The following is a 97,630-nucleotide window of genomic DNA, read 5'->3' as shown; positions in this document are numbered from 1 at the left end:
AACGCTGAGCGGTCATCGCTGATACGTTTGTGTTTACATTCACTGCCATGGTGATTTCTCCAATTGATTTTCCGATGTAGCGGTTTCCGACGTCTCGGAAAACCAAGTAGTTCTCTCAAAGTTACTTCTATTAACGACTCGGATTTCAGAAGCTTTAGGAAAAAATCAAAAAAAATGAATTTGCGAGATTTGACTAGAAAAATTGAAGAAAAATAGAAAAAAGGCCTCAAGTTTCTGCAGCTTAAGCCGAGCGTTCTAAATTGAGCAAAGAACAATCAAAAGCCACTAAAAAGCAGTGAGTTAGATGAAGGTGAAGAAGGTTTTATTTAGGAGATAGAAAAGAAAAAGCCCCTTTTCCTTTGAGAGAACTGGGGCTAGGTTGGTAGCCAGAGCCTATGTGGAGATCAAGAGAAATGAACACATAACCGGCACACCGAGTGCAACCTTACATTGAAAATGATTGGCAGGTGAGAGATGAGAGAGCCGCACATTCTATTATAAAGTTGCTTGCCACAAGCCTGCATTCCCATCCACGTCTGAATGTATTGAACACAGGCAAGGTAAACTACTGCAATAGTGACATCGCAGAGTTTGGCAACTGTTTTGCTTGAGCAAGAATCGAAGTACCTGCTTGTTGCAATATTTGAGCTTTGGTCATTTGCGTGGTTTCTTTCGCAAAGTCCGTATCTTTAATTCGGCTGTTCGATGCATCAACGTTCTCTTGGATGTTCGCCAAGTTGTTGATGCTGTGGCTCAGACGGTTTTGTTTCGCACCAAGGTCAGCACGTTGTGAATCCACGTACTTAAGCGCTGAGTCCAGTACAGAAATCGCGTTCTGAGAACCTTGTACAGTTGTCATGTCGATGTCTTGCACTGAAGTACGCACTGCATCTTCTGTCAAACCAAGATCAGACGCTAGACCACCAGAGATTGAAATATCGCCTTGAACATTCGGGTGAGCAACAAACACTTGTAGCTTGCCGTCTTCGCTTACCGATGCATTGATCATATCAGATTGGCCGTTGATGTACGTTGCCAACTCTTCAATATCGTCGCCTGTTTTTGCGTTGATATTGATCTCTAGATCATCTGGGTTGCCATCCTCATCTTCACCCATGCCAGGAAGCGTGATTTTTAGGTCCGCTTTAGCCGGGTCAACACCCCAGTCTTTGTCTTTACCGTTCTCAGAGAAGAAAGTCACACCGCCCATACGCTGGTCATCCGCGCGGATGCTCGTTAGCGCCATGATCATTGCTTCACCAGAGCTTGAACCGATTTGGAATGCCGCTTCACCGAACGAACCGTTCAATAGGCGACGACCACCAAATGAGGTTGTTTCTGCGATACGGTTAAGCTCGTCAGTCAATGCTGATGATTCTTCGTTGATCGCCTGACGCTCTGCTGGAGAGTTAGTACCGTTTGAAGATTGAATCGCCAAGTCACGCATACGTTGCATCACTGACGTCGCTTCATTCATCGCGCCTTCTGCTGTTTGGGCAATCGAGATACCATCGTTTGCGTTGCGCATTGCTACATCAAGACCACGAGACTGTGCAGTTAGACGGTTAGAGATCTGTAGACCTGCGGCATCGTCTTTTGCACTGTTAATCTTATGTCCTGATGACAGGCGTTCCATCGAGGTGTTTAGCTCGTTGCTCGCCTTGTTTAAATAACGCTGCGCGGTCATCGCGGAAACGTTAGTACTAACTGTTACAGCCATTTTGCTCTCCTTTTGAGTTCGCAAGCTTTTGCGAAGCGGCCAGCTTTACTCTCATTTGGATAAGCACTGACCGTAAAAATTACTTGCTAAATCTGCCCATAAGGCAGGGTTTAGAATCTCGTAAGTCTGTTCTGCCAACATCAATACAATTTGTGTGCCAACTTATTAACCATTATTTACTCTTTTAGAAACGAACAAATAAACAACAAGTTAGTTCTATTTTCCTGCGCTTTCATTCCACGCAAGGTCATCATGTATTGCTATCGGTTCACTGTTTTTCTGTTGCCGCTACCATTGCCACTTTACGCATTGCCGCTTTCGGTAAAATCGTGCCGCATCTGCTCGACAATCATGTTTGTTCTACTCTATTTATCGCGCTTAAGGCTTGGCACATAAGGCATCAAAATAAAGCACAATCACAACAGATTGAAATCTGTGAACGTCCTAGATGTAGTTAAACAGTGTCAGGTCTTTTGTTTTACCAAAAGCCTGCTGTGAGGCTTGCAGCGCACGTGAGTTCTCACTGAACTCAATCACTGCTTTGGAATAATCCAAATCCTCAAAATTGCTCTTCGCTTTCGCCAGAGACAAATTAAAATCTTCGTGGTTTTGCTCTTGAATATCGAGCGTACTCAACTTAGCACCCAAATCGGTTCTGACTTTGTTCATGTGAACGAAGGCCGCTTGAAATTCTTCTGTCATCTGGTGAAGCTTTGCCGTTGCTGACGCATCCGACACTGAACTGTCTGACCAAGACATAGTTTCCCGAAACGCGTCAAAAACGCTAAAGGTTTCACGGGGTTCAAGCGCAATGCTATCTCCTGCCGTCACCTGCCCTTTAAGCTGAATATTGACGCCTTCGTATTGAATCCCGTCGACCGGTGAATAGTCATCCACTTGAACAATACTGCCGTCTTTTTCCAACTGGTAACCAAACTTGCCGTTGCTCATGTCGACAAACGTGACTTTGTAGTTGGCATTGTCTGATGATGCATTGGTCGCTTGACCAAGTAAGAGCTCAGAACCTTCCTTCAAGTCATACTGCGGCTCAAAATCGCCAAACGGATTAGGTATCTCCGAGAACAGTTGATTCCCTGGATAGTTAATGCCCAGTTCCATATTGCTGGCGATCTTCATCTTGCGCTGGTAATCGTCACCGGTGTACACGACGCTGCCATCAGAATCGCGGAAAAATGGCTGTGTTTTTGGTTTCGTTCCCGCAAACACATAGTTACCAGACTCATCTTGTGTATTCACAAGCGCCAAGAAGTTATTCGCAATTTCTTCCAACTCACGCTTCTTTGCTGCGCGGTCTTCCGGAGAAAACGCACCGTTGATCATTTCCATCGAAATGCGTTTCGATTCATCAGTGAATTGCTCAGCGTTGGCAATCACCACTTCTTGGTTTTCTAGTCGATTACGAACCAGAACAATGGCATCAAGATATTGCTTTAGCTGCTCTTCTTGCTGGCCAATGCTCTGAATATAGTGCGTCGCAAGTGGATCATCACTCGGCTTGGTCAACTGCTTACCAGAAGCAAGTTGCTCCTGATTATGGTGTACCTTGTTTTCCTGACGGCGCAGGTCATTCTGCACTGACTGGTAGTTATGGAAGCTAGAAATTCTCGTTAACATCTAGGGCCTCCTTTATCGCAACTGCAAGATGGTGTTGAAGGTGTCATTGGCTGCCTGCATCACACGAGAAGAGGCCATATACGCCTGTTGGAACTTCATCATGTTTGCCGCTTCTTCATCGAGATTTACCCCCGAGATCGACGCCACACGCTCTTGTGCCGCTTCACTTTCTAGTTGAGCGACGTCTGACAAACGCGTTGCAGTTGAAGTCTTAAGCCCCACGTCCGTATTCAAGTTGTAATACAAACTCAGAATCGTCGATTCATTGCCGTTCATCTTTTTGTCAGTTTGGATGTTCTGCATCTTACGCAAGTTACCGTTATCACCCTCAGAAGGGACTAGGTTAGCGGTAAACTTGTCATTCGCCAGCGCACCAGAGCTAAGCTCGAATACCGTTGCTCCGCCATTTTTGTAACTCGGGTGATTACTAGGCAAAGACACTGAAACAGGCCCTGTAGGCGGATACGGCTGCGGAGCCATAATCACATTGCCTTTGGTATCGGTAACGGCAAATTGATCGCCCGTAGGTGAGACCACCACTTCAAATTCACGCAGGTCGCCCGCATCGATAATTTCGAATTTTGCGTTACCTTGGGCAAAGGTTGTCGATGCCTCATAGCTTTGTGCGGCAATTGCTTTTGGATCAGTGGTTTCGACTTTCATTTGTGCTGCACTACTACGGGTTGGTCGAAGCAGCACATGCTCACCCACTTTGGGCTCATTGCGCACTTCGACACGCATGCCGTCAATGTATATTGCATTGCCAGCATCAGTATTCAGCTTGACGGTTTCACCGTTTGGTTTGGTCACTGCGTAACTGTCACCGTCGTAACGCAGTGAATACTCCCCACCCTTTAATGCACTAATGTCATTGATGTACACCGCCATATCTGCGGTTGATTGAGGGCCGGCGACCACACGGGATTTCGCCAAGCGCTCTGAGTTAACATCAGTAAACAACGGGTCACCAACATTTCCGTTGTGATCTAAGCCTTGTGATTGCAAGTGGTTAATTTCACTTGAGAATGCGGTCGCTAATCGACCCAACTCATCCATCACTTGAGGAATATGTTCGTCGCGCATTTTCAGCATCGCACCGATTTTTCCGTCGATGTCGTCCGACTTAATGGCTTTAATACCGCCACCTTCCACCATAGCAAGACGGCGTTGATGTACATCAGGTGAGCCATCAATCATCTTTAATTGGCTGGCTTCAGTACCTGAGACTAAGGTATGCCCGTTGCCAATGTGCACGTTGAAACCTTCTGAGTTTTTACGTGGCGTGACCGTCACTTTGGTGTACTCAGAAAGTTCTTTAATCAGTTTTTCGTGTTGGTCCATCAAGTCGTTATGAGGACCAGGAGTTCGCATCATCAAACGGTGGACATCGCGGATCTCAACAGCAAGTTGGTTCACACGTTCAATGCCCATATCGAGCGATTTGTTGGTCACATCCGATTGCTGACGAACGGTTTCGTGAAATTCGTTTAAGGTATCGCTGAGCAGCTTAGCTTTTTCTAACACCACCTTACGTGCACCCATGTCATTTGGGGTGTCTGCCATGGTTTTCACCGCATCAAACCATTCATTAAGGTTCTCAGGGATCTTCTTTGACGCGACCGACGACAACATACTCGAAAGTAAGTCGAGATTTTTTTCGTCATCAAGCTTGGCAGCGTAGTTGGTCGTAGAAAGATTAAGCTCTTTGACGGCAAACTGATCCCAAGAGCGGCGAACATTTTCCACATGCACGCCCATGCCATAGGTAGAACCACCAAATTGGCGAGGATCGTTGGTGCCTTGGATAACAGACTGACGACTGTAACCTTCTGTATTCGCATTAGAAATGTTATGACCAGTTGTATTCAACTGTCGCTGAGCAGTAAGCACACTTTGTGTACCTACATTCAACAGATCTGACGCCATACATGCCCCCAAAAACGAAATAAAACCGGAATGAACCGATCACCTACTGAACTTTTAGCAAAAGGTGTGCCAGTAGTTTATTAAAAGGAAATAACCTAGGAAAAAAGAAAGGCTTGCACCATGGCAAGCCTTATCAAATGAAGATTTAGCATTCAATAACGATATGAATTACATACTTTCAATTTTCTGCTTCACTTGCAGTACTTTGTCTGCGTAATTCGGGTCGGTGGCGTAGCCTGCACTGTGAATACCACGAATAAAGGACTCGGAATCACCGCCTTGCTGAAGTGCCGTTTCGTAGCGAGGGTTCTCGTTTAAGAATCGTACATAATCGTTAAAACTGTCTTGGTAGTTCGAATAAGAGCGGAACGCCGCCGTCTCTTTCACTGGTGTATTATCATGGAATTCCAGTGTTTGCGTTGTTACCTTGTCGCCTTGCCAGCTTCGGTCAGCTTTGATGTTGAACAGATTGTTACTGCTACCACGCGCATTCTGAACCACCTTTTGCCCCCAGCCCGTTTCTAGCGCGGCTTGAGCAAGTAATAATGAAGGCTCCACACCCAAGGCTTTTGCTGCTCGGTCGGCGTAAGGCTTCATCGAGTTAACAAAAGATTCTGGCGTATCAAAACGTGATGGCTGAGAGCCCGGACGCGACAACTGGCCAGATTCAATTAAACGTTGCTCGATTTCACGCACTTTCTTTGGATCCACGCGACGATATTCCACAGCATTATTTGCCGCATCGCGCATGGCTGTTTCACTCTTATCATCACCTTGACCAACGGTTAGTTGCTTCACAATCATGTCAGCAAGGCCCATCGAGCCAGATGCACTCAAGTTACTCGCCATCTGCTCATCCAGCATTTGACGGTAGAACTTTTCGTTTTGGCTATTCATGAAATTCGATTCAAAGCCTTCGTTGGCTTCACGCATCGATTTCAGCATCATCGAAGTAAAGATAGATTCAAACTGACGAGCCGCTGCTTGCAGTGCTTCATGCTCGCCATCTTTGCCTTCTTTCACCGCTTTTTGACGAAGCGTATCAAGAGAGCTGATGTCATGAATAAAGCCAATATCGTTAGGATTGTTCACCATGTTTTTTTCTCCTAATCGATTAGATGATGATTAACTGGCCTTCAATGGCACCAGCTTGTTTCAACGCTTGCAGAATCGCCATCAAGTCAGAAGGAGCAGCACCCACTTCATTGACTGCACGAACAAGATCATCCAGCGTTAAGCCCGGTTCGAACTTGAACATCTTGCCTTTTTCTTCGTTCACTTCGATATCTGAGTCCGGCACAACCACCGTTTGCCCACCAGAGAAGCCATTTGGTTGGCTCACATTGAGGTTTTCTTTGATTGCTACCGTCATGCCACCGTGCGTCACTGCCGCAGGTTTAAGGCGAACGTGTTTCCCGACAACAATGGTGCCGGTACGAGAATTTACAATGATTTTCGCCGCGCCATCAGCCGGATCGAACTCTAGGTTCTCGATAGCTGATAAGAAAGCCACACGTTGGCTTACATCACGTGGTGCTCGAACACGAACAGAAGTCGCGTCAACGGCACTGGCCATTTGGGGACCAAGGAAGTTATTCACGGCATCTGCCATGCGCTGCGCAGTGGTAAAGTCAGAATCCAGAAGGTTAAAGGTAATGTAATCGCCACGACCAAATGGGTTTGGGATTTCACGCTCTACCATGGCACCACTAGAAATAAGACCGACCGTTGGGTTATTACCCACAATCTTAGAACCGTCTGCACCTTCCGCACTAAAGCCACTCACGACTAAATTGCCTTGCGCGACTGCGTATACTTCACCGTCCAAACCTTTTAGGAACGTTTGTAATAACGTACCACCACGCAGGCTTTTCGCACTACCGATAGAGGACACAGTGACATCGACTTGTTGTCCCGGCTTTGAAAATGGAGGCAATTCAGCCGTCACCATTACCGCGGCAACGTTTTTGATTTTCGGCTTAGTGCCTGGCGGCATTTGAATGCCGAAGTTTTGCAGCATTGCCGCGAAGCTTTGCTCAGTAAACGGGTTCGATTCGCCCGTACCTGGTAAGCCTGAAACCAAGCCATAACCGACAAGTTGGTTACTACGCACACCAGCCACTTGTGCTACGTCTTTAATACGCGCAGCTTGGGCTGTGGTTGCAAACAGCGCAACGCTCAACAGTGCTAATAGGATTCTTTTCATGCTTACTTAATCTCTTGCAGTCAAATTGCCGTCAATGCGGCGTCTTATAAGGCTACATTAAAGAATCGTGCCAAGAAGCCCGGCTCTTGCATATCTTGTGGTAAACCGGTCCCTGAATATTGGATTCTTGCGTTTGATACGCGGTTTGACGCAATAGTGTTGTCAAAAGTAATATCGTCAGGACGAATAGTACCGCTTAGGCGAATGTACTCATCACCCGTATTTAGCGTCATCCACTTCTCCCCACGAATCACGAGGTTGCCGTTTGCCAGCACCTCAATGACTTCTACCGTGATGTAACCGCTGATGCTGTTACTCTGTTTCGCTGATGAGTCACCAGCAAAAGTATTCGTGTTGTTCAAATCGTACGAGAAGTTGTACTTGCCGCCCACTTGCAACTCTTGACCACCAACAGACAACGGTTCCATTTTCGCATCGTTGGTTTTTGATAGATCGGCATTGGCACTCTTAGTCGCACGAGTCGTTTCGTCGAGTGTTACGGTAATGATGTCGCCGATTCCGCGAGGTTTAGAGTCATCGTATAGGTCAGTAATGTGTTCTGCGCTAAACAACGAGCCCGTTGCTGCCGCATAGTGCTCTGGTTTTTGTTTAGGGTGAATAGGTGCCCATGCCGGATCGCCCGCCACAGGATCGCTTCTGCCGCGCAGAGTATCAATGATGCCGCTGCTCTCGTCTTTCGACTTATCGCCTTCAACCGCATCTACCACGGTTGTCGCTTGGCTCACTTCGTCAGTTTCGATCGGTTCTAGCATCGTACAACCAGACATCATAGCGATAAGTGCAAGTAGAGAAATACGTTTCATCATTGGCCCCTTAATTCCTAATCCGAGCGATTACAATTGCTGGTTAACGAAGCTCATCATCTTGTCGACGGATGAGATTACTTTTGAGTTCATTTCATAAACACGCTGCGCTTCGATCATGTTGACCAACTCTTCAGTCACGTTCACGTTGGACGCCTCAAGCATGGATTGACGAATCTCGCCTAAGCCATCAAGACCAGGAACACCTTCTTGTGGGTCACCACTTGCGCCCGTTGGTAGGTAAAGGTTTTGACCAATAGGTTCTAGACCACCAGGGTTCACGAAATCAGTGATGGTTAACTGGCCAACAACCACGTTGTTTTGCTCACCACGGATACGTACCGATACTTCACCGTCTGTGCCGACTGTAATAGAAATCGCGTCTTCAGGAATCACAATCTCAGGTTCAACGGCGTAACCAGAGCCAGAAGTCACCAAAGTGCCTTCACCATCAAGGGTGAACTGACCGTTGCGGGTGTAACCGATGTTGCCGTCTGGTAGTGTCACTTGGAAAAAGCCATCACCTTCTACCATCATATCCAATGCGTTGGTTGTGGTTTGTGCGTTACCGTGCGTGTGCACTTTTTGCGTTGCGACCACTTTAGAACCGGCACCCAGCATCAAACCACTTGGAAGTTCAGTATTTTGAGAAGACTGACCGCCTGGTTGGTTAATGTTTTGGTAGAACAAATCTTCGAATACCGCACGGCTCTTCTTGTAGCCAACGGTTGAGGCGTTCGCCAAGTTGTTCGAAATCGTTGCGATGTTGGTTTGTTGGGCGTCTAGACCCGTTTTACTTACCCATAGTGCTGGATGCATTGTGAACCTCTAACTCTGTTAACTCATACGAAGCAATGAATCTGAAGATTTGTCCATCTCTTCAGCGGTGCTCATCATTTTGACCTGCATTTCAAACTGACGTTGAAGGTCAATCAGAGCGGTCATTTCACCTACGGCATTCACGTTACTACCTTCAATTGCACCAGTTTGGATGCTGATAGAGCCGTCTGCTTCGTAGGGCTGGTTTGGAGTTTTATGGCGGAATAAGCCATTGGTATCTTTAAACAAGTTTTGATCGTCCGTGCGCACAAGCTTGATACGATCAACCACTTCTAATTCTTCAGCCGGCGCACCTTGAGGCAGTACAGAGATGGTGCCGTCACGACCGATTTCGATTTTGGATACTGGGATTGGCAAGGTGATTGGCGCATCATTTTCGCCCAAAATCACATGACCGCTCGCGTTAGTTAGCAAGCCATTTTGATCAACTTTTAGGTTGCCGTTACGCGTTAAACCTTCTTTACCGGTTTGGTCCATAACGGAAATCCAACCATTGCCCTCTACCGTAATATCAAGATCGCGACCCGTAGTAATCACACTACCTTGGGCAAAGTTATGCCCTGGGCGTTCTGTCATGCTGAATACGCGTGTAGGGAGACCTTCACCATAAGCTTGCATGGAACGTGCTTGCGCTAAGTCAGCACGAAAGCCAGTTGTACTTACGTTTGCCAAGTTGTTGGCACGCAATTGCAGGGCCTGCATATTTTGCTTGGCGCCGCTCATTGCGAGAAACAGTGCGCGATCCATAATTTACTCCAAAAATTCTCTGTACAAGGAGTAAAAAGCAAGAGTTATGCCAATATTAAATTAATGTTATTAATCAAAAGCTTGAATATAAAACGAGATATTTAAAAAGGGGATAATGAAGGAATAAGTCGCAAGAGAGGCAAGATTGTGATCCACAAAGCGGCAACAGCGGCAAGTAAGAGATCAAAGCATGCCCAACCTGAATTGAGGTTTATTCAGATTAGGCATCAGATGAATGTCATGATGTTACCAAGCGGTAACGGCCGTGGCTCGCAGCGCTTGATCAAACAGATTATCAGGCTAGTGTACTAGCGGATCTGTAGGATATTTTGTTGCAGTTGGTTATGTACTTCTAGCGCACGTGAGTTTGCTTGGAAGTTACGCTGAGCAGAAATAAGATCCACCAGCTCCTGAGTCATATCAATGTTTGACTGTTCCAGCATACCGTTGTTGATGGTACCGAAAGAGCCTTTGTTTGATTCGCCCCAGATTTTATCACCAGAGAACTGTGTTGAATCCCACTGAGTGCCGCCTTTCTTATCCAGACCTTGCTCGTTAGGAACACGTACTAGCGCCACACGACCCAATGTTACGTTTTCACCGTTTGAGTAAGTACCCAATACGCTACCGTTTTCATCGAAGTCTACTTTAGTTAGGAAGCCCGTTGTTGCGCCATCTTCATCGAACTTTGTCAGCTCGAATGGTGCAGCAAACTGAGTCGCTGAGCCTAAACCAAAGTTAAGTGTTTGCGCAGGATCGGCACCGTTTAAATCCACTGGGTTGGTGTTTGTCGCAGGATCGCCCAACGCTACCGATGTGATTGGCTGACCATTGTTCAAGCTTGCCAGCGTACCATCGTTGTTGAACTTCATCGTGTGACCAACGTGACCCGTTGGTGTTGCCGCATCACCGTTAGCAACGTTCAATGGCTTCTCACCGCCCTTGTCCGTTACTGTGTAGTAAGTTTGCCACGTGTTCGGCTGAGTTTGGTCTTTCAAGTAGTAAGTAGTCAGCTTGTAAGACTGACCCATTGAATCGTAAATCGTCGAAGACGTTGAACGGTTATATGTATCTGGATCTGAGAAATCAAACTGAGTTGGATCTTTCAAATCACCGTTAGCCGGTAAGTTCACACCCACTTCAATGTTCGCTGTTTGCTTTGGCTTACCAAACTCTGCAGGAATATTGATTGGTTGTGGCTCGTAAGACGATACCTCACCAGACTCTGGGTTTACTTGGTAACCAAGTAGGAACTCATCGTTCGCCGTTACCATGTAGTTTTCTTTGTTCAAATGGAATGCACCGTTACGTGTCATTTCATTTTGTTGAGGGATAAGGCGATCTTTCGCTACCGCGAAGAAACCCGTACCCGACACACGTAGATCCATTGGGTTATTGGTGTAAATGCTTGAACCTTCGTGGAACTGTTGCGCCACTTGGTTCGCTTGCGCACCGCCACCCGGAGTGGTTTTTGCGTTGGTAAACAAAGAGTTCGAGTACACATCGCTGAATTCCGCACGAGACTCTTTAAAGCCGTACGTGTTGGCGTTCGCAATGTTGTTACTGGTGGTGTTCAAATCCAGTTGAGCGGAGGACAAACCGCTTAAAGATACATATGACATTCCAAAATCTCCTAACCTGACCTGTTATCGAATTACGCTTTGCCGACTTCCAATACTTCTGCAAGTCGAACTGGCGATTCAAAACCAGCCAGATTGAGTAATACGTTTCCGTCACCCTTGCCTAGCAATACACTGTTCACGTTCGCATAAGTAGACACCGGGAACTCTTGCGACTCCCCTTCTACCAAGCCAGACGCTTTCACATTGTATTTACCAGCAGGCAATGGATTACCGTTTTCATCATTACCGTCCCAAAGTACACGAGTGTCACCGGCTGGTTTCGCACCTACCTCAAAAGTACGCACCAATTGGCCCGCTTCGTTTTCCACTCGAACAAACAGGTTGTCGATTGGTTGTGCCAGCTTAACCATTGCCGCCATTGCAGCATTGTCTTGCTTCACACCCGCCGCACCTGGGACCAATACGTCACGACCTACCAAAGAGGAAGCTTGTAACGCTTGGTTTGATGTCATTGACGAGTTTAAGCTCTCGAACTGAGAGTTCATCTTGCCAATACCATCTACGGTCGCAAATGACGCCATTTGCGCAATCATCTGGTCATTACTTACCGGCTTAAAAGGGTCCTGTTGCGACAATTGCTTCGTGAGCAAAGATAAGAAGTCTTCCTGTTTCAGGTCTTGCTTACCAGTGCTCTCTTCCGTCTTCTTGTTGCTCTCTTGTAGACTTTTAAGCTGGTCGATATAGGACAAGCCGCTTTGACCAACGTTGTTAATTCCGGCCATACGCTACCCCCTTATCCTTATTGACCCATCTGCAGCGTACGCAGCAGCATTTGTTTACTAGAATCCGCTACTTGCACATTGGTTTGGTATGCACGAGAAGCCGAGATCATGTTTGCCATTTCTTCCATTACATTTACGTTAGGCTTGTAGATGTAGCCTTCATCGTTTGCAAGAGGATGGTCTGGGTTGTACTCCGCACTAAGCGGTTTATCGCTTTCTACAATACCCATCACCTTCACTGGCACCGTATCACCACCACGCATGGCGTTACTTAACTCCGCACCAAACACAGCATGACGCGCTTTGTAAGTGTCTTTCGCAGAGCTGCTGACACTGTCGGCGTTCGCCAAGTTGCTTGAGGTAGTATTCAGACGAACGGACTCAGCGCTCATTGCGGAACCTGTCACATTGAAAACGTTAAATAAGCTCATCTAAATTATTCCCCTTTGATTGCTTTGGTTAAGTTCTTGAATTTACTGCCTAGAAAGTCGAGTGATGCCTGGTGTCTGATTTGGTTTTGCATAAATAAGTTACGCTCTAAATCCAAATCCACCGTATTGCCATCGCCCGTATCAGGTTGTGTAGGAAGACGATATAGCTTGTCCCCGACCAACGTTGTAGTGGCAGGAATGTGCCGACCATCTGTACGGCTAAGACCAATGCTTGCCCCAGAACTTGCCGCCTGCAATTCCTTAGCAAAATCTAAACCTCTTGATTTATAACCAGGCGTGTTGGCTTGCGCGATGTTGGTGGAAATCACCTCCGCGTTGCGCTCACGTACGCCCACCGTGTATTGGTGGATGCCTAGTGCATTGTCAAAAGATATAGCCATGTTTGCCTCTACATTAAGAACTGACCGTTATTGATAACTAAAAAGCAATTAGCGTGCCAAAAATAGAACATGCCGTTTTGCCATTTTTGTTACCGACGTAATGGATTGCAATAAGCAAGCCAAAGTGATTGATGGAGTGTCATATAGAATCGAGTAATCAACTCGACCCTCTAAAAAATATACACCCTTTGGTGCATTGCAGGCAAAAACGGCCAGATCTTTAGCGAGGAGAAACGCAGAAAGAGTAAGGAAATGGTGGGATGGAAAGGAACAAAAAGAAAAGCCTGACACAAGGTCAGGCTTCATTGTTTTAAAAAGAGTCCGCTATTTTAGCTTACCGCTACTTTAATTTGTAAATAATACCTGGATTACAGCGCACCATTTCAAATTTGTCGGTCAAACCAGTGAGCGATTCCGAAGCACCCAACAACAGGTAGCCACCAGGGTTTAAGCTGTTTGCCATCTGGTTCAGCACTTTAGACTTCATCTCTGGAGAGAAGTAAATCAACACGTTACGACAGAAAATAATGTCGAACTTGCCCATCAGCGCATAGCTTTCCATCAAGTTTTGTGGACGAAAGTTTACCAAGCGTTTCACGTTGTCTTTAACTTTCATACGGCCATCGCCAGCATCTTCAAAGAAGGTACGACGACGCTCAGGAGAAAGGCCACGGCCCAATGCTAGGTTGTCGTATACACCCGCTCGGCACATATCCAACATACTTGCTGAGATATCCGTCGCGGTGATCGACACGCTCGGCAATAGACCCGGTTTACGCTGCTGCGTTTCCAAGATGGTCATTGCCATTGAGTAAGGTTCTTGACCCGACGAGCTAGCAGCTGACCAAATTTTAATTGGTCGTTTATTTGCCGCCATCTCCGGCAACAATTTGTCAGCTAATACCGTGAACGGATAAGTATCTCGGAACCACAATGTTTCGTTAGTCGTCATCGCATCCACAGCGGCAACTCGCAGTTCACGGTTGCGGCCAGTTACGACATCACGGAGCAAATCAGACAACGAAGCAAGCTTGAATTTAGTCACAAGCGGGCTCAGTCGGCTGCGCACTAGGTATTGCTTACTGTCACCTAATACGATGCCACACTGTGATTCTAGAAAACGGCTAAAGTCACGATACTCTTGATCACTGATTGTAATAGCAGTCATTAATGTCTCTTTTATTGTGTTAATGCAGATTTAACCGCGTTACCCAATTCATCTGGGTTAAATTTCGCAATGAAGGTGTTTGCACCCACGCGCTCAACCATGGCTTGGTTGAAGACGCCACTCAATGAGGAGTGGAGGATAACATAAAGGTTCTTTAAATCTGCATTTCTGCGAATCTCGGCGGTTAGCGTGTAACCATCCATTTCTGGCATTTCAATGTCGGAGATCACCAACGAAATCTGATCGTAGATGCTTCCTTCTTGTGCCATTTCAAGCAGCTTATTGTACGCTTCTTTACCATCTTTCACAGAGACAACTTCAAATCCAATCGAAGTAATTGCTCGCTCAACTTGTTTACGAGCAACGGTTGAGTCATCTGCAATCAAAATACGACGAACAATTGGCTTCGCTTGCTCAGCAACGGCAATTTCTTCACCGATAGCTGAATCCATGGTTTCATCCACTGGCGCAATCTCAGCTAAGATCTTTTCTACGTCTAGGATTTCTACCAATTCGTTATCAATGTTCGTTACCGCAGTTAGGTAATGCGCTTTACCTGCACCATCAGGTGGCGGCAGAATCGCTTCCCAATGCATGTTAATAATGCGCTCAACCGACGACACCAAAAACGCTTGGATGGTACGGTTGAATTCTGCGATAACAACAAAACATTTATCAATATCTGTGGTTGGGCGGCCACCGATTGCCAGACTTAAATCAATCACTGACACAGTATGGCCACGGATATGAGCGACACCTTTCACCAAAGGGTGTAGATTTGGCATTGAAGTCAGCTTAGGGCACTGTAGTACTTCTTTTACTTTGAATACGTTAATGCCGTAACGCTGTCGCCCCATCAACCGAAAAGTCAGTAATTCTAATCGGTTTTGGCCAACGAGTTGCGTACGCTGATTCACCGAATCAAGAATCCCCGTCATATGCTCATCTCCATCTCAAACTTTTTGATTTTAAATGATACTCTACCACTGGTAGGCATAATACCAGAGAAACAGTATGGCGTATCATAATATAAATTCGACACCATTGACTATGACAATATGTAGAGCGTTATTTACAAAGTACGCTAAGTCTATCGGCATCTTGCTCAGTATGTTTAGCTTTTTTGTGCATTCAGCAACGGAAAACCAACTTGAGCAAATCCGAACCGCCGCCGAGCAGCACATTCTTAGCACGGTAGAGCAACCAGCGGGAGGAAATTTGTCCGTCAATGCGGCAAATATTGATCCACGTATCAAAGCCACCGATTGCCCAGAGCCCCTTGATACATCTGCATCTTCAACCAGTAGCACACGCAGCAATATTAACGTTTTGGTTGAATGCCCCGCAGACAATTGGAAGGTCTACGTTCCGGTAAGGATCTCGGCTTCAGTTCCAATGATCGTTTCTACCCGCCAGTTAGGTCGAGGAGAGATCATCAGTGCTTCTGACGTAACCACTTCAATGATCGAGTTACAGCGTTTTCGCAAAGACGGTTTCACCAATATTGAGCAAGTGATCGGCTCAAAACTCAAGCGCAATGTACGCCTAGGTGATGTGGTCGAGCGCAATGACGTGTGCGTGGTTTGCCGTAATGAGAAAGTGACGATCAGAGCAGTAAAATCAGGTATGACCATCACCACGCAAGGCACCGCATTGCAAGATGGATCTTCTGGCGATCAAGTAAGAGTGAAAAATGATAAGTCCCAACGTATAATAGAAGGAATTGTGACAGGCATTGCGGAAATCACCATCACCTTCTAAGGTTGGCTGGTGTACGGCAAATCGATCAATAAAAATGCAAAAAAGCACTAAAGTTATTTGGTACTTGGTCGATAGTCTGGATACCAGTATTACGATACGAGTTTAAGGTTGATATATGGCAGGTATAGACAATATACGTTCAGGACAGATGATGACGACAACCAGTCGCGCACCTGCACGTACAGATTCTAGTGCAACCAGCACAACGGAATCGAAAAAAGCGCCAGCACAGCAAGACGCGGTATCACTAAGCCAACAAGGCAAAGCAGTCAGCAAACTCCAAAAGGATATGGCAGCTTCTCCGGCTTATGACAGCGCAAAAGTAGCGGCAATTAAAGAAGCAATCGCAAACGGTTCATACAAAGTCGACCCAGAAAAACTGGCGGACAATATGATTAAGTTTGAAAACGAATTGCAAGGCAAAAGCTAACTGACTTAGGCCCAAGGTAAGTATTCATGGCAGCATTAGTCGATCTTGTAAATTTCCAGCTAGAAAATGCGAAAGCACTTTCTGGTGTACTGCGTCAAGAAACACAAGCCATCACTGCTCGTGTCTCTATTGAGATCGAAAAACTCGCCAAAGAAAAAATGACACTCATTGGTCAACTAAGAACCACTGACCAGCGAATCGCCTCTCACCCGCACGTCAATCAACTTACTGAAGACGAAAACCTAAGTCAGCTAGTCGCTCAAATCCAAACCATCGTCCTCGATTGTCAGCAAGTAAACCAAATGAACGGTGAATCACTCAACCGTGCTCAACTGAGTTTCAACAAACTTAACAACATGCTTCAGCATACCCACGGTAAGATCGGCATGACTTACAATGCTGGCGGTAAAACCCATACGATTTCTACTCTCGGAACTAACATTAAAGCGTAGATTTCCTCACCCCTACTCTTTGGCATTCGCTCCACGCTCACCAGAACATTCCCACTGAGGGTATTTTCTACTCACACGACTTCGCAATAAAACGCCAACAAAAAAGCGACTCATTGTTGCCAATCAGCCGCTTAAGAAAGATTATCTGTTGAGTAAAGCTGGGTCGAATTAGAACAAGGTCTGCTGACGCTTCTCAGGAACTTGTTGTACTTCTCCGTAATCTCGCAGCTTATCCATTTTACGGATATCTAGGCGAAGCTCTGTCACGTAACTGTCTTCAACCAAGTAACTGCGCACGACTTCTGCACCACGGATAACGCCATCAACAGCGCCAGTGGTACTTTCCACACCCAGACGCTGATCAGCAAGCTCTGCACGGCCGCTAACACGCATACCATACACTTGCTCTGCTAACTCACGGTAAGCATCAATCTTTGACGCACGCATGGCACGAACGCGTCTTTCTTCAACGGTTCGGCCTGTTTGCTCGCTTACGCTGGCATAACCTACCGCCACTAAAATCTCATCTTGGCGCATCTGCTGCAATGGTTGACACCCCACCAGCACCAATGTCGCAATAATAAATAATAACTTCTTCATGCTAATGTCCTACGGGCGGAGAATCACTGTGTATGGCTGACGAATAGTTGGGTCGGAGCGAATCAGCACGCCATCTTGAGTGCGAATACTGTTAAGCGTATCCAAATCACGACCAATACGGTCCGCAGGCAAGAAGCCTTGCGCTGTCGCCACTACGATACGGCTTTGCATTCCAACTACACGAGCGTTGACTAGGACGCCGCCCTCTTGACGCAACATCGTACCGGTCAGCACGTATTGAATCTCTTGTGCTTGTGCAAGGTCTTGCCAATCACGGCTTAGAGCAAAGTCACCTTGCTGTGTAACTTGGATATTGCCCGTTGTTTTAAAATCCACAACTTTGAAGCCACGGCGCTGGAACTGATGGATAAACCCTTCCGATACCGAATTGCCCAGCCAGTTAGTGGCATCCATGCTTTGCAGATCGACAAAAGAGGTAATCGCAATCGGTGTACGCGACGATACTGCAACATTCGAAACCATTAACTCTTCCGTCATGCTCTCAATGAAAAAGTCCATCGTATGACGAGGACTGTCCATCAGCATAAACTGACTGCCAGAATACGGTTCTTTACCATTGTAAATTGGTGAGTACGCGCACGATGTCAAAAGCGTCATCATCGATGCGGCGACAAGCCATCTTTTCATGGTTTGATTCTCCAGATAATCTTAGGTGTTACTGCTCTTTCATCACTTCGTTTACGAAGAAGCGTGATCTTGGAACAGTCTTTGCTTTTCTTCTGTTTGTCTAACTAAGAAAAAGCCACCAAACTTCACTGAAATTGGTAAAGCAATATTTATACCCGAACGGTTACAAACAATGAAAAAATTATTTTTTAGCCTAATATCAATCACTTTCATATTGATGACGCCATTTCGAGCGGCAGCATCTTGGTATGAAGTGACTGGCGTTGCCACGATCGTCTCTTCAGATGAAGCGGCAAGGCTGCACGCATTGGAAGACGCCCTCTTCAAAGCCGTCAACTTTTCGGGCGCAGACATTGGCAGCATCAGTAATTTGATGCCGCTATTAGAAGAAAGCCGCAAAGAGTACCAATTCACTAACCATGAAGTGCGTTACATCTTGGTGGAGTCAGAGCGTAAACGCAGCGGCAAGATGGAAATGCGCATCCGTGTGGACATTTATCCATCGGCAACGGGTTGCCACGTGGATCAATACAAGAAAACCGTTCTGGTGGGTAACATTGATGTCGCGTCACCCCAACAGGCGGTCATGGGCCAGATCTACAATGTCGGCGACGATTTCAGCCATGTTGTGAATCGTCAATTGGATCAAACGTCACGCAGCTTTGTTTCTGTTGGCACCACCGATTATTCGATCAGCGCAAATTACCCAGAACGAACCAAAATGATCGCGCAAGACAACGGCGCGCAATACATCATTGGTGGTGTAGTAACAGATTTAACCGCAACCATTGATGCAAAATTATTGAAAGACGACGTAATCAATCGTCAGTTTGCACTGGAGATGAAAGTTTTTGATGGTAAAACTGGCCATGAGGTCTACCACAAAAATTACCGTGAAGTGGCTCGCTGGCCATTTGCAAAAACCAGCCAAGTCGATACACGCAGTGCACGCTTCTGGGCATCCACCTACGGTGAAATGATGCTGCGCGTGAGCCGTAATATTATGTTGGATTTGGAATCGGAACTGTCTTGTAAAATTACCCTACCAGAAGTGGTCGCGGTATTTGGCAACACAGTCACCATGGATCTTGGCCGCATGCACGGCGTACAAGAGGGTGACCAGCTGCAATTGTGGCACACGGCGTCATTCATAGACCAAAACGGTTTGCCACGTAATAAGGTCTCTCAGAGCGAAATAACCCTAAGGGTAACTCGTGTCTACGAGCACGAAGCAGAACTGACGATCGAACAACCAAACCTTGCCTCTAGTGTTCAAATTGGCGACGTAATGAACAAGATGCTTTAGCAACGCGTATAAGGCTTTGCGATATGCTTACTTTTGAATATCATAGGTAACGCATCTTATTTGATTACGCCCCCATGGCACAGCTGGATAGCGCAGTCCCCTCCTAAGGGACAGGTCGTAGGTTCGAATCCTACTGGGGGCGCCATTCATCGCCTTAGCTTATTGCATTCAAGCTAAGGCTTTTTTATGCCCGCAGTATAGGCAAATCATTTCGAACGATGTCGACGACACCAGTGAAAAACCGCTTACTTGAGATCAATGCTGTTTAGGCGCCCCATGAAGGTTAAGATCTCAAGGTTATCTTTGTGTGCATCCAACAACGCTTTTTTCGTCTGCATATAGGCGGCAAGTTTTCCGTACTTGTTGATGGATCGAACCACCGTTTTGTACTTGTACTGCCCTTCCTCATCGAACTCACGCCACTTGGCAATGTAACAAGTGTCTCGATTGTTCGGATCTTCCAACGTTGGGTTGGGTTTATGGACAATCTTAGGCTCAACGCTGTGTGGCAGCCTTGTCATCAGGTACGGGTCTTTCAATAGACGACGCCAAAACTTGCCCCACATTTCACGCCCGAGCTCGTTACGCAGTTTGATGGCCTTCTTAAGGCCTTTCTTTTCTCCAATGCGAACGAAACCCACGGAGCGGTGCAATACCGTATCTTCCGGTGTGTGGATGTGGATCTTAAAGGCTGTTTTGCCTTTCGAAATAAAGCGGTGTCCAGTGTTTGTTATTAAATTGCTCTTAGACATAGTGCTAACTAATAATTCTATTAATAGCCAAAGGGTAAGCAAAACTCATACATAATTAAAGTAATAAAATACAAAACTGTAAATAGCATATACGTTGATTCTTTTGTAATACATCTAAGATGAGCGCAATAGATATAAAAAAGCCCCAAAGAGCGAACTCTTTGGGGCATTCAGCGTTTATGCTTCTAACGGTCAGATAGGAGCTTATTGCTGAACTTGGTATTCAAACTCAGGAACAACAACTTCTACGCGACGGTTTTGTTCACGACCTTCACGAGTCTCGTTTGAAGCGATTGGGTTGTTTTCACCTTCACCACGAGCGTGGATACGTGAAGCATCGATACCTTTTTCTACTAGCGCGTTTGCTACAGATTCAGCACGTTTCTCAGAAACTTTTTGGTTGTAAGCTGCTGGGCCTGAAGTGTCTGTGTAACCAATTACGTCAACGTTCGCTTGTGGGTACTCGTTTAGGAATGCTACTAGCTCGTCTAGTTTTGCAGCGCTCTCTGGTTTTAGAGTTGTGCTGTTTAGTGCAAAGCTACCTGTACCGATAGTTTGAGTTTCAAAAGTCTTAGTTACTACAACTGGAGCAACTTCTTCAACAACCACTTCTTCAACGATTGGCTCTTCTTCAACAACAACTTCGTCGTTACCGCCAAACTTGAATGCAACACCTAGCGTTGCAGAGTTACCCATTGCTTTCACAGAATCGTTGTTGATGTCAGTGATTGTTTGGTATTCCGCACGTGCTGTTACGTTTTCGCTTACGTTGAATTCAACACCAGCTGCACCTAGGTAAGAGTAATCGTCTTTACCATCGTTCATCATTAGGTAAGCACCACCCACTTTACCGTAAAGTGCGATGTCTTCTGTGATTGGTAGGCTGAACTTAGGAGCAAGTGTAATTGCTTCTACGTGGCCACCGAAAGAAGTTTGGTCGAAGTCACCTAGGTTGTCGAAGCCTGCTTCTACTGAGAAGTAGTCATTCATTTCGTAACCAACAAAAGCACCTAGAGTAGAGCCATCTTTGTCACAAGCTTGACCAGCTACACAAGCGTCGTCCATCCAAGACTTACCCATCTTACCGCCCACGTATACTTCTGCGTGCGCTGCTGAAGCCATAAGTAAAGAAGCTGAAATTACCGCTGCTAGTTTTTTCATTATTGATTCCTCTAAAAGAAGTTCTCTTGTTCGTTAACGAAATGCGCCGCCTGACTGACGTTGTATTTCAATTCTTTTATTCAGTTCCTTTGAGTTTGATACCGAAATAACTTCCGCTCATTTGCATAAAAGTCACTTGGGTATGTCTCCTGCTCAATGATGCATAAGCGTGCCTCACTGACGGCGAGCACTATAACCCTAAGAAATCCCGAGACAAATCCCAAAACTGTCAATTTAGTGTCATCGAAAAGCATGATTTAGTGTGATCTGGCGCACCATAAAGTAAGCCACAGCAATAGCGCAAACGTTTGCGTGAAATTTCAAAATAGTAGAGGTAAAGCAAATTAACTTCTCATAAATGAGACGATATTTAAGGAACTTTGAGGATAGTGTTTTTATTTCAGAGAGATATTTCGCATGAAACTACTCTATTAGCATTCACAATAGCTATATTTGGATTAGTAAAACTTATCAACTTTTGAGCAATCTGATGAGAAAAAGTTCAGTAATTCAGGCGGTATTTCAGGAAATTTGCTGTTTCCCTGGTGCCCGATACAAAAAAGCCGCGGTATTTACCGCGGCTTTTCGACTAATTATTCAAGCAATTATGCGTTTGCTTCACGCTCAGCGATGAACTCAAGCGCCATCTTGATGCGAGCAACGCAGCGTTCTTTGCCAATCAGTTCCATTACTGCGTCTACAGAAGGAGACTGACCGCCACCTGTGACTGCAACGCGTAGTGGCATACCAATTTTGCCCATGCCGATTTCTAGCTCTTCACATACAGCTGCGATTACGCCATCTTTGATGTTCGCTGTTGTCCACTCAGTCAGTGCTTCTGCTTTCGCTAGAGCAAGCTCTAAAGGCTCTTTAGCCACGCCGCGTAGATGTTTCTTCGCTGCGCCCGCTTCAAATTCAGCGAAGTCTTCGTAGAAGTAACGGATTTGCTCAGCTAGCTCAACTAGCGTGTTGCAACGCTCACCCACTAGCTTGATCACTTCAGTGATAGCAGGGCCGTTTGTTACGTCTAGTTTTTGTTGATCTAGGTGCCATTGTAGGTGCTCTGCAACGTACGCTGGATCTGAGTTTTTGATGTAGTGGTTGTTCAACCATTGCAGTTTGTCAGTGTTGAATGCAGACGCTGACTTAGATACTGCGTTTAGGCTAAATAGGTTGATCATCTCTTCTTGAGTGAAGATCTCTTGATCACCATGAGACCAACCAAGACGCACTAGGTAGTTGTTTAGTGCTGCAGGTAGGTAACCCATATCGCGGTATTGCATTACCGATACAGCGCCGTGACGCTTAGACAGTTTCGCACCGTCATCACCTAGGATCATTGCACAGTGTGCGAATGTTGGTACTGGCGCACCTAGCGCTTCGTAGATGTTGATCTGACGAGGCGTGTTGTTGATGTGGTCTTCACCGCGCACTACGTGAGTGATGCCCATATCCCAGTCGTCAACCACTACACAGAAGTTATACGTTGGCGAACCGTCAGTACGACGGATGATCAGATCATCCATTTGTGTGTTGCTGATTTCGATACGGCCACGGATTTGGTCATCAAATACTACGCTGCCTTCTTTCGGGTTACGGAAACGGATAACACATGGATCGCCATCTTTTGCCGCTTCGTTTGCCGCTTTGATTTTTGGATGGTTAGCATCGTAACGAGGCATTTCTTTGTTTGCTTCTTGCTCTGCGCGAACTTCGTCTAGCAGCTCTTTAGATGCGTAACATTTGTATGCTTTGTCTTCTTCTAGAAGCTTATCAACCATCTCGTTGTAACGATCAAAACGTTGAGTTTGGAAGTAAGGACCTTCGTTCCACTCAAGACCTAGCCATTCCATGCCTTCTAGGATCGCATCAACCGCTTCCTGAGAGTTACGCTCAAGGTCAGTATCTTCGATACGTAGAACGAATTCACCACCTTGGTTTTTAGCATATAGCCAAGAGTAAAGTGCAGTACGCGCACCACCAACGTGTAGGTAGCCAGTTGGGCTAGGAGCAAAACGAGTTTTAACCGTCATCAGAGTTCCTTAGGGGTAATGAGCAACGAGAGGGCTCTCGTTGTAATATCAAGGATAAAAGTGGCGACATTTTACCATCGTAGGTCGATTCTACAATCCTTCCGTGTGGTTTAACGCCAGAAATACAAACAGGGCAGCACCGATTAAGGTACTGCCCTCTTATTTATAGCGACAAAACGCTTGGAACAACAGAAGAGCTATCGCAAAAGAAAGTTACGAATGCCGATTATTTTAGATTCTGCATCGCCCACTGCATGAATTCTTGTTGCTCTTGACGGCTTAGATCACTGAAGGACTCTTTCAATGTCTTAGTGACAGCCGGAGACGCCGCGATGCTTGCTTTCGTCGATTGCTTGTTCATTGCTTTGTTGTAATCAGCCACTTCACGTTCATAGTCGCGGAACCCTTGTAGGCCGCCTTTGCGAAGTTGAACCATTGAAAACTCAACATCTTTACCGCTTGCGTCTTTCAGCGTCAGTTTCGGATCCATTTCAAATGCTTTGGCTTCTTCAATAGTGCGGAACTTATTGTATGTCAGCGTTAGCTCTGCATCTTTCGGTGCATCGAACTCAAGTAAAAGAGGCTGTGAATCAAACTTACGACGCTTACCATCTTCAAAAACAATTTGGCCCACGTTCACGGCCAGTTGGTTTGCACCGTCTTCTACTTTGATGCTGTTGTTGTCAGAGATCCACTCAGGGTAGACGAACTCACTGTTGAGAACGCGAGGAACCAATTCCGCTTGCAGAGTCAGTTGAGCAGCAAATGCAGGCGCAGAAATAAGTGCGCAAAGTCCTAATAGTGTGGTTGTTTTTTTCATCATGGTTTTCTCGTCTTATACCAATTTAGATAAGTCACTGAAATCAACAGGCCAGTAATTCCAATGACTTATGTGAATAAGTATCAATACAAAAAGGGCGTTTCCGCCCTTTTAGCTGCTTCTATATTAGAAGTAGTATTCAACACCTACAGAGAACTCGTCGTAGTCAGCTGACTTCCAACGTGCTTTAGTGTCATCGTCTACTTGAGACGCACCGTCACCGAAGTCTAGCGTACGAGCACGAGCGTAAAGTACTGCAGATGGGTCTACGAAGTACATGATCTGTGCTGATAGTACATCATCCGCTGTGTTATCGATTGTCTTACCGTCACGTTCTAGGTCGAAGTTTGCTGCGTAACCCAGTTTGTACTGCCAATCACCTGTTGTGTACATTAGACCTGCAGACATTGCATCTTGCTTCTCGCTTACACCGTTGCTTGCATCAGCTTCCATGTATTTGTATTGAGCGAAGAAAGAGATACCGTTGTCAAACCAACCTTGAACACCTAGTAGGTACGTGTTGTTTTCCCAAGTTTGACTTTCACCTTCGATGTTACGGTTACCTTCGTAAGCAGCATCCAATTGTAGTGGACCTAACTTGTAGTGAGCCGCGATGCCGCCCCAGTAATCGTCACCTTCACCTAGACCCGCTTTATCACCAGCACCCACTGCTGCGTCGATAGAGAACTTGTCAGCGTACATTGGAGAATCCCAACGGATAGTGTTTGATTGACGGTCTTGGTACTTAGCACCACCGATTGCACCACCCCAGTCGTAAACATCACCTAGACCTGGGTTAGATGCTGGCCAGTCAACCAACTCGTACATTGGAGTAAGAACGCGACCTAGACGAACTTGACCCCAAGAAGCGCTTTCAAAACCTACGAATGTGTCACGCTCACCAAGACCTGCGCCTTCACCACCAAAGCTTGGGTCTACGTAGCCACCTTCGATTTGCCAAATGAACGTTGGTTCAAAGTTAGCGAATTGCTTTTTACCACGGAAGCCGATACGTGATTCGTTGTTTAGCTGCATGCCGCCCAAGTCATCGTCAGTTGCTTTACTACCAGAATCGTAATCGCGGTACGCGGCCTGCATCGCGATAATACCGTACACTTCATATGAGAAAGAGTCTTTAGTTAGGTACTCTTTCGCTGCATCACTGTTTGCACCATCAGCAAAAGCTGAACCACTGAACATCATGCCTGTGATTGCAGTAGCAAGTAGGCTTTTCTTTAGGTAAGACATTTTTAACCCCTATATTTTTAGTTTTTTCCATTTTCAAATTCGCTAACTAGGACATTGCAGGAACTTGAATCTGTGTTTGGACGGAGCAAATATGACAAACTTTTTTCGCAGTAAAAAACTTTCCCCACGGCAATCTGAGCAACTTCAAAATGAGAAGATCAAAAACAATATAAACCAATTAATAACAACGACTTAAAATGACAAATAAAAATATAAAAACGTCAAAAGCATCCAGAGTCACTTGCTTTTTATATAAAAAGCTCGAAATTCGTGAGCAACCTCACCTCACTTTTAGGCGTTTTAACGGAACTTTATATTCAGAGAGAAAAAACTTTGAGATAACTCGCAACAATATCAGTACATTGACGGTGCAAGTAGGGGGGTTTTGACGAAATTGTTTCACGTCGAAATGCTTGACCTTCCCCTTGCAGGAAGGTTTATCCTCTGAACATTACTATTCTTGAGGACAAATTATGTATCAGTTCGTTGTACCGATGTCAGGGCTTAACTGCATGGGCTGTGCTAGAAAAGTTGAGAAAGCTTTACATGCCAATCACAGTGTTGAGATCATCAATTTGTCCCCAACAGTGGTTGAGTTGAAAACCGAGTCCCCTCTTTCTTCTATTGTTGAATCCATCGAGACATTGGGTTATCACGCTGGCCATCAATATCAGTTCAACCTAGCTGGACTAAGTTGTGGCGGCTGCGTGAAGAAACTCTCTTCTTTGTTAGCAGCAAACCAAGACATCATTGCATTTCAAGCGTCGACAACCCAACTCGATATCTCGACCCTACTATCAGAGCAGAAAGTGATCGATCTTGTGGCGACTCTCGGCTACACCGCCAGCCCTGATTCTATTGAAGTAGAAGAAGAAAGTTCACCAGAGACTGAACAAGCAGACAAGCAAAGCAATATTAAAGATGCGCAGGTGCCACCAGCAAGTATTCAGCTGCAAATGCTGATTCAAGGCATGACGTGTGCGAGTTGCGTCTCTTCAGTAGAGAAAGCACTTACTAACGTAGAAGGCATTGAGAAAGCACAAGTAAACCTTGCTGAGCAAAGTGCATTAGTGTTCGCTACTCAAGATTCTGAAGCCCTTCACCACGCGATTATTGATTCAGTAAAACAAGCCGGTTACCAAGCAGAGATTCTCCAAGACGCAGCAACCCAACAAGAAAAACAAGCAGCACAGCAACTTGCCCAACAAAAACGCTTCAGGCTTGATGCAATAGCTGGCTTAGTTGTCGGTGCGCCACTGATGTTGTGGGGGGTATTTGGCGGCAACATGGTGATTCGCAACACGAACGACCAGTTGGCTTGGGGTGCGATTGGTATTCTGTGTCTCTTACTGCTAGCAACTGCGGGTAAGCACTTCTTTACTAACGCATGGTTAGCAGCCACTCACAAACGTGCCACTATGGACACCTTAGTCGCGTTAGGTACCGGGGCGGCGTGGTTCTATTCGATGCTTGTGGTGATATTCCCAGACTGGTTCCCTCTTGCTTCACGCCATGTGTACTTTGAAGCGAGCGCAATGATCATCGGCTTAATTTCTCTTGGTCACTATATCGAGGCAAAAGCCAAAGCAAACACAACACGCTCATTGCAGGCGCTGATTAACCTACAACCTCAACAAGCGACGGTGATGACAGAACAAGGTGATCAACAGATCGCAGTTGAACAAATCACGCTAGGCATGAAACTGCGCATCAAACCGGGCGAGAAAGTGCCAGTAGATGGCGTTGTGATACAGGGTGAATCGTACATTGATGAGTCGATGCTAACCGGTGAACCAGTACCAGTGTTAAAAGCGCAAGATGCACAAGTGTCTGCCGGTACACTGAACACAGATGGTGGATTAATCATTGAAGCAACGGGCATCGGCGCGAACACCATGCTGGCTCGAATCATTCGCATGGTACGCACAGCGCAAAGCAGCAAGCCTGCCATTGCCAAATTAGCGGACCAGATTTCATCGGTATTTGTACCGGTCGTGGTCGGCATCGCAATCCTTGCCGCTTTGGTTTGGTTTGCCGTAGGTCCAGAACCTAAAGCCAGCTACATGCTTGTAGTAACGACCACCGTACTGATCATCGCCTGCCCTTGTGCGCTAGGCTTAGCAACGCCATTGTCGGTTACGGTTGGTGTCGGTAAAGCCGCAGAGCTCGGCATTCTGATCAAAGACGCTGACGCACTGCAGTTGGCAAGCAAAATCGACACCGTCGTATTCGATAAAACCGGCACGCTGACTCAAGGTAAACCGAGAGTGCAGCAAGTGTTTACTCACGCCACCAGCCAAGAGCACTTGCTCGCTCTGGCATACGCGGCAGAACGTCAATCGGAGCACCCGTTGGCAAAAGCCGTGTGTGATTACGCGAGAAAGAACAATACTGAAAATATTGAGTTGAGCGCATTCGAGAACATTCGTGGCCGTGGCATTACTGCGACTTACCAAGCACAACCGCTACTCATTGGCTCATTGCAATTTATGCAAACAGAGCAGATTGATACCAGCTCAATGAAGCAAGCGATTCAAGATTGTGCAAACAACGCATGGACACCAGTGGCTGTGGCTCTGAACAACGAACTGATTGGTTTAATTGCCATCGCTGACCCAATTAAATCTGATGCCAAACAAGCGGTGTCTGCATTAAAATCGCAGGGCATAAAAACCGTCATGCTCACAGGCGACAACCAACACGTTGCCAATGCCATCGGTAAAGAGCTCGGCATTGATGAAGTCATCGCTCAAGTGATGCCCGACGAGAAAGCGCAGCATATTGAACTGCTGCAATCTCAAGGCCGCACAGTGGCGATGATCGGTGATGGCATCAATGACGCACCAGCCCTTGCGTTGGCGGATCTTGGTGTCGCAATGGGAAGTGGCAGTGACGTGGCAATCGAAAGCTCACAAATGACCATTCTCAATACATCACCAATGGCCGTTGTGCATGCGATTGAACTCTCTCGCGCAACACTTAAGAACATGAAACAAAACTTGTTCGGCGCCTTTATTTATAACTCGTTGGGTATTCCTATCGCCGCAGGCGTACTTTACCCAGCGTTTGGATTTTTGCTCAGTCCTGTCGTTGCTGGTGCAGCGATGGCACTGTCTTCAATCACGGTCGTCAGTAATGCAAATCGACTACGACTGTTTACCATTAAGTAAGCGACACTTCTTCTCGAGGATATTATGAAGTTGAAACTATTGACCTTTACAATGCTTGCTGTCACATCGGCGAACGTATTAGCCGCTGATGTCATCAACCACAAATCGCCATACTGTGGCTGCTGTGGCGAATGGACAAAACACATGGAAGAGAATGGCTTTACTGTGGAAGAAAAGCTGCATGATGACATGAATGCGATCAAACGCGATTTAGGCATCGAGAACGAACAGCTTTATTCTTGCCATACCGCAGAGATCGATGGCTACGTATTTGAAGGTCATATTCCTGCCGCCGACATTAAAGCCTTCTTAGAAAACCCGCCTCGAAATGCAAAAGGCCTGACTGTACCAGGTATGCCAATGGGCTCACCAGGCATGGAATACGGCGATAAGAAAGACAGCTACGCTGTTTACGCCTACAACGAGAAAGGCCAAGTATACGAATACCGTTACCACAAAGGTAACGAGCAATAAAAATAAAGCCCAGCGAGACAAAACGCTGGGCTTTTTCTTAATGGACAAATATACCCAAGTGACTTCAAGATGCAGAGTTCAGAGCGTTGTCATTGATTCGAGTGCAAGGAAGACAACGAAGCGGAATAGCAAGCTCTTTCCAAGTTGTTTGACACAGCAATTGAGTCAATGACACGCTCCCAGAGGGCGAGTTGTCTTGCCTTGCATGCTTTGTTAACAATTTTTGATTTAGAACCACCAGATCTTCAAATTGTTGCCTTGCCTTCAAACCAAGTCATTCTCGCTGAACCTAGCATCTCGAGGTTACTTGGGTATTAGACAAACTTTTTAATTAGAAGCCGTAAGATGCGCCGAATACAAATGCGTTGTTTACTAGGCTATCACCTGATGCATTCTCTGCACCGTGTGCTTGGCTACGGAACTCAAAGTAAGGTTGAACGCCCTTACGAGTCCATGTTGCACGTAACTCGTGGTCCATGGTTTCAGCATCAATCATGTAAACGTTGTTGTAGCTCAGTGTCACATCTTCATTCATCGCGTAACCAATGCGGTTATCCATGCGGTAATCTGTTTTCGCATCTGCGTCTGTTGCATCGATGTGTGCACGAGTACGGTTGCTTAGAGAGATACCATTATCGAAGTTGTAGCCGATTTTAACTAGCGGGCGGTATTGAATGCTCTCCCCAGCAGAGAATAGATGCTGGTAACCTGCTGCAACCCATAGGTGATCAGTGATGTTAAATGCTTGCTCACCACCCACAGTGATAGCCGGTGTTGTGTTACCTGCGCCGCCGTTTTCAGTTTCTAACTTACCAAGTTGGATGCCATCAAACTCAGTGTAAACCGTGAAGCCGCCGAATTGGTTATCGAAAGTGTGGCCAGCTTCTAGCGTTGATGTCATGTCCGAACCGTGAATTCGACCATCATCGTGAAATTGAATATTACCCGTTACGTAAGATGAGTCTGCGAAAGCGCTTGAAGCGAAAACAAGAGAAAGTGCACTTAGTGCTAAAACGTTTTTCATAATTACTGCCTTTATTTGTTCACGTTATGCGATGAGATGTCCGGCTATCACTGCCCTTCATCGCAAACATTGGGATGTGCCTCCCTGGCGACAGCAATACTGCGCAATTTAATTCGCATTGAAAAATAAATCGTTTAAAACAGTGATCCAATTCAAATCAACATTTTCGAAACCCAATAAAGTTTATTAAATACAGTCACTTGATATAAAATATAAAAATTCGTCAAAAAAATAAAGTGTGACCTGAAGCTAATTAGGCTCTCAAATTCGGCACAAAATAAGCATCGAGATCACACTCTTCTTTTCTTTCTAAATTACGAACTTAATTATCAGTAAAAAATAATTAGACATTGATCACGCTTATTTTCCGTAGAAAAATAAATAAAGCCCTCAACATAAGTTGAGGGCTTTGAGTAAGGAACAATGATTTCAGTGAATGATTAGCAGAATTACTTCACGCTAGTCACGCGGCTTGTCTTCTCGCCTGTCGCAGATACAGAGCGGATAAACACTTCACCTTTCACATTTGGACGAGCATTGTCTGCGTAAGTTAGCCAGTTCTTGCCGTCTAGAGAGTATTGAAGCTTCACACCAGGGAACTGAACGTTCATTGCTAGCTTGTCATCTTCTACTTTCGCACCTGGTACAGGTAGGCGGTAGTCGATACCTGATTTCTCTAGCTTAGCCAGTTCACGTTGACCAAGTACGTTCGCAAAGCGGTTGTAGTCTTGGTTTAGCGCAGCTTTGTTTACTAGGTTAGAGTTTTGCGAGTATTCAACACCCACTTTGTAGTCGTTTTCCCAATCAGCACGGTGCCATGCACGCTCAGCGGCTGCTAGTACGCGAGGGAATACCATGTACTCGTATTGCTCGTCATTACGTACTGTCTCAGACCAAAGCTGTGCTGATAGACCGTAGAAAGGTTTCGCTTCGATTTCACCTTTACCAGTAAAGCCATTACCATCGCGATCTACAGACGTTTCTGCGTTTTGAGGCATGTTCTCTGGTGCAAAGCCAAACATCTTACGAGTATCTGTTGCACGTGTAGCCCAGTAGTAACCACGCTCTTTCGGGTCAACTTCGTATGGCATGTCCATGTAAACGTAGTCAGGGTTAGAAACAATCACGTCGTAACCTTTCTTAGACCACTCGTACACTGATGACGTGCCACCCCAGTAAAGAACGTCCCAGAAGTTTACGCGAGTATTTTCTGTTGCAAACGCTTTCTCGCCTTCACTGTACTTAAGACCATCTTGCCAAGCTTGGAAGTTAGGGATGCCCTTCTCAGCCACAATCTTAGACACTTCTTCTGCAAAGTGGCTTGGTAGATGAGCAAAGTCGCTTACCGTGCCGTCTGCAATTAGCGTCTGACATTGTGGAGATTGTGCAAATGGCTTGTCTTGTTTAGACAGGTCAATCGTACCCTTCCAGCTTACTTTGTCTTCAGCGTTCACATCTTGGAAACCAGCGCCTAGCTTGATGTTCTTCGCTTCGTCACCACCAAAGTGCCATGTTGATAACGGTGCGCCCGCTTCTTGGTGCATTGCCGCTACTTCTGAAATCACTTTATCAACAAAGCGAGTTGAAGATTCCATACATGGGTTGATGAAGCTTTGCTTGTTGTAGAACTGAACCGTGGTTACGTTCGATGTATCTTGAGGATCCATCAGGCGGTACTCGTTCGCTTCTGCTTCTTTACCTTCTTCCATTAGGCGGTCGTAACGAGCTTCCATTGATACCACAGCTGCACGAGCGTGCGCAGGCATATCGATTTCAGGAATCACTTCGATGTTACGCGCTTTCGCGTACTTCAAGATGTCCACGTAGTCTGCTTTGCTGAAGAAGCCAGAACCAAAGTTGTCTGTCGTTGCGCCTGAGCCAAGCTGAGGCAGTAAACAGCTTTTCTCTTCCAAATCGAAACAACGGTTAGCACCCACCTCTGTCAGCTCAGGCAGACCCGGGATTTCTAAACGCCAGCCTTCATCATCCGTTAAGTGAAGGTGTAGTTTGTTCATCTTGTACGCTGCCATTTGGTCTAGCGTTGCAAGAATTGCGTCTTTAGAGTGGAAGTTACGAGCCACATCCACCATCACACCACGGTAATCAAAGCGAGGTGCATCTTGAATAGACAGTTGTGGTAGAGAATCAGCATTTTGGCTATCTATCAGGCCAAAGATAGATTGTACTGCGTAAAACGCGCCAGCTTGGTCGAACGCTTTAATAACAATACCGTTGCCGTTGATGCTCATATCGTAAGCACCAGATTTTGCTAATTCACCGGTGAAGTTTGCAGGAACTAGCGTGATGCTAACAGGAACATCACCACGAACATCCACACCTACCACTTCTGCACGATCTTGAATTGCTGCGTATTGAGCCGCATCAAATGCGTCTTTCGGCAGCGCAATACCCCCTGCGATGTCTACTGTGCCTTTGCCTGCTTTCACATGCATTGGCGTTGGTAGCAACGTAGTTGATACATCTTGTTTTGCTAGATCTTCGTTCTTTTCAAAACGAGATACCGCACTTGCCATGATGTTGTTGTCATCAGGCGTACGTTTTAGGTTGTTGCCTTCAAGGCCAGTAACGAAAGAATTAACGTCTTCTGTATTAAGCGACGCGATCATCTTAGGCTCAGCGTTTGGCGCGGCAACAAATGCACCCGGCATGAAGTCAGTTTCAAATAACTGCCAGTATTCAGCAACAAGAGGAAGAACCACTTCTTCACCTGCCGCAAAGCCATCAAATTTGTCTGTTGGTTCTAGTTTGTGTAGGTCGCCCGTTACACGAGAGATTTTGAATTGTTCGTTGTCGACATCCAGAATCAGACGGATGCTGTGGAAGTAGATAGCCCAATCTTGAGAGTCAACCGCTTCGCCTTGGTTAACCAGTGTCATGTTGACTTTGTTACAAGACGCCCACTCTGCGCCCATATCCTGACATGCAAGACCTTCGTTAGCGCCGTGGTTAGTCAACACTTCATATTGAATATCAAGGTTGTCAGCCAATGAGTTTACAACTTGTTGCTCAGAATTCTGTAGTGAAGAGCAACCTGCCAATGTAGCAATAACAGAAGCAGCAATCAGACTATGTTTCAACATCTTACTTTCCCCAAAAAGTCAGTGGTTCAAAACGACATTTATCAAAAATGGTGAGCACCTAAATGCGAGGCGCTTAACAGTTGCATTCAACATACAAGCAGTTATTTCTAAGCGTAAAATTAATGAAACTAAGAAGTGATCCAGGTCAAATTCAGCATTGCTTAAGAAAATATAAACACTTAAATTTCAATTGCTTAATTAAAACGTCAAAAACGAACAACTTTTTTTGACGAGTTTGTTGCGATCTCAATCACGAATATCGATGGGTTTAGACGGGTTTTATAGGATTTTGATCACTATTGGTTATTTAGTAATCCATTAACAACAAACTCAATTGAAGTGCTTTCGTGAATTAGATCTCATTTCCATGCCGTCAAAACTCGTCAATATTTTTAGAAATGACGATTTTGCCGAACCATGTTATAGATAAGGTGCATATTGAATTCGAGGAGCAAAATATGTTTCGACTCTTGTCTGTCATGTCATCTTTGATTGTTTTTTTCACCTCCTACTCCGCACAAGCAGAGCCACAACACTGGTTGGTAAAAAAAGGAGACACCGAATACATGATTATTGGTTCTGTCCATGTGGGCGACAAAAGCATGTACCCTTTACCGAAAGCCGTGACTCAGTTCCTCAACAACAGTGACGGTTTGATCATCGAAGCGGATATCAGAAATACCGAAGGGGCTGCATTTCCAAAAACAAAACTACTTGCGAAAGACATCCTCGATAAACAACAACGTCAGCACTTGGCTGACATCGCAAAAGATCTTGGATTACCGGAAGAACAACTACTCAATGCACCACCTTGGTCGGCGGCATTGACGATTCAGCTCTTGCTAGTGAATAAGTTAGGCTATGCCTCAGACCAAGGTGTCGACATGCACTTAATGACGCTTGCTGATAAGCAAAATGTGCCAGTGATTCCACTCGAAACGGTACAATTTCAGTTGGACTTAATTGCTGGACAAGAAGATGGCGGGAAAGAATTACTGCTCTCTTCTATCGAAGAATATGACGGTGGTGAGGCTTTGGTACAGTGTTTGATCGACAGTTGGAAGACTGGAGATGGTAACTCTCTAGAAGATGCGTCTAAAAGCGCAGAGTCTACCGATGCATTTAATGAGGCTTTCCTGTATGAGCGCAACCATGATTGGGCTGAAAAGCTAGATTCAGGCAGTGTACTGCCAAAGAAAGCAGGTCAATACACCATTGTGGTCGGTAGCTTGCACTTAGTTGGTAAAGATAACTTGATCGATTTACTCAGAAAACGCGGCTTTAACATCGAAGCTCTGGGCAATACTAGCAAAGCAGATTGTGACATCTAAACGGGCACAATATTTACACTACGAACATCAGTGCCCTGATTGACGGGGCACTTACATCCTCTTACACCGCACCCACGCTGTTGAGTCTACACTTACGCTTCGCTGACAAATCCAGCAATCTATCCGATACTATCGACTCAACCTGTACACAATCTCAAATTTGATAAGAGCCTTATGACGTTCAAAGCCTCATTATTATGTCTAGCCAGCGCACTACTTTTACCTTCGTTAGCGAATGCCAAGCCATCTTGCACGATTGAAGAATTCCAGCCCGTCGATATCGCCCCAGAAACTAAAGGTGGTGTATTCGATAAAGAAAGTGGTCAGTTCTTAATTACCCAAAAACCTATGATGCGCTGTGCGAACATTACTTTTTCTACTGCCCATACTCGCAATCGCGTCGCACATCTAATCAATCAGAATTTTGAAGCCGAATACTTCGATGGCAAAACAGGGAAATCACACTCTGTGACGTTTGATGAAGATGAACTTCAAGCTGGCTACATCAAGGTAGGACCAAACAATCCACAAACGGTTTATGTCTGTTTCACCACATCCGAAACACCAATTAAAGATATTAGTTGTGATGTGAAATAGCGGAAATGGGAAGCGACTTTGTTTTGTCTTTCTAGGAACAAGTTCCATCAACAACTTTCAAAGCCGAGTGCACTTCATTAGCCCTCTAGCGAACACCTCTCAATTCCTAAAGCGAAGCGCTCCCGACTCAAAAAACGTAAACGTAAAAAGCCGCAACATTTCTGTTGCGGCTTTTCTAAAATAGGTCGGTGAAGAGCCATATTCTAACTTCAGGCGAACCCCATTTGGTTCGCTACTATCAAAGCCAAATTTGCGACCGCTGAAACGACGAAAGCCTGCTCATTGAGCAGGCTTTCTGAAAGTGGTCGGTGAAGTAGGGATTCGACGCGGCTGGGCTTCCAGAGGACTGGCATCCAGCCCCCGACCCTCTGGTTCCAAATAAATATCACCAAATACGAAAAAGGCCCTACATTTCTGTAGGGCCTTTTTCTCTAATATGGTCGGTGAAGAGGGATTCGAACCCCCGACCCTCTGGTCCCAAACCAGATGCGCTACCAAGCTGCGCTATTCACCGAGATGTTTAACTGAGGACTTATCCCCGTCAACGGATGCGTATATTACGGATTCTTTTGAGAGACGCAAGTGCTTTTTGCGAAAAAACCTAATGTCTTAATTCGTTTGATGAATTACTGAACACTAGCACGTGAAATGTGACTAAGAACCCACAATAAAATACAGACTATTAACCTTGGCAACATAATTGATCCAGATCAGTGTGTAAAAAAGCACCACCTATTAGTTTGGTCCATGTCGGAACTATCTTGGAGGAAACACATGGACTTTTGGCTTGAACTCCTATTTGGTAATGCGGTGGGACTATCGTCAATGATAGTAATCTTTGGGACAATTGGACTGATGTTGTTTTTCAGCGGTTTCTTCATTTACAAGATCATGAACGACAAATCTCCTCACTAGATCTCGCTTAGCTCTAGAAACGCTTTGCACCGGAGTTGGTAACCTGCCTGCTCCGGTTTTTTATTTGATCTTTTCACACACGTCCTTGATATAATTGTCTCTACTTATCCTGTTCTTTATGAGATTGCCGTTATGTCTCACGATGACGATTTTGATCTGTTCCAACAGATGATGGGCGATGTAAAGCCAATCAGCAATGACACCGCCGAACACAAAAAGGTTCACCAAGTTACCGATGCACACCTTGCTAAACGCGAGGCAGCAATTTGGTTAACTGAAGACGATCCTGAATACTTGTCGATTGACCATGCAGAAATGCTGAAACCAGATGACTTTATCGAGTTCAAACGTGATGGCGTACAAGACGGTGTCTATCGTAAGCTACGTTTGGGCAAGTACCCGATACAAGCTCGTCTTGATTTACACCGTAAGACGTTGAAAGAAGCGCGTGACGAAGTCGTAAAATTCCTTAAGCAATGCATTCAAATGGACATTCGTACCGTGGTGATAGTGCATGGCCGTGGTGAACGTTCTAATCCACCAGCCTTAATGAAAAGTTTTGTCAGCAGTTGGTTGCAGCAAATCCGCGAAGTGCAGTGTGTACACAGTGCGCAACGGTTTCACGGTGGTAGCGGTGCTGTGTACGTTCTATTAAGAAAGAGCCCCGAGAAGAAGCTTGAGACGCGAGAACGTCATCAAAAACGGTTAGGTTAAGCGCTCTCCCGGTGCTAGAATGCCCGACCTTATCTCGTCTTGCTGCTTTATCTAGCAGTAAGGCACTTCAATTAACCGCCGTTGTGAAACGTTAGGAGACGACATGCCACAAGACAACACAAAACGCTTAAACAAATACATCAGCGAAACGGGCTTCTGCTCGCGCCGTGAAGCAGACCGCCTTATCGAGCAAGGCCGCGTCACCATTAATGGTCAACAACCAGAGATGGGCACAAAAGTGCTACCTGGTGATGATGTTTGCGTCGATGGCAACCCCGTTGCGGCAAAAGAAAAGCCAATTTACATTGCCTTGAACAAGCCAACCGGTATCACTTGCACCACTGAGCGTGATATCCCTGGTAACATCGTTGATTTCATCGGTCATAAAAAGCGTATCTTCCCAATTGGTCGTCTGGACAAACCTTCAGATGGTTTGATCTTCCTAACAAACGATGGCGACATCGTGAACAAGATTTTGCGTGCAGGCAACAACCACGAAAAAGAATACGTGGTGCGTGTCGACAAACCTATCACCGGCGAATTCCTTAAGCAGATGTCGAGCGGTGTGAAGATCCTTGATACAGTGACTCTGCCTTGTAAAGTAGAGAAAGAGACCAAATTCTCTTTCCGTATCGTGTTAACACAAGGTTTGAACCGTCAAATCCGTCGTATGTGTGAAGCGCTAGGCTACGAAGTTTTCAAACTGCGTCGCGTACGCATTATGAACATCTCACTTGATGGTATTCCTAATGGTAAGTGGCGTTACCTAAGTGACGACGAAATGGCAGAGATCCTAGCAATGTGTGAAGGCTCAGTGGGTACGGAAGAAGCATCAAAAACAGACTCTAGAGGGCGTAATATTCGTAAAGCGACCGACGCAAAGCTGTTTGATAGCCGTGAAGAAAACCAAGACTCTACTGCTCGTCGTAACCAGAAGACACGAACTTTCCGTGGTAACAATGCTGATGAATTTCGTCATGCACCGAATTCGAAAAAAGGCCAACAGCGTCGTCAACGTGATGATGAAAAAGCACGCCCAACAAAAGAGCATTACAACGCAAAGCCACAAAATGAACGCACTAAGCCTCAAGGTGAATATGGTAAAACTGAAAAGCCTCAATCACCGAGTAAACCTAAGCAGCATTACATGAACCCAAATGCCGCTAAGCCAAGCAAACCTGCAAAACGTTCTGGTGGCACATTGAGCCTGAAGAAATAACGCTTCACTGAATGGTAAGATCAAAAAAGGACGCTCATGAGCGTCCTTTTTGCTTGTCTTAAACTTACAAGCACAGCGGTGCAAATTGACCACGAGTTAAACTCAGCAAATCTTTCGGGGCTAACTCGATTTCTAAACCACGCTTACCCGCACTCACGCAGATGGTGTCTTGATCTATTGCACTTTCATGTAGAAAGGTAGGCAGCGCTTTTTTTTGTCCAAGTGGGCTAATCCCACCAACAACATATCCTGTGGTCTTTTGTGCAATTTCCGGATCAGCCATATCGGCCTTTTTGCCCTTCGCCGCTTTCGCTGCCAATTTAAGATTCAGCTTTTGGTCGACAGGAATAATGGCAACGGCTAGGTTTTTAGGCTCGCCGTTCAAACAGAACAGCAGCGTTTTAAAGACTTTCTTTGGATCTTGTCCCAATACTTCTGCCGCTTCTAATCCATAGCTGTCCGCTCGTGGGTCGTGCTCGTACTGGTGAATGGTGTGTGGTACTTTTTTCTTTTTCGCAAGATTAATGGCCGGAGTCATCAAGATTCTCCTCATAAAACAAAAAACGCTGCTCCGTTATCGGTAGCAGCGCTTTAAGTTAATGGTATCCGCGAGTTTGAGTCAATCGCTTTTTACTTGTAAACAATATTACCAGAAGGGGCATACTCATTTACGTCAATCGGACTGTGCGTTTGTAAGAACTCTTTCAACACTTCTGCATCTGTAAACCCTGTATTGACGTAGCCTGAATGCGTATTTACTTTCGGGTAGCCATCACCGCCTGACGCATTGTAGCTCGGTACGGTAAAGCGGTATTGGCCATCGAGGCGTAACTGCTTTTCACCAATGAATACGTTCGAAACCTTGCCATTTTCCACAGTCATAGAAATGCCAGCAAACTGAGCATAAGCACCTGAATCTACGGGCTTAGTTGCGACTACATTTAAGTAATCTAAGACTTCTTTACCCGACATATCGACGTAAGAAACCATGTTGCCAAACGGTTGTACCGTTAGTACGTCTTTGTAGGTAATATCACCGGCTTCAATGGAGTCACGCACGCCACCTGAGTTCATGACAGCAAAGTCTGCTTTCGCACGCTCCATGTGCGCGGTTGCGATTAAACGGCCAAGATTGGTTTGCTGATAACGAACCACGTTACGGTCGCCTTCAAGTTTCCCATTCGATTCAGCAATCTTCACATTGAGCTTGTCTTGACCCTGCTCTTGATAAGGGCGTAAAAACTCAAGCAATGTCTCATCTTGGTTTATCTCATCTTGAATCAGCACACGTTGTGATTCGCCGTTCACTTTGATTTTCTTCTTCAAGTTGACTGGAATCAGATCGTAGCTCACCATAGAAAGCTCACCATTACGGAATTCGTAATCCGCGCGGCCAACAAACTTACCCCATTCATACGCTTGCACAATGTAAGTCCCATTTTGCACATCAGGCTTACATTCATCACCTGGCATGAAGTTCTTTTTGATGACGTTCGGACCTTCCATACAAACAGGCTCTTGAGAGTGACCACCCACAATCATGTCCAAGTCACCTTCATTTAGGTAGCGAGCCAATGCCACATCACCGGGAGCATTCACACCACGGTTGCCATTTTCGTAATGACCCATGTGTGTCACTGCAAAAATAAGGTCCGGCCGCTCTGTTTCTTTCAACTCAGCGATGACCTTCTTCGCTTCTTCTTTCGGGTCACGGAAATCAACCTCGCCAATAAATTCAGGGTTACCTAGCTTCGCCGTGTCTTCAGTGGTTAAACCAATAACAGCGATCTTGATGCCTTGTTTGTTGAACATGGCATAAGGTTGGAACAAGCGCTTGCCAGTTTCTTTGTCGTAAATGTTGGCAGACAGCATCGGAAAGTTTGCCCACTCTTGCTGTTTGAATAGCACTTCTAGTGGGTTGTCGAACTCGTGGTTACCGAGCGCCATCGCATCGTAACCAATTTTGCTCATGCCTTTAAAGTCAGGCTCTGCATCTTGCAAGTCAGACTCAGGTACACCTGTGTTGATGTCGCCACCTGATAGGAGTAGCACACTGCCCCCTTCCGCTTGAATCTCTGCGCGCAGTTCATCAATCAGCGTTTTACGCGCAGCCATGCCGTACTCGCCGTATTTATTCTGCCAGAAACGACCATGATGGTCGTTGGTGTGTAGTACGGTCAATTTGTACGTTGTATCTTCATTCCATTCGTGTGCTGGTTGCGTTGCACATCCGGCTAAAATAGCCAGAATAGCGGCGCTTAAAGCGGTTTTTACAATCAGGCGTTGCTTCATTGTTTTACCTTTTTATCGTCTGGGGTCCACTGCATTGCACGCTCAATGAGAAGAACTAACTCAACTCTTACTTATTGAGACGCAAAAACTTGAGATAGTGTAAAACACTAACATATTGATTTCATGTTTCTGCGACGCACTTTACTTATGCGAACTGAACAGCCGCAAATTTAAACAGATTATAGACATAACCAAGGTGGGGTAAGGAAGCAAGAAGCAAGAAAAGGACAATAAGGCAGAATGAATAGTCGATACAAAAATGGCCAGCACGCGGGCTGACCATTTCATTCAAACATTCACAACGATCGATTACTTGATATCGATGTCTGCAAAGCTCTTGATTAGATCGTCTAGCGATTTCATTTGCGCTAGGAACGGCTCTAGTTTGTCTAGAGGCAATGCAGATGGTCCATCACAGCGAGCTTGGTCTGGAGTCGGGTGCGCTTCGATGAACAGACCCGCAATGCCTGTTGCTAAGCCCGCTTTTGCCAGTTCAACCGTCTGCTCGCGACGACCACCAGATGCCGCGCCCGATGGATCACGCATTTGTAATGAGTGCGTTACGTCAAAAATGATTGGGCTGCCTTTTGATGCGTTCTTCATTACACCAAAACCAAGCATGTCTACAACTAGGTTGTCGTAGCCCATGCAAGAGCCACGCTCGCATAGGATGATGTTTTCGTTACCACATTCTGCGAACTTCTCAACAATGTTACCCACTTGGCCTGGACTCATGAACTGAGGTTTCTTCACGTTGATAACCGCGCCTGTTTTCGCCATTGCTTCAACAAGGTCAGTTTGACGAGCTAGAAATGCAGGAAGCTGAATAACGTCAACCACGTCTGCCACTGGTTGAGCTTGTGCTTCAGTATGAACATCAGTAATGATCTTTACGCCAAACGTGTCTTTCAGTTCTTGGAAGATCTTCATACCTTCTTCTAGACCAGGGCCACGGTATGAATGGACAGAGCTGCGGTTTGCTTTGTCGAACGATGCCTTAAATACGTAAGGAATGCCAAGCTTGTCGGTTACTTTTACATAGTGCTCACAGATCTGCATAGCGAGATCACGAGACTCAAGAACGTTCATACCAGCAAACAGTGTGAATGGCTTGTCGTTAGCAACCTGAATGTCGCCAATATTAACGATTTTCTGTTCCATTTTGATTCTCTTTTGTCTGTCCTCAATATGCCTTTCGGCCTATTGATAAAATTAGTGAAGCGTGACGTGCTTTTCGTTCATCGCATTAACTTGTGATTTTAGTAGCTCTGATGCCGGATCGTCTGGGCATTGGTCAATAAAGTACTCAAAATCGGAAGCGGCAACCTGAAGACACTCTAACTGCTGGAAGATAAAGCCACGGTCACGAATTTCATACGGGTCATCAGGTACAAACGTCAACGCAAGATTGGTACAACGCAGTGCCAGTGTGTAGCGCTCTTCACGCAGCATCGCGCTTTTAATCAAAGCTAACCAACGGCCAATGACAGTAGGGTTATCGGCTTCTTCAAAATGTTCAGGTTTAAGCGTCGCAAGTGGACCTTCTTGACCAATCAACCATGCTTGAAGAATTTTCTCGCCAACGTATTCACCGTTAAACGGATTAATGTAATCTGGTGTTTTGTGCATCCAATCCAGCTTAATCAAGAACTGAGTTGGGAATGTCACCCCTTTCATCGGGAAACCAAGACGATTGCCAAGATAAAGCAAAATAGCACCAAGGCTAACTGGAATGCCTTTCTTACGCTCTAGCACCTTATCAATAAAGCTGTTGTCAGAGATAAAATACTCTTGCTCATCCCCTTTAAATCCCCATTCATGGAAGAATAGGCGCAAGAATGAGTCAAAGCGTTGCTCTTCATCGGTTTCATGAACAAGTGTCGCTTCTGCTTCTTTGTACAGACGCTCTAATTCTTGTTTTGCCCAATGAACATTGGTTTCTGGGTTAATGGAATGGTTCAGCTCTAAGGCGCCTTCCACCAACGGGATGTTGTCAAAATCTTCGTCAAAAAGTTCAAGCATGAAGATTACCCAAATAGGTTTGGATTTTTAGAAACGGCAATATTCGCGGCCATAACCAACCAGCCTAAAGCACCGAAGAAAGCAAAGATTCTCAGCAACTTGTTCTTCGCCATCTTCATCGCAAAGAAACCAAGAGCAATGTACGCCAACACACAAGTGATCTTGTTGGTTAACCAAGGCGCAGCATCCGTAAATGGAATAAAGCCGGTCACCATGATAAGACCGATACCAGATAGCAGTAGCGCGGTATCAACAATATGCGGGAAAATTTTCAGAAAGCGATTGTTGAGTTTCGGAGAATTCATCATCAACAACGCAAATCGGATAGACAATAGTGTTGCACTCAGCGCGATCGTCACCAAGTGAATGTGTTTTAGAGCTACGTACATTTCTCTTCTCTTTTATAAGTTTACTGCTGACTTGCTCGTTATTATTTTGGCTTAAAGCAACCAAGCGTCACTCGGTCGTTACCGCCGTAATCTTTTTCTGTCATCACTTGCTCGAAACCAAAGTTCGTCAGGATTTCGCGTACTGCATCACCTTGATCGTAACCATGCTCGAAAGCAAGCCATCCACCCTCTTGCAAATATTGACGAGCAAGATCGGAGATATATCGAATGTCCGCTAAGCCATTCTCGTCTGCAACAAGCGCAGATTTTGGCTCAAAACGCACATCACCTTGAGATAGGTGTGGGTCTTTTTCGTCGATATATGGTGGATTGGAGACAATTAAAGCAAACTTTGTTCCGCTGGCAATAGGTTCAAACCAGCTACCTTGGTCAAACGTCACATTTTTAATGTTTAGTTGCACCGCGTTGTACTCTGCAAGCTCTTTTGCTTCTTGTTTTAAATCCACGCCCGTCACTTGACGCGCTGGCATTTCAGACGCTAAAGCTAAGGCAATCGCTCCTGTGCCTGTACCAAGGTCAAGAATCGGCCCGGTCTGATCAAAGGTTTTATCTAGTGCGACTTCAACCAAACGTTCGGTATCTGGTCTTGGAATTAAGGTAGAAGGGGAGACTTTTAACGGCAAAGACCAGAACTCACGTTCACCAATGATGTAAGCCACTGGTTCACCTGCGATGCGTCTTTCTAACAACATCTCAAACTGAGCTTGTTGTTCCGCTTCTAATGCTCTTTCTGGCCAAGTGAGCAGGTAGCTTCTTGGTTTGCCTAGGACGTGACAAAGGAGGACAGCCGCATCGAGAGAAGGCGACTCTTTGCCGCCTTCTGTCAGAATTGCCGTTGCACTTTTCAGTGCTTGCTCAATCGATTGAACTTGGCTCATCGATTAGTTGTTCTCAGCTAGCGCCGCAAGTTGGTCTGCTTGGTGCTCTTGAACCACTGGTTCAATCAAGCTTTGCAGGTCACCTTCCATCACTTCGTTCAAACGGTAGATAGTTAGGTTAATGCGGTGGTCAGATACACGACCTTGCGGGTAGTTGTAAGTACGGATACGGTCACTACGGTCACCTGAACCTAGTAGGTTACGACGTGTATCAGAGACTTCTGCAGCACGACGCTCTTCTTCCGCTTGAACGATACGAGCAGCAAGTACTGCCATCGCTTTCGCTTTGTTCTTATGCTGTGAACGCTCGTCTTGACACTCTACTACTGTACCTGTTGGTAAGTGGGTAATACGGATTGCAGAATCCGTGGTGTTGACGTGCTGACCACCCGCACCAGATGCACGGAATGTATCAATCTTCAGATCGGCTGCTTTGATTTCTGGTAAGTCCGCTTCTGGGATCTCAGGCATCACTGCCACGGTACACGCTGAAGTGTGAACACGACCTTGAGATTCAGTCTCAGGTACACGTTGTACACGGTGACCACCTGATTCAAACTTAAGCACACCGTAAACGCCATCGCCGCTCACTTTCGCGATCATCTCTTTGTAGCCGCCTTGTTCTGAGTCATTGCTGCTCATCACTTCAACGCGCCATCCTTTCTTCTCAGCGAACTTAGAATACATGCGGAACAAGTTACCTGCGAAGATACCCGCTTCGTCACCACCTGCGCCCGCACGGATTTCTAAGAAACAGTTACGCTCGTCGTTTGGATCTTTTGGTAGCAATAAGATTTGAAGCTCGTCAGTAAGACGCTCAATCGCCTCTTTTGCTTCTTTGATCTCTTCTTGCGCCATTTCACGCATTTCTTCGTCGTCTTCGTTCGCCATCTCTTCAGCAGCTTCTAGATCTTCTTTTGCCTGCTGATACGCTTGGAAGCACTGAGTTACTTCTTCTAGCTGCGAGTACTCTTTTGATAGAGCACGGAATTTGTCCTGATCACCAATTACATCAGGATCACCAAGAAGATGTTGTACTTCTTCGTAACGTTCTACTAGCGTTTCTAGCTTAGTCAGAATAGAGGCTTTCATAGTGTCGTTTTCTTAATAAAAAGCGTGAGTTACAGATCATCCAAACCAAGGGTCTGGCGGATAACCGTTAATTTTGCTGGTTCGCCCTGCTCGGCCGCACTTTGCAATGCACGAGTAGGAGCGTGAATCAGTTTGTTGGTGAGTTTATTACTAAGCTCACGCAGGACCTTTTCAGGATCTGCGCCCGTTGCCAATGATTGTAGGCTCTTACTCAATAATTCTTCACGAATTTCGTTCGCCGATTTACGATAATCACGAATACTGTCGACCGCTTGCAGCGAGCGCATCCACGTCATGAATGCTGCACTTTCTTCGCTAACAATCGCTTCCGCTTGAATCGCTTCGACTTTACGTTGCTCAATGTTGTTATCGATGATCGACTGTAAGTCATCCACCGAATACAAGTAAGCATCGCTCAATTCACCGACTTGCGCTTCCACATCTCGTGGCACGGCGATATCTACAAGCAAGATTGGCTGGTGACGACGTTTTTTCAATGCCGTTTCCACCATGCCTTTACCGATGATAGGTAACGGACTCGCTGTTGAGCTAATTACGATATCCGCTCTTGGTAGATGGTCAGGAATTTCATTCAGGCTGATCACCTCAGCACCAAATTGCTCTGCCAATAACAATGCACGCTCTTTGGTTCGGTTAGCCACAATCATTTTCTTGCAGCCATTGGAGGCTAAGTGCTTCGCCACCAGTTCGATGGTTTCGCCCGCGCCCACCAACAACACCGTAGAATCAGAAAGTGATTCGAAGATGTGTTTTGCCAGTGTACAAGCAGCGTAAGCCACTGACACCGCATTACCACCAATATCAGTTTCAGTTCGAACACGTTTTGCGACAGAAAAAGTTTTTTGGAACAACTTATCAATCGACGTATCCACCGCCTGATGATCTCGGGAATCGGAAAACGCTTGTTTTACCTGACCCAAAATCTGAGGCTCACCAAGTACCAGTGAATCAAGGCCGCAAGAAACACGCATCAAGTGCTTAATCGCCGCTTGCTCTTCATGGACATAAAGGCTCGGCATCAAGTCTTCTTGATTAACTTGATGGAACTGGACTAACCAGTCGATAAGCTTATTTCGCGCTCCTTGCTTTACGTCGCAGTACACTTCGGTACGGTTACAGGTTGAAACAATCACACTACCATTAACGGCTTCATGGTCTCTGAGTTGCTCAAGTGCTGGGCCCAGTTTATCGGGTCCGAACGCCACTTTCTCTCGCAAGTCAACAGACGCTGTATTGTGATTGATTCCAATAGCAAGCAAGGACATCTAACGTGGTATCTCTGAGATCGGTTATAAAATAGGTTCAGAATTTTACTGTAAGCACGCATTTATTGAAAGGGTAAGCAGGATTTGTTTTCCTTCGTCTCTGTTTTCAGTGCTATAGTTGTGAGCGATTACCGATGAAACTGATTAATAAGCCATCAAACATGACCTTACGCTCCTTTCTCATCTTGCTCTTATCGAGCATAGTACTTGCAGGTTGTAGTTCTGTTCCTGAGAGTGTCACCAGCGTTGAGTGGCAAGCACATGAACAGCGACTAGAAACCATTGATAACTTTCAAGCCACGGGCAAGCTTGGCTACATTGGCCCCGACCAAAGGCAAAGTCTGAATTTTTTCTGGAAACACTCTTCCACCTTAAGCCAATTACGCTTAACTACTCTACTTGGTCAAACCGCATTAAAACTCACGATTACACCACAAGGTGCGACTGTAGAAACCTATGACGACCAAGTACTTTCTGCGCGTAATGCCAATCAATTGATTTACCGATTAACGGGCTTAATGATGCCTGTTGATCACATGCCGGATTGGCTACTTGGCCTTCCAACGGATGCAGACTCCTTCCAACTCTCAGCGACCAATACCTTGCAAGCGCTGGACAAGCAGATTGGTATGAACGATTGGAACATTGCCTACCAACGGTATGGGGATGTGGCCTGGCACGAACAAGCGTTGCCATTACCGAACAAACTCAAGCTAAGTACCGCAGACGTAAAAATTAATTTAGTGATCACAAAATGGAACATCACCCAATGATCGAATTTTCAACCCGCTGGCCTTCACCAGCGAAATTGAATCTCTTTCTTTATATCAATGGCCGAACTGAAAACGGCTACCACGAATTACAAACCTTATTCCAATTCGTCGATCACGGCGATGAACTTAGCATCCAAGCGAATGGCTCTGGCGAGATCACAATTTCACCTGAAATTGAAGGTGTTCCTCTAAAAGACAACTTGATCTGGAAAGCCGCCACAGCATTGCAACGCTACGCTAATTGCTCATACGGTGCACATATCGATCTTCATAAGATCTTACCTATGGGCGGTGGTATTGGCGGAGGTTCATCTAATGCGGCAACGGCCTTAGTTGCGCTTAATTACCTATGGCAAACCCACTTAAGTGATGATGAATTAGCCGAAATCGGCCTTGCGCTTGGTGCTGATGTACCCGTTTTTGTGCGTGGCTTTGCAGCGTTTGCGGAAGGTGTTGGCGAGAAACTTTTGCCAGCTCATCCAGATGAGAAATGGTATTTGGTCGTTCGTCCAAATGTTTCCATTGCAACCGTCGACATATTCAGTCATCCGGATTTGACTCGAAACACGCCAAAACGCGATTTAGAAACGCTTTTAAACACGCCAAGCGTAAACGATTGCGAAAAAATTGTACGAATGCTCTACCCAGAGGTTGATAAGCAACTTTCATGGCTGCTACAATACGCGCCGTCAAGATTGACGGGGACAGGATCTTGCGTTTTTGCTGAATTTTCAAGCAAAGCGGAAGCAAAAGCTATCCTTGCACAACTCTCTGATAATGTCTCGGCATTTGTCGCTCAAGGGCGCAATATCTCGCCACTAAAAGAGACTTTGGCTGAATACCAATCAGCCCAACACCGACCTATTTAAAACTGGACGCAAACCCGAGGTTTCCACCGTGCCTGATATGAAGCTATTTGCTGGTAACGCAACACCTGAACTAGCCCAACGTATTGCTGATCGTCTTTACATCTCTCTAGGTGATGCATCTGTTTCTCGCTTTTCTGATGGCGAAGTTGCAGTTCAAATCAACGAGAATGTTCGTGGTAGCGATGTTTTTATCATTCAATCCACTTGTGCACCGACTAACGACAACCTAATGGAATTGGTTGTTATGATTGATGCAATGCGCCGTGCTTCAGCAGGCCGTATCACTGCAGTTATTCCTTACTTCGGCTACGCTCGCCAAGATCGTCGTGTACGTTCTTCTCGTGTGCCAATTACTGCAAAAGTTGTTGCTGATTTCCTATCTAACGTTGGTGTTGACCGCGTTCTGACTATCGACCTACACGCTGAGCAAATCCAAGGCTTCTTCGATGTACCTGTTGATAACATCTTCGGTACGCCTGTACTGCTAGAAGATATGCAATCTCGTGGTCTAGAAAACCCAGTAGTGGTTTCTCCTGACCTAGGTGGCGTAGTTCGTGCTCGTGCAACAGCGAAAGCACTAGGCGACATCGACATCGCTATCGTTGACAAGCGTCGTCCACGTGCAAACGTTTCTGAAGTAATGAACCTAATCGGTGACGTTGAAGGTCGTGACTGTGTGATCGTTGATGACATGATCGATACAGGTGGCACACTATGTAAAGCAGCTGAAGCGCTAAAAGAGCGCGGTGCTAAGCGTGTATTCGCTTACGCAACTCACGCTGTTTTCTCTGGCAACGCTGCAGACAACATCAAGAACTCTGTTCTTGACCAAGTTATCGTAACTGACTCTATCTCTCTATCTAAAGAGATGGCTGCAACTGGCAAAGTGACCACACTAAGCCTATCTCGCATGCTAGCTGAAGCGATTCGTCGTATCAGCAACGAAGAGTCAATCTCTGCAATGTTCAACTAATACGAACATTTCAGTTAGACTGATTTTAAAAGCACCCCTCTTTGGGGTGTTTTTTTATTTGTATCGATAGGCAGAAAATCCCTTGGTCGCCCACTGTGAGAATTCTGTGCTATCATACTGCGCTTTTTGAGATTCCAGAGAGATCCTAACCTTGACTCAACCAATCAAACTTCTTGTTGGTCTTGCTAATCCGGGACCAGAATACGCCAAAACTCGCCACAATGCGGGCGCTTGGGTTGTAGAAGAATTAGCTCGCGTTCACAACGTTACCCTGAAGAACGAACCAAAGTTCTTTGGCCTAACCGGACGCATTATGGTCAATGGCCAGGATCTCCGTTTGCTCATCCCCACCACGTTTATGAATCTTTCTGGTAAAGCGATCGCGGCATTAGCGAAGTTTTATCAAATTAAACCAGAAGAGATCATGGTTGCTCATGACGAGCTAGACTTACCTCCAGGTGTCGCTAAGTTTAAGAAAGGTGGTGGTCACGGAGGTCACAATGGCCTACGTGATACGATTAGCAAAATGGGCAATAACAAAGATTTTTATCGTCTTCGTATCGGCATCGGCCATCCGGGACACAAAGATAAAGTGGCAGGTTTTGTACTAGGCAAAGCTCCAGCGAAAGAGCAAGAGCTACTAGACGCCGCAGCCGACGAGTCGGTTCGTTGTCTAGACATCCTAATAAAGGATGGCCTATCAAAAGCGCAAAATCGCCTCCACACGTTCAAAGCTGAATAAGGTTACTATCATGGGTTTTAAATGTGGCATCGTTGGTCTACCTAACGTTGGTAAATCAACTCTGTTTAACGCACTAACTAAAGCGGGTATTGAAGCAGCAAACTTCCCGTTCTGTACCATTGAACCAAACACTGGTGTGGTTCCTGTGCCAGATCTACGTCTAGACGCACTAGCGAAGATCGTTAACCCACAGAAAGTTCTGCCTACTACAATGGAATTCGTAGACATCGCTGGTCTCGTTGCTGGTGCATCACGCGGTGAAGGTCTAGGTAACAAATTCCTAGCGAACATCCGTGAAACTGACGCGATTGGTCACGTTGTACGTTGTTTTGAAAACGACAACATCGTTCACGTTGCTGGTAAAGTATCTCCAATCGAAGATATTGAAGTTATCAACCTTGAGCTAGCAATGGCTGACCTTGATGCTTGTGAGCGCGCGATTCAGCGTAACGCTAAAAAAGCAAAAGGCGGCGATAAAGACGCGAAATTCGAACTGACTGTGCTAGAGAAGCTACTTCCAGTTCTGACAGAAGGCGGCATGGCACGTACTGTTGAGCTTTCTAAAGAAGAGCTAGCAGCAGTAGGTTACCTAAACTTCCTGACGCTAAAACCGACTATGTACATCGCTAACGTGAACGAAGACGGTTTTGAAGATAACGCATACCTAGACGCTGTACGTGAGTACGCGGAAAAAGAAAACAACGTAGTTGTTCCAGTATGTGCGGCTATCGAATCAGAAATGGCTGAGCTAGAAGACGACGAGCGTGAAGAGTTCCTTGCAGATCTCGGCATCGAAGAACCTGGTCTAAACCGTGTAATTCGTGCAGGTTACGAACTGCTTAACCTACACACTTACTTCACCGCCGGCGTGAAAGAAGTTCGTGCTTGGACAATCCCTGTTGGTGCAAGCGCACCTAAAGCAGCTGGTAAAATCCACACTGACTTTGAAAAAGGCTTCATCCGTGCAGAAGTTGTCGGCTACGATGATTTCATCCAATTCAACGGTGAAAGCGGTGCGAAAGACGCGGGTAAATGGCGTCTAGAAGGTAAAGAATACATCGTTAAAGATGGTGATGTTGTACACTTCCGCTTCAACGTATAACTAAGTGAATGAATTTTAAACACTTCATTTACAAAAAAAGCCAGCTAGCATGCTGGCTTTTTTTATACCTTTCATAAACAACACAAAATAAACTCCCTCGCTCCAAGCCAATTTATTTCCAGTTTTAGATCATAAACACGCCTCTTTGTTTAAAAAGGAAGCGAACGATGGATTTTGCGGGATTTATTGAAAAAAACTGTTGACGGATCTCACTCAACTTCGCATAATGCGCGCCGTTCCCGACAACAAGGCAACTTAGCGACGAGAACGGAAAACATGGTATTGGCTACGTAGCTCAGCTGGTTAGAGCACATCACTCATAATGATGGGGTCACAGGTTCGAATCCCGTCGTAGCCACCATTCCTAAACGTTCTTTTATTAGAATTGTTAGGAATAGATGCGGTCGTGGCGGAATTGGTAGACGCACCAGATTTAGGTTCTGGCGCCGTAAGGTGTGAGAGTTCAAGTCTCTCCGACCGCACCATGTATTAAGTGGTAGAAATACTACTGCCTGCAGGTCTATCGCCAAGCGGTAAGGCAGCGGCTTTTGATGCCGCCATTCCCTGGTTCGAATCCAGGTAGACCTGCCATTATTCCAAAGTGGGATTCCTTTAAGAAAAAGGGTTGTCACTTAGAGCGTGAAGGTTTATATTGTCTCGCTCAAAAAGATGGCTACGTAGCTCAGCTGGTTAGAGCACATCACTCATAATGATGGGGTCACAGGTTCGAATCCCGTCGTAGCCACCATTCTTTCTTAATGAAAGAAAAATTATAACGATTAGTTTTTACCAATTAACTAATGGTTAATAGATTTCAAGATGCGGTCGTGGCGGAATTGGTAGACGCACCAGATTTAGGTTCTGGCGCCGCAAGGTGTGAGAGTTCAAGTCTCTCCGACCGCACCATCTTGAAACTACTTAAATAAATATATGCGGTCGTGGCGGAATTGGTAGACGCACCAGATTTAGGTTCTGGCGCCGCAAGGTGTGAGAGTTCAAGTCTCTCCGACCGCACCATATATTTATTGCCTGCAGGTCTATCGCCAAGCGGTAAGGCAGCGGCTTTTGATGCCGCCATTCCCTGGTTCGAATCCAGGTAGACCTGCCACTATTTTAATTATTGAGTTTACTCAGTAGTTATGCGGTCGTGGCGGAATTGGTAGACGCACCAGATTTAGGTTCTGGCGCCGCAAGGTGTGAGAGTTCAAGTCTCTCCGACCGCACCATTATTAAAGTCTCTTTTATTAGAGCATTGTAGGGCTATCGCCAAGCGGTAAGGCAGCGGCTTTTGATGCCGCCATTCCCTGGTTCGAATCCAGGTAGCCCTGCCATATTATCCCTTTAAAGGGACGTTATTGAGGTTTTACCAATTCTCTCGATAACAACAATTAAGATGCGGTCGTGGCGGAATTGGTAGACGCACCAGATTTAGGTTCTGGCGCCGCAAGGTGTGAGAGTTCAAGTCTCTCCGACCGCACCATCTTAATTAAAAGAATACATATGTTGTTAAAACATATTGTTGGCTACGTAGCTCAGCTGGTTAGAGCACATCACTCATAATGATGGGGTCACAGGTTCGAATCCCGTCGTAGCCACCATTTATTTTATTGTCTAGGTTTTACCAATTTCCTAGATGATTTAGAAAAGTCGCGGTCGTGGCGGAATTGGTAGACGCACCAGATTTAGGTTCTGGCGCCGCAAGGTGTGAGAGTTCAAGTCTCTCCGACCGCACCATACTTTTCTAATTTGATATGTCTTTTGACTATCACCCGTAGGTCTATCGCCAAGCGGTAAGGCAGCGGCTTTTGATGCCGCCATTCCCTGGTTCGAATCCAGGTAGACCTGCCATTATTCTCCCTTTAAAGGGACGTTATTGAGGTTTTACCAATTCTCTCGATAACAACAATTAAGATGCGGTCGTGGCGGAATTGGTAGACGCACCAGATTTAGGTTCTGGCGCCGCAAGGTGTGAGAGTTCAAGTCTCTCCGACCGCACCATCTTAATTAAAAGAATACATATGTTGTTAAAACATATTGTTGGCTACGTAGCTCAGCTGGTTAGAGCACATCACTCATAATGATGGGGTCACAGGTTCGAATCCCGTCGTAGCCACCATTTATTCAGATAAATAGTTTATACTTACGACTATTGATCAGAAGCATTAAAGCGCGGTCGTGGCGGAATTGGTAGACGCACCAGATTTAGGTTCTGGCGCCGCAAGGTGTGAGAGTTCAAGTCTCTCCGACCGCACCATACTTTCCTTAAATGGAAAGCACTTAGCTGAAAGACTAAGACCTGTAGGGCTATCGCCAAGCGGTAAGGCAGCGGCTTTTGATGCCGCCATTCCCTGGTTCGAATCCAGGTAGCCCTGCCATTACAAAACGTTGTTAAGGTTATACCAATTACCTTAGTAACTAAAAAAACACGATGCGGTCGTGGCGGAATTGGTAGACGCACCAGATTTAGGTTCTGGCGCCGCAAGGTGTGAGAGTTCAAGTCTCTCCGACCGCACCATACTTTCCTTAAGTGGAAAGCACTTAGTTGAAAGACTAAGACCTGTAGGGCTATCGCCAAGCGGTAAGGCAGCGGCTTTTGATGCCGCCATTCCCTGGTTCGAATCCAGGTAGCCCTGCCATTACAAAACGTTGTTAAGGTTATACCAATTACCTTAGTGACTAAAAAATACGATGCGGTCGTGGCGGAATTGGTAGACGCACCAGATTTAGGTTCTGGCGCCGCAAGGTGTGAGAGTTCAAGTCTCTCCGACCGCACCATGATTGAAAAACCCAGCATTAATTTGCTGGGTTTTTTCTTTTTTCCGATTCTGGACTCGGTAGATCTCTGATTTATCGAATTAAAAAAGCGAGCTCATGGCTCGCTTTTTTTCTATCTGTTGCTTTTCTATCGAACGCTTTCTATATACTAAGAGGTATTTACATACCTAGTGCATACTTCAATACTTGTGCTTTGATCGGTCCTGAGTTTTCAGCCAATTTTAATGCCGCATTACGAGCGAACTTCAGTGGCCCTAAATCATTACTAAAGCCTTTGTAGAACACATCCATGCCAGTTTGCATTAGCAAGTTATCTGGTCGACGAGCGCGCTCATACTTGGCGAGTAATGAATCATTAAGTTGCTCTTGCTGATCCGTCACTGAAAGCAGGACATCAACATCCTTGAAGCCAAGATTCACGCCTTGCCCAGCAAGTGGGTTAATTGTATGGGCAGAGTCGCCCACTAACACGCAATTCTTGTTTGAATAACTTTGAGCATGACGACGAGTCAGTGGGAATGAACCAAACTGTAAAACGTTGATATCGCCCAATTCAGCTGGGAAGTGACGTAAGATCTCTTCTTTTAGCTGGGGGTTCGTCATCGCACACAATTGCTTAATACGTTTTGGTGAGTCATACCAAACCAGCGAACCCTGCCCCACTTCTTTACCATCTTCAGTTAATGAGCATAGCGGCAAGAACGAACGTGGACCTGACGGAGTAAATTGCTGCCAAGTGATGTCTTGTTGAGGAAGTTCGGTTTTCACGTTGATCAGCATGCAGTGTTGACGGTAATCCCACGCGGTTACGCCAATACCCGCCAATTGCCGAACTTTCGAGTTCGCGCCATCGGCACCAATCACCCAACTAGCCTCAAACTGCTCGCCACTTTCTAACGTTACACTGTTTACCTCGGCAAATTCGATGTCTTTCAATCGCTCTGGGCACATCACCGTTAAGTTGTCGTACTGTGCGAAAACTTGCCAAAGACCAAGTTGGATTAGTCGGTTTTCAACGATATAGCCTAGCTGCTCTAGTGACAGTTCATCAGAGTGAAAACGAGTACGGCACTCTGGGTGTTCCCACGTTTCCAAACGACGATAAGGACACACTCGCATGCTCTCAATTGCTGACCACGCATCTAATGAATCAAGTAACTTTACTGATTGGTGTGAGATTGCTGAAACACGAATATCCAAGGCTTGAGAAGCTTCAAAAGCCTTAGGTTCAGCACCTTCCACAACCACAACACTTCTGCCCTGCTTAGCAAACCCGACAGCCATCGCTGCACCGACCATGCCGCCACCGATTACGGCGATATCATACTTGTTCATTTTTTGCTCTTCATCGTATTGATTATTTGGCGTTTTTTAATTGTACGTTCCACGGCTATTTTTACAAAATTCTTTAATACAAAACCTTGCTTCGTATGGGGTAAAAATCTAGATTTCATCAGGGTTTGCAGAGAATTCGTCAGATCACTAGTCAGGTGCTTTTTAAAGCAGTACAATACGCCGCTTACCGCCGAGATGGCGGCTATAATTTGAGCAATAGCTCTCCGATTTAAGTACAACTGAACGAGCGAAAGTGAGATGAGTAAGAAACTGCTAATTAAAACCTGGGGCTGCCAGATGAACGAATACGATTCATCAAAAATGGCCGACCTGCTTAATGCTGCAAACGGCTATGAGCTGACCGAAGAGCCAGAGGAAGCAGACGTACTTCTACTTAACACCTGTTCGATCCGTGAAAAGGCGCAAGAGAAAGTTTTCCACCAGCTTGGTCGTTGGAAAACACTAAAAGATAAAAAACCTGGCGTGGTTATCGGCGTTGGTGGTTGTGTAGCAACTCAAGAAGGCGATCACATTCGTCAACGTGCTCCATACGTTGACGTAATTTTTGGTCCACAAACCCTTCACCGTCTTCCTGAGATGATTAAGCAATCTCAATCGGATGAAGCACCAGTCATGGACATTTCATTCCCAGAGATCGAAAAGTTCGACCGTCTACCAGAGCCTCGTGCTGAAGGTGCGACAGCGTTCGTTTCTATCATGGAAGGTTGTTCTAAGTACTGTACTTACTGTGTAGTGCCGTACACTCGCGGTGAAGAAGTAAGCCGCCCAATGGATGACGTACTGTTCGAAATCGCACAACTAGCAGAACAAGGCGTCCGCGAAGTAAACCTACTGGGCCAAAACGTAAACGCGTACCGTGGTCCTATGCACGACGGTGAGATCTGTTCATTCGCAGAACTGCTTCGTTTGGTTGCGTCTATCGATGGTATTGATCGTATCCGCTTTACAACAAGCCATCCATTAGAGTTTACTGATGACATCATCGCAGTATACGAAGACACACCTGAGCTAGTAAGCTTCCTTCACCTACCAGTACAAAGTGGTAGTGACCGAGTGCTGACTATGATGAAACGTCCTCACACTGGCATCGAATACAAGTCGATCATCCGTAAGCTACGTAAAGCACGTCCTGATATCCAAATCAGTTCAGACTTTATCGTTGGTTTCCCTGGTGAAACAGACAAAGATTTCCAAGACACAATGAAGCTAATCAAAGACGTAGACTTTGACATGAGCTTCAGCTTTATCTTCTCTCCACGCCCAGGGACACCAGCGGCAGATTACCCTTGTGACCTATCAGAGCAAGTGAAGAAAGAGCGTCTATACGAGCTGCAACAAACCGTAAACACACAAGCAATGCGCTACTCTCGTCTAATGCTAGACACTGAGCAACGCGTTCTGGTTGAAGGTCCTTCTAAAAAGAACCTAATGGAGCTACGTGCTCGTACAGAAAACAACCGTGTAGTAAACTTTGAAGGTAGCGCAGACCTAATCGGTCAGTTCGTTGACGTGAAGATTACGGACGTATTTGCTAACTCACTACGTGGTGAGCTAGTACGTACAGAAAAAGACATGGACCTTCGTAGTGTGATTTCACCAATGCAAATGATGGCGAAAACACGTCGCGAAGATGAGCTAGGTGTAGCTACTTTTACGCCATAAGCTCGTACAAATAGCCATTGAGAGCCTGGTCGTTGTCAGGCTCTCGTTAAGTGGCATAAAATGAGAGGCAACATTGAGCAATAAAATCGTAACGCTAGAAATCAATCTAGAACCTTCAGACAACCGCCGACTTGCAAGCCTGTGCGGTCCATTCGATGACAACATCAAGCATTTAGAACGTCGTTTAGGCGTTGAAATCAACCACCGTAGCGATCTTTTCACCATCGTGGGTAAACCTCATACCGCGGCAGCTGCGCTGGATATTCTCAAAACCCTATACGTAGAAACAGCACCCGTTCGTGGTGAAACACCTGACATTGAGCCAGAACAGATCCATCTGGCAATCAAAGAATCAGGCGTACTGGAACAGACGACAGAATCAACGTTCGAGCACGGCAAAGAAGTCTTCGTAAAAACCAAAAAAGGCGTGATCAAGCCGCGTACACCGAATCAAGGTCAATACTTGATGAACATGGTGACGCACGATATCACTTTCGGTATCGGTCCTGCGGGTACAGGTAAAACCTATCTCGCGGTTGCAGCAGCCGTTGACGCACTAGAGCGTCAAGAGATCCGTCGTATTCTATTAACTCGCCCTGCGGTTGAAGCAGGTGAGAAACTGGGCTTCCTACCTGGTGATTTGAGCCAGAAAGTCGACCCATACCTACGTCCTCTCTACGATGCCCTATTTGAAATGCTGGGTTTTGAGCGCGTAGAAAAGCTGATTGAACGTAACGTGATAGAGGTTGCGCCTCTTGCTTACATGCGTGGTCGTACTTTGAACGACGCTTTCATCATTCTTGATGAGAGTCAAAACACCACGGTTGAGCAAATGAAGATGTTCCTGACCCGTATCGGCTTCAACTCTCGTGCCGTTGTGACTGGTGACGTTACCCAGATTGACTTACCACGCGGTGCAAAATCAGGTCTTCGCCACGCAATTGAAGTACTGAGTGAAGTTGATGACATCAGCTTTAACTTCTTCCAAGCAGACGATGTCGTGCGCCACCCAGTGGTTGCTCGTATTGTTAATGCTTATGAGAAGTGGGAAGCGCAAGACCAAAAAGAGCGCAAAGAGTTTGAAAAACGCCGACGCGAAGAACGTGATGCTAAATTGCTAGAAGCAGCAAAAGCAGAGCTGAGTTCACAAGTCGCGGCGAGTAAGGAATAAACATGGCAATTGAACTTGATTTGCAACTGGCAGTCGAAAATGAAGAAGGTTTACCTTCTGAGCAAGATTTCCAATTGTGGCTAGATAAGACTATTCCTCTATTTCAGCCTCAAGCGGAACTGACGATTCGTATTGTCGACGAGCAAGAAAGTCACGAGCTAAACCACGAATACCGTGGTAAAGATAAGCCGACTAATGTGCTGTCTTTCCCATTCGAAGTACCACCTGGTATGGAAATGGATCTCCTAGGCGATTTGATAATCTGTCGCCAAGTAGTTGAAAAAGAGGCAATTGAGCAGAACAAGCCTCTACTAGCACATTGGGCGCATATGGTTGTACATGGCAGCTTGCATCTGCTAGGTTATGATCATATCGAGGATGATGAAGCTGAAGAGATGGAATCCCTCGAGACAGAAATCATGCAAGGCATGGGTTACGAAGACCCGTACATTGCTGAAAAAGAGTAACTTTGGTTGCTCGACAGGGAAAAGCGAACCACCTAGGTGCGACCTCGTGATCGCTTTTCTATGTGAGCTATCACACATCTGATAGCGTTACTTAATTGAGAAACAATGAACGAAGATAATTCTCCCTCTTCTAATGAAGGCAAGAAAGAAAAGGCAGAAGGTCCGAGTAGAAAGTCCTTCTTTGAACGTCTAGGTCAACTATTTCAAGGCGAACCAAAAGACCGCCAAGAGCTTGTGGATGTTATCCGCGACTCAGAAATCAACGACCTGATTGACCACGACACCCGCGACATGCTTGAAGGTGTTATGGAAATCTCTGAAATGCGCGTGCGTGACATCATGATCCCGCGTTCGCAAATGGTTACGGTTGAGCGCACAGACGATCTTGATACTTTGATCGCTCTAATTACTGATGCTCAACACTCTCGCTACCCTGTGATCAGCGAAGATAAAGACCATGTAGAAGGCATTCTATTAGCGAAGGACTTACTCAAATACTTGGGCTCAGGCAGTAACCCATTTGATATCGAAGAAGTAATTCGACAAGCAGTGGTTGTACCGGAAAGTAAACGTGTCGACCGCCTGCTAAAAGAATTCCGTGAAGAACGTTATCACATGGCGATTGTTGTCGACGAATTCGGTGGCGTTTCTGGTCTAGTAACAATCGAAGATATCCTTGAAGAAATCGTAGGGGATATTGAAGATGAGTTCGATGACGAAGAAGAAACCGATATCCGTAAGCTAAGCAAGCATACCTTTGCTGTCAGAGCTCTGACAACCATTGAAGAGTTTAATGAGACATTCGGTACCGACTTCAGCGATGAAGAAGTGGATACTGTAGGTGGTATGGTAATGACTGCCTTTGGTCACTTACCATCTCGTGGTGAGTTGGTCGAAATTGAAGGCTATAACTTCAAAGTCACCGCTGCCGATAACCGTCGTGTCATTCAACTCCAAGTGACGATTCCAGACGAAGAAACGCTGGTTGAAGCCACTCAAGAGTAACGCGATACCCTAACAACGGGAATATCAGAAAAATATAATGATGAATGTACTCTTTCATCGCCTAAAGCGGCCCTTAGTGGCCGCTTTTGTTGGCGCTTCCACTACCCTAGCATTTGCTCCTTACCAGTTATGGCCTATTGCCATACTCAGCCCTGCTATCCTTCTTATTCTTCTTGCAAACCAATCACCTAAGCGTGCACTTTGGATCGGTTATGCATGGGGTTTAGGACAATTCGCCACGGGTGTAAGTTGGGTTTACGTCAGCATTGCTGGCTTTGGCGGTATGCCGCTGATTGCAAACGTCTTCCTAATGGGCCTACTGATCGCTTACCTGTCGGTTTACACCGGCCTGTTTGCTTGGCTCAGCAATAAGTTCTTCCCTGAGTTCACCATAAGCAAAGCCCTACTGGCAGCTCCAGCGTTATGGCTAGTTACTGATTGGCTGCGTGGCTGGGTGATGACAGGCTTTCCATGGTTGTGGCTGGGTTACAGCCAAATTGATGGCCCATTGGCCAGCTTCGCACCTATTGGTGGTGTTGAGCTCCTGACCTTATTCATACTAATGAGTGCTGGTTCTCTGGCTTACGCTTGGGTGCATAAGCAGTGGCTGATGGTCATTATCCCCGTGGTTTTGCTCAGCGCAGGTTTTGGCATCAGCCAATACGACTGGGTGACACCCCGTCCGGAAGACACAACTAAAGTCGCCTTAATCCAAGGTAATGTTGATCAGAATCTAAAATGGCTACCAAGCCAACGCTGGCCAACCATCATGAAGTATGCCGACTTAACGCGTGAAAACTGGGATGCCGACATCATCGTTTGGCCTGAGGCTGCGATTCCGGCATTTGAAATCGAAGTCCCGTCGTTCTTGAGAAACATCGATGCTGCGGCGAAAATGAATAACAGCGCGATCATCACCGGCGTGGTTAACCAAGGAGAAGACGGCCAGTTCTACAACAGCATTCTCTCGCTGGGTGTGAATCCATACGGCGATTACAGCTTTGATTTAGACAAACGCTATCACAAGCATCACTTACTTCCATTTGGTGAATTTGTTCCATTTGAAGAGGTGTTACGTCCATTAGCGCCCTTCTTCAACTTACCAATGTCATCGTTCAGCCGTGGCGATTTCGTACAACCAAACATTGTGGCGAATGGTAAACATATGGACCCGGCTTTGTGCTACGAGATCATCTTTAGCGAACAAGTTCGTCAGAACGTCACAGACGATACTGACTTCATACTAACGCTATCAAATGATGCTTGGTTCGGTCACTCCATTGGTCCACTACAACATATGGAAATCGCACGTATGCGTGCATTGGAGCTTGGAAAACCGCTGATTCGTTCAACCAATAATGGTTTGACAGCTGTTACTGATCATAAAGGTAAGATAATCGAGCAAATCCCTCAGTTTGAGACAGCGGTATTGCGCGCAGAGTTGGTTCCGACAGACGGACAAACACCTTATCGCACCTTTGGTACTTGGCCATTATATATCTGGGCAGCACTGAGCCTTATTTTGGCTTGGTGGTTACCAAGAAAACGCAAATAACATCAAAAAAAGAGGCTCTGGTAGCCTCTTTTTTATTGCGTTGTATTTTTTGACTGCATGTTATGGCTTGAGAGATTGGCGACTAAAACCAGTATGATTACACTTGATGCATGGAATTATGACCGTTGGATGGTTGTAAGTGGTTTTATGACCACATTCATCACAGACCAATGTCCCGAGCCCGATGACTTCGCCCGCTTCATACAAGCCTTGATGCTCTAAATCATCGAACAACTCAACCCACTCAACTTTAGTTTTATCGGTAATATCCAGTAAACCTTGCCAGATTGAATCGGCAATGGTGAGATAAAAAGGCCCGCTTTTTCCTTCCTCATAGCTGTCGGAGAACTCTTTTAAATCGGCTTTTACGTAAGCTGAAATTAGTGAGAGCTCATCTTTGGTCATGTCGTTAGCGGCATCCACGACTTTGCCCGACGTTTCGAATACTTTGTTAACTTCATCCGGACTGTGCTTCAAGGTTTCCATCACATCCTCGAGCATTTCCTCATAACCTGCTTTACGTTTAGGCATAACTGACCTCCATCTTTCCACTACCAAGCGTCACTTCGAGGCGCATGGGTACAGATTGGCTATTGTTGTGATCCCTAGCTTTAGGTATTCTATGACGATCTATTTAAGTCTGTTCTAACCGAACTCACAAATTCCAAGATAACCGGATACCATCGATGCAAGAACAATACAATCCACAAGACCTTGAACAAAAAGTTCAAAAGCACTGGGATGACAACAAGACCTTTGTTGTAAGTGAAGACCCAAACAAAGAAAAATTCTACTGTCTATCCATGTTCCCATACCCAAGTGGTCGACTTCACATGGGTCACGTGCGCAACTACACCATCGGTGACGTAGTATCTCGTTTCCAACGCCTACAAGGCAAAAACGTAATGCAACCAATCGGTTGGGATGCATTCGGTCTACCTGCGGAAAACGCGGCAGTAAAAAACAACACTGCACCGGCGCCTTGGACTTACGAAAACATTGAATACATGAAGAACCAACTTAAGCTTCTTGGCTTTGGTTACGACTGGAATCGTGAATTCGCAACCTGTACGCCAGAATACTACCGTTGGGAACAAGAGTTCTTCACTAAGCTTTACGAGAAAGGTCTGGTTTACAAGAAGACCTCTTCTGTTAACTGGTGTCCAAACGATCAAACTGTTCTTGCAAACGAACAGGTTGAAGACGGCTGTTGCTGGCGTTGTGATACTCCGGTAGAACAAAAAGAAATTCCACAGTGGTTTATTAAGATCACTGAATACGCTCAAGAGCTACTAGACGACCTAGACAAACTTGAAGGTTGGCCAGAAATGGTTAAGACCATGCAGCGTAACTGGATCGGTCGTTCTGAAGGCGTGGAACTCAAGTTTGAAGTTAACGGTCAACAAGATTTAGAAGTTTACACCACGCGTCCAGACACGCTAATGGGTGTGACTTACGTTGGTATCGCAGCAGGTCACCCTCTTGCGGCTATCGCAGCTCAGAACAACCCAGAGCTAGCGTCATTCATCGAAGAATGTAAAAACACCAAAGTAGCAGAAGCTGAGCTTGCGACAATGGAGAAAAAAGGTATGGCTACTGGCCTTACTGCTATTCACCCATTGAACGGTCGTGAAGTGCCAGTTTACGTAGCAAACTTCGTACTGATGGACTACGGCACTGGCGCAGTAATGGCGGTTCCTGCACACGACCAACGTGACTACGAATTTGCAACGAAATACGGCCTAGACATCGTTCCTGTCATCAAACCGGTTGATGGCAGCGAACTAGACGTATCTGAAGCGGCATACACAGAGAAAGGTGTACTGTTCGATTCAGGTGAATTCGACGGCCTTGAATTCCAAGCGGCGTTCGATGCAATCGCAGCGAAGCTAGAAGCAGAAGGCAAAGGCACTAAGACAGTTAACTTCCGTCTACGTGACTGGGGGGTATCTCGTCAACGTTACTGGGGTGCGCCAATCCCTATGGTAACCACTGAAGACGGCGAAGTTCACCCAGTACCCGCTGACCAACTACCCGTTATTCTTCCAGAAGACGTGGTAATGGACGGCGTAACAAGCCCAATCAAAGCAGACAAAGAATGGGCGAAGACAACATTCAACGGCGAACCTGCTCTACGTGAGACAGATACGTTCGATACGTTCATGGAGTCTTCTTGGTACTACGCACGTTACTGTTCACCACAAGCTGACGACATCCTAGATCCAGAAAAAGCAAACTACTGGCTACCGGTAGACCAGTACATCGGTGGTATCGAGCACGCTTGTATGCACCTACTGTACTCTCGCTTCTTCCACAAACTGCTACGTGACGCAGGCTACGTAACGTCTGACGAACCGTTCAAGCAACTGCTGTGTCAAGGCATGGTACTGGCTGACGCGTTCTACTTCGAGAACGAAAAAGGCGGTAAAGAGTGGGTTGCCCCAACAGATGTTGCTGTTGAACGTGACGGTAAAGGTCGTATCACTTCGGCGAAAGACAATGAAGGCCGTGATGTAACGCACTCAGGCATGATCAAAATGTCTAAGTCGAAAAACAACGGTATCGACCCTCAAGAAATGGTAGACAAGTACGGTGCTGACACGGTACGTCTATTCATGATGTTTGCTTCACCAGCAGACATGACCCTTGAATGGCAAGAGTCTGGCGTAGAAGGTGCTAACCGCTTCCTGAAACGTGTTTGGAAACTGGTTCACGCTCACGCTTCAAAAGGTGCAGCTGAGTCAGTTGATGCAGCTGCACTTTCTGGTGACCAAAAAGCTCTGCGTCGCGATGTTCATAAGACTATCGCAAAAGTGACTGACGATATCGCTCGTCGTCAAACATTCAACACAGCAATCGCAGCGATCATGGAACTGATGAACAAGCTTGCGAAAGCGCCTCAAGAATCTGTACAAGACCGTGCAATCCTTGATGAAGCACTTAAAGCTGTGGTTGCAATGCTTTACCCAATCACTCCGCACATCTCATACGAACTATGGGCAGCGCTAGGTGAGGCAGACATCGACAACGCGGCATGGCCAACGTTTGATGAGAAAGCTCTGGTTGAAGACGAGAAAACTATCGTTGTGATGATCAACGGTAAACTACGTGCGAAGCTAACCGTTGCTGCTGACGCTTCAGAAGAGCAAGTTCGTGAGCTTGGTCTAAACGACGAGAACGCGAAGAAGTTCCTAGATGGTCTAACTATCCGTAAAGTGATTTACGTACCAGGTAAACTATTGAACATCGTTGCAAACTAGCCGCTCGTTACCAACGAAATGCAGCTTGCAAGAACTCAACGCCGAGCGAACTGATTCGTTCGGCATGAGTTTTCTAACAGGGTGAGTCCTCACCCTGTTTATTTACCTCAAACCATTCACGATGAGTGGTTTAAGGTAAATAACCCCTTAAATTTAGGATGAATACAATCAATGCGCTTTTTCTCTTTGATTAAACTACCAGTGGTATTGGTATTAGCGGGGCTTCTTTCTGCCTGTGGTTTTCACCTTCGTGGCGAGTATTCCGTTCCGGAAGAACTGCACACCATGTCATTCACTAGCTATGATGAATACAGTCCTTTGACTCGATATGTACGAGCTCAACTTGAACTGAATAAAGTGGACTTGGTACAGCCTTCTGCTAACACACCAAACCTACACCTAATTGAAGCAACCATTGACGAACGTACGCTGTCGCTGTATCAAAACAGTCGTGCTGCAGAAAAAGAGCTGACCTATGTAGTGCAATACCGCGTTACAATTCCTGAGTTCGGTTCCAAAGCCTTCACGACAACAGTAAACCGTAACTATCTTGATAACCCACTCACTGCCCTAGCTAAGTCAGTAGAGCGCGACGTTATCGAAGATGAAATGCGTCAGCAAGCCGCAAGCCAAATGATGCGTCAGCTAGGTCGAGTTCGTGCAGAGTACGAACAAGGCCATATTACCCCTGATGCGACAAACACTAACGACAACAAAACTGACTCTTAATCAAAATGCGAATTTATGCCGATAAGCTGGCCGACCATTTAGCAAAACACGTAAAGCAGGTTTATCTAATTTTCGGTAATGAACCCTTATTGATTCAAGAAAGCCGACAAGCGATTCAGCACACCGCGCGCCAGCACGGTTTTGAAGAAAGACATCGCTTTGCTGTGGATGCGAGTCTAGATTGGAACCAAGTTTACGACTGTTTCCAAGCATTGAGTTTGTTTTCAAGCCGTCAGTTAATTGAATTAGAGTTACCAGAAGCCGGCGCAAACGCAGCGATCAGTAAAGAGCTAGTCAGCCTATTCGAAATGCTGCATGACGATATCATGTTAGTCGTCATTGGCAGCAAACTTACCAAAGCACAAGAAAACGCAAAATGGTTTAAAGCCCTGAGTGCAAAGGGTGATTGGGTGAGTTGCTTAACGCCCGATTTACAACGCTTACCCATGTTTGTGCAAACTCGCTGCCGTGCCCTTGGTCTAAAGGCGGACCAACAATCACTGCAAGTGTTGGCACAATGGCATGAAGGTAATTTGTTTGCGCTCTCACAAAGCTTAGAGAAACTTGCTCTAATCTACCCAGATGGTGAGTTAACTGTGGTGCGATTGGAAGCAGCCTTAAGTCGCCATAACCACTTTACGACCTTCCACTGGATCGACGCTCTGTTAGCGGGTAAAGCCAATCGTGCACAACGTATACTGCGTCAATTAGAAGCGGAAGGCGTCGAAACCATCATTCTGATCCGCAGTGTACAGAAAGAGTTTAATCAACTGCTGAACATGCACCGCGACTTAACCCAAATGGGTATGATCCAGGTATTTGAAAAGCATCGTGTGTGGCAAAACAAACGCCCATTTTACAACGCAGCTTTGACACGTCTGTCAACAAGCCGCATTTGTGCGCTTTTATCTCTTTTGGCTCACGCCGAGATAAAAGCGAAAACCCAATATGAAGAATCTGTGTGGCCAACGATTCACCAGTTGAGCTTAGAAACCTGTTCACCTGATATTAAGCTGGCAATTTAGAATTCAAAGCGTGATATAGTGCGCGGCCAGTTTTGATTAATATGATTCAAAACACCCACAGATTGAAAAGAAAACCGAGGAAAACCGAGTGCTTCGCGAAGAACTTAAAGACTTTTTAGCTGATAAAGCTGACGACATGAAAGCAGAAGAGATTGTAATTCTGAATGTAGAAGACAAATCTAGCGTGACAGATTACATGATCATTTGTACTGGCACCTCTAAACGTCACGTTTCATCTATTGCTGATCACGTCGCATCTGAAGTGAAGAAAGCTGGTCTAGAACCACTAGGTATGGAAGGCGAGAAAGAAGGTGAATGGGTTGTTCTCGATATGGGCGATGCCATGCTTCATGTCATGCAAGATGAACACCGTAACCTGTACCAGCTAGAAAAGCTTTGGGGTTAATCTTTTGAAAATTCAACTGATTGCTGTAGGCACTAAAATGCCCAAATGGGTCGAAGAGGGATTCCAAGAATACCGTCGTCGCTTCCCTCATGATATGCCACTTGAGTTGGTTGAGATCCCAGCAGGGAAACGTGGCAAAAATGCCGACATTGCACGTATTCTTCAAAAAGAAGGCGAAGCTATGTTGGCAGCGGTCCCAAAAGGCAACCGCATCGTGACATTGGATATCCCGGGCAAAAAGTGGGATACCCCACAACTGGCAGAACAGCTAGAAGCTTGGAAATTAGATGCTCGCGACGTTTCTATTTTAATTGGTGGCCCAGAAGGGCTTTCTCCTGCATGTAAAGCCGCCGCTGATCAAAGTTGGTCTTTGTCTGCATTGACCTTACCGCACCCACTTGTGCGTATTGTCATGGCGGAGAGTTTATACCGAGCGTGGAGCATTACTGCTAACCACCCTTATCACCGCGAATAATCGCTGCTTAGCCGTAGAGACAAGCGTTAATGATTCGTAAACGCCGCAGTCAAATCCGAGACTACCAAGCTGAAGCGCGCCTGTTTTCCAGTCGCGCTATTTTTGCTTTTTTGGGTATCGTCATTTTGATGGGGTTGCTGGTTGCTAACATGTACAACATACAGGTTAACCAGTTCCAAGATTACCAAACTCGCTCTAACGACAACCGCATCAAAGTCGTTCCAATCGCACCAAACCGTGGTCTTATTTACGACCGCAACGGTATTCTGCTCGCTGAAAACCGCCCTGTCTTCAACTTGGAGCTTACTCCAGAAAAAATCAAAGACATTGACGGCACCATCGAAGAGCTACAAACCATTCTTGAAATCACGCCAGAGCAAATTGAACGTTTCCAGCGTGAACGTAAACGTACACGTCGCTTTAAATCCGTACCACTACTGACTCAGTTAGATGAAAACCAAGTTGCTGTTTTCTCAGTAAACCAATACCGCTTTCCGGGTGTTGAAATCAGCGCAACATTGAAGCGTTACTACCCATTTAGTGAAGTACTGACCCACGTTATTGGCTACGTATCACGCATCAACGATCGTGACATGCAACGCCTAGTTCGTGAAGAAAAAGACGCGAACTACCAAGCCACTCGTGATATCGGCAAACTAGGTATTGAAAAATACTACGAAGATTTATTGCACGGTACCGCGGGTTACCAAGAAGTCGAAGTCAACAGCCGTGGCCGAGTAATTCGTACCTTAAAGTACGTCCCGCCGATTCCGGGTCAAGACATCGTGTTAAACCTCGACATTAACTTACAACTATACGTTCACCAATTATTAGATGGGCGTCGTGGTAGTGCGGTGGTTTTGGATCCTAAAGACAATGGCGTGCTCGCGATGGTTTCAAGCCCAAGCTACGATCCAAACTCGTTTGTTCATGGTATCTCAGGCAAAGCTTACCGAGCCCTCTTGAACAATAAGAATCGTCCACTTGTAAACCGAACTACGCTAGGTATTTACCCCCCAGCTTCCACCATCAAGCCATTTATGGCAGTTGCAGCTTTGGAAGAGGGTGTGGTAACACCAAAAACCACGCGTAATGACCCTGGCTATTGGCGCATTCCAAACTCCGATACTCGCCCATTCCGTGACTGGCTGCGTTGGGGCCATGGCCGCGTAGATATCATCAAGTCGATAGAAGAATCCGTTGATACTTTCTTCTATCAAGTCGCTTATGACATGGGCATCGACCGTATCTCGAATTGGATGATGATGTTTGGTTTTGGTGACTATACCGGCATCGATATTTACGAAGAAAGTAAAGCAAACATGCCAACGCGTGAATGGAAAATGGCTCGCCATAAAACCCCTTGGTACAAAGGCGATACGATTCCTGTTGGTATCGGACAAGGTTACTGGACAGCAACACCAATGCAAATTGCCAAAGCAACATCGGTATTGGTCAACGAAGGCGCCGTAGCCGCGCCACATTTGCTTAAAGCAACAATTGATAATGGCGGTGATTTTGAAGAACAAAAGACCTCTGAATACGTCACCTACCCGCCAATTCAAAATGTGCCGGATAAATACTGGAACATGGCCAAAGAAGGCATGCGCTTGGTAAACCATGGTGCGAAAGGGACAGCTCGTCGCTCTTTCTACAATATGGATTACCAAACGGGTGGTAAATCAGGTACTGCTCAGGTCTTCGGTCTAGGTGAAGACGAAGAATATAACGCAGACGAAGTCGCAGAACATCTACGCGACCATGCCCTGTTTACCGGTTTTGCGCCATTTGACGATCCTAAAGTTGTCGTTTCAATCGTGCTTGAAAACGCCGGTGGTGGTTCAAGTAATGGCGCACCAGTAGCAAGAAAGATCTTCGACCGAGTGATCGTTGGGCCAGAAAAAATCGAACCAGACGATGAGCAAGCCAAAGAGAAACAAGAGGTAACGCAGTGATGAAAATGGATCCCTCTACAGGTAAGAACCGAGCCCTGTTTGAACGCTTCCATATCGACTTGCCGCTTTTACTCGGCATCTTTGCACTAATGGCCTTTGGCTTGGTCATCATGTACAGCGCCAGTGGCCAGAGCTTGGCGATGATGGACCGCCAAGCCATGCGCATGGCCCTATCATTAGTCGTGATGATCGTCTTAGCACAGATCTCGCCCAGAACTTACGAAAGCCTCGCGCCTCTCATGTTTGTCGGTGGTGTCATACTGCTCTTTGGCGTGCTCTTCTTTGGTGAAGCTTCCAAAGGCGCACAGCGCTGGCTAAATCTTGGCTTTGTTCGATTCCAACCTTCTGAGCTTCTCAAGCTCGCCGTACCCTTGATGGTCGCGCGCTATATCGGTCGTCAACCACTTCCCCCGACGTTCAAAACCCTCATCGTTGCGTTGATCATGGTTTGCTTGCCAACCATTCTCATCGCAAAGCAACCTGACTTAGGGACCTCGATTCTGATCGCTGCATCAGGCATCTTTGTTATCTTCCTTGCGGGTATCAGTTGGAAAATCATTGCTGGTGCCGCACTGGCGCTTGGTGGTTTCATTCCCGTTTTGTGGTTCTTCTTGATGCGTGAGTATCAAAAAGTGCGCGTTCGTACTCTGTTCAACCCTGAATCAGACCCTCTCGGTGCAGGTTATCACATCATCCAAAGTAAAATTGCGATTGGTTCTGGTGGTATTTCCGGCAAAGGTTGGTTGCAAGGCACTCAATCACAGTTAGAATTTCTTCCTGAACGTCACACTGACTTTATCTTTGCAGTAATTGCTGAAGAATGGGGTATGATTGGCTTCCTTTGCCTGTTGACCATCTATCTCTTTATTATTGGACGAGGTCTCTACCTCGCAAGCCAAGCACAAACTGCGTTTGGGCGAATGATGGCAGGCAGTATTGTACTCAGCTTCTTCGTGTATATTTTTGTAAATATCGGCATGGTAAGTGGCATCCTACCCGTAGTAGGCGTACCTTTACCGTTGATCAGTTATGGTGGCACTTCCATGGTGACACTGATGGCTGGTTTTGGCATTTTGATGTCGATCCACACGCACCGAAAAGCATTCTCTAAGGCGACCTAGACCATGCAAAAACGCGCTTTATATTCCTTAGTTTTTTCTGCTGTTATTTTGGCGGGCTGTTCTTCTACCGACCAAAAAACACAAGAAGGCCGTTATGAACTTGAATCCGATGTAGCACCAGATAAACCTCTATCGGTCGAGCACATTGAGGATGCGCATCCTAAATATGAACCATACAGCTTAGGTGGTAACAGCGATTACAATCTACGAGGTTCCGACTACAAAATCGTTCGTGACGCAAAAGGTTTTACGGAAAAAGGCCGTGCCTCTTGGTACGGAAAAAAATTCCAAGGTCACCTAACGTCCAACGGTGAAATTTACGATATGTACTCAATGACAGCCGCACACAAAACGCTGCCATTACCGAGCTACGTTAAAGTCACCAATACCGACAATGGTAAATCAACCGTTGTACGAGTTAACGACCGTGGCCCATTTCATGACGGCCGTATTATTGATTTAAGCTACGCCGCCGCTCATAAGCTCGACGTCGTGAAAACAGGCACAGCGAACGTACAAATTGAAGTCATCACCATTGATAAGCCAACCGATGAAAAGTCTTTAGCTGCGCACCCAAAATACGTGATTCAAGTTGCTTCTTCAAAATATGAAGATCGAGCGCGAACTTTAGGCCAAGAGCTTGGTCAAAAGCTGGATACAGAAACTTTCTTGGAGAGCACGAAAGAAACTCACCGCTTGTTGCTAGGGCCATTTACTGACTATTCCCTGACGCAAGCAACACTGGATAAAGTAAAGTTGCTCGGCTATTCGTCCGCATTTATTAAAAAACACAAAACTGACAAATGACCTTGGTGTCATGAATTTCTATGCAGAGCCCTTCTTACATAAGCAGGGATTCTGTTAAGATGTCGACAGTTAACCAAAAAATTTGAATTACCATGAATAAAAATAAGTTTGTGAAATCTATTCTCGTTTCTTCGGTTGCGCTAACTGCAACCATCGCTCAATCTGCTTTTGCTTCACCAGTTGTTGTCCCAGACGCACCTCAAATCGCAGCGAAAGGCTACGTTTTGATGGATTACAACTCAGGTAAAGTTCTGGCTGAGAAAGAGATGAACACAAAGTTGTCTCCTGCTAGTCTGACAAAAATGATGACCAGCTACGTAATTGGCCAAGAGCTAGCGCGTGGTAATATTTCAGAAGACGATGATGTAACCATCAGTAAGAACGCATGGGCGAAAAACTTCCCTGATTCTTCAAAAATGTTCATTGAAGTTGGCACCACAGTTAAGGTGAAAGACCTAAACCGCGGTATCATCATTCAATCAGGTAACGACGCTTGTGTCGCAATGGCTGAACACATTGCAGGCTCTGAAGATGCATTCGTAGACCTAATGAACGCATGGGCAAACACAATTGGCATGAGCAACACGCATTTTGCTAACGTGCACGGCCTAGATAACCCAAATCTATACTCAACACCTTATGACATGGCACTGCTTGGTAAAGCATTGATCCGTGACGTTCCTGATGAGTACCGTATCTACTCAGATAAAAAATTCACTTACAACGGCATCACACAGTACAACCGTAACGGCCTATTGTGGGATAAGAGCATGAACGTTGATGGCATCAAGACTGGCCATACTAGCAACGCGGGCTACAGCCTAGTAAGTTCGGCAACTGAAGGTCAAATGCGCCTAGTTGCAGTGGTAATGGGTACCAAAGATGCAAACGCTCGTAAATCAGAAAGCAAAAAGCTACTGAGCTACGGCTTCCGCTTCTTCGAAACCGTTGCGCCACATAAAGCGGGTGAAACGTTTGTAGAAGAAAAAGTATGGATGGGTAACAAAGATACGGTTGCTCTGGGTCTTGACCAAGATACTTACGTAACGCTACCTCGTGGTGAAGCAAAGAATCTAAAGGCAAGCTTTGTACTTGAAAAAGAGCTAGAAGCCCCAATTAATAAAGGTGATGTAGTTGGTAAGCTATACTATCAAATTGATGGTGAAGATATTGCTGAGTACCCACTAATGGCATTAGAAACTGTAGACCAAGGCAGCCTATTTAGCCGTATGTGGGACTACATCGTATTGTTGTTTAAGAGCTTCTTCTAACAGTCGCTTCTGAACAACAAACAAGTCCGCAAAGCCGCCAACTAGGGCGGCTTTGTTATCTATACTCAAGCGACGTTAAGATGCTTGGGGATGATCTTGAGTTCACCCTAATTTGACTGTACTATTTCGCACCGCAACGAATACCAACTGGAGTTACCGATATGCTAACCATCAACTCTGATGCAAAATTGAAAGACCTGCTTGAGTTCCCTTGTTCATTTACTTACAAGGTAATGGGGCATGCAAAACCTGAACTTCCAGAACTCGTTCTTGAAGTAATCCAGCGTCATGCTCCAGGTGACTACAGCCCAGCAGTAAAACCAAGTGCTAAGGGCAACTACCACTCGGTGTCTATCAATATTACTGCTACCTCTATCGAGCAGGTTGAAACCCTTTACAAAGAACTGGGTGAAATCGACATCGTACGCATGGTTCTATAATTTTTTGATAAATTAAATTTTTTTTGAAAGCAGCTTCGGCTGCTTTCTTTTTATTTATCATGTAGATAATGAAAACCACTGACTCTTTCAGTTAAAAATCTGTTACTCAACTGTAGAGCATCAAACTCATCCGGTTTATAATCCAAAAACTTTATATATTAGTGACAGGAATCCCCATGCAACACCAACTTGTTGTAAGACGACTTGGACGCCAAGATTATGAGCCTGTATGGAAGGCGATGCATGAGTTCACTGATCAACGCACAGACGACACGCCTGATGAAGTTTGGTTGGTAGAACACAACCCAGTATTTACACAAGGTCAAGCGGGTAAAGCCGAACACCTCATTAACACTGGTAATATTCCTGTTGTACAAAGCGATCGCGGGGGTCAAGTGACCTACCATGGTCCTGGTCAGCTTGTCGCTTACTTTCTGATCAACCTGCGTCGTAAAAAATTAGGGGTGCGAGATCTCGTTACGCACATCGAGAACCTCGTGATCAACACCCTAAAGGCATACAATATCGAATCTGCTGCGCGACCAGATGCCCCAGGTGTTTATGTCGACAGTAAAAAAATATGTTCTCTCGGCCTTCGCATTCGCAAAGGATGCTCATTCCACGGCCTAGCGTTGAACGTCAATATGGACTTAGGTCCGTTTTTACGTATAAACCCTTGTGGCTATGAAGGAATGGAGATGGTTCAGGTTAGCCAAGTTGGCGGCCCTGAAGATATCGAAGTCGTGGAAAAACAACTAATACAAGAACTCGTTACTTTGCTTGATTACGAGCAAGTAGAATTCAGCACAGAAGCACCTTCTCAAGGTAACAAAGCATGAGCAAACCAATCCAGATGGAAAAAGGCGTCAAATACCGCGACGCTGACAAAATGGCATTGATTCCCGTAAAGAACATGCCTACAGAGCAGAAAGAAGTGCTACGTAAGCCTGATTGGATGAAGATCAAGCTACCAGCCGACAGCCAACGTATTCAAGACATCAAATCAGCGATGCGCAAGAACAACCTTCACTCAGTATGTGAAGAAGCCTCTTGCCCTAACCTAGCGGAATGTTTTAACCACGGTACGGCTACTTTCATGATCCTTGGCGCTATCTGTACTCGCCGTTGTCCATTCTGTGACGTTGCCCATGGCCGTCCGCTTGCAGTAGAAGCTGAAGAGCCGAAGAAACTGGCTAAAACCATCGCAGACATGAAGCTGAAATACGTCGTTATCACTTCAGTAGACCGCGATGATTTGCGTGATGGCGGTGCAGAGCACTTTGCAAACTGTAACCGTGAAATCCGCGAACTGAACCCACACATCAAGATTGAAACGCTTGTACCTGATTTCCGTGGCCGTATGGATGTAGCACTTGATCTGATGAAAGACAACCCGCCAGATGTCTTCAACCACAACCTAGAAACGGCACCTCGTTTGTACCGTAAAGCTCGCCCAGGCGCGAACTACAAGTGGTCACTACAATTGCTGCAAAAGTTCAAAGAGCAGCACCCAAATGTACCGACCAAATCAGGTGTTATGATGGGTCTTGGCGAAACGAAAGAAGAGATCGTCCAAGTACTAAAAGACCTACGTGCACACGGTGTAACAATGCTGACACTTGGTCAGTACCTAGCACCAAGCCGTCACCACCTGCCAGTAGAGCGTTACGTTCCACCATCAGAGTTTGACGAGCTAAAAGCGATCGCACTAGAACTTGGCTTCACGCACGCGGCGTGTGGTCCATTCGTTCGTTCTTCTTACCATGCCGATATGCAGGCTCAAGGTATCGAGATTAAATAAGCGCTCGCTTGTTTTGAAGAGAAAGGTTGGCTCAGTGCCAGCCTTTTTTGTATCTGTCGAACATAAAACACCATCATTTGGACAATAAGCCTATTTCTCAGAACCAAAAGCAGCGTCATTCCGAAGATCCTAGGCGATATCAGAAATCTGATTTCAGCGCACTCTAAGCTGATATTTCCATACGCTAGAAAAACAAAAAGGCCCTCAAATGAGGACCTTTCATCAATCAAATAATCAAACCGAATCGCAGAAATAGAACGAGTTCGCCTGAGTTATTTTCAAAGAACGTTATGCGTAAACTGGTAGACGCTTACAGATTTCTAGAACTTTCTGTTTCGTTGCTTCGATAACTTCCTCGTTGCCGATGTTATCTAGAACGTCACACATCCAGTTTGCTAGCTCTTTCGCATCTTCAGTAGTGAAGCCACGACGAGTAATTGCTGGCGTACCTACACGAATACCAGACGTAACGAATGGGCTGCGTGGGTCGTTTGGTACAGAGTTCTTGTTTACTGTGATGTTTGCTGCACCTAGTGCCGCATCTGCATCTTTACCAGTAATATCTTTGTCGATTAGGTCAACAAGGAACAGGTGGTTCTCAGTACCGTTAGAAACGATCTTGTAGCCACGCTCTTGGAATTGACCAACCATTGCCTTCGCGTTTTTCACGACGTTAGCTTGGTAAGCTTTGAATTCAGGTTCCATCGCTTCTTTGAACGCTACTGCTTTACCAGCGATAACGTGCATTAGAGGGCCACCTTGACCGCCAGGGAATACTGCTGAGTTCAGCTTCTTGTACAGCTCTTCACCTTCGTTAGAAAGGATAAGACCGCCACGAGGACCCGCTAGCGTTTTGTGCGTAGTCGTTGTTACTACGTGAGCGTGTGGAACAGGTGTTGGGTACTCGCCTGCTGCGATTAGACCAGCAACGTGCGCCATGTCTACGAATAGGTAAGCGTCAACTTTGTCTGCGATTTCACGCATGCGCTTCCAATCAACGATTTGTGAGTAAGCAGAGAAACCACCAATGATCATCTTAGGCTTGTGCTCAAGCGCTAGCTGTTCCATCTCGTCGTAGTTGATTTGGCCTGCTTCGTCGATACCGTAAGGAATCACGTTGTAGTGCTTACCAGAGAAGTTTACTGGTGAACCGTGAGTTAGGTGACCACCATGCGCTAGGCTCATACCTAGAACTGTGTCGCCTGGGTTTAGAAGCGCCATATAAACTGCGCTGTTTGCTTGAGAACCTGAGTGAGGCTGTTCATTCGCGTACTCACAACCAAACAGTTGGCATGCACGATCGATAGCTAGTGCTTCAGCTTTATCTACGTACTCACAACCGCCGTAGTAACGCTTACCTGGGTAGCCTTCAGCGTATTTGTTCGTTAGCTGAGAACCTTGCGCTTCCATTACACGTGGGCTTGTGTAGTTTTCAGAAGCGATAAGTTCAATGTGTTCTTCCTGGCGAAGTGTTTCTTCCTGGATAGCTGCGAACAGTTCCGCATCGTAATCTGCGATGTTCATATCACGCTTAAGCATCTGTATCTCCTGACTCAGATTGGTACTGAAAGTTGCAAAAAAACCGACTAAATGACCTAACGCAAACGTTTTCGTCACCATAATGGCGCGCATTCTACATAATTTGATCTAGGTCATAAAGAGAAATTTACAATTTTTCTCATGCAGTTTTTTCATGATGACAAGTAAGGATTATCATGACGATGTTGCAATCGTTCAACCATGATCCACTGACTGTCAAATTTGTGCTTTACACCCTGTAAAACAACAATTACATAGGTTTACCGCAAATTTTACCCTCTAGCTACCGAAAAGATCATCTTTTTACTACTATGCATGCCCGATTTATCATCAACGACTGCATATTAGATGGAAAAACACTCAAGAAAAGAAGACTGGATGGCCATTCTTACAGGTACCTTTTTGGTAGCTCAAGGCGTTTTCTTTCTCCAATCCGCGAACCTCTTAACGGGAGGCACCACTGGATTGGCTCTGCTTATTAGCCAATTTACACCTTTTACGTTTGGTGTGCTGTACTTTTTAGCCAACTGTCCTTTTTACTTGCTGGCTTGGAAACGCTTTGGCCGTCATTTTGCGATTAATAGTGCAATTTCTGGCGCTTTGGTTTCTATCTTTGCGGACAACCTGTATTTGCTGATTTCACTTGAATCGATTAACGAGGTTTATTGTGCGGTTGCCGGTGGCTTACTGATGGGTTTAGGTATGCTGATCTTATTCCGTCATCGTTCAAGCTTGGGTGGCTTCAACGTACTGTGCTTATTCATTCAAGACAAGTTTGGCATTTCTGTTGGCAAATCGCAGATGGCGATTGACGCTTGCATCTTATTTGCGTCTTTCTTCTTCGTCACGCCTTGGGTTATCGGCCTCTCGATTCTTGGTGCATTCGCACTGAACCTAGTGCTTGCGATGAACCACAAACCACATCGCTACTCTGTGAGCTACGGTTCATAACCTTTCTGTGATAATTGGAGCGCAATTTATAAGATTTTGCGCTCCAATGACTATATAATACTTCGCCATTTCCTAATCACTCATGATGGTATGCGCGACTTCCTACAACGAGCCAAACAAACCAACAGTCAGATTGTTATTGGCGAGCTGATCTACAACCCAGAGACTCAAACCCTTCACAAACAAGCGGTCGTTATCGATCTTGAGCCGCGTAGCATCGAGTTATTAGAACTGCTGCTCACCAGTGTTGGCCACCCGCTGTCTGCAGAAACCATCATAGAGACCATTTGGCAAAGTAAGTTCATTTCAAAGAACGTACTTACCAATCGAATCAGTACACTTCGGGCCTTGCTACAAGAGCACTTACCAGAGCATGATGCCGCCAAACTATTGGTGACCTACCCGCGTAAAGGTTACTTTTTCAACCCAGCCAACATTCAGTTAATACCACCAGCGAGAGCCGACAAACGTAAAGCGAAGGTGGCAAACCCACAAAAAACGACTTCGTCATTGAAATGGCCTATCGCCTACTGCCTTTGTGCTCTGCTAGCTGCCTCTTGCGTGATACTTTCCGTTATTGTCTGGCAACAGCAAGGAGTCTCCACTCAGCAAACTCGTAACCAACTGCTGATTCCAAAAGTGGAGCTACTGCTTAACCGTGTTGATGCCTTAGGTGCAGAGGCAAGGGAATACCGCACCATGGTGAAAGCGATATTATTGCAACAACAAGTTGAGTACCCATATACGGACATCGCTAACCAAGATGCACCGAGCTATTTCCTCGATCCAATCAACGAGACGCCTTATTTTCCTGGCGCTCGCAACATGCAAACCAGCGATTATCAACTTAATATTGAACTCAAAGATGGTCCGACCGAAGGTGTTTTAAAGGCAAAAATGAACTTGATTTACCCTGCTACGGGTAAACTGGCCTTTCGTAACCAATACATGCTTCGCACCGCACACTTACAGTCGGATTTGTTTAAGCTCCACACGGACATTGCCCAATACTTCAACTTACCAGAACCATCCAAAAGCACTTGGCATCTGAGTGACGCCCACAAGAAAATGCTGCTTGGAAAAGCATTTTCAACGACTGATATCAAAAACATGGATGAGTTTGCCGCCATCACGATTGCTCGGCATTTAGCTTTATACGAACAAAATAAAGCCGAACTCGAAGGTTTTCTTTATCAAGTACAATCCGGGTTTGACGCCTTACCTGATGAGTTAAATTTGTGGATGGGGATCCTCCACTACAAACTTGGTAATCTCGATAAGGCGAAAACTTTCTTGACGACACCGGCAGGAGATTCATTGATTCAAAATGCCCTGATTTACACTTTTGTCTCTCATATCGCCTACAAGCAGAATAAGCTTGACCAATTCCGCCTCAATTATATGGAGTCTTTGGTGGCTCTGCTGCGCGTCATGCCTTCTGAAGAATTGTTTAGTCGCTTGTCACAACCAGAATCCAAAGAAACCTGCTTACAGCCTTGGAAGAAGTTGCGTGTCAGTATTAAGGAAAAGGAAATAGTGATGCGTTGGAAGGCATTAATTGAAGAATACTGCACCAATATCGAGGCAGATATTAATCCAGATAAAACAAATACCTAAATATAAAATTAAGCTTTCATTTAACTCTATTAGCTTTTATTTTTTGCCCTTTTTCTCACTCAAAACTTAGCATGGCGACATTCAAATAACGGCTCGATTTATCAGCCTTTACCAACTAGGAATGTAAACTCATGCTTAAAAAAATGACGCTTATCGCAGCAGCTACGATCGCACTTTACGGCTGTGGCGGCGGCTCTTCTTCCGGCTCATCAAGCGGCAATAAAGGCCCACAAAATAGCATCGATTACCCGATCCAAAACTCATCTTTTTCCCCAGTAGTAACAACAAAACTGAACTACGCCATTTCTGCAGACGGGCAACAAGTGGGCTCGGTGCTGATGAATTTTGATCCAATGAGCAGCCAAGAACTTCTTGACGCTTTAACTCTGCTCCCACAATCAGCTCCAGTGCAACAAGTTATCCATGACTTAGTCAACAACGGTATCACTCAGTTTTACCTATCACAGCAAGTGGAAGAGAGCGGCGAAGAAGAGAAGTCGATTTACTTTGCCGGTACGGATGGCGCACTGCATGAAATCACGGACACCTATCTCGTTGATCATCGCTTTATCGTACCCATCATGAACAGCAGCCCAGTATTTCGCTTGGAAGGTTCGACAGTTAAGGAGAAAGATCCGAACATTGATATCAGCGTAAACACGGTCTCAGTCATTTTAGATCTAAATGGTGAACAAGTGGCAAACCTACTGAATGATTTTGATGATCACCAATGGGTAAAAACTTTGCCAAATGAGGCAAACTGTAAAGCGGGCTGGAGCCAACAAATCACCGAAACAGGCGCACGCAAAACTTTCAAAGTGTCTGGCAAATCAATTGAAGCCGCCTACCTAACCGAAACGAATACTTATAACCTAAGATGTGACGAGATGGACTCAATGGAGTTTGAAACATCCGCAGAGCGCTGGTTCAACCCTGCACTAGGGTTGATTGAACAAGTTGAACTGTTGAAAGCAGAACAGACTCAAATCAGTGAAGAGAAAGCGACACTGAGCAAGATCGAGAAAGCATAAGCCGCAGTCTTATCTCATAGAAAAAAGGCTTTGGGGAGCACTCCAAAGCCTTTTGTTTAGGATCGAAATCCTTAGGGGTATTTTTTATTGGCCTTTAAGATTCAATCAGCAAGATGCGTGTTTCGTAAGGACGTAGAACTTGATGATTGGAAGCAATCGCGCTGGTCGCATTCTGATAGTTGGAAAGCAGATTCTTGGCTTTGCTCATATCAAAGCGCTCTGATAACACACACTCCACTTCTTCGCCGTAGTAATTGTTAATACACAACAACGTTTGCTTGTCGTTCTGACGTGCGTAAGCAAAAATACGTTTGTGCTCTGGCAGCAAGTCCTCGTAACGACCATCAGTGATTACTTGAACCTGTTTACGCAGTTCAATCAAGCGCTTGTAGAAGTAGAACACCGAGTTCAAATCGGCAATTGCGGCTTCCGCGTTGATCTCAGAATAGTTTTGAGCCACCTCTAGCCACGGCGTACCTTCAGTAAAGCCCGCATGTTTCGCGCTGTTCCATTGCATTGGCGTACGTGAGTTATCACGCGACTTCTGTGCCAAAATCGCCATCATGTCATCGTGAGATACACCATCGCGATAGACCATAATGTCGTACATGTTCGTGCTTTCAACATCGCGATATTGGCTGATTTCGGTGTAACCCGGGTTGGTCATGCCGATCTCTTCACCTTGATAAACATAAGGCGTGCCTTGCATCATGTGTACCGATGCCGCAAGCATTTTGGCAGATTCAACACGGTATTGTTCGTCGTTACCTAATCGGCTCACAACACGTGGTTGGTCGTGGTTACACCAAAATAGTGCGCCCCACCCTTTGCCATTTAAGCCGGTTTGCCAATGGTTGAAGATCTGTTTCAGTTGGATGAAATCAAACGGCGCTTTCGTCCACTTATCACCATTCGGGTAATCAACTTTCAAGTGGTGGAAGTTGAACACCATCGACAGCTCTTTGCCATCTTGCGCTGAATACTGCTGACAATGCTCTAGCGTGGTGGAAGACATTTCACCCACCGTCACGCTGCCGTACTTTTGGAACACGGCTTCGCTGATCTCTTGAAGGTATTCATGCACGCGAGGACCATCCGTGTAGAAACGGCGACCATCACCAATATCGTCACTTGGGAAATCTTGCTGCTTGGAAATCAGGTTGATAACGTCAAGACGGAAACCATCGACACCTTTCTCTGCCCAGAAGCTGATGACTTCTTTCACTTCTTCACGCACTACCGGGTTTTCCCAGTTTAAGTCCGCTTGCTCTTTAGCAAAAAGGTGCAAATAGTACTGACCCGTTTTTTCATCCAGCGCCCAAGCGTTGCCACCAAACTTAGATTGCCAGTTGTTTGGCTCTGCGCTATCAACAGGATCTTTCCAGATGTAGTAATCACGGTAAGGGCTGTTTTTGTCACCCAGTGCCGATTGAAACCACTTGTGTTCTGTCGAAGTATGGTTGACCACGATATCCATGATGATTCGAATACCCAGTTGGTGAGCCTCAGCCAACAGGGTATCGAAATCTTGCATGGTGCCGAAATCTGGGTTGATCGCATAGTAATCAGAAATGTCATAACCGTTGTCGATCATTGGCGATTGATAAACCGGCGTCAGCCAAATCGCATCCACACCAAGGTGTTTTAGATAATCCAGTTTAGAAATGATCCCTTTAATATCGCCCGTGCCTTTACTTCCACTGTCACAAAAGCTTTTTGGGTAAATTTGGTAGATGGTTGCGGTTTTCCACCAGCTCTCATCATGCTTGGTCATTGCCATTTCTAACGCTCACTTACCATTAAACGGAAACTTAAAAATCTTAAAAAATAGAGGAGATAAACGAGGCAGCCAAATCGCTGCCTCGGTTTGAATTACGCGTTAGCGGTTTCTAACTCGCCTTTCATCTGTGCGCGCTTATACAACACAAGCGTCAGCGCTACTGGGACCACAATCGCCACCAACATCGCCAGAGCAAATACGCCCCAGAACTGTGGTTGGATAGACAAGATGCCCGGCAAGCCGCCCACACCAATACCATTCGCCATCACACCTGCGCTGCCACAGATAGCAGCGGCAATCGCACTACCGATCATCGCGCTCAGCATTGGGAACTTGTACTTTAAGTTGATGCCGTACATTGCAGGTTCTGTTACACCAAGATAAGCAGAGATAGCCGCAGGCACTGAGATATCGCGCTCGCCGTGTTTTTTGCTGATGATAATGATGCCGACTACCGCTGAAGCTTGAGCAATGTTTGATAGTGCAATCAATGGCCAGATTGGCGTACCGCCTAGCTCTTGCATCAGTTGAAGGTCAACCGCATTGGTAGTGTGATGAATACCCGTAATCACCAAAGGCGCGTATAGGAAGCCAAAGATGGTTGAACCAATCATCGCAAAGTCACCCGTCATGGCTGCTTTTGCTGCGAAAGCAACGCCGTCACCCAACATACGACCAAATGGACCAATGATAGAGTGCGCAAGAATCACAGACACAATGATAGAGACAAACGGCACGACCACTAGGTAAAGGTAAGACGGAATGATTCGCTTTAAATTGGTTTCTATGAATGCCAAGGCGACACCCGCTAACATGGCCGGAATCACTTGCGCTTGATACCCCACTTTCTCGATGGCGAATAAGCCAAAGTCCCACACTTCTGGCACTTGCTTACCAATCAGATAGGCGTTCATTAACTGTGGCGAAACCAGTGTCACACCTAATGTAATCCCCAAAATCGGAGTACCGCCGAGTTTTTTGACTGTTGACCAACACACGCCAACCGGTAAGAAGAAGAAAATCGCCTCACCAATTAGCCATAAGAAAGAGTGTACCGTTGCCCAAAACTGGCTGATTTCCGTTAGCGTTTGACCATCAAACATCTTGATGTCGCCAATCACGTTACGGAAGCCAAGAATCAGACCACCAGTGATGATCGCCGGTAACAATGGCACAAAGATTTCTGCAAGGTGAGAAATACCACGCTCAACAATGTTCATGTTTTGACGAGCTGCGTTTTTTGATTCGTCTTTGCTCGCTTCACTTTTACCCGTCAGCTCGATCAGTACTTTGTAAACCTCATCAACTTCAGTACCAATCACCACTTGGAACTGACCTGCGTTAGTAAAGCAGCCTTTTACCATAGGTAATGCGTCTAATTGTTCAATATCGGCTTTGTCAGTGTCATTCAACACGAAACGCAAGCGAGTTAAACAGTGGCTTACACTGGCAATATTGTCCGATCCCCCGACCAGTTCAATAAGACGCTGTACATCTTGACGCGCAATCTTACTCATAACTTTGTCCACCCTGTATTGGATACATTCAATTCATCATTTTATTTTTATAATGGGAACATTCCCACTTGATGTTTTTTATATTGCCACTCCGCATTCAAAAACAAAATGGGAACAGTCCCATTAATTGAGAACGATCACAGTATAATTTTAGAGCAAACCATCGAAAGGAGGATTATTAACGAACTGGTTGCTGGGTAAAGTGCACCACAGACTCATCACCATTTAATTGATTAATCAGCATGTTAGCGGCCTTTTCACCTGCGAGAGAGTAACCGGGGTCCACACTGAAAACATTTGGAAAAAGGAAGGAAAGTAGCTCATTGCCACCAACACCAGTAACCACGACATCTTCACGCCCTCTTTCTTGCAGGCGCTTAATCACCCCAAGAGCAATGGTATCACTGGCACAAACGATGGCTTGCGTGTCGGATTGAAGGACTTGATCCACCAGATGATAAGCACTTTCATGGCTAAGCTTGCCGGTTTGAAAACAAGGTTCGATGCGATTTTTCTCACACCAAGATTGATAAGTCTTCAGGCGAGCAAGCCCCGTCGTACGGTCTTCTGGATCAACGCCGATATAAGCAATGCGAGAAAGAGATTGTTGCTCTAGGTGTGACAACGCCATCTCAATAACGCCTTGGTTATCGTAATTAATAGAAGAGACGAGCTTGGTATCCATCGCGATCACGACAATGCGATTGCCCCACTCCGCTAACGCTTGCTCATCGCACCCAGTAAAACCAAACACGATAACACCATCGACATTACGGCGTTTAAGTACGTTTAAATGTTCGTTGGTCTTTTCACGATCGAACTGACTTTCCATGATCACCACGTCATACCCTGCTGAATACAAAGCATTAAGCATAGTGCCAACAGCACGGTTTTCTGAAGGGGAATCCAAACGAGATATAATCACCCCGATCACTTTCTGGCTGCCCCCACGCATAGACTGTGCAGACTTAGAAGGTACATAACCAGATTCACGAATGATTCTTTCTACCTTCTCTCGCGTTTGCGGTTTCACCTTAGGATCATTGGTTAACACACGGCTTATTGTCGATTTACCAACACCTGCCAATTTCGCGATATCAAGAATAGTGAGTTTTTTGCTCATAAGTGATCAAACTAAAAGTTGGATTTAAATAAAAGGGAAGCAGCGGCTTCCCTTATCTCAATCAGTAATGAAGATTACTTGTTTAGGTATGCAGGAACGTCTGCAATGCTGTCGAGAACAACCGTGGCAATCGCTTCGCCTTGTTCGGTAACTGGTTTACCAGTGCGAACCAAAATCTTAGTACCAACACCAGCCGCTTCAGCCGCCATCAAGTCTTCGGCTTTATCACCAATCATCACTGACTTAGCCATATCGATTTTCAAAAAATCACGAGCAGAGATGAACATGCCTGGTTTTGGCTTACGACAATCACAATCTTGTTTGTATTCGCCGATACCGTGTTCAGGATGGTGAGGACAGTAATAGATGCCATCAAACTCAACACCGTTGTCGGAAAAGTTCCAGTCCATCCATTGAGTCAAAGAAATGAAACGATCTTCGCTGAATTTACCACGTGCAATGCCTGATTGATTGGTCACAAGCACCAACAGGTAGCCTTTATCTTTCAGCGCTTTCGTCGCTTCAAAGACACCGTCAATGTACTCAAAATCATGTTCGTCATGAACGTAGCCATGGTCAACGTTGATCACGCCGTCACGATCGATAAAAACAGCAGGTTTTGCCAAAACGTATTTCTCTATTTACTCGGTTTCATCAGATTATTACATACCTTATAAGCACTCACACTATCTAATTGGTATGAGGAAGTGACAAAACAGTTGATTTGTCACCCGAGAATCGGTAAATCTTGAATATCCCTCTTTTATATCCCGTTCCGCCGAACATCTTCTTGCTTTATTTCCTAACAAAACATCCATACTTTTAGACGTCTAGACGTAAAAATATCTATTGACTTACTACTGCTTAACCCATAGCATCAACTGAGAATTGAGATAGAGTTCAAAATTTACTCCTGTTAAAAGCCGTTTTTAACAGCGAAGTTCCCAGTATCTCTGTGCAGGTTGAAACATGATAGAAATTAAAAACGTCAATAAAGTGTTCTACCAAGGCAGTAAGGAAATTCTTGCCCTTAAGGACATTAACTTAAATATCGCGAAGGGCACCATCTTTGGTGTTATCGGCTCATCGGGCGCGGGTAAAAGTACTCTGATCCGTTGCGTGAATATGCTGGAAGCCCCAACATCAGGCTCCATCATTGTTGATGGCGTAGACCTGACCAAACTCAACAAGAAACAACTGGGAGAAACCCGCCGCAACATCGGGATGATCTTCCAACACTTTAACCTGCTATCGTCTCGCACCGTTTTTGATAATGTCGCACTCCCTCTTGAGCTAGCAGGCAAAGACAAATCGCAAATCACAACAAAAGTGACTGAGTTGCTTAAACTTGTTGGCCTTTCTGACAAGCACGAAAGCTACCCAGCAAACCTAAGTGGAGGTCAAAAGCAGCGTGTGGCGATTGCACGTGCTCTGTCTTCTGATCCAAATGTTTTGTTGTGTGACGAAGCGACCAGCGCACTCGACCCTGCAACGACGCAGTCAATCCTAGAACTTCTAAAAGAAATCAACCGCAAACTGGATATCACGATTCTGCTTATCACTCACGAAATGGAAGTGGTTAAGAGCATCTGTCACGAAGTGGCGATCATTGGTGATGGTGAACTTGTGGAAAAAGGCACCGTTGGTGAAATCTTCGCTCATCCGAAGACAGCACTGGCACACGAGTTCATTCGCTCTACTTTGGATCTTTCTATTCCAGAAGATTACCAAGCTCGCTTACAAACTACGCGCGTAGAAAACAGCTACCCGTTGGTTCGCCTAGAATTTACTGGTGCAACCGTGGATGCCCCTCTGATGACGCAAATCGCTCGTAAGTACAACATCGACGTGAGCATCCTAAGTTCCGATCTGGACTACGCTGGCGGCGTGAAGTTCGGCATGATGGTCGCAGAACTGTTTGGTAGCGAAGAAGATGATAACGCAGCAATTGAATTCCTGCGTGAGCACAACGTGAAAGTAGAGGTACTTGGCTATGTCCTTTAATACGATTTCTGAATGGCTGAGCTTAAACAGCAACCTACTTTTGGGCGCAACGTGGGAAACCTTTTACATGGTGGCAGTTGCTGGCATCGTTGGTTTCGCGGTTGGCATCCCTCTTGGTGTGATTCTGCATACCACTAAAAAAGGTGGCTTGCTTGAAAACACCAAGCTAAATGGCGTTCTTGGTGCGATAGTCAACATTGGCCGTTCAGTGCCTTTCCTAGTATTGATGGTTGCGATTATTCCAGTAACCAAGCTGCTTGTCGGTACGTTTATTGGTACAACGGCAGCGATTGTTCCACTCACGATTGGTGCAATCCCATTTGTGGCACGTCTGATCGAGGGTGCTTTACTGGAAGTGCCGACAGGCCTAGTGGAAGCAGCTCAGTCTATGGGCGCAACCCCAACTCAAATCATCACAAAAGTTCTGCTTCCTGAAGCAATGCCGACTATTGTTAACTCAGTGACCATTACCCTAGTAACACTAGTAAGCTATTCAGCAATGGCGGGGACGGTAGGCGGCGGCGGTCTTGGTGACGTAGCCATCCGTTATGGCTTCCACCGTTATGATGTCGTTATCATGGCCGTGACAGTCGTGATGCTAATTGTGTTAGTACAAATTATTCAGTCTATCGGTGATGCAATCGTACGCCGTGTAGACCACAGATAAGAATTGAAAATACCAATTATAAGGAGATAAAGATGAAATTTAGCCTTAAGAGTCTTTTGACTGTAGCCACTGCCGCTTCTGCACTTGTTCTAGCAGGTTGTGGTGATAAAGAAGTCGACGCAAACAAAGTAAAAGTTGGCGTAATGGCGGGCGCAGAGGCTCAAGTTGCTGAAGTAGCAGCAAAAGTTGCGAAAGAGAAATACAACTTGGATGTTGAGTTGGTGACGTTCACTGATTACGTTACACCAAACGCTGCGCTAGATGATGGCTCAATCGACGCAAACGCGTTCCAACACAAGCCATACCTAGACCAGCAAGTAACTGACCGTGGCTACAAGCTAGTAACGGCTGGTAACTCTTTCGTATACCCAATTGCGGGTTACTCTAAGCAAGTTAAATCGGTTGATGAGATCGAAGATGGCGCTCGTATCGCAGTACCAAACGATCCAACAAACCTTGGTCGTTCTCTTCTACTTCTTGAACAACAAGGTCTGATAGAACTGCGTGATGGCGTTGGTCTACAAGCAACAGTACGTGACATCGTTGGTAACCCGAAAAACATCACTATCGTGGAGCTAGATGCAGCACAACTTCCACGTTCTCTTGATGACGTAGCGGTTTCTATCATCAACACGACTTACGCAAGCTCAATCGACCTAACACCTGAGCGTGATGGTATCTTCGTAGAAGACAAAGAGTCTCCATACGTAAACCTAATCGTTGCTCGTGAAGACAATGTTCAAGCCGCTAACGTACAAAACTTCGTGAAAGCATACCAAACTGATGAAGTTTACGAAGCAGCGAAAGACATCTTCAAAGGTGGCGTAGTTAAAGGTTGGTAATCCCCTCTTTCTACAACACTTGAAACTTAAAAAGGGCGCTCATCGGAGCGCCCTTTTTGCATTTGTTTTCATTGCGGTTTTATATCGTTAAAACAGCTGAATTTCGTCTTGCTCAACCTTCTTTTTCTCCTGTTCTGGCTGCGTATCCACTTGCGGATGTTTAAACACATAAGGCGCTAAAAATGCAGTAAAAGGGATAGTAAGCACAATGCCTACACTGCCCGCTAACGCATTCACCACCGCAAGTCCCACCAGCGGCATGTTCATAAACTGGCTCGCTGGCATGTTAAGCCCCCACACCATCATGATGGTCGTCAATGAGCCGCCAGCAAACGCCAAGATCAAGGTGTTAGTCATGGTTCCCATGATGTCTCGACCAATGTTCATCGATGCTCTAACCAACTGCTTTGGCTTGAGTTTCGGATCAGTTTGTTGCAGCTCCGCGTACGCCGATGCAATCGAAATCGCAACGTCCATAACAGCGCCAAGCGCAGCAACGACAATCGTCACGAACATCAACCAGCGAATGCCCATCTTCACCGACGTTAGATAAATAACGTCTTCGCCTTTGTCGAGGTAAATGCCCGACAAGTGCGCCATTTCACCAAACCACTGCGCCATTACACCTGCGGCGATCACGCCCAATAACGTGCCGCCCATGGCACATAAACTCTTACGGTTATAGCCAGAAACGAGAATAAAGCTGACCACGATGATCACCACCATCAATAAGATGCTGACCAACATCGGATTCCAACCCGCAAAAATACTCGGCACCAACACGCCAACGATCAAGGCAGCAGTGAAATAAAGAGCAACCATTGAGTTGATGCCCTCTTTCTTGCCAAAGCTCAGCAGCAGCGCGCAAAACAGCGCAAGCATCAGGTAAATCGCGTCTGATCGTTTGTGGTTATACGCCCAATAGACGGTGCCATTGGTGGTTTCACGAATCATCATGATGAAGGTATCGCCTTCACTGACATACACGTTGTGCTGGCGACTAAGAGGATTGGTGACTTCCACCTCTAAACCTTCACTCTCTCCCTCAAGGATTTTTGCCATGAAGACTTGCTTACCTGTCATCACATCCGGCACGAGCGGATCTGGCGCAACATGGTTTGAGATCGAACGCGTGACGGTCGCTTCAACAAACTCTTGTTGCTGACGAGATTTAGGACGGAAATCTTCACTCCACGAAGAAGAAAACTGGAAGATAAGCGTGGAGATAAGGGTAATCAGTAGGGTGAAACCCCATCGGTTATAGATTCTTTTGATCATGAAGCACTCTTCTACATCACTCACTAAACGGGCTTTGCCTCTAGTGAGTAAAATTAGGCGCAGTAAAGATTACCGCGCCCACATGCAGGATTAATGAGTTGGGTTACAACCTGCGACTTTCTCATCAAGGGTCGCCGCGTCTTTGTTAGGGTTATCAAAGTAGCTCGACGAATCATTGATGTTCACAGACTTAACAATCGCTGGGTACTTTGGGTTTTCCAAGTCAATCGAGACACAGATTTCCATGTTCTTCAATTGATCCCACAGCGCTTTGCCTTCGCCCCCACGCAGTGTCGTGATATCACCACTTGGTAGATATTGAGTGAATGACCAGTTACCCACGCTGCCACTGAAATCTGCCACGTTGATACCTTTGTTCTCTTCAACATACTCCGTCAGCATGTCGCGAATTGCGTACACTTGTTCATTCACTGAGTCATAGAACACATCGTCTTTGCTCGCCCAACCAAACTTCTGGATTTGCGAACCAAAGCGGTAGCTGTTCATCGCCACTTTGTAAGTCGCATTTGGATCGAACTGCTCGCCACCAATGCTGGTGATATTCACGCGGCTACCTTCATTCGTTACGGCGTTGTTTTCATCCAACTCTAACGACGGTTTGCTTAGATCCACAGTGAACTCGATGTCACCATCAAATTGGTCGTATAGGTAAGCTGGCGCGCCTTTCTTAAACGACACCGTGATGTCACCCGGTTGATACTGGTTGAAGTAAGAGTATGACCACTCAATGAAGCGTTTTAGGTTCGCACCTGTCATCTCAACGCCAAGTAAGGTGTTGTCGTACTTGTACAAGTTGGTCGATTTACCTTTGGTGTACACTTCACCATCGATCAGGTTAGATTGATCAGAGAACAACGACGCAGCAGACACAACCGCACCATTACCTTCACCGACAGCATCTTCGATTTTCTGCATTTGGATTTGGTTAATCACGTCCATCAACGGTGTATCAACGACTTTCGCAAGGTGAATCGTCGAGTACAGACGCTCCGCGGTGTAGTTGTAATCCGTCGCTGTCGCTTCATCTGGGAAGCCAGTTGCGCTTGGTGTGAAGTCACCCGTTACACGACCAAGCTCACGAGTTGCGTCTTCAACCGAGATATCATGCACGTATTGGAATTTCGCTTGCAGCGCTTGCTCTTGTTCCACTTTCTTCGTACCGATGTTGGTCAATGTGGTGTCTTCCATTGTCCACTTATCATCAACTTTCTTCAGTTGAATCTCAGCTTTCGCAAGGTAAGCCCCCCACTTGCCCGGCTCAATGATTTTGACGCTTTGCACGCGGTTGTCTTGGTTGTATTCACCAGACTTGGTTTTGTCTTCAATCAACGTATTTTCACCGCCGATTTCTGATGTTGATTTGCTGATTGGGGTAACCGTGCCATCAGCATTCACTTGCTCGATGTAGTTCGCGTGTTCGTGACCCGCTAAGATGACATCGAATTTATCCGCCATTGCTGACGCGATTTCGTAAACACCCACACCACCATCTTCTTGGCGACCAAGGTGAAGTGCACCAACAATCACGTCTGGATTGTATTTAGACACCAGTTGGTCAACCGCTTCTTTAGTGGCATCCAATTCGTTCTCAAACTTCAAACCCTTGAAGTGATCCGGCGCAGACGCTTCCCAGTTCGGGACGTTCGATGGCGTTAGACCAACGATCGCCACTTTCACGCCTTCCACTTCAAACATTTGGAACGCACGAATGTAGTTCACATCGTTGCTTTCCCATTTGATGTTTGAAGACAGTACCGCACCATTAAAATGATCGAGGTTGCGATCGACAAACGAACGCTCAAAGTTGAATTCATGGTTGCCAGGTACCCAAACATCAAAACCAAGAGAGTTCATACTCTCGACTACTGGATGAGTTGGATCATCGTTGAATAGCTGCGCGGAGTTGCCCTGAACCGTATCACCGATATCAATCAGGATCATATTTGGGTGCGCCGCTTTTTGGTCAGCAAGCAGAGTCGCAATTCGCGTAATACCAGCGTCGTCATCTTCCGCATTCAATGCATAGTCAAAACCGAATAAACGACCATGTAGGTCAGATGTCGCCGCAATAGCGATGGTGACTTCATCCGCTTGTGTCGCTTCACCTTTCACAACCACATCAGGCGTGTTAGTCAGTGTTTTGCCTTCTGCGACTACAGGGCTGTAGTCCGATGGAACTTCTACGTATTTCGTATCGTCGTCATTACAGCCAGCCATCAGGCCGACAACAGCAATACAGACGAGGCTTCGTTTAAATAATGTCATCACAATTCCTTCCAGATTATTTTTTTATATATATTTTCGGAAGGGGCCCTCTTCCCAAAACCTTAAAAAGGATATGGATGTTATTTTAATTTTTTGAGAAGCAAACGTTTCAATGCTTATAAAGCATGCAACTAAGTTACATTTTTCTTTGAATATGAACAAAGATCACAATCAAGGGGGTGAGAGGAATGGTCAGTGAAAATGCTTTTTGAATCAATATATTGATAAAATCAATAATAGATAATTTTACTGATCAGGTTTGATTCATTTATATCGATAGAAAAAAGCTGGCATAGACGCCAGCTTTAAAGAATAGACTACTTGATGTGGTCCCAAGAGATGTTGGAGACAATTCGGCAATCGTCACACTTAAAGTAGAAAATGTCGTGCAGCGGTTCGTCGAGTAACCAGTCACCACCACATTTTGGACACTTGCGCGCTTTTTCCGCTTCAAGTGACTCACCACCGACGCGGTATTGGTAGTAGTACGTTGGAATCTTGGTGATGTATTCAATACGGCCACGCAAATCCCAACCACGGCGGAACAACACACTGTCTGAGTCGCAAATTTCATGCAGCGCAGCGTGTTCAGCGCGGCAACCACCCGCCATTTGGATTTCATCACACGCTTGCCATTCGGTTTGCCATTTCACCACCGCTTTATGGTCACCATTCAGTGTTGCCCCATTACGGTAAAGTGGAATTGGCAACAGCGTCTCACCACTGCGCAGTGGAGAGCAGGTATGCACGTAAGTGGTGTAAAGTACTTGCCAACTTGGAGTCTCTTCTTCAGCCGCTTCTTCTGAATTCAAATCACGACCCAACATGCGCATTTTCGGCGCAAGCAACGACGCTTCCGACAAACGATTCATGCACACTTTGACGAAATCAGAATGGTAGCGAGGATGCAAACTGTCTTGCTCTGGGCAAACGACGCGAACATAAAACTCGCCATCACCCATTACGATAGGAAATTCACGACCCAGAACTTGTCCGTTGTAACGCAGTGCGTCCATCAGACCATTAATCGCTTTATCTACGGCGCTTACGGTAGTGTTATCAAAACACTCAAACTGCAACTCAACAACGTACATGCTTACACCGCTGCCTCAAGTTTGCTTAGAAACTCGGTCAGTGTTTCAGCCAATACGTCACGTTTATCAGAACCCAAGCGCTCAAGAATCACATTACCCGTTAAGTTACAGATTGAAATCACATCCAGCTCGGCATCAGTCGCTGCAATAAATACCGTCGGCTTTAGTTTTAAACGACGCTGAGTCACCAGGTGACCAAGAATGTTCTCTTGCAGACGAGTAAAGTCATCGTCACTCCAAACTTGCAGCAGTGTCAGTTCATTGCCTTGCCAAGTCGCGTCCATATCAGCACTGTATTGCGAACCATAGAAAAGCTTAATGTCTTCATGCAACGTCAATTCAATTGCATTCTCAACGTTGGTGAAGTCTGCCATCTCATCACGTGGAACCGATTTCCACAAAACGACCTCATCGCGTTTCTCTTCTACACATGGAGAAACAAGATCAGCAAGCTCTTCACTGCGTGGCAGTTCGTTGTGTTTGTCTTGCCAAGCTTGTTGGTAGCGCAGGCTAAAATCCTGTAGAGCCTGAGGAACGGTTTGGGTCATGAAGGTCTCCTGGTTTGTTTTTATCAGGTTGCGGTATCTGCCGGATGGCAATTAATCAGCGGATTCAGTAAAATTCTCGCCATTCTAATCGAAAACGACCACAAAGTATGAGCAAATATTCTGACGCTAAAGAGCTTGCTGGCCTGACTCTGGGTAAAAAGACCGAGTACGCAAACCAATACGACGCGAGCTTGCTGCAACCTGTTCCTCGCAGCTTAAACCGTGACGACCTTGAACTTGGCGACAGCCTCCCGTTTATGGGCCACGACATTTGGACGCTGTACGAGCTATCTTGGCTAAACAGCAAAGGCTTGCCTCAAGTTGCGGTTGGCGAAGTGTACATTCCAGCAACCAGCGCAAACTTGATTGAGTCAAAGTCGTTCAAACTATACTTAAACAGCTACAACCAAACGCGTTTCGCTACTTGGGAAGAAGTGACTGAGCGTTTGACGCAAGACCTATCGGCATGCGCAGGTGAGCAAGTACTTGTGGAAGTAAACCCAGTAACTTATTACACCAACCAACCTATCGTGACGATGGAAGGCGAGTGTATTGACGCTCAAGACATCGAAATCACCAGCTACGATTTTGATGCTGCACTGCTTGAAGGAGCTGCTGGTGATGAGCAAGTAGAAGAAATTCTTCACAGCCATCTACTAAAATCGAACTGTTTGATCACCAACCAACCAGACTGGGGCAGCGTAGAAATTCGCTACCAAGGCGCCAAGCTTGATCGTGAGAAGTTGCTTCGTTACCTCGTTTCATTCCGTGAGCACAACGAGTTCCACGAGCAATGTGTTGAGCGCATTTTCACTGACTTGATGAAGTACTGCCAGCCAACAAAACTGACGGTATTTGCACGTTACACACGTCGTGGTGGTTTGGATATCAACCCTTACCGTTCAACGGAACAAGACAAGCCCGCGCACAATAACCGCATGGCGCGTCAGTAATCTGAGTAGAGAATCAAAAGTGCTTGAGTTCCACACTCAAAAACTAATTGTTTAAATACTCAAAAACGCTCAGCTATCTGTTGGATTGCTGGGCGTTTTTCTCTACTATTGTTTATTCAAAAATACGTAATTTACGACACAGTTCGAGGGAACGAAAAGGATGTTTTGGGACAGTTCGCGTCTATTTAGGCTGATTGGCTTTCTTTGCTTATTACTAGCACAGCCACTTCACGCGACCATTTTATCTTCCGCTTTACTTAATGAAGCTCAACAACTTGCTGAGATTGAGCCTTCACAAGCCAAACAAGCGGCCAAAAACTACCTATTGCAACGCGAGCTGACAGAGCGTCAAGAGAACGGAAGCCCGTCTGCTATGTCTCGTGAAGAGACCGATCGCAGTATCCGCACGCCAAGCAGTACCATCGAAGCACACAAGATCATCGCCCAAGCCGATTACACCATGGGGAACATTCGTTCTGCGATCAATAACCTTGATGAAGCCGAACGTCTTGCCAAAGAATACCAATTGCCATACATGAATCTGGACGTGCAGCTCATGCGCAACCAAATGATTTGGATGTATGACAAAAACTACGCAGCCGCAGAAGAAAAACTCGATCAAATCGAAAAACAGATTGAAGACGCCAACCCTGTATTGCAACGCACCGACAGCGTGCATTATCGCTTGGTGATGCAGCGTGCGCTACTGGCAGCAAACAGTGGTGATAGCGTTAACGCCGACCGTTTATACGCACAAGCTAAAACCATGCTGAAAGATAACCGCTCGGACCTGATTTTAATTGATTACCACACCGCCGTAGGCGAATTTTATCTCAATGATAAAAAGTACAACCTCGCCCTTTCTGAACTGCTGTACGGCTATTGGCAGTCAATCGAGAGCGACAGCGGTGCACGCTTAGCAAAAGTAAATCGTTTATTGGCGCGCCTGTTTCAAGAACGCCGCGTGTATGACAAAGCGATCGAGTACCTCTCTCAGGCCGCAGACTTTTACGATAGCTACCCAAGCTCACCGATTTTGGCCGACGTGCTAGAGCAAATGGGTGACATCTATTTCTACCAAGGCAAATTTAATCTAGCTTTAGTGCACTACTTCAACGTACTGGATCATGACAGCACAAGTAAGAATATCAACCGCATTATCAAGATCCGTTTGAGCTTAGCGGCAACCTATCTCCAGCTTTATAACTACGCATTAGCAGAGCAGTACCTTGACCGCTCTATGGATTTGCTTGCATACGCAGACCTACCACAACTAGAAGCGAAAGCGGCATTACTGCAATCGGGATTGGCTTACCACCAAAATGAAAGTAAAAATGTCATAAATAATGCGAAAAAAGCACTCGACCTGATCGAGAAGGCACCGGACGATACAGGCTTTATCAAACAGCAGTCTTACCGCCTACTGGGCTTGGGGTATGAGCAAGCAGGCGAATACCAACTGTCGTTACAAGCCTACAAAAAGTACACCAGTCTTGTGCGATTAGAGCAAAAGCAACTTAACCAAATCAGTGAGGATGCCTTTCGCCAGCAAAAAGAGTTTGCCGAACAAAGCATTCATTATGTCGGCCAAGCGGACAAGCTTGCACAAGTTGAGATGGAACATCGCAAGTTCCAAAAGATTTCATTCGCCCTGTTCATTACTGTCCTGGTGATGTTCTTATTCATCATGCGTCGTGGTGTGATCATGCAGCGTCAAACATCACAAATCGACAAGCTACGTAATGATCTCTTCACCCACTCGCGTTCGCGTCTACGTAACTTACGTATGTTGAACGTGAAACTGTCGCGTTCGTTGAAGAAATCGAGCGATACGTTTGAACAATGGCAAATGGGCGAACTGATCCACGAACCCCTCAACGACCGCCTACGCTTTGTGATGATCGACTTACCATTCTTACGAAGTATGTACGTACAACACGGCTACAAAGCTGGTTTGGAACTAGAGCGGGCTTTTGGTGAGTTCTTGGCAGAACGTATCCAGAAACCAACACGTTTGTACCACTTCTCAGATGCAAACTTACTGTACATCGAACCCAATGCTGATCGCGATGCTTCTGCGGAAGCCACATTCAACAAATTCCAAAGTTGGGTGGATGAGTTTGCGGCCAAACACCATGTGAATCGCACGATTCGTATGGGTATCAGTGATTACCCATTCTTGCCACGTGCCTACACCGCCATTAATGATGAAGAACTGCTCGACTTATTATTGCTCGCTACGCACATTGCCCGTGAGGTCAGCTTAAAAGATAAACACAGCCATTGGGTGTTCTTGAAGGCGATTGATAACGCGCCCGCCGCAAGCTTTGCAACCGGTAACATAAGAACCGCTTGCCAACATGCCATCAACCAAGGGCTAATAAAGATTCATTCTTCGTACAAGAATGAGGACGACATCAAAAAAATATTAAAAAACGGATAATTAACCAACGGTTGAGCATAATCAGTGATGACGCTATAAAGTTTTTTGTTATTATCAAATAATCGTCAGTAGTACATGGACTTAACCGTAGTCACTTCATGGGAATCTTGGAATCCGATATTCAGTCGCAGCTTCATCAGCTGAGTTGTCAACTTGACCAACTCAGGCTGACTCATCGTGATACTTCGCTCAAATTTAAACGTGAGCAGCAAGTTCTGAAGCGAGTTGTGGCATCATTGTCTTCTGCTTGTCAGGGTTCAAACTCTCAAGTAACCAACTACCTGCTCGAAATTCAGCAAGAACTCGAACATCAAAAAGATGTCAGCGCGCTGATCCCTCGTTTAGCAGTGCTAGAAAGAATGCTCAAACAGCAGTCTAAGGCGATGGAAAAACAAAACGGCTATCTCGACGAACAAATCAAACACAGTGGTGAGACGCTTCAGCGCATCACAGGTTTGCCTGCGCAGCTAAAACGCGAACTGCGAAATCTCATGAGCTTTTCTGAAGTTCATGCGGGTAAAAAAGTTGACCAAGCAACCAAGCTACTGAGCATTTATGAGCGTGCGCTCAAGATCATCACATCCAACTCACGCCTTAACCTTGGCGAGCTAGAAAACGGGCCAGATAAATCACAACTGGAATGTTTAGCCAGCGACCTCCAGCACACGATTACCGAGCTCGACTTTGAAGGCGAATCGGGTGATCAATTGTTGGATATCCGTGCCAAACTGCTTTTGGGTGTGAACGCTGAGTCACTGATTGAGCTGACGTTAAATACGCTTAAACTGGTCGTCGAAGCCACTAAGTACGAGCGTAAATCATCAGAACAGTTCCTAGAGCAACTCAATACTTCGCTTTCAAGCAATCTGAAAACCGTTCATCAGAACGTCGATCAGCATCAAACCTACTTCGAACATCGCCAAGAATTGAATTCAGAGATGACTACCTTGGTGGAACGCAGCCAAGAATCTCTGGAACATGCACAAGATCTCGAAGAGTTGAAAGGTGAAGTATCACCATTGCTGGCCAAGATGGCCTCTTTGACTGAGCGCTTAAGAATGACCGAAGAGCGCGAACAAGCCCTTCAAGAACGCTTAAGCTACAGCAAAAACCAGCTTGAAGCCGTCTTTGAATCAACGCAAGATTATCGTCGTCGCTTGGAAGATCAAGCACAGCGCATGCTGCTAGACCCATTGACCAAGGTATATAACCGCGCGGCTTTTAATGATCGTTTAGAGTTAGAATATCGTCGTTGGATTCGCTCACAACAAAACCTTCGTGTTGTACTGTTTGATGTCGATAACTTCAAAGCCGTTAACGACAGCTATGGCTACACTGCTGGCGACAAAGCATTGAAGATTATTGCTCGCACCATGAGCAAGCGCATCGCCGATACCGAAACCGTCGCTCGATTTGGCGGTGAAGAGTTCATCATGCTTATCCCTGAGCAATCGGAAGAATACACGCTTGAATTGATGAAGCACATTCAGCGTGATATCAGTAAGTTGCCATTCAAGTTCCGCGAACAAAACATCATGATTACGCTGACGGCGGTTTCCACTTCCTTCAAAGAAGCAGACAACCCTGAGTACGTCTTAGATCGTCTTGGTAACATGCTAAGAGATGCCAAGCAGCGTGGTAACAGTCAGGTGAACTGGAACTAAAAAGCGTTCAAAAAACAACCAAACAAACGCTTTTTACGTGCTGTTTTGTCATATTGCCTCAAATTTTCAACGAGTTATCACGTTTCTCCCTGATCAGTCTGCTAAGCTGTTTAAACGCTATAAAACAAAGTCTGCCAACCACTGAGTAAAACGATACGTATAAACTGACAGGTGAGTTGGTTTCTTCCCTCAAAAGAATGCATTAGCAAGGAGGCCTTATGATTACCCATATAAGCCCCGCAGGTAGCATGGATTTGCTATCCCAACTGGAAGTTGAACGTCTTAAGAAAACCGCATCGAGTGAGTTATACCAACTCTATCGTAACTGCACGCTCGCGGTCCTCAACTCCGGCAGCCACACCGATAACTCAAAAGAGCTATTAGACAAATACCTTTCATTCGATGTGAACGTGGTTAGACGTGAGCGCGGCATCAAGCTTGAATTGGCAAATCCGCCTGAGCATGCATTTGTCGATGGCGAAATCATTAAAGGTATTCAAGAGCATCTATTCTCTGTTCTACGTGACATCGTGTACGTGAACATGCACTTGGCG

Annotated in this window: 85 protein-coding genes and 22 tRNA genes (1 of these 107 running past the window's edge); 64 read left to right on the top strand and 43 right to left on the bottom strand. The window is 45.8% G+C overall.

Translation table 11 applies throughout. The features are described from left to right. Positions 1–565 precede the first annotated feature (565 nt). From ATB76_RS21215 to ATB76_RS21150, 14 genes are all read right to left on the bottom strand, one after another. Complete coding sequence (locus ATB76_RS21215; protein ID WP_038872900.1) at positions 566–1,720, bottom strand: flagellin; 1,155 nt, start codon at positions 1,718–1,720, stop codon at positions 566–568. A gap of 444 nt (positions 1,721–2,164) precedes the next feature. Beyond that, complete coding sequence (gene flgL, locus ATB76_RS21210; protein WP_038872898.1) at positions 2,165–3,355, bottom strand: flagellar hook-associated protein FlgL; 1,191 nt, start codon at positions 3,353–3,355, stop codon at positions 2,165–2,167. 12 nt (positions 3,356–3,367) lie between these two features. Continuing rightward, positions 3,368–5,281, bottom strand: a complete 1,914-nt coding sequence (gene flgK, locus ATB76_RS21205) for a flagellar hook-associated protein FlgK (RefSeq protein ID WP_038879780.1) — start codon at positions 5,279–5,281, stop codon at positions 3,368–3,370. A gap of 168 nt (positions 5,282–5,449) precedes the next feature. Further along, positions 5,450–6,376, bottom strand: a complete 927-nt coding sequence (flgJ, locus tag ATB76_RS21200; protein WP_061036083.1) for a flagellar assembly peptidoglycan hydrolase FlgJ — start codon at positions 6,374–6,376, stop codon at positions 5,450–5,452. A gap of 19 nt (positions 6,377–6,395) precedes the next feature. After that, positions 6,396–7,487, bottom strand: a complete 1,092-nt coding sequence (locus tag ATB76_RS21195) for a flagellar basal body P-ring protein FlgI (RefSeq protein ID WP_038879784.1) — start codon at positions 7,485–7,487, stop codon at positions 6,396–6,398. Positions 7,488–7,531: 44 nt separating this feature from the next. Then, positions 7,532–8,311, bottom strand: a complete 780-nt coding sequence (gene flgH, locus ATB76_RS21190; protein ID WP_061036084.1) for a flagellar basal body L-ring protein FlgH — start codon at positions 8,309–8,311, stop codon at positions 7,532–7,534. Positions 8,312–8,341: 30 nt separating this feature from the next. Continuing rightward, positions 8,342–9,130: a flagellar basal-body rod protein FlgG gene (gene flgG / locus ATB76_RS21185; protein ID WP_038872892.1), complete on the bottom strand. Its 789-nt coding sequence runs from the start codon at positions 9,128–9,130 to the stop codon at positions 8,342–8,344. A gap of 18 nt (positions 9,131–9,148) precedes the next feature. Then, on the bottom strand, positions 9,149–9,898 hold the full coding sequence (locus ATB76_RS21180) for a flagellar basal body rod protein FlgF (protein ID WP_038879788.1): 750 nt from the start codon (positions 9,896–9,898) through the stop codon (positions 9,149–9,151). Between the two features lie 308 nt (positions 9,899–10,206). Beyond that, positions 10,207–11,520 (bottom strand): flagellar hook protein FlgE, encoded by a 1,314-nt coding sequence (flgE, locus tag ATB76_RS21175; protein WP_009705674.1) that lies wholly within the window; start codon positions 11,518–11,520, stop codon positions 10,207–10,209. A gap of 32 nt (positions 11,521–11,552) precedes the next feature. Continuing rightward, positions 11,553–12,263, bottom strand: coding sequence for a flagellar hook assembly protein FlgD (flgD, locus tag ATB76_RS21170; RefSeq protein ID WP_038872887.1), 711 nt, complete (start codon positions 12,261–12,263; stop codon positions 11,553–11,555). Positions 12,264–12,280: 17 nt separating this feature from the next. Next, positions 12,281–12,694, bottom strand: a complete 414-nt coding sequence (gene flgC, locus ATB76_RS21165) for a flagellar basal body rod protein FlgC (RefSeq protein WP_038872880.1) — start codon at positions 12,692–12,694, stop codon at positions 12,281–12,283. Between the two features lie 5 nt (positions 12,695–12,699). After that, positions 12,700–13,095, bottom strand: coding sequence for a flagellar basal body rod protein FlgB (gene flgB, locus ATB76_RS21160; protein ID WP_038872877.1), 396 nt, complete (start codon positions 13,093–13,095; stop codon positions 12,700–12,702). 340 nt (positions 13,096–13,435) lie between these two features. Beyond that, the gene (locus ATB76_RS21155; RefSeq protein ID WP_038872874.1) at positions 13,436–14,263 is read right to left on the bottom strand and encodes a protein-glutamate O-methyltransferase; all 828 of its coding nucleotides are present in this window, start codon (positions 14,261–14,263) and stop codon (positions 13,436–13,438) included. Between the two features lie 11 nt (positions 14,264–14,274). After that, positions 14,275–15,201: a chemotaxis protein CheV gene (locus ATB76_RS21150; protein ID WP_038872871.1), complete on the bottom strand. Its 927-nt coding sequence runs from the start codon at positions 15,199–15,201 to the stop codon at positions 14,275–14,277. 76 nt (positions 15,202–15,277) lie between these two features. On the opposite strand from ATB76_RS21150, the gene flgA reads away from it, so the two are divergent. From flgA to flgN, 3 genes are all read left to right on the top strand, one after another. Beyond that, positions 15,278–16,024 carry a flagellar basal body P-ring formation chaperone FlgA gene (flgA, locus tag ATB76_RS21145; RefSeq protein ID WP_038872868.1) on the top strand — a complete coding sequence of 249 codons (747 nt, stop codon included), beginning with the start codon at positions 15,278–15,280 and terminating at the stop codon, positions 16,022–16,024. A gap of 115 nt (positions 16,025–16,139) precedes the next feature. Next, positions 16,140–16,454 carry a flagellar biosynthesis anti-sigma factor FlgM gene (flgM, locus tag ATB76_RS21140; protein WP_005425628.1) on the top strand — a complete coding sequence of 105 codons (315 nt, stop codon included), beginning with the start codon at positions 16,140–16,142 and terminating at the stop codon, positions 16,452–16,454. Positions 16,455–16,480: 26 nt separating this feature from the next. Continuing rightward, a complete protein-coding gene (gene flgN, locus ATB76_RS21135) occupies positions 16,481–16,906 on the top strand; it encodes a flagellar export chaperone FlgN (RefSeq protein ID WP_061036082.1) in 426 nt (141 codons plus the stop codon). Between the two features lie 168 nt (positions 16,907–17,074). On the opposite strand, the gene flgP is transcribed toward flgN, so the two are convergent. Then, a complete protein-coding gene (flgP, locus tag ATB76_RS21130; protein ID WP_038872861.1) occupies positions 17,075–17,506 on the bottom strand; it encodes a flagellar assembly lipoprotein FlgP in 432 nt (143 codons plus the stop codon). 9 nt (positions 17,507–17,515) lie between these two features. After that, the gene (locus tag ATB76_RS21125) at positions 17,516–18,154 is read right to left on the bottom strand and encodes a FlgO family outer membrane protein (protein WP_038872858.1); all 639 of its coding nucleotides are present in this window, start codon (positions 18,152–18,154) and stop codon (positions 17,516–17,518) included. 172 nt (positions 18,155–18,326) lie between these two features. On the opposite strand from ATB76_RS21125, the gene ATB76_RS21120 reads away from it, so the two are divergent. Together ATB76_RS21120 and ATB76_RS21115 are read left to right on the top strand one after the other, a co-directional pair. Next, positions 18,327–19,460, top strand: a complete 1,134-nt coding sequence (locus tag ATB76_RS21120) for a flagellar assembly protein FlgT (protein WP_038872856.1) — start codon at positions 18,327–18,329, stop codon at positions 19,458–19,460. Between the two features lie 68 nt (positions 19,461–19,528). Beyond that, positions 19,529–19,605 (top strand) — tRNA-Arg (locus tag ATB76_RS21115). A 100-nt stretch (positions 19,606–19,705) separates the two neighbouring features. Here ATB76_RS21115 and ATB76_RS21110 read toward each other — a convergent pair. The 5 genes from ATB76_RS21110 to chiP form a co-directional block, all read right to left on the bottom strand. Then, positions 19,706–20,212: a hypothetical protein gene (locus ATB76_RS21110; protein WP_038872853.1), complete on the bottom strand. Its 507-nt coding sequence runs from the start codon at positions 20,210–20,212 to the stop codon at positions 19,706–19,708. Between the two features lie 204 nt (positions 20,213–20,416). After that, positions 20,417–21,373 (bottom strand): OmpA family protein, encoded by a 957-nt coding sequence (locus tag ATB76_RS21105; RefSeq protein ID WP_038872851.1) that lies wholly within the window; start codon positions 21,371–21,373, stop codon positions 20,417–20,419. A 605-nt stretch (positions 21,374–21,978) separates the two neighbouring features. After that, a complete protein-coding gene (gene gltX / locus ATB76_RS21100; protein WP_020196224.1) occupies positions 21,979–23,406 on the bottom strand; it encodes a glutamate--tRNA ligase in 1,428 nt (475 codons plus the stop codon). Positions 23,407–23,632: 226 nt separating this feature from the next. Continuing rightward, entirely contained in the window at positions 23,633–24,229 is a 597-nt protein-coding gene (locus ATB76_RS21095) for a DUF2057 domain-containing protein (RefSeq protein WP_042601493.1), read from the bottom strand. Between the two features lie 123 nt (positions 24,230–24,352). After that, positions 24,353–25,474 carry a chitoporin gene (gene chiP, locus ATB76_RS21090; RefSeq protein ID WP_038872845.1) on the bottom strand — a complete coding sequence of 374 codons (1,122 nt, stop codon included), beginning with the start codon at positions 25,472–25,474 and terminating at the stop codon, positions 24,353–24,355. 473 nt (positions 25,475–25,947) lie between these two features. Here chiP and ATB76_RS21085 point away from each other — a divergent pair, with 473 nt between their 5' ends. After that, positions 25,948–28,644, top strand: a complete 2,697-nt coding sequence (locus ATB76_RS21085; protein WP_061036081.1) for a heavy metal translocating P-type ATPase — start codon at positions 25,948–25,950, stop codon at positions 28,642–28,644. A 24-nt stretch (positions 28,645–28,668) separates the two neighbouring features. Next, the gene (locus ATB76_RS21080; RefSeq protein WP_038872838.1) at positions 28,669–29,118 is read left to right on the top strand and encodes a DUF411 domain-containing protein; all 450 of its coding nucleotides are present in this window, start codon (positions 28,669–28,671) and stop codon (positions 29,116–29,118) included. A 331-nt stretch (positions 29,119–29,449) separates the two neighbouring features. On the opposite strand, the gene ATB76_RS21075 is transcribed toward ATB76_RS21080, so the two are convergent. Together ATB76_RS21075 and ATB76_RS21070 are read right to left on the bottom strand one after the other, a co-directional pair. Further along, positions 29,450–30,142, bottom strand: a complete 693-nt coding sequence (locus tag ATB76_RS21075) for an oligogalacturonate-specific porin KdgM family protein (protein ID WP_038879801.1) — start codon at positions 30,140–30,142, stop codon at positions 29,450–29,452. Between the two features lie 449 nt (positions 30,143–30,591). Next, on the bottom strand, positions 30,592–33,243 hold the full coding sequence (locus ATB76_RS21070) for a beta-N-acetylhexosaminidase (protein WP_061036080.1): 2,652 nt from the start codon (positions 33,241–33,243) through the stop codon (positions 30,592–30,594). Positions 33,244–33,701: 458 nt separating this feature from the next. Here ATB76_RS21070 and ATB76_RS21065 point away from each other — a divergent pair, with 458 nt between their 5' ends. Together ATB76_RS21065 and ATB76_RS21060 are read left to right on the top strand one after the other, a co-directional pair. Further along, on the top strand, positions 33,702–34,574 hold the full coding sequence (locus ATB76_RS21065; protein ID WP_038872831.1) for a TraB/GumN family protein: 873 nt from the start codon (positions 33,702–33,704) through the stop codon (positions 34,572–34,574). Positions 34,575–34,748: 174 nt separating this feature from the next. Further along, positions 34,749–35,171: a hypothetical protein gene (locus ATB76_RS21060; protein ID WP_038872828.1), complete on the top strand. Its 423-nt coding sequence runs from the start codon at positions 34,749–34,751 to the stop codon at positions 35,169–35,171. A gap of 437 nt (positions 35,172–35,608) precedes the next feature. On the opposite strand, the gene ATB76_RS21055 is transcribed toward ATB76_RS21060, so the two are convergent. Then, a tRNA-Pro gene (locus ATB76_RS21055) sits at positions 35,609–35,685 on the bottom strand. A 260-nt stretch (positions 35,686–35,945) separates the two neighbouring features. On the opposite strand from ATB76_RS21055, the gene ATB76_RS27485 reads away from it, so the two are divergent. The 3 genes from ATB76_RS27485 (at position 35,946) to rluF (ending at position 38,019) form a co-directional block, all read left to right on the top strand. After that, positions 35,946–36,086: a DUF3149 domain-containing protein gene (locus tag ATB76_RS27485; protein WP_020198127.1), complete on the top strand. Its 141-nt coding sequence runs from the start codon at positions 35,946–35,948 to the stop codon at positions 36,084–36,086. Between the two features lie 132 nt (positions 36,087–36,218). Further along, positions 36,219–36,800 (top strand): DNA endonuclease SmrA, encoded by a 582-nt coding sequence (smrA, locus tag ATB76_RS21050; protein WP_039977112.1) that lies wholly within the window; start codon positions 36,219–36,221, stop codon positions 36,798–36,800. Positions 36,801–36,903: 103 nt separating this feature from the next. Then, positions 36,904–38,019 (top strand): 23S rRNA pseudouridine(2604) synthase RluF, encoded by a 1,116-nt coding sequence (rluF, locus tag ATB76_RS21045; protein ID WP_061036079.1) that lies wholly within the window; start codon positions 36,904–36,906, stop codon positions 38,017–38,019. A gap of 64 nt (positions 38,020–38,083) precedes the next feature. Here rluF and ybaK read toward each other — a convergent pair whose 3' ends face one another. The 8 genes from ybaK to hemA form a co-directional block, all read right to left on the bottom strand. Continuing rightward, complete coding sequence (gene ybaK, locus ATB76_RS21040; RefSeq protein WP_061036078.1) at positions 38,084–38,557, bottom strand: Cys-tRNA(Pro) deacylase; 474 nt, start codon at positions 38,555–38,557, stop codon at positions 38,084–38,086. A gap of 92 nt (positions 38,558–38,649) precedes the next feature. Continuing rightward, positions 38,650–40,311 carry a bifunctional UDP-sugar hydrolase/5'-nucleotidase UshA gene (gene ushA, locus ATB76_RS21035; RefSeq protein ID WP_061036077.1) on the bottom strand — a complete coding sequence of 554 codons (1,662 nt, stop codon included), beginning with the start codon at positions 40,309–40,311 and terminating at the stop codon, positions 38,650–38,652. A 309-nt stretch (positions 40,312–40,620) separates the two neighbouring features. After that, on the bottom strand, positions 40,621–41,472 hold the full coding sequence (gene kdsA, locus ATB76_RS21030; RefSeq protein WP_038872813.1) for a 3-deoxy-8-phosphooctulonate synthase: 852 nt from the start codon (positions 41,470–41,472) through the stop codon (positions 40,621–40,623). A gap of 51 nt (positions 41,473–41,523) precedes the next feature. Continuing rightward, positions 41,524–42,333, bottom strand: a complete 810-nt coding sequence (locus tag ATB76_RS21025; RefSeq protein ID WP_038872810.1) for a SirB1 family protein — start codon at positions 42,331–42,333, stop codon at positions 41,524–41,526. 5 nt (positions 42,334–42,338) lie between these two features. Then, positions 42,339–42,722 (bottom strand): SirB2 family protein, encoded by a 384-nt coding sequence (locus tag ATB76_RS21020; protein ID WP_038872806.1) that lies wholly within the window; start codon positions 42,720–42,722, stop codon positions 42,339–42,341. A gap of 41 nt (positions 42,723–42,763) precedes the next feature. Next, positions 42,764–43,621: a peptide chain release factor N(5)-glutamine methyltransferase gene (gene prmC / locus ATB76_RS21015; protein ID WP_061036076.1), complete on the bottom strand. Its 858-nt coding sequence runs from the start codon at positions 43,619–43,621 to the stop codon at positions 42,764–42,766. Between the two features lie 3 nt (positions 43,622–43,624). After that, positions 43,625–44,713: a peptide chain release factor 1 gene (gene prfA / locus ATB76_RS21010; RefSeq protein WP_038872803.1), complete on the bottom strand. Its 1,089-nt coding sequence runs from the start codon at positions 44,711–44,713 to the stop codon at positions 43,625–43,627. Positions 44,714–44,742: 29 nt separating this feature from the next. Then, positions 44,743–45,999, bottom strand: coding sequence for a glutamyl-tRNA reductase (gene hemA / locus ATB76_RS21005; protein WP_061036075.1), 1,257 nt, complete (start codon positions 45,997–45,999; stop codon positions 44,743–44,745). Between the two features lie 134 nt (positions 46,000–46,133). On the opposite strand from hemA, the gene lolB reads away from it, so the two are divergent. From lolB to ATB76_RS20880, 25 genes are all read left to right on the top strand, one after another. After that, complete coding sequence (gene lolB / locus ATB76_RS21000) at positions 46,134–46,772, top strand: lipoprotein insertase outer membrane protein LolB (RefSeq protein WP_080774326.1); 639 nt, start codon at positions 46,134–46,136, stop codon at positions 46,770–46,772. Next, positions 46,769–47,641 carry a 4-(cytidine 5'-diphospho)-2-C-methyl-D-erythritol kinase gene (gene ispE / locus ATB76_RS20995; RefSeq protein ID WP_061036074.1) on the top strand — a complete coding sequence of 291 codons (873 nt, stop codon included), beginning with the start codon at positions 46,769–46,771 and terminating at the stop codon, positions 47,639–47,641. Before lolB ends, ispE begins: the two co-directional genes overlap by 4 nt. Before the next feature lie 28 nt (positions 47,642–47,669). After that, positions 47,670–48,614: a ribose-phosphate pyrophosphokinase gene (locus tag ATB76_RS20990; RefSeq protein ID WP_010446481.1), complete on the top strand. Its 945-nt coding sequence runs from the start codon at positions 47,670–47,672 to the stop codon at positions 48,612–48,614. A gap of 151 nt (positions 48,615–48,765) precedes the next feature. After that, the gene (pth, locus tag ATB76_RS20985) at positions 48,766–49,356 is read left to right on the top strand and encodes an aminoacyl-tRNA hydrolase (RefSeq protein WP_038872796.1); all 591 of its coding nucleotides are present in this window, start codon (positions 48,766–48,768) and stop codon (positions 49,354–49,356) included. Between the two features lie 10 nt (positions 49,357–49,366). Then, the gene (ychF, locus tag ATB76_RS20980) at positions 49,367–50,458 is read left to right on the top strand and encodes a redox-regulated ATPase YchF (RefSeq protein ID WP_038872793.1); all 1,092 of its coding nucleotides are present in this window, start codon (positions 49,367–49,369) and stop codon (positions 50,456–50,458) included. Between the two features lie 284 nt (positions 50,459–50,742). Beyond that, positions 50,743–50,819, top strand: a tRNA-Met gene (locus ATB76_RS20975). 39 nt (positions 50,820–50,858) lie between these two features. Further along, a tRNA-Leu gene (locus ATB76_RS20970) sits at positions 50,859–50,943 on the top strand. A gap of 31 nt (positions 50,944–50,974) precedes the next feature. After that, positions 50,975–51,049: transfer RNA gene (locus ATB76_RS20965), tRNA-Gln, on the top strand. A gap of 80 nt (positions 51,050–51,129) precedes the next feature. Continuing rightward, positions 51,130–51,206: transfer RNA gene (locus ATB76_RS20960), tRNA-Met, on the top strand. Positions 51,207–51,279: 73 nt separating this feature from the next. Beyond that, a tRNA-Leu gene (locus ATB76_RS20955) sits at positions 51,280–51,364 on the top strand. 26 nt (positions 51,365–51,390) lie between these two features. Then, positions 51,391–51,475: transfer RNA gene (locus ATB76_RS20950), tRNA-Leu, on the top strand. A 16-nt stretch (positions 51,476–51,491) separates the two neighbouring features. Next, positions 51,492–51,566, top strand: a tRNA-Gln gene (locus ATB76_RS20945). 33 nt (positions 51,567–51,599) lie between these two features. Further along, positions 51,600–51,684 (top strand) — tRNA-Leu (locus ATB76_RS20940). A gap of 30 nt (positions 51,685–51,714) precedes the next feature. Then, positions 51,715–51,789, top strand: a tRNA-Gln gene (locus ATB76_RS20935). 64 nt (positions 51,790–51,853) lie between these two features. Continuing rightward, positions 51,854–51,938, top strand: a tRNA-Leu gene (locus ATB76_RS20930). A 41-nt stretch (positions 51,939–51,979) separates the two neighbouring features. Further along, a tRNA-Met gene (locus ATB76_RS20925) sits at positions 51,980–52,056 on the top strand. A gap of 51 nt (positions 52,057–52,107) precedes the next feature. Beyond that, positions 52,108–52,192, top strand: a tRNA-Leu gene (locus ATB76_RS20920). A gap of 39 nt (positions 52,193–52,231) precedes the next feature. Further along, positions 52,232–52,306 (top strand) — tRNA-Gln (locus tag ATB76_RS20915). Positions 52,307–52,371: 65 nt separating this feature from the next. Continuing rightward, positions 52,372–52,456: transfer RNA gene (locus tag ATB76_RS20910), tRNA-Leu, on the top strand. A gap of 41 nt (positions 52,457–52,497) precedes the next feature. Next, positions 52,498–52,574, top strand: a tRNA-Met gene (locus ATB76_RS20905). Between the two features lie 53 nt (positions 52,575–52,627). Further along, a tRNA-Leu gene (locus ATB76_RS20900) sits at positions 52,628–52,712 on the top strand. A gap of 46 nt (positions 52,713–52,758) precedes the next feature. Beyond that, positions 52,759–52,833 (top strand) — tRNA-Gln (locus tag ATB76_RS20895). Between the two features lie 55 nt (positions 52,834–52,888). Continuing rightward, positions 52,889–52,973, top strand: a tRNA-Leu gene (locus ATB76_RS20890). Between the two features lie 46 nt (positions 52,974–53,019). Beyond that, a tRNA-Gln gene (locus ATB76_RS20885) sits at positions 53,020–53,094 on the top strand. 54 nt (positions 53,095–53,148) lie between these two features. Beyond that, a tRNA-Leu gene (locus ATB76_RS20880) sits at positions 53,149–53,233 on the top strand. Positions 53,234–53,392: 159 nt separating this feature from the next. Here the strand turns inward: ATB76_RS20880 and ATB76_RS20875 are convergent. Next, entirely contained in the window at positions 53,393–54,568 is a 1,176-nt protein-coding gene (locus ATB76_RS20875; RefSeq protein WP_061036073.1) for a 2-octaprenyl-3-methyl-6-methoxy-1,4-benzoquinol hydroxylase, read from the bottom strand. A 258-nt stretch (positions 54,569–54,826) separates the two neighbouring features. Between ATB76_RS20875 and miaB the strand changes: the two genes are divergently transcribed. The 5 genes from miaB to lnt all read left to right on the top strand — a co-directional run bounded on the left by miaB (position 54,827) and on the right by lnt (position 60,449). Further along, positions 54,827–56,251, top strand: a complete 1,425-nt coding sequence (miaB, locus tag ATB76_RS20870; protein ID WP_038873822.1) for a tRNA (N6-isopentenyl adenosine(37)-C2)-methylthiotransferase MiaB — start codon at positions 54,827–54,829, stop codon at positions 56,249–56,251. Positions 56,252–56,324: 73 nt separating this feature from the next. Beyond that, entirely contained in the window at positions 56,325–57,422 is a 1,098-nt protein-coding gene (locus tag ATB76_RS20865; RefSeq protein ID WP_038873820.1) for a PhoH family protein, read from the top strand. 2 nt (positions 57,423–57,424) lie between these two features. Then, on the top strand, positions 57,425–57,889 hold the full coding sequence (gene ybeY / locus ATB76_RS20860; RefSeq protein ID WP_038875833.1) for an rRNA maturation RNase YbeY: 465 nt from the start codon (positions 57,425–57,427) through the stop codon (positions 57,887–57,889). A 105-nt stretch (positions 57,890–57,994) separates the two neighbouring features. Then, positions 57,995–58,894: a CNNM family magnesium/cobalt transport protein CorC gene (gene corC, locus ATB76_RS20855; protein ID WP_038873816.1), complete on the top strand. Its 900-nt coding sequence runs from the start codon at positions 57,995–57,997 to the stop codon at positions 58,892–58,894. A 37-nt stretch (positions 58,895–58,931) separates the two neighbouring features. Beyond that, the gene (lnt, locus tag ATB76_RS20850) at positions 58,932–60,449 is read left to right on the top strand and encodes an apolipoprotein N-acyltransferase (protein WP_038875832.1); all 1,518 of its coding nucleotides are present in this window, start codon (positions 58,932–58,934) and stop codon (positions 60,447–60,449) included. Between the two features lie 60 nt (positions 60,450–60,509). Here the strand turns inward: lnt and ATB76_RS20845 are convergent, their stop codons facing one another. Beyond that, the gene (locus ATB76_RS20845; RefSeq protein ID WP_038873812.1) at positions 60,510–60,980 is read right to left on the bottom strand and encodes a zinc ribbon-containing protein; all 471 of its coding nucleotides are present in this window, start codon (positions 60,978–60,980) and stop codon (positions 60,510–60,512) included. A 155-nt stretch (positions 60,981–61,135) separates the two neighbouring features. Here ATB76_RS20845 and leuS point away from each other — a divergent pair, with 155 nt between their 5' ends. The 12 genes from leuS (at position 61,136) to lipA (ending at position 73,739) form a co-directional block, all read left to right on the top strand. Further along, positions 61,136–63,709 carry a leucine--tRNA ligase gene (gene leuS / locus ATB76_RS20840; protein ID WP_038873810.1) on the top strand — a complete coding sequence of 858 codons (2,574 nt, stop codon included), beginning with the start codon at positions 61,136–61,138 and terminating at the stop codon, positions 63,707–63,709. A 171-nt stretch (positions 63,710–63,880) separates the two neighbouring features. Continuing rightward, entirely contained in the window at positions 63,881–64,438 is a 558-nt protein-coding gene (gene lptE, locus ATB76_RS20835) for an LPS assembly lipoprotein LptE (protein WP_038873808.1), read from the top strand. Between the two features lie 5 nt (positions 64,439–64,443). Further along, a complete protein-coding gene (holA, locus tag ATB76_RS20830) occupies positions 64,444–65,463 on the top strand; it encodes a DNA polymerase III subunit delta (protein ID WP_061036072.1) in 1,020 nt (339 codons plus the stop codon). Positions 65,464–65,551: 88 nt separating this feature from the next. After that, positions 65,552–65,869 (top strand): ribosome silencing factor, encoded by a 318-nt coding sequence (gene rsfS, locus ATB76_RS20825; RefSeq protein ID WP_038875827.1) that lies wholly within the window; start codon positions 65,552–65,554, stop codon positions 65,867–65,869. Positions 65,870–65,873: 4 nt separating this feature from the next. Further along, a complete protein-coding gene (rlmH, locus tag ATB76_RS20820) occupies positions 65,874–66,344 on the top strand; it encodes a 23S rRNA (pseudouridine(1915)-N(3))-methyltransferase RlmH (protein WP_038873801.1) in 471 nt (156 codons plus the stop codon). Positions 66,345–66,373: 29 nt separating this feature from the next. After that, entirely contained in the window at positions 66,374–68,299 is a 1,926-nt protein-coding gene (gene mrdA / locus ATB76_RS20815) for a penicillin-binding protein 2 (protein WP_039973733.1), read from the top strand. After that, complete coding sequence (rodA, locus tag ATB76_RS20810; RefSeq protein WP_038865381.1) at positions 68,299–69,420, top strand: rod shape-determining protein RodA; 1,122 nt, start codon at positions 68,299–68,301, stop codon at positions 69,418–69,420. The genes mrdA and rodA overlap by 1 nt, the downstream gene beginning before the upstream one ends. Before the next feature lie 3 nt (positions 69,421–69,423). Then, a complete protein-coding gene (locus ATB76_RS20805; protein ID WP_038875609.1) occupies positions 69,424–70,227 on the top strand; it encodes a septal ring lytic transglycosylase RlpA family protein in 804 nt (267 codons plus the stop codon). A gap of 92 nt (positions 70,228–70,319) precedes the next feature. Then, on the top strand, positions 70,320–71,498 hold the full coding sequence (locus ATB76_RS20800) for a serine hydrolase (protein WP_038865383.1): 1,179 nt from the start codon (positions 70,320–70,322) through the stop codon (positions 71,496–71,498). 161 nt (positions 71,499–71,659) lie between these two features. After that, positions 71,660–71,938 carry a DUF493 family protein YbeD gene (gene ybeD, locus ATB76_RS20795; protein ID WP_038865384.1) on the top strand — a complete coding sequence of 93 codons (279 nt, stop codon included), beginning with the start codon at positions 71,660–71,662 and terminating at the stop codon, positions 71,936–71,938. A gap of 176 nt (positions 71,939–72,114) precedes the next feature. Then, on the top strand, positions 72,115–72,777 hold the full coding sequence (lipB, locus tag ATB76_RS20790; protein ID WP_038865385.1) for a lipoyl(octanoyl) transferase LipB: 663 nt from the start codon (positions 72,115–72,117) through the stop codon (positions 72,775–72,777). Then, complete coding sequence (lipA, locus tag ATB76_RS20785) at positions 72,774–73,739, top strand: lipoyl synthase (protein ID WP_042602631.1); 966 nt, start codon at positions 72,774–72,776, stop codon at positions 73,737–73,739. The genes lipB and lipA overlap by 4 nt, the downstream gene beginning before the upstream one ends. 288 nt (positions 73,740–74,027) lie before the next feature. On the opposite strand, the gene glyA is transcribed toward lipA, so the two are convergent. Next, positions 74,028–75,278: a serine hydroxymethyltransferase gene (glyA, locus tag ATB76_RS20780; protein WP_061036071.1), complete on the bottom strand. Its 1,251-nt coding sequence runs from the start codon at positions 75,276–75,278 to the stop codon at positions 74,028–74,030. A 348-nt stretch (positions 75,279–75,626) separates the two neighbouring features. Here glyA and ATB76_RS20775 point away from each other — a divergent pair, with 348 nt between their 5' ends. The 3 genes from ATB76_RS20775 (at position 75,627) to ATB76_RS20765 (ending at position 78,877) form a co-directional block, all read left to right on the top strand. Then, positions 75,627–76,229: a YitT family protein gene (locus tag ATB76_RS20775; protein ID WP_038865389.1), complete on the top strand. Its 603-nt coding sequence runs from the start codon at positions 75,627–75,629 to the stop codon at positions 76,227–76,229. A gap of 90 nt (positions 76,230–76,319) precedes the next feature. Further along, complete coding sequence (locus tag ATB76_RS20770) at positions 76,320–77,846, top strand: winged helix-turn-helix domain-containing protein (RefSeq protein WP_061036070.1); 1,527 nt, start codon at positions 76,320–76,322, stop codon at positions 77,844–77,846. Between the two features lie 131 nt (positions 77,847–77,977). Continuing rightward, positions 77,978–78,877, top strand: coding sequence for a hypothetical protein (locus ATB76_RS20765; RefSeq protein ID WP_042602628.1), 900 nt, complete (start codon positions 77,978–77,980; stop codon positions 78,875–78,877). 94 nt (positions 78,878–78,971) lie between these two features. Here the strand turns inward: ATB76_RS20765 and treC are convergent, their stop codons facing one another. From treC to gmhB, 4 genes are all read right to left on the bottom strand, one after another. Next, a complete protein-coding gene (gene treC / locus ATB76_RS20760; protein WP_042602627.1) occupies positions 78,972–80,657 on the bottom strand; it encodes an alpha,alpha-phosphotrehalase in 1,686 nt (561 codons plus the stop codon). Positions 80,658–80,749: 92 nt separating this feature from the next. After that, positions 80,750–82,174, bottom strand: a complete 1,425-nt coding sequence (gene treB / locus ATB76_RS20755; protein ID WP_038865395.1) for a PTS trehalose transporter subunit IIBC — start codon at positions 82,172–82,174, stop codon at positions 80,750–80,752. Between the two features lie 178 nt (positions 82,175–82,352). Beyond that, a complete protein-coding gene (gene treR, locus ATB76_RS20750; protein ID WP_038865396.1) occupies positions 82,353–83,297 on the bottom strand; it encodes a trehalose operon repressor TreR in 945 nt (314 codons plus the stop codon). Between the two features lie 74 nt (positions 83,298–83,371). Beyond that, on the bottom strand, positions 83,372–83,923 hold the full coding sequence (gmhB, locus tag ATB76_RS20745; RefSeq protein WP_038865397.1) for a D-glycero-beta-D-manno-heptose 1,7-bisphosphate 7-phosphatase: 552 nt from the start codon (positions 83,921–83,923) through the stop codon (positions 83,372–83,374). Between the two features lie 343 nt (positions 83,924–84,266). Here gmhB and metN point away from each other — a divergent pair, with 343 nt between their 5' ends. From metN to ATB76_RS20730, 3 genes are read left to right on the top strand one after another with little or no spacing between them, the layout of a single operon-like run. Continuing rightward, on the top strand, positions 84,267–85,301 hold the full coding sequence (gene metN / locus ATB76_RS20740) for a methionine ABC transporter ATP-binding protein MetN (protein ID WP_061036069.1): 1,035 nt from the start codon (positions 84,267–84,269) through the stop codon (positions 85,299–85,301). After that, the gene (locus ATB76_RS20735) at positions 85,291–85,968 is read left to right on the top strand and encodes a methionine ABC transporter permease (RefSeq protein ID WP_038865400.1); all 678 of its coding nucleotides are present in this window, start codon (positions 85,291–85,293) and stop codon (positions 85,966–85,968) included. The genes metN and ATB76_RS20735 overlap by 11 nt, the downstream gene beginning before the upstream one ends. Positions 85,969–86,000: 32 nt before the next feature. After that, a complete protein-coding gene (locus tag ATB76_RS20730; protein ID WP_042603908.1) occupies positions 86,001–86,810 on the top strand; it encodes a MetQ/NlpA family lipoprotein in 810 nt (269 codons plus the stop codon). Positions 86,811–86,897: 87 nt separating this feature from the next. On the opposite strand, the gene ATB76_RS20725 is transcribed toward ATB76_RS20730, so the two are convergent. The 4 genes from ATB76_RS20725 to syd all read right to left on the bottom strand — a co-directional run bounded on the left by ATB76_RS20725 (position 86,898) and on the right by syd (position 92,016). Next, positions 86,898–88,088: a YibE/F family protein gene (locus tag ATB76_RS20725; protein ID WP_061036068.1), complete on the bottom strand. Its 1,191-nt coding sequence runs from the start codon at positions 88,086–88,088 to the stop codon at positions 86,898–86,900. 90 nt (positions 88,089–88,178) lie between these two features. After that, positions 88,179–90,374, bottom strand: coding sequence for a 5'-nucleotidase C-terminal domain-containing protein (locus ATB76_RS20720; RefSeq protein WP_061036067.1), 2,196 nt, complete (start codon positions 90,372–90,374; stop codon positions 88,179–88,181). A gap of 317 nt (positions 90,375–90,691) precedes the next feature. Then, positions 90,692–91,468 carry a Zn-ribbon-containing protein gene (locus ATB76_RS20715; protein WP_038865405.1) on the bottom strand — a complete coding sequence of 259 codons (777 nt, stop codon included), beginning with the start codon at positions 91,466–91,468 and terminating at the stop codon, positions 90,692–90,694. Positions 91,469–91,470: 2 nt separating this feature from the next. After that, positions 91,471–92,016 carry a SecY-interacting protein gene (syd, locus tag ATB76_RS20710; RefSeq protein WP_061036066.1) on the bottom strand — a complete coding sequence of 182 codons (546 nt, stop codon included), beginning with the start codon at positions 92,014–92,016 and terminating at the stop codon, positions 91,471–91,473. 107 nt (positions 92,017–92,123) lie between these two features. On the opposite strand from syd, the gene queF reads away from it, so the two are divergent. The 4 genes from queF to ppnN form a co-directional block, all read left to right on the top strand. Beyond that, positions 92,124–92,969: an NADPH-dependent 7-cyano-7-deazaguanine reductase QueF gene (queF, locus tag ATB76_RS20705; protein WP_061036065.1), complete on the top strand. Its 846-nt coding sequence runs from the start codon at positions 92,124–92,126 to the stop codon at positions 92,967–92,969. A gap of 160 nt (positions 92,970–93,129) precedes the next feature. Continuing rightward, positions 93,130–95,412, top strand: coding sequence for a hypothetical protein (locus tag ATB76_RS20700; protein WP_038865409.1), 2,283 nt, complete (start codon positions 93,130–93,132; stop codon positions 95,410–95,412). Between the two features lie 98 nt (positions 95,413–95,510). Next, complete coding sequence (locus ATB76_RS20695; protein WP_038875579.1) at positions 95,511–97,076, top strand: GGDEF domain-containing protein; 1,566 nt, start codon at positions 95,511–95,513, stop codon at positions 97,074–97,076. Between the two features lie 218 nt (positions 97,077–97,294). Next, positions 97,295–97,630, top strand: partial view of a nucleotide 5'-monophosphate nucleosidase PpnN gene (ppnN, locus tag ATB76_RS20690; protein WP_038865411.1) — the 5' end (the start) only. Its footprint extends 1,041 nt past the window's final position; only the first 336 of its 1,377 coding nucleotides appear in the window; the start codon lies at positions 97,295–97,297; its stop codon lies beyond the right edge, outside the window.

It is taken from the genome of Vibrio sp. MOR3, from assembly GCF_001557775.1.
Taxonomy (GTDB): Bacteria; Pseudomonadota; Gammaproteobacteria; order Enterobacterales; family Vibrionaceae; genus Vibrio; species Vibrio jasicida.
The sequence above is the reverse complement of the archived record's forward strand: the minus strand, read 5'-3'. Positions and strand labels throughout refer to the sequence as shown.

Excerpts from the sequence above, each read along its gene's own strand:
- ATB76_RS21215 (WP_038872900.1), bottom strand. The coding sequence starts at position 1,720 with ATGGCTGTAACAGTTAGTACTAACGTTTCCGCGATGACCGCGCAGCGT.
- flgL (WP_038872898.1), bottom strand. The coding sequence starts at position 3,355 with ATGTTAACGAGAATTTCTAGCTTCCATAACTACCAGTCAGTGCAGAAT.
- flgK (WP_038879780.1), bottom strand. The coding sequence starts at position 5,281 with ATGGCGTCAGATCTGTTGAATGTAGGTACACAAAGTGTGCTTACTGCT.
- flgJ (WP_061036083.1), bottom strand. The coding sequence starts at position 6,376 with ATGGTGAACAATCCTAACGATATTGGCTTTATTCATGACATCAGCTCT.
- ATB76_RS21195 (WP_038879784.1), bottom strand. The coding sequence starts at position 7,487 with ATGAAAAGAATCCTATTAGCACTGTTGAGCGTTGCGCTGTTTGCAACC.
- flgH (WP_061036084.1), bottom strand. The coding sequence starts at position 8,311 with ATGAAACGTATTTCTCTACTTGCACTTATCGCTATGATGTCTGGTTGT.
- flgG (WP_038872892.1), bottom strand. The coding sequence starts at position 9,130 with ATGCATCCAGCACTATGGGTAAGTAAAACGGGTCTAGACGCCCAACAA.
- ATB76_RS21180 (WP_038879788.1), bottom strand. The coding sequence starts at position 9,898 with ATGGATCGCGCACTGTTTCTCGCAATGAGCGGCGCCAAGCAAAATATG.
- flgE (WP_009705674.1), bottom strand. The coding sequence starts at position 11,520 with ATGTCATATGTATCTTTAAGCGGTTTGTCCTCCGCTCAACTGGATTTG.
- flgD (WP_038872887.1), bottom strand. The coding sequence starts at position 12,263 with ATGGCCGGAATTAACAACGTTGGTCAAAGCGGCTTGTCCTATATCGAC.
- flgC (WP_038872880.1), bottom strand. The coding sequence starts at position 12,694 with ATGAGCTTATTTAACGTTTTCAATGTGACAGGTTCCGCAATGAGCGCT.
- flgB (WP_038872877.1), bottom strand. The coding sequence starts at position 13,095 with ATGGCTATATCTTTTGACAATGCACTAGGCATCCACCAATACACGGTG.
- ATB76_RS21155 (WP_038872874.1), bottom strand. The coding sequence starts at position 14,263 with ATGACTGCTATTACAATCAGTGATCAAGAGTATCGTGACTTTAGCCGT.
- ATB76_RS21150 (WP_038872871.1), bottom strand. The coding sequence starts at position 15,201 with ATGACGGGGATTCTTGATTCGGTGAATCAGCGTACGCAACTCGTTGGC.
- flgA (WP_038872868.1), top strand. The coding sequence starts at position 15,278 with ATGGCGTATCATAATATAAATTCGACACCATTGACTATGACAATATGT.
- flgM (WP_005425628.1), top strand. The coding sequence starts at position 16,140 with ATGGCAGGTATAGACAATATACGTTCAGGACAGATGATGACGACAACC.
- flgN (WP_061036082.1), top strand. The coding sequence starts at position 16,481 with ATGGCAGCATTAGTCGATCTTGTAAATTTCCAGCTAGAAAATGCGAAA.
- flgP (WP_038872861.1), bottom strand. The coding sequence starts at position 17,506 with ATGAAGAAGTTATTATTTATTATTGCGACATTGGTGCTGGTGGGGTGT.
- ATB76_RS21125 (WP_038872858.1), bottom strand. The coding sequence starts at position 18,154 with ATGAAAAGATGGCTTGTCGCCGCATCGATGATGACGCTTTTGACATCG.
- ATB76_RS21120 (WP_038872856.1), top strand. The coding sequence starts at position 18,327 with ATGAAAAAATTATTTTTTAGCCTAATATCAATCACTTTCATATTGATG.
- ATB76_RS21110 (WP_038872853.1), bottom strand. The coding sequence starts at position 20,212 with ATGTCTAAGAGCAATTTAATAACAAACACTGGACACCGCTTTATTTCG.
- ATB76_RS21105 (WP_038872851.1), bottom strand. The coding sequence starts at position 21,373 with ATGAAAAAACTAGCAGCGGTAATTTCAGCTTCTTTACTTATGGCTTCA.
- gltX (WP_020196224.1), bottom strand. The coding sequence starts at position 23,406 with ATGACGGTTAAAACTCGTTTTGCTCCTAGCCCAACTGGCTACCTACAC.
- ATB76_RS21095 (WP_042601493.1), bottom strand. The coding sequence starts at position 24,229 with ATGATGAAAAAAACAACCACACTATTAGGACTTTGCGCACTTATTTCT.
- chiP (WP_038872845.1), bottom strand. The coding sequence starts at position 25,474 with ATGTCTTACCTAAAGAAAAGCCTACTTGCTACTGCAATCACAGGCATG.
- ATB76_RS21085 (WP_061036081.1), top strand. The coding sequence starts at position 25,948 with ATGTATCAGTTCGTTGTACCGATGTCAGGGCTTAACTGCATGGGCTGT.
- ATB76_RS21080 (WP_038872838.1), top strand. The coding sequence starts at position 28,669 with ATGAAGTTGAAACTATTGACCTTTACAATGCTTGCTGTCACATCGGCG.
- ATB76_RS21075 (WP_038879801.1), bottom strand. The coding sequence starts at position 30,142 with ATGAAAAACGTTTTAGCACTAAGTGCACTTTCTCTTGTTTTCGCTTCA.
- ATB76_RS21070 (WP_061036080.1), bottom strand. The coding sequence starts at position 33,243 with ATGTTGAAACATAGTCTGATTGCTGCTTCTGTTATTGCTACATTGGCA.
- ATB76_RS21065 (WP_038872831.1), top strand. The coding sequence starts at position 33,702 with ATGTTTCGACTCTTGTCTGTCATGTCATCTTTGATTGTTTTTTTCACC.
- ATB76_RS21060 (WP_038872828.1), top strand. The coding sequence starts at position 34,749 with ATGACGTTCAAAGCCTCATTATTATGTCTAGCCAGCGCACTACTTTTA.
- ATB76_RS27485 (WP_020198127.1), top strand. The coding sequence starts at position 35,946 with ATGGACTTTTGGCTTGAACTCCTATTTGGTAATGCGGTGGGACTATCG.
- smrA (WP_039977112.1), top strand. The coding sequence starts at position 36,219 with ATGTCTCACGATGACGATTTTGATCTGTTCCAACAGATGATGGGCGAT.
- rluF (WP_061036079.1), top strand. The coding sequence starts at position 36,904 with ATGCCACAAGACAACACAAAACGCTTAAACAAATACATCAGCGAAACG.
- ybaK (WP_061036078.1), bottom strand. The coding sequence starts at position 38,557 with ATGACTCCGGCCATTAATCTTGCGAAAAAGAAAAAAGTACCACACACC.
- ushA (WP_061036077.1), bottom strand. The coding sequence starts at position 40,311 with ATGAAGCAACGCCTGATTGTAAAAACCGCTTTAAGCGCCGCTATTCTG.
- kdsA (WP_038872813.1), bottom strand. The coding sequence starts at position 41,472 with ATGGAACAGAAAATCGTTAATATTGGCGACATTCAGGTTGCTAACGAC.
- ATB76_RS21025 (WP_038872810.1), bottom strand. The coding sequence starts at position 42,333 with ATGCTTGAACTTTTTGACGAAGATTTTGACAACATCCCGTTGGTGGAA.
- ATB76_RS21020 (WP_038872806.1), bottom strand. The coding sequence starts at position 42,722 with ATGTACGTAGCTCTAAAACACATTCACTTGGTGACGATCGCGCTGAGT.
- prmC (WP_061036076.1), bottom strand. The coding sequence starts at position 43,621 with ATGAGCCAAGTTCAATCGATTGAGCAAGCACTGAAAAGTGCAACGGCA.
- prfA (WP_038872803.1), bottom strand. The coding sequence starts at position 44,713 with ATGAAAGCCTCTATTCTGACTAAGCTAGAAACGCTAGTAGAACGTTAC.
- hemA (WP_061036075.1), bottom strand. The coding sequence starts at position 45,999 with ATGTCCTTGCTTGCTATTGGAATCAATCACAATACAGCGTCTGTTGAC.
- lolB (WP_080774326.1), top strand. The coding sequence starts at position 46,134 with ATGAAACTGATTAATAAGCCATCAAACATGACCTTACGCTCCTTTCTC.
- ispE (WP_061036074.1), top strand. The coding sequence starts at position 46,769 with ATGATCGAATTTTCAACCCGCTGGCCTTCACCAGCGAAATTGAATCTC.
- ychF (WP_038872793.1), top strand. The coding sequence starts at position 49,367 with ATGGGTTTTAAATGTGGCATCGTTGGTCTACCTAACGTTGGTAAATCA.
- ATB76_RS20875 (WP_061036073.1), bottom strand. The coding sequence starts at position 54,568 with ATGAACAAGTATGATATCGCCGTAATCGGTGGCGGCATGGTCGGTGCA.
- miaB (WP_038873822.1), top strand. The coding sequence starts at position 54,827 with ATGAGTAAGAAACTGCTAATTAAAACCTGGGGCTGCCAGATGAACGAA.
- ybeY (WP_038875833.1), top strand. The coding sequence starts at position 57,425 with ATGGCAATTGAACTTGATTTGCAACTGGCAGTCGAAAATGAAGAAGGT.
- corC (WP_038873816.1), top strand. The coding sequence starts at position 57,995 with ATGAACGAAGATAATTCTCCCTCTTCTAATGAAGGCAAGAAAGAAAAG.
- lnt (WP_038875832.1), top strand. The coding sequence starts at position 58,932 with ATGATGAATGTACTCTTTCATCGCCTAAAGCGGCCCTTAGTGGCCGCT.
- ATB76_RS20845 (WP_038873812.1), bottom strand. The coding sequence starts at position 60,980 with ATGCCTAAACGTAAAGCAGGTTATGAGGAAATGCTCGAGGATGTGATG.
- leuS (WP_038873810.1), top strand. The coding sequence starts at position 61,136 with ATGCAAGAACAATACAATCCACAAGACCTTGAACAAAAAGTTCAAAAG.
- lptE (WP_038873808.1), top strand. The coding sequence starts at position 63,881 with ATGCGCTTTTTCTCTTTGATTAAACTACCAGTGGTATTGGTATTAGCG.
- holA (WP_061036072.1), top strand. The coding sequence starts at position 64,444 with ATGCGAATTTATGCCGATAAGCTGGCCGACCATTTAGCAAAACACGTA.
- mrdA (WP_039973733.1), top strand. The coding sequence starts at position 66,374 with ATGATTCGTAAACGCCGCAGTCAAATCCGAGACTACCAAGCTGAAGCG.
- rodA (WP_038865381.1), top strand. The coding sequence starts at position 68,299 with ATGAAAATGGATCCCTCTACAGGTAAGAACCGAGCCCTGTTTGAACGC.
- ATB76_RS20805 (WP_038875609.1), top strand. The coding sequence starts at position 69,424 with ATGCAAAAACGCGCTTTATATTCCTTAGTTTTTTCTGCTGTTATTTTG.
- ATB76_RS20800 (WP_038865383.1), top strand. The coding sequence starts at position 70,320 with ATGAATAAAAATAAGTTTGTGAAATCTATTCTCGTTTCTTCGGTTGCG.
- ybeD (WP_038865384.1), top strand. The coding sequence starts at position 71,660 with ATGCTAACCATCAACTCTGATGCAAAATTGAAAGACCTGCTTGAGTTC.
- lipB (WP_038865385.1), top strand. The coding sequence starts at position 72,115 with ATGCAACACCAACTTGTTGTAAGACGACTTGGACGCCAAGATTATGAG.
- lipA (WP_042602631.1), top strand. The coding sequence starts at position 72,774 with ATGAGCAAACCAATCCAGATGGAAAAAGGCGTCAAATACCGCGACGCT.
- glyA (WP_061036071.1), bottom strand. The coding sequence starts at position 75,278 with ATGCTTAAGCGTGATATGAACATCGCAGATTACGATGCGGAACTGTTC.
- ATB76_RS20775 (WP_038865389.1), top strand. The coding sequence starts at position 75,627 with ATGGAAAAACACTCAAGAAAAGAAGACTGGATGGCCATTCTTACAGGT.
- ATB76_RS20770 (WP_061036070.1), top strand. The coding sequence starts at position 76,320 with ATGCGCGACTTCCTACAACGAGCCAAACAAACCAACAGTCAGATTGTT.
- ATB76_RS20765 (WP_042602628.1), top strand. The coding sequence starts at position 77,978 with ATGCTTAAAAAAATGACGCTTATCGCAGCAGCTACGATCGCACTTTAC.
- treC (WP_042602627.1), bottom strand. The coding sequence starts at position 80,657 with ATGGCAATGACCAAGCATGATGAGAGCTGGTGGAAAACCGCAACCATC.
- treB (WP_038865395.1), bottom strand. The coding sequence starts at position 82,174 with ATGAGTAAGATTGCGCGTCAAGATGTACAGCGTCTTATTGAACTGGTC.
- treR (WP_038865396.1), bottom strand. The coding sequence starts at position 83,297 with ATGAGCAAAAAACTCACTATTCTTGATATCGCGAAATTGGCAGGTGTT.
- metN (WP_061036069.1), top strand. The coding sequence starts at position 84,267 with ATGATAGAAATTAAAAACGTCAATAAAGTGTTCTACCAAGGCAGTAAG.
- ATB76_RS20735 (WP_038865400.1), top strand. The coding sequence starts at position 85,291 with ATGTCCTTTAATACGATTTCTGAATGGCTGAGCTTAAACAGCAACCTA.
- ATB76_RS20730 (WP_042603908.1), top strand. The coding sequence starts at position 86,001 with ATGAAATTTAGCCTTAAGAGTCTTTTGACTGTAGCCACTGCCGCTTCT.
- ATB76_RS20725 (WP_061036068.1), bottom strand. The coding sequence starts at position 88,088 with ATGATCAAAAGAATCTATAACCGATGGGGTTTCACCCTACTGATTACC.
- ATB76_RS20720 (WP_061036067.1), bottom strand. The coding sequence starts at position 90,374 with ATGACATTATTTAAACGAAGCCTCGTCTGTATTGCTGTTGTCGGCCTG.
- ATB76_RS20715 (WP_038865405.1), bottom strand. The coding sequence starts at position 91,468 with ATGTACGTTGTTGAGTTGCAGTTTGAGTGTTTTGATAACACTACCGTA.
- syd (WP_061036066.1), bottom strand. The coding sequence starts at position 92,016 with ATGACCCAAACCGTTCCTCAGGCTCTACAGGATTTTAGCCTGCGCTAC.
- queF (WP_061036065.1), top strand. The coding sequence starts at position 92,124 with ATGAGCAAATATTCTGACGCTAAAGAGCTTGCTGGCCTGACTCTGGGT.
- ATB76_RS20700 (WP_038865409.1), top strand. The coding sequence starts at position 93,130 with ATGTTTTGGGACAGTTCGCGTCTATTTAGGCTGATTGGCTTTCTTTGC.
- ATB76_RS20695 (WP_038875579.1), top strand. The coding sequence starts at position 95,511 with ATGGGAATCTTGGAATCCGATATTCAGTCGCAGCTTCATCAGCTGAGT.